Source organism: Pseudomonas sp. PGPPP1 (assembly GCF_002255865.1).
In the GTDB taxonomy this organism is placed as follows: Bacteria; Pseudomonadota; Gammaproteobacteria; order Pseudomonadales; family Pseudomonadaceae; genus Aquipseudomonas; species Aquipseudomonas cremoris.
The window spans coordinates 56,874-170,837 of sequence record NZ_NKIG01000009.1 but is presented as its reverse complement, the minus strand read 5'-3'; the positions used below and the strand labels follow the sequence as shown (position 1 = coordinate 170,837).

At 60.7% G+C, this 113,964-nt stretch carries 106 protein-coding genes, 1 tRNA gene, 1 pseudogene and 1 riboswitch (1 of these 109 cut by a window edge); of the genes and pseudogenes, 61 read left to right on the top strand and 47 right to left on the bottom strand.

The features are described 5' to 3' along the window. Positions 1–34 precede the first annotated feature (34 nt). On the top strand, positions 35–1,147 hold the full coding sequence (gene dspII / locus CFE47_RS13140) for an enoyl-CoA hydratase/isomerase DspII (RefSeq protein WP_286837595.1): 1,113 nt from the start codon (positions 35–37) through the stop codon (positions 1,145–1,147). Here the strand turns inward: dspII and CFE47_RS13135 are convergent. Then, positions 1,144–1,482: a hypothetical protein gene (locus CFE47_RS13135; protein WP_286837593.1), complete on the bottom strand. Its 339-nt coding sequence runs from the start codon at positions 1,480–1,482 to the stop codon at positions 1,144–1,146. The genes dspII and CFE47_RS13135 overlap by 4 nt on opposite strands. Positions 1,483–1,796: 314 nt before the next feature. On the opposite strand from CFE47_RS13135, the gene CFE47_RS13130 reads away from it, so the two are divergent. The 14 genes from CFE47_RS13130 (at position 1,797) to CFE47_RS13065 (ending at position 16,866) form a co-directional block, all read left to right on the top strand. Beyond that, positions 1,797–3,419 carry a methyl-accepting chemotaxis protein gene (locus tag CFE47_RS13130; protein ID WP_286837591.1) on the top strand — a complete coding sequence of 541 codons (1,623 nt, stop codon included), beginning with the start codon at positions 1,797–1,799 and terminating at the stop codon, positions 3,417–3,419. Between the two features lie 168 nt (positions 3,420–3,587). Continuing rightward, positions 3,588–3,689, top strand: a riboswitch (guanidine-I (ykkC/yxkD leader). A gap of 60 nt (positions 3,690–3,749) precedes the next feature. Next, the gene (locus tag CFE47_RS13125) at positions 3,750–4,817 is read left to right on the top strand and encodes a putative urea ABC transporter substrate-binding protein (RefSeq protein WP_185709464.1); all 1,068 of its coding nucleotides are present in this window, start codon (positions 3,750–3,752) and stop codon (positions 4,815–4,817) included. A 12-nt stretch (positions 4,818–4,829) separates the two neighbouring features. Further along, the gene (locus tag CFE47_RS13120) at positions 4,830–5,645 is read left to right on the top strand and encodes an ABC transporter permease (RefSeq protein ID WP_286837588.1); all 816 of its coding nucleotides are present in this window, start codon (positions 4,830–4,832) and stop codon (positions 5,643–5,645) included. After that, entirely contained in the window at positions 5,642–6,406 is a 765-nt protein-coding gene (locus CFE47_RS13115; RefSeq protein WP_286837586.1) for an ABC transporter ATP-binding protein, read from the top strand. Before CFE47_RS13120 ends, CFE47_RS13115 begins: the two co-directional genes overlap by 4 nt. Next, positions 6,403–7,128 carry an urea amidolyase associated protein UAAP1 gene (locus CFE47_RS13110; RefSeq protein WP_286837584.1) on the top strand — a complete coding sequence of 242 codons (726 nt, stop codon included), beginning with the start codon at positions 6,403–6,405 and terminating at the stop codon, positions 7,126–7,128. The genes CFE47_RS13115 and CFE47_RS13110 overlap by 4 nt, the downstream gene beginning before the upstream one ends. A gap of 9 nt (positions 7,129–7,137) precedes the next feature. Further along, positions 7,138–7,767 carry an urea amidolyase associated protein UAAP2 gene (locus CFE47_RS13105; RefSeq protein ID WP_286837582.1) on the top strand — a complete coding sequence of 210 codons (630 nt, stop codon included), beginning with the start codon at positions 7,138–7,140 and terminating at the stop codon, positions 7,765–7,767. Positions 7,768–8,026: 259 nt separating this feature from the next. Beyond that, a complete protein-coding gene (uca, locus tag CFE47_RS13100) occupies positions 8,027–11,587 on the top strand; it encodes an urea carboxylase (RefSeq protein WP_286837581.1) in 3,561 nt (1,186 codons plus the stop codon). Positions 11,588–11,615: 28 nt separating this feature from the next. Further along, positions 11,616–13,388: an allophanate hydrolase gene (atzF, locus tag CFE47_RS13095; RefSeq protein ID WP_286837579.1), complete on the top strand. Its 1,773-nt coding sequence runs from the start codon at positions 11,616–11,618 to the stop codon at positions 13,386–13,388. Between the two features lie 63 nt (positions 13,389–13,451). After that, entirely contained in the window at positions 13,452–13,664 is a 213-nt protein-coding gene (locus CFE47_RS13090; RefSeq protein WP_286837578.1) for a cysteine-rich CWC family protein, read from the top strand. Continuing rightward, positions 13,654–14,346: a pseudouridine synthase gene (locus tag CFE47_RS13085; protein ID WP_286837576.1), complete on the top strand. Its 693-nt coding sequence runs from the start codon at positions 13,654–13,656 to the stop codon at positions 14,344–14,346. The genes CFE47_RS13090 and CFE47_RS13085 overlap by 11 nt, the downstream gene beginning before the upstream one ends. 306 nt (positions 14,347–14,652) lie before the next feature. After that, a complete protein-coding gene (locus CFE47_RS13080) occupies positions 14,653–15,537 on the top strand; it encodes an alpha/beta fold hydrolase (protein WP_286837574.1) in 885 nt (294 codons plus the stop codon). Between the two features lie 192 nt (positions 15,538–15,729). Beyond that, positions 15,730–15,803: transfer RNA gene (locus CFE47_RS13075), tRNA-Gly, on the top strand. A 458-nt stretch (positions 15,804–16,261) separates the two neighbouring features. Next, entirely contained in the window at positions 16,262–16,555 is a 294-nt protein-coding gene (locus CFE47_RS13070; protein ID WP_286837572.1) for a type II toxin-antitoxin system RelE/ParE family toxin, read from the top strand. 2 nt (positions 16,556–16,557) lie between these two features. Further along, entirely contained in the window at positions 16,558–16,866 is a 309-nt protein-coding gene (locus tag CFE47_RS13065) for an addiction module antidote protein (protein WP_286837571.1), read from the top strand. Here CFE47_RS13065 and CFE47_RS13060 read toward each other — a convergent pair. Both CFE47_RS13060 and CFE47_RS13055 read right to left on the bottom strand, forming a co-directional pair. Beyond that, positions 16,856–18,049, bottom strand: a complete 1,194-nt coding sequence (locus CFE47_RS13060; RefSeq protein ID WP_286837570.1) for an MFS transporter — start codon at positions 18,047–18,049, stop codon at positions 16,856–16,858. The two genes, CFE47_RS13065 and CFE47_RS13060, sit on opposite strands and share 11 nt — an antisense overlap. Continuing rightward, the gene (locus CFE47_RS13055; protein ID WP_286837569.1) at positions 18,046–19,209 is read right to left on the bottom strand and encodes an MFS transporter; all 1,164 of its coding nucleotides are present in this window, start codon (positions 19,207–19,209) and stop codon (positions 18,046–18,048) included. Before CFE47_RS13055 ends, CFE47_RS13060 begins: the two co-directional genes overlap by 4 nt. Positions 19,210–19,304: 95 nt before the next feature. Here CFE47_RS13055 and CFE47_RS13050 point away from each other — a divergent pair, with 95 nt between their 5' ends. From CFE47_RS13050 to CFE47_RS13025, 6 genes are all read left to right on the top strand, one after another. Beyond that, complete coding sequence (locus CFE47_RS13050) at positions 19,305–20,198, top strand: LysR family transcriptional regulator (RefSeq protein WP_286837568.1); 894 nt, start codon at positions 19,305–19,307, stop codon at positions 20,196–20,198. A gap of 168 nt (positions 20,199–20,366) precedes the next feature. Then, entirely contained in the window at positions 20,367–20,549 is a 183-nt protein-coding gene (locus CFE47_RS13045; protein WP_003189411.1) for a type II toxin-antitoxin system HicA family toxin, read from the top strand. 22 nt (positions 20,550–20,571) lie between these two features. Further along, positions 20,572–20,982, top strand: a complete 411-nt coding sequence (locus CFE47_RS13040) for a type II toxin-antitoxin system HicB family antitoxin (RefSeq protein ID WP_185709479.1) — start codon at positions 20,572–20,574, stop codon at positions 20,980–20,982. Positions 20,983–20,991: 9 nt separating this feature from the next. After that, positions 20,992–21,312 carry a hypothetical protein gene (locus tag CFE47_RS13035; protein ID WP_286837567.1) on the top strand — a complete coding sequence of 107 codons (321 nt, stop codon included), beginning with the start codon at positions 20,992–20,994 and terminating at the stop codon, positions 21,310–21,312. A 77-nt stretch (positions 21,313–21,389) separates the two neighbouring features. Next, positions 21,390–21,890: a methylated-DNA--[protein]-cysteine S-methyltransferase gene (locus tag CFE47_RS13030; RefSeq protein ID WP_286837565.1), complete on the top strand. Its 501-nt coding sequence runs from the start codon at positions 21,390–21,392 to the stop codon at positions 21,888–21,890. Positions 21,891–21,994: 104 nt separating this feature from the next. Further along, positions 21,995–22,420: a low affinity iron permease family protein gene (locus CFE47_RS13025; protein ID WP_286837563.1), complete on the top strand. Its 426-nt coding sequence runs from the start codon at positions 21,995–21,997 to the stop codon at positions 22,418–22,420. 52 nt (positions 22,421–22,472) lie between these two features. Here CFE47_RS13025 and CFE47_RS13020 read toward each other — a convergent pair whose 3' ends face one another. Together CFE47_RS13020 and CFE47_RS13015 are read right to left on the bottom strand one after the other, a co-directional pair. Further along, a complete protein-coding gene (locus CFE47_RS13020; protein ID WP_286837561.1) occupies positions 22,473–23,000 on the bottom strand; it encodes a DUF4142 domain-containing protein in 528 nt (175 codons plus the stop codon). A 139-nt stretch (positions 23,001–23,139) separates the two neighbouring features. After that, the gene (locus tag CFE47_RS13015; RefSeq protein WP_502695480.1) at positions 23,140–24,045 is read right to left on the bottom strand and encodes a LysR family transcriptional regulator; all 906 of its coding nucleotides are present in this window, start codon (positions 24,043–24,045) and stop codon (positions 23,140–23,142) included. A gap of 77 nt (positions 24,046–24,122) precedes the next feature. Here CFE47_RS13015 and CFE47_RS13010 point away from each other — a divergent pair, with 77 nt between their 5' ends. After that, a complete protein-coding gene (locus CFE47_RS13010) occupies positions 24,123–24,611 on the top strand; it encodes a DMT family transporter (RefSeq protein ID WP_286837557.1) in 489 nt (162 codons plus the stop codon). A 240-nt stretch (positions 24,612–24,851) separates the two neighbouring features. Here CFE47_RS13010 and CFE47_RS13005 read toward each other — a convergent pair. The 3 genes and pseudogenes from CFE47_RS13005 to yiaY form a co-directional block, all read right to left on the bottom strand. Continuing rightward, positions 24,852–25,086 (bottom strand): annotated as a pseudogene (locus CFE47_RS13005) (CoA transferase); the annotation flags it as partial. Positions 25,087–25,426: 340 nt separating this feature from the next. After that, a complete protein-coding gene (locus CFE47_RS13000) occupies positions 25,427–26,101 on the bottom strand; it encodes an NAD(P)H-binding protein (RefSeq protein WP_185709486.1) in 675 nt (224 codons plus the stop codon). A gap of 92 nt (positions 26,102–26,193) precedes the next feature. Next, entirely contained in the window at positions 26,194–27,342 is a 1,149-nt protein-coding gene (gene yiaY, locus CFE47_RS12995; protein ID WP_286837555.1) for an L-threonine dehydrogenase, read from the bottom strand. A gap of 125 nt (positions 27,343–27,467) precedes the next feature. Between yiaY and CFE47_RS12990 the strand changes: the two genes are divergently transcribed. Continuing rightward, positions 27,468–28,484, top strand: coding sequence for a DUF4917 family protein (locus CFE47_RS12990; protein ID WP_286837553.1), 1,017 nt, complete (start codon positions 27,468–27,470; stop codon positions 28,482–28,484). Between the two features lie 141 nt (positions 28,485–28,625). On the opposite strand, the gene CFE47_RS12985 is transcribed toward CFE47_RS12990, so the two are convergent. Further along, the gene (locus CFE47_RS12985; protein ID WP_286837551.1) at positions 28,626–29,153 is read right to left on the bottom strand and encodes a helix-turn-helix domain-containing protein; all 528 of its coding nucleotides are present in this window, start codon (positions 29,151–29,153) and stop codon (positions 28,626–28,628) included. A gap of 105 nt (positions 29,154–29,258) precedes the next feature. On the opposite strand from CFE47_RS12985, the gene CFE47_RS12980 reads away from it, so the two are divergent. From CFE47_RS12980 to CFE47_RS12970, 3 genes are all read left to right on the top strand, one after another. Then, positions 29,259–30,041, top strand: coding sequence for an aldolase (locus CFE47_RS12980; RefSeq protein ID WP_135288111.1), 783 nt, complete (start codon positions 29,259–29,261; stop codon positions 30,039–30,041). 28 nt (positions 30,042–30,069) lie between these two features. After that, positions 30,070–30,942 (top strand): dihydrodipicolinate synthase family protein, encoded by an 873-nt coding sequence (locus CFE47_RS12975; RefSeq protein WP_286837548.1) that lies wholly within the window; start codon positions 30,070–30,072, stop codon positions 30,940–30,942. A gap of 154 nt (positions 30,943–31,096) precedes the next feature. After that, entirely contained in the window at positions 31,097–31,990 is an 894-nt protein-coding gene (locus CFE47_RS12970) for a DMT family transporter (protein ID WP_286837546.1), read from the top strand. Positions 31,991–32,107: 117 nt separating this feature from the next. On the opposite strand, the gene CFE47_RS12965 is transcribed toward CFE47_RS12970, so the two are convergent. The 4 genes from CFE47_RS12965 to CFE47_RS12950 all read right to left on the bottom strand — a co-directional run bounded on the left by CFE47_RS12965 (position 32,108) and on the right by CFE47_RS12950 (position 35,568). Next, on the bottom strand, positions 32,108–33,316 hold the full coding sequence (locus CFE47_RS12965) for a class I SAM-dependent methyltransferase (RefSeq protein ID WP_286837544.1): 1,209 nt from the start codon (positions 33,314–33,316) through the stop codon (positions 32,108–32,110). A gap of 247 nt (positions 33,317–33,563) precedes the next feature. After that, positions 33,564–34,181: a TPM domain-containing protein gene (locus CFE47_RS12960; protein WP_286837542.1), complete on the bottom strand. Its 618-nt coding sequence runs from the start codon at positions 34,179–34,181 to the stop codon at positions 33,564–33,566. A gap of 28 nt (positions 34,182–34,209) precedes the next feature. After that, complete coding sequence (locus tag CFE47_RS12955) at positions 34,210–34,938, bottom strand: TPM domain-containing protein (RefSeq protein WP_286837540.1); 729 nt, start codon at positions 34,936–34,938, stop codon at positions 34,210–34,212. An 18-nt stretch (positions 34,939–34,956) separates the two neighbouring features. Next, positions 34,957–35,568, bottom strand: coding sequence for a LemA family protein (locus tag CFE47_RS12950; protein ID WP_185709497.1), 612 nt, complete (start codon positions 35,566–35,568; stop codon positions 34,957–34,959). A gap of 225 nt (positions 35,569–35,793) precedes the next feature. Here CFE47_RS12950 and bglX point away from each other — a divergent pair, with 225 nt between their 5' ends. Further along, on the top strand, positions 35,794–38,085 hold the full coding sequence (gene bglX, locus CFE47_RS12945; RefSeq protein ID WP_286837536.1) for a beta-glucosidase BglX: 2,292 nt from the start codon (positions 35,794–35,796) through the stop codon (positions 38,083–38,085). A 147-nt stretch (positions 38,086–38,232) separates the two neighbouring features. Here bglX and CFE47_RS12940 read toward each other — a convergent pair whose 3' ends face one another. The 8 genes from CFE47_RS12940 to CFE47_RS12905 all read right to left on the bottom strand — a co-directional run bounded on the left by CFE47_RS12940 (position 38,233) and on the right by CFE47_RS12905 (position 46,403). Further along, positions 38,233–39,390, bottom strand: a complete 1,158-nt coding sequence (locus CFE47_RS12940; protein WP_286837534.1) for a phospholipase D-like domain-containing protein — start codon at positions 39,388–39,390, stop codon at positions 38,233–38,235. A 2-nt stretch (positions 39,391–39,392) separates the two neighbouring features. Beyond that, positions 39,393–39,971, bottom strand: a complete 579-nt coding sequence (locus CFE47_RS12935) for a YceI family protein (protein WP_286837532.1) — start codon at positions 39,969–39,971, stop codon at positions 39,393–39,395. Between the two features lie 103 nt (positions 39,972–40,074). After that, positions 40,075–40,836, bottom strand: coding sequence for a helix-turn-helix domain-containing protein (locus tag CFE47_RS12930; RefSeq protein ID WP_286837530.1), 762 nt, complete (start codon positions 40,834–40,836; stop codon positions 40,075–40,077). A 64-nt stretch (positions 40,837–40,900) separates the two neighbouring features. Continuing rightward, positions 40,901–42,343 carry an amidase gene (locus CFE47_RS12925; RefSeq protein WP_286837528.1) on the bottom strand — a complete coding sequence of 481 codons (1,443 nt, stop codon included), beginning with the start codon at positions 42,341–42,343 and terminating at the stop codon, positions 40,901–40,903. Continuing rightward, positions 42,340–43,650 carry a citrate-proton symporter gene (locus tag CFE47_RS12920; protein WP_286837526.1) on the bottom strand — a complete coding sequence of 437 codons (1,311 nt, stop codon included), beginning with the start codon at positions 43,648–43,650 and terminating at the stop codon, positions 42,340–42,342. Before CFE47_RS12920 ends, CFE47_RS12925 begins: the two co-directional genes overlap by 4 nt. A gap of 60 nt (positions 43,651–43,710) precedes the next feature. Then, positions 43,711–44,886: a M20 aminoacylase family protein gene (locus CFE47_RS12915; protein WP_286837524.1), complete on the bottom strand. Its 1,176-nt coding sequence runs from the start codon at positions 44,884–44,886 to the stop codon at positions 43,711–43,713. Positions 44,887–45,018: 132 nt separating this feature from the next. Continuing rightward, positions 45,019–45,333: an amidase gene (locus CFE47_RS12910; protein ID WP_286837522.1), complete on the bottom strand. Its 315-nt coding sequence runs from the start codon at positions 45,331–45,333 to the stop codon at positions 45,019–45,021. Then, complete coding sequence (locus CFE47_RS12905) at positions 45,330–46,403, bottom strand: serine hydrolase domain-containing protein (RefSeq protein WP_286837521.1); 1,074 nt, start codon at positions 46,401–46,403, stop codon at positions 45,330–45,332. The genes CFE47_RS12910 and CFE47_RS12905 overlap by 4 nt, the downstream gene beginning before the upstream one ends. A gap of 185 nt (positions 46,404–46,588) precedes the next feature. Here CFE47_RS12905 and olsB point away from each other — a divergent pair, with 185 nt between their 5' ends. Together olsB and CFE47_RS12895 are read left to right on the top strand one after the other, a co-directional pair. Further along, entirely contained in the window at positions 46,589–47,344 is a 756-nt protein-coding gene (gene olsB, locus CFE47_RS12900) for an L-ornithine N(alpha)-acyltransferase (protein WP_003172415.1), read from the top strand. Beyond that, entirely contained in the window at positions 47,344–48,135 is a 792-nt protein-coding gene (locus CFE47_RS12895; protein ID WP_286837519.1) for a lysophospholipid acyltransferase family protein, read from the top strand. Before olsB ends, CFE47_RS12895 begins: the two co-directional genes overlap by 1 nt. Before the next feature lie 41 nt (positions 48,136–48,176). Here CFE47_RS12895 and CFE47_RS12890 read toward each other — a convergent pair whose 3' ends face one another. Then, positions 48,177–48,761, bottom strand: a complete 585-nt coding sequence (locus tag CFE47_RS12890; protein WP_286837517.1) for an acyl carrier protein phosphodiesterase — start codon at positions 48,759–48,761, stop codon at positions 48,177–48,179. A 154-nt stretch (positions 48,762–48,915) separates the two neighbouring features. Between CFE47_RS12890 and CFE47_RS12885 the strand changes: the two genes are divergently transcribed. From CFE47_RS12885 to CFE47_RS12875, 3 genes are read left to right on the top strand one after another with little or no spacing between them, the layout of a single operon-like run. After that, positions 48,916–49,242 carry an ArsR/SmtB family transcription factor gene (locus CFE47_RS12885; protein WP_286837516.1) on the top strand — a complete coding sequence of 109 codons (327 nt, stop codon included), beginning with the start codon at positions 48,916–48,918 and terminating at the stop codon, positions 49,240–49,242. Between the two features lie 13 nt (positions 49,243–49,255). Then, entirely contained in the window at positions 49,256–50,422 is a 1,167-nt protein-coding gene (locus tag CFE47_RS12880; RefSeq protein ID WP_286837514.1) for an MFS transporter, read from the top strand. Between the two features lie 28 nt (positions 50,423–50,450). After that, positions 50,451–51,506, top strand: a complete 1,056-nt coding sequence (locus CFE47_RS12875; RefSeq protein WP_286837512.1) for an alkene reductase — start codon at positions 50,451–50,453, stop codon at positions 51,504–51,506. Between the two features lie 234 nt (positions 51,507–51,740). Here the strand turns inward: CFE47_RS12875 and CFE47_RS12870 are convergent, their stop codons facing one another. Next, positions 51,741–52,373: a TetR family transcriptional regulator gene (locus tag CFE47_RS12870; RefSeq protein WP_185707223.1), complete on the bottom strand. Its 633-nt coding sequence runs from the start codon at positions 52,371–52,373 to the stop codon at positions 51,741–51,743. A gap of 286 nt (positions 52,374–52,659) precedes the next feature. Here CFE47_RS12870 and CFE47_RS12865 point away from each other — a divergent pair, with 286 nt between their 5' ends. From CFE47_RS12865 to CFE47_RS12835, 7 genes are all read left to right on the top strand, one after another. Beyond that, complete coding sequence (locus CFE47_RS12865; protein WP_286837510.1) at positions 52,660–53,808, top strand: efflux RND transporter periplasmic adaptor subunit; 1,149 nt, start codon at positions 52,660–52,662, stop codon at positions 53,806–53,808. Between the two features lie 3 nt (positions 53,809–53,811). After that, positions 53,812–56,973 (top strand): efflux RND transporter permease subunit, encoded by a 3,162-nt coding sequence (locus CFE47_RS12860; RefSeq protein ID WP_286837508.1) that lies wholly within the window; start codon positions 53,812–53,814, stop codon positions 56,971–56,973. Continuing rightward, positions 56,970–58,427, top strand: coding sequence for an AdeC/AdeK/OprM family multidrug efflux complex outer membrane factor (gene adeC / locus CFE47_RS12855; protein WP_286837506.1), 1,458 nt, complete (start codon positions 56,970–56,972; stop codon positions 58,425–58,427). The genes CFE47_RS12860 and adeC overlap by 4 nt, the downstream gene beginning before the upstream one ends. A gap of 157 nt (positions 58,428–58,584) precedes the next feature. Further along, positions 58,585–60,282 (top strand): molecular chaperone HscC, encoded by a 1,698-nt coding sequence (locus CFE47_RS12850; RefSeq protein ID WP_185707231.1) that lies wholly within the window; start codon positions 58,585–58,587, stop codon positions 60,280–60,282. A gap of 11 nt (positions 60,283–60,293) precedes the next feature. Next, on the top strand, positions 60,294–61,913 hold the full coding sequence (locus CFE47_RS12845; protein WP_286837503.1) for a J domain-containing protein: 1,620 nt from the start codon (positions 60,294–60,296) through the stop codon (positions 61,911–61,913). A 142-nt stretch (positions 61,914–62,055) separates the two neighbouring features. Then, positions 62,056–63,306, top strand: coding sequence for an OprD family porin (locus CFE47_RS12840; RefSeq protein WP_286837501.1), 1,251 nt, complete (start codon positions 62,056–62,058; stop codon positions 63,304–63,306). Between the two features lie 85 nt (positions 63,307–63,391). Beyond that, the gene (locus tag CFE47_RS12835; protein ID WP_286837499.1) at positions 63,392–64,291 is read left to right on the top strand and encodes a polysaccharide deacetylase family protein; all 900 of its coding nucleotides are present in this window, start codon (positions 63,392–63,394) and stop codon (positions 64,289–64,291) included. Positions 64,292–64,422: 131 nt separating this feature from the next. Here CFE47_RS12835 and pcaC read toward each other — a convergent pair whose 3' ends face one another. The 11 genes from pcaC to pcaR form a co-directional block, all read right to left on the bottom strand. Further along, on the bottom strand, positions 64,423–64,821 hold the full coding sequence (pcaC, locus tag CFE47_RS12830) for a 4-carboxymuconolactone decarboxylase (RefSeq protein ID WP_003189316.1): 399 nt from the start codon (positions 64,819–64,821) through the stop codon (positions 64,423–64,425). A gap of 10 nt (positions 64,822–64,831) precedes the next feature. Next, positions 64,832–65,623 (bottom strand): 3-oxoadipate enol-lactonase, encoded by a 792-nt coding sequence (gene pcaD, locus CFE47_RS12825; RefSeq protein WP_286837496.1) that lies wholly within the window; start codon positions 65,621–65,623, stop codon positions 64,832–64,834. A 10-nt stretch (positions 65,624–65,633) separates the two neighbouring features. Beyond that, positions 65,634–66,989, bottom strand: a complete 1,356-nt coding sequence (locus CFE47_RS12820; protein ID WP_286837495.1) for a 3-carboxy-cis,cis-muconate cycloisomerase — start codon at positions 66,987–66,989, stop codon at positions 65,634–65,636. A 10-nt stretch (positions 66,990–66,999) separates the two neighbouring features. Then, the gene (locus CFE47_RS12815) at positions 67,000–68,295 is read right to left on the bottom strand and encodes an MFS family transporter (RefSeq protein ID WP_012722673.1); all 1,296 of its coding nucleotides are present in this window, start codon (positions 68,293–68,295) and stop codon (positions 67,000–67,002) included. A gap of 207 nt (positions 68,296–68,502) precedes the next feature. Further along, complete coding sequence (pcaG, locus tag CFE47_RS12810) at positions 68,503–69,069, bottom strand: protocatechuate 3,4-dioxygenase subunit alpha (protein WP_286837493.1); 567 nt, start codon at positions 69,067–69,069, stop codon at positions 68,503–68,505. Position 69,070: 1 nt separating this feature from the next. Continuing rightward, a complete protein-coding gene (pcaH, locus tag CFE47_RS12805; protein WP_185707250.1) occupies positions 69,071–69,775 on the bottom strand; it encodes a protocatechuate 3,4-dioxygenase subunit beta in 705 nt (234 codons plus the stop codon). Positions 69,776–69,792: 17 nt separating this feature from the next. Continuing rightward, a complete protein-coding gene (gene pcaF, locus CFE47_RS12800; protein ID WP_286837629.1) occupies positions 69,793–70,998 on the bottom strand; it encodes a 3-oxoadipyl-CoA thiolase in 1,206 nt (401 codons plus the stop codon). Further along, entirely contained in the window at positions 70,995–71,774 is a 780-nt protein-coding gene (locus tag CFE47_RS12795) for a CoA-transferase subunit beta (protein WP_286837491.1), read from the bottom strand. The genes pcaF and CFE47_RS12795 overlap by 4 nt, the downstream gene beginning before the upstream one ends. Further along, positions 71,774–72,631, bottom strand: a complete 858-nt coding sequence (locus tag CFE47_RS12790) for a CoA transferase subunit A (protein WP_286837489.1) — start codon at positions 72,629–72,631, stop codon at positions 71,774–71,776. The genes CFE47_RS12795 and CFE47_RS12790 overlap by 1 nt, the downstream gene beginning before the upstream one ends. A gap of 149 nt (positions 72,632–72,780) precedes the next feature. Then, complete coding sequence (gene pcaK / locus CFE47_RS12785; protein ID WP_185707254.1) at positions 72,781–74,121, bottom strand: 4-hydroxybenzoate transporter PcaK; 1,341 nt, start codon at positions 74,119–74,121, stop codon at positions 72,781–72,783. A 145-nt stretch (positions 74,122–74,266) separates the two neighbouring features. Next, positions 74,267–75,109, bottom strand: a complete 843-nt coding sequence (gene pcaR / locus CFE47_RS12780) for a pca regulon transcriptional regulator PcaR (RefSeq protein WP_028619267.1) — start codon at positions 75,107–75,109, stop codon at positions 74,267–74,269. Between the two features lie 554 nt (positions 75,110–75,663). On the opposite strand from pcaR, the gene CFE47_RS12775 reads away from it, so the two are divergent. Together CFE47_RS12775 and CFE47_RS12770 are read left to right on the top strand one after the other, a co-directional pair. Further along, a complete protein-coding gene (locus tag CFE47_RS12775) occupies positions 75,664–75,864 on the top strand; it encodes a hypothetical protein (protein WP_058425216.1) in 201 nt (66 codons plus the stop codon). Between the two features lie 313 nt (positions 75,865–76,177). Further along, positions 76,178–77,653, top strand: a complete 1,476-nt coding sequence (locus CFE47_RS12770) for an inorganic phosphate transporter (RefSeq protein ID WP_185707256.1) — start codon at positions 76,178–76,180, stop codon at positions 77,651–77,653. 151 nt (positions 77,654–77,804) lie between these two features. Here the strand turns inward: CFE47_RS12770 and ccoM are convergent, their stop codons facing one another. Both ccoM and CFE47_RS12760 read right to left on the bottom strand, forming a co-directional pair. Next, a complete protein-coding gene (gene ccoM, locus CFE47_RS12765) occupies positions 77,805–77,921 on the bottom strand; it encodes a cytochrome c oxidase subunit CcoM (protein ID WP_003172387.1) in 117 nt (38 codons plus the stop codon). Between the two features lie 143 nt (positions 77,922–78,064). After that, positions 78,065–78,226, bottom strand: coding sequence for a hypothetical protein (locus CFE47_RS12760; RefSeq protein WP_286837484.1), 162 nt, complete (start codon positions 78,224–78,226; stop codon positions 78,065–78,067). Positions 78,227–78,357: 131 nt separating this feature from the next. Between CFE47_RS12760 and CFE47_RS12755 the strand changes: the two genes are divergently transcribed. From CFE47_RS12755 to CFE47_RS12745, 3 genes are all read left to right on the top strand, one after another. Continuing rightward, positions 78,358–79,224 carry a LysR substrate-binding domain-containing protein gene (locus CFE47_RS12755; RefSeq protein WP_286837482.1) on the top strand — a complete coding sequence of 289 codons (867 nt, stop codon included), beginning with the start codon at positions 78,358–78,360 and terminating at the stop codon, positions 79,222–79,224. An 89-nt stretch (positions 79,225–79,313) separates the two neighbouring features. Next, positions 79,314–79,784 carry a RidA family protein gene (locus CFE47_RS12750; protein ID WP_286837480.1) on the top strand — a complete coding sequence of 157 codons (471 nt, stop codon included), beginning with the start codon at positions 79,314–79,316 and terminating at the stop codon, positions 79,782–79,784. After that, positions 79,781–80,962, top strand: a complete 1,182-nt coding sequence (locus CFE47_RS12745) for an aminotransferase class V-fold PLP-dependent enzyme (protein WP_286837479.1) — start codon at positions 79,781–79,783, stop codon at positions 80,960–80,962. The genes CFE47_RS12750 and CFE47_RS12745 overlap by 4 nt, the downstream gene beginning before the upstream one ends. Here CFE47_RS12745 and CFE47_RS12740 read toward each other — a convergent pair. Then, positions 80,959–81,300, bottom strand: a complete 342-nt coding sequence (locus CFE47_RS12740; RefSeq protein WP_025855310.1) for a hypothetical protein — start codon at positions 81,298–81,300, stop codon at positions 80,959–80,961. The genes CFE47_RS12745 and CFE47_RS12740 overlap by 4 nt on opposite strands. A gap of 219 nt (positions 81,301–81,519) precedes the next feature. On the opposite strand from CFE47_RS12740, the gene rapA reads away from it, so the two are divergent. Then, entirely contained in the window at positions 81,520–84,366 is a 2,847-nt protein-coding gene (gene rapA, locus CFE47_RS12735; RefSeq protein ID WP_286837477.1) for an RNA polymerase-associated protein RapA, read from the top strand. A 148-nt stretch (positions 84,367–84,514) separates the two neighbouring features. Here the strand turns inward: rapA and CFE47_RS12730 are convergent, their stop codons facing one another. Continuing rightward, positions 84,515–85,861, bottom strand: a complete 1,347-nt coding sequence (locus CFE47_RS12730) for a spinster family MFS transporter (protein WP_185707266.1) — start codon at positions 85,859–85,861, stop codon at positions 84,515–84,517. Positions 85,862–86,113: 252 nt separating this feature from the next. Between CFE47_RS12730 and CFE47_RS12725 the strand changes: the two genes are divergently transcribed. From CFE47_RS12725 to CFE47_RS12715, 3 genes are all read left to right on the top strand, one after another. Then, positions 86,114–86,479: a YkgJ family cysteine cluster protein gene (locus tag CFE47_RS12725; RefSeq protein WP_286837475.1), complete on the top strand. Its 366-nt coding sequence runs from the start codon at positions 86,114–86,116 to the stop codon at positions 86,477–86,479. A 141-nt stretch (positions 86,480–86,620) separates the two neighbouring features. Continuing rightward, positions 86,621–88,885: a putative bifunctional diguanylate cyclase/phosphodiesterase gene (locus CFE47_RS12720; protein WP_286837473.1), complete on the top strand. Its 2,265-nt coding sequence runs from the start codon at positions 86,621–86,623 to the stop codon at positions 88,883–88,885. A gap of 205 nt (positions 88,886–89,090) precedes the next feature. Next, complete coding sequence (locus CFE47_RS12715; protein ID WP_286837471.1) at positions 89,091–91,268, top strand: hypothetical protein; 2,178 nt, start codon at positions 89,091–89,093, stop codon at positions 91,266–91,268. A gap of 36 nt (positions 91,269–91,304) precedes the next feature. Here CFE47_RS12715 and CFE47_RS12710 read toward each other — a convergent pair whose 3' ends face one another. Both CFE47_RS12710 and CFE47_RS12705 read right to left on the bottom strand, forming a co-directional pair. Continuing rightward, the gene (locus CFE47_RS12710) at positions 91,305–92,396 is read right to left on the bottom strand and encodes a hypothetical protein (RefSeq protein ID WP_286837469.1); all 1,092 of its coding nucleotides are present in this window, start codon (positions 92,394–92,396) and stop codon (positions 91,305–91,307) included. A gap of 264 nt (positions 92,397–92,660) precedes the next feature. Beyond that, on the bottom strand, positions 92,661–92,969 hold the full coding sequence (locus CFE47_RS12705) for a DUF2288 domain-containing protein (protein WP_286837467.1): 309 nt from the start codon (positions 92,967–92,969) through the stop codon (positions 92,661–92,663). 340 nt (positions 92,970–93,309) lie between these two features. Here CFE47_RS12705 and CFE47_RS12700 point away from each other — a divergent pair, with 340 nt between their 5' ends. The 9 genes from CFE47_RS12700 to CFE47_RS12660 all read left to right on the top strand — a co-directional run bounded on the left by CFE47_RS12700 (position 93,310) and on the right by CFE47_RS12660 (position 101,011). Next, positions 93,310–94,437, top strand: coding sequence for a branched-chain amino acid ABC transporter substrate-binding protein (locus tag CFE47_RS12700; protein WP_286837465.1), 1,128 nt, complete (start codon positions 93,310–93,312; stop codon positions 94,435–94,437). Between the two features lie 229 nt (positions 94,438–94,666). Further along, entirely contained in the window at positions 94,667–95,590 is a 924-nt protein-coding gene (gene livH, locus CFE47_RS12695) for a high-affinity branched-chain amino acid ABC transporter permease LivH (protein ID WP_025855194.1), read from the top strand. Then, complete coding sequence (locus CFE47_RS12690; RefSeq protein WP_185707281.1) at positions 95,587–96,840, top strand: high-affinity branched-chain amino acid ABC transporter permease LivM; 1,254 nt, start codon at positions 95,587–95,589, stop codon at positions 96,838–96,840. Before livH ends, CFE47_RS12690 begins: the two co-directional genes overlap by 4 nt. Next, positions 96,837–97,604 carry a high-affinity branched-chain amino acid ABC transporter ATP-binding protein LivG gene (livG, locus tag CFE47_RS12685; protein WP_185707283.1) on the top strand — a complete coding sequence of 256 codons (768 nt, stop codon included), beginning with the start codon at positions 96,837–96,839 and terminating at the stop codon, positions 97,602–97,604. The genes CFE47_RS12690 and livG overlap by 4 nt, the downstream gene beginning before the upstream one ends. 1 nt (position 97,605) lies before the next feature. Continuing rightward, positions 97,606–98,307 carry an ABC transporter ATP-binding protein gene (locus CFE47_RS12680; protein WP_017844798.1) on the top strand — a complete coding sequence of 234 codons (702 nt, stop codon included), beginning with the start codon at positions 97,606–97,608 and terminating at the stop codon, positions 98,305–98,307. Between the two features lie 250 nt (positions 98,308–98,557). Further along, positions 98,558–98,854 carry a BufA1 family periplasmic bufferin-type metallophore gene (locus CFE47_RS12675; protein ID WP_185707286.1) on the top strand — a complete coding sequence of 99 codons (297 nt, stop codon included), beginning with the start codon at positions 98,558–98,560 and terminating at the stop codon, positions 98,852–98,854. A gap of 23 nt (positions 98,855–98,877) precedes the next feature. Continuing rightward, the gene (gene bufB / locus CFE47_RS12670; protein WP_286837459.1) at positions 98,878–99,756 is read left to right on the top strand and encodes an MNIO family bufferin maturase; all 879 of its coding nucleotides are present in this window, start codon (positions 98,878–98,880) and stop codon (positions 99,754–99,756) included. After that, complete coding sequence (locus tag CFE47_RS12665) at positions 99,753–100,529, top strand: HvfC/BufC N-terminal domain-containing protein (RefSeq protein WP_286837457.1); 777 nt, start codon at positions 99,753–99,755, stop codon at positions 100,527–100,529. Before bufB ends, CFE47_RS12665 begins: the two co-directional genes overlap by 4 nt. Then, on the top strand, positions 100,526–101,011 hold the full coding sequence (locus CFE47_RS12660) for a DoxX family protein (RefSeq protein ID WP_286837455.1): 486 nt from the start codon (positions 100,526–100,528) through the stop codon (positions 101,009–101,011). Before CFE47_RS12665 ends, CFE47_RS12660 begins: the two co-directional genes overlap by 4 nt. Here the strand turns inward: CFE47_RS12660 and CFE47_RS12655 are convergent. Then, on the bottom strand, positions 101,008–101,916 hold the full coding sequence (locus tag CFE47_RS12655; protein ID WP_017735940.1) for a LysR family transcriptional regulator: 909 nt from the start codon (positions 101,914–101,916) through the stop codon (positions 101,008–101,010). The genes CFE47_RS12660 and CFE47_RS12655 overlap by 4 nt on opposite strands. 104 nt (positions 101,917–102,020) lie before the next feature. On the opposite strand from CFE47_RS12655, the gene CFE47_RS12650 reads away from it, so the two are divergent. The 3 genes from CFE47_RS12650 (at position 102,021) to CFE47_RS12640 (ending at position 105,107) form a co-directional block, all read left to right on the top strand. Then, positions 102,021–102,620, top strand: coding sequence for a short chain dehydrogenase (locus tag CFE47_RS12650; protein WP_286837452.1), 600 nt, complete (start codon positions 102,021–102,023; stop codon positions 102,618–102,620). A 95-nt stretch (positions 102,621–102,715) separates the two neighbouring features. Further along, on the top strand, positions 102,716–103,387 hold the full coding sequence (locus tag CFE47_RS12645) for a COG3650 family protein (protein ID WP_286837450.1): 672 nt from the start codon (positions 102,716–102,718) through the stop codon (positions 103,385–103,387). A 106-nt stretch (positions 103,388–103,493) separates the two neighbouring features. Next, positions 103,494–105,107, top strand: a complete 1,614-nt coding sequence (locus tag CFE47_RS12640; protein ID WP_286837449.1) for an NAD(P)/FAD-dependent oxidoreductase — start codon at positions 103,494–103,496, stop codon at positions 105,105–105,107. Positions 105,108–105,241: 134 nt separating this feature from the next. On the opposite strand, the gene CFE47_RS12635 is transcribed toward CFE47_RS12640, so the two are convergent. Next, positions 105,242–106,339 (bottom strand): PLP-dependent cysteine synthase family protein, encoded by a 1,098-nt coding sequence (locus CFE47_RS12635; protein ID WP_286837627.1) that lies wholly within the window; start codon positions 106,337–106,339, stop codon positions 105,242–105,244. Between the two features lie 213 nt (positions 106,340–106,552). Here CFE47_RS12635 and nhaA point away from each other — a divergent pair, with 213 nt between their 5' ends. After that, positions 106,553–107,728, top strand: a complete 1,176-nt coding sequence (nhaA, locus tag CFE47_RS12630) for a Na+/H+ antiporter NhaA (RefSeq protein WP_286837447.1) — start codon at positions 106,553–106,555, stop codon at positions 107,726–107,728. A gap of 75 nt (positions 107,729–107,803) precedes the next feature. On the opposite strand, the gene CFE47_RS12625 is transcribed toward nhaA, so the two are convergent. From CFE47_RS12625 to CFE47_RS12605, 5 genes are all read right to left on the bottom strand, one after another. Continuing rightward, entirely contained in the window at positions 107,804–108,268 is a 465-nt protein-coding gene (locus CFE47_RS12625; protein ID WP_003189251.1) for an outer membrane lipoprotein, read from the bottom strand. 263 nt (positions 108,269–108,531) lie between these two features. Further along, positions 108,532–109,179 (bottom strand): pyridoxamine 5'-phosphate oxidase, encoded by a 648-nt coding sequence (pdxH, locus tag CFE47_RS12620; RefSeq protein WP_286837445.1) that lies wholly within the window; start codon positions 109,177–109,179, stop codon positions 108,532–108,534. 27 nt (positions 109,180–109,206) lie between these two features. Further along, positions 109,207–110,349 (bottom strand): OmpA family protein, encoded by a 1,143-nt coding sequence (locus CFE47_RS12615; protein WP_286837444.1) that lies wholly within the window; start codon positions 110,347–110,349, stop codon positions 109,207–109,209. A 142-nt stretch (positions 110,350–110,491) separates the two neighbouring features. Continuing rightward, positions 110,492–111,637 carry a serine hydrolase domain-containing protein gene (locus tag CFE47_RS12610; protein ID WP_286837442.1) on the bottom strand — a complete coding sequence of 382 codons (1,146 nt, stop codon included), beginning with the start codon at positions 111,635–111,637 and terminating at the stop codon, positions 110,492–110,494. Positions 111,638–111,719: 82 nt separating this feature from the next. Continuing rightward, positions 111,720–113,964, bottom strand: partial view of a beta-galactosidase gene (locus tag CFE47_RS12605; RefSeq protein ID WP_286837440.1) — the 3' portion only. The gene runs 53 nt beyond the window's last position; the window shows 2,245 of its 2,298 coding nt (coding positions 54–2,298); its start codon lies off the right edge, out of view — the gene reads right to left on this strand; its stop codon occupies positions 111,720–111,722.

The window sequence follows — 113,964 nt, the reverse complement described above, 5'->3', positions numbered from 1 at the left end:
ATACTCATCCTTCACTTCCCCGAATGAGGTCACGATGAACCTGCACTTCGAAGAGCTGACCGGCAGCGACGGTGCCCGCATTGGCATCGCCAGCCTGGATGCGGAAAAGTCCCTCAACGCCCTCTCCCTGCCGATGATCCTGGCGCTGGGCGAACGCCTGGACGCCTGGGCCAAGGACCCGAACATCGTTTGCGTGCTACTGCGCGGCAACGGCCCCAAGGCGTTTTGTGCCGGCGGCGAAGTGCGCAGCCTGGCCCTGGCCTGCCGTGAACAACCCGGCGTCGTACCTGACTTGGCCGCACAGTTTTTTGCGGCGGAGTATCGCCTCGACTACCGCCTGCACACCTACACCAAACCGTTGATCTGCTGGGGCCACGGCTATGTGCTGGGCGGCGGCATGGGGCTGCTGCAAAGCGCGGCGGTGCGCATCGTCACACCGAGCAGCCGGTTGGCCATGCCCGAAATCAGCATCGGCTTGTATCCCGATGTAGGGGCCAGCAGGTTCTTGTCGCGCCTGCCGGGCAAGTTGGGTCTGTTTCTTGGCCTGACCGGCGCCCATATCAACGGGCGCGACGCCCTGGACCTGGACCTGGCCGACCGTTTCCTGCGTGACGACCAACAGGACGAACTGCTCGATGGCCTGTTGCAACTGAACTGGCAGGAACAAACAGCGATGCAACTCAACAGCCTGCTCAAGGCACTGGCCCAGGAAGCCGTGGACCAGCAACCCGAAGCTCAATGGCTGCCGCGACGCGCGCAGATCGACGAGTGGTTGGACGTTGGCGATGTGCGCTGTGCCTGGCGCGCACTAAGCCAGCTGCGCGAGCACAACGACCCACTGTTCAACCGCGCCGGCAAGACCTTGAGCGAGGGTTGCCCGCTGACCGCGCACCTGGTGTGGGAGCAGATTCAGCGCGCCCGCCACCTGTCCCTGGCCCAGGTGTTCCAGATGGAATACACCTTGAGCCTCAATTGCTGCCGCCACCCGGAATTCGCCGAAGGCGTTCGGGCGCGATTGATCGATAAGGACCAGAAACCGCATTGGCACTGGCCCGATATCAATAGCGTTCCCGAGGGAGTGGTGCAGGCACACTTTCACAAGGCGTGGGAAGGCAGGCACCCGCTGGCGGACCTCTCCGAGATTTAACGGTGCCCGCCATGGCCACCGCCGTCATGGCCACCCCGGTTATGACCGCCGCCGTTACCCCAGCGATTGCCCCAACCCTGGTTTGGATAGGGTCGGTAATCCGGCCTCGGGTAATAGCGCGGTGCTGGCTGGTAATAGCGCGGCGCCGAATAGTAGCGCGGTGGCGGCGCGTAGTAGCTACGTCCATACATGTAGGTCGGGCCGCCGTAGTAGTAGGCCGGCGCGGGCGCGGTGTAGACCTCGGAACGATAGTACGTGGCACCACCGTCGTAGTAAGGCACACAGGCGGAAAGGGTCAGACCGAGTAAAGCGCTGAGTAGCAATCGTCGATACATGGCGGCCTCCTGGACCGCGGAAGAGCACCTCCAGCGACGCTGGAGGGCGGCATTCATCTTTCACTGAATGACGAAATATCTGACATCAAAAACCGAATCTGGTGCGATCTGGTAATAGATTGATACATCTACGCGGATTGACTGATGCCCCCCTTCGAAGCCGCGCCCCCAGGGTCAGCAACCCATTAGATTTATCGTTTCAGTAAATTTACCTGGCCCGAATCTCCGTCGATTGCGATGATGTCACTATGACATCGCACAAAGCCAGGGAGGCTCTAGCGTGCGCCATTCGCCCCTATCGCCGGATTCGACCCATGAAAATCGCTACCAAGCTGCTGCTTTCATTTCTTATGTGTGCACTGGTCACCCTCGGGGTCGGCCTGTTGGGTATTCAGGGGGTCGCTCGCCTTGCTACGGCCCTGGAACTGACGTTCTCCAACAACCTGGTCTCGGTCAGTAACACGGCGGCCACCCTCAATGGCCTGGTCGCCCACAACCGCGGCCTGTACCGCCTGATGGACGCCAGCAAAGGTGACGTCGCCGCGCAAGACCGCGACCGTGTACGCCAAGACATCGCCAACGAACTCAAGCGCAGCCAGGCGGCCTACGCCACTTACCGTGCCACGCCGCTGGAAGACGACGAACGGGCGGCAGGCGACAAGCTCGACCAGCTCTGGCCCACGTACATCAGCAACTCCGACCGCGTCATTGCGTTGCTCGATGGCGGCCAGTTCGAACAGGCCCGCAACCAACTCAACTCCACCAACAATGAGCTGTTCCGCCAGGCGCGCGAACTGATCCGCGTGATGATCGAGTCCAACAACCGCCAGATCCAAGAAGGCGCCGTCGCCGCCGATGACCTGCGCGCCAGCGCGCTGACCTGGATGATCAGCGGCATCGTGCTGGCCTTCATCATCGCCATCGCCATTGGAGTGTTGATCACCCGCCTGATCACCCGCCCCATCGCCCAAGCGGTAGACAGCGCACAGCGCATCGCCAAGGGCGACCTGACCCAAGCCATCATCACCGAACGCACCGACGAAGCCGGGCAGCTGCTGATGGCGCTGTCGGATATGCAGGGCGGCCTCAAAAGCACCCTGGTGGAAATCGCCAATGCGTCCGACCAACTCGCCTCGGCCGCCGAAGAACTCAGCGCAGTCACCGATGAGAGCAGCCGTGGCCTGACGCGCCAAAACGACGAAATCCAGCAAGCCGCCACTGCGGTGAACCAGATGACTGCAGCGGTGGACGAAGTCGCGAGCAACGCCGTGTCCACCTCCGAAGCCTCGCGCCAGGCCACCACCGAAGCCGAAGATGGCCGCCAGCAGGTGGAACAGGCCGTGTCCGGCATGCGCTCGATGGTGGATGAGATCAACGACTCTACGCAGTCGGTGGCCGACCTCGCCGGCCAAGTACGCGAAATCGGCAATGTGATCGACGTGATCCGTGGCATCGCCGACCAGACCAACCTGCTGGCCCTCAACGCCGCCATCGAAGCCGCCCGTGCCGGTGAGCAAGGTCGCGGTTTTGCCGTGGTCGCCGATGAAGTGCGGGCGCTGGCGCATCGCACGCAAACGTCCACCGTCGACATCGAAAAAATGATCGGCGCCGTACAGGTCGGCGCCGATGACGCCGTGGCCGCCATGAACAAGAGCCTGACCTGGGCCACTAACACCCAGGCCCTGGCGCAGAACGCCGGTGAAGCGCTGCAGCGGATCACGGACAGCGTGGCGAAGATCAACGAGCGCAACCTGGTAATCGCCTCCGCGTCGGAAGAACAAGCCCAGGTCGCCCGTGAGGTAGACCGCAACCTGCTGAACATCCAGGACCTGTCCACCCAAACCGCCGCTGGCGCGCACCAGACCAACGCGTCCAGCCAAGACCTGTCGCGCCTGGCCACCTCGTTCAACACCTTGGTCAGCAAGTTCCAGTTGTAAACGCTTCATTGCAGTGCATCCGCGCACCCGCGTGATGCACTCGCCCCTCACACAAGCCTCCCCTCCTGCACTACCCGCCTGAAAAACCGGGCGTCGACGCCACTTGGCACGACTCTCGCTTTGCCTCTCACGTGCAGGATTGATAACAGGTTCGCGGCACCACAATTTGCAATGGCCGACTAGGGTTCCGGCTCGCTTCAAGCGAGTGGCTGGTCCGAGAGTTGGCGACCTCCAGTTGAGGTTACACGGCGGGATAAAAGCCCGGGAGACAAGCCACCGTTCACGGTGCCGCGTTGCTCCTGCTCGCCCTTGATCAACTGGAGAAGCCCCATGCCATCACCCCGTTTACCCGCCTTGCTCGCCGCCGCCTTTGCCGCGGTGCTGAGCGTCCAGACCCAAGCCGCCCCCAAAGACCACTTCAGCGTGTGCTGGACCATTTACGCCGGCTGGATGCCGTGGGAGTACGCCGGCAGCCAAGGCATCCTCGACAAGTGGGCCAAGAAGTACGGCATCAAGATCGACATGGTGCAGCTCAATGACTACGTCGAATCCATCAACCAGTACACCGCCGGCCAGTTCGACGGCTGCACCATGACCAACATGGACGCCCTCACCATCCCCGCCGCCGGCGGCGTGGACAGCACTGCGCTGGTGGTCAGTGACTTCTCCAACGGCAACGACGGCGTGGTCATCAAGGGCACCGGCAAGACCGTGGCCGACCTCAAGGGCATGAACGTCAACCTGGTGGAACTCTCGGTATCTCATTACCTGCTGGCCCGCGCGCTGGAGTCGGCCGACCTCACCGAAAAAGACCTGAAAGTGGTCAATACCTCAGACGCCGATATCGCCGCCGCTTTCAACACCGACCAGGTGCAGGCCGTGACCACTTGGAACCCGATGCTCTCCGAGATCAAGGCCAAGCCGGGTGTGACCGAGGTGTTCGACTCCAGCAAAGTGCCCGGCGAAATCATGGACATGATGGTGGTCAACACCCAGGTCCTCAAGGACAACCCGGCCCTGGGCAAGGCCCTCACCGGCGCCTGGTTCGAGACAGTCGCGCTGATGAATGCCAAGGGCGCCGCCAGCACCGAAGCCCTGGAACACATGGCCAAGGCTTCCGGCACCGACCTCAAGGGTTTCCAGTCGCAACTGGACACCACCAAGCTGTTCGCCACGCCCCAGGAAGCCCTGGCGTTTGCCACCAGCAAACAACTGCCGACCACCATGCGTAAGGTCGCCGAGTTTTCGTTTGAGCACGGCTTGCTCGGTGAAGGCGCCAAGGACACCAGCGCCGTGGGCATGAGCTTTGCCAATGGCGTGACCAGCGGTGACACCGCCAACCTCAAGCTGCATTTCGACCCCAGCTACGTGCAGATGGCCGCCGACGGCAAGCTGTAAGAGGACCCGGCCATGCGCCTGATCAACCGTCACCCGGAACGCTCCAGCCGCTTGCTGTTGGTGCTGCTGCCCTTCGCGCTGCTGCTGTTCGCCTATTTCGTAGGCTCGGCCGAGCGCCTGGCGGACAACCCCAACGACAAGCTGCTGCCCAGCGCCGTGCAAATGGGCGACGCCATAAAGCGCCTGGCGTTCAGCGCCGACAGCCGCACCGGTGAATACGTGCTGTGGCAAGACACCGCGTCAAGCCTGCAGCGTCTGGCCATCGGCCTGGGCATCAGTGCCCTCGCCGGCTTGTGCCTGGGTATTGCCGCCGGGACCTTGCCGCTGTTTGGCGCGCCGCTGTCGCCACTGCTGACCGTGCTGTCGATGGTGCCGCCGCTGGCGATCCTGCCGATCCTGTTCATCGTGTTTGGCCTGGGCGAGTTGTCGAAGGTGATGCTGATCGTGATCGGCATCACCCCGGCATTGGCGCGAGACCTGGAACAGCGCGCGCGGGAAATTCCTATCGAGTTGCTGGTAAAAGCCCAGACCCTCGGTGCGTCCACCTGGACCTTGATGCTGCGCGTGGTGTTGCCGCAATTGCTGCCACGCCTGCTGATCTCACTGCGCCTGATGCTGGGTTCGGCGTGGTTGTTCCTGATTGCCGCCGAGGCCATCGCCTCCACCGATGGCTTGGGCTATCGGATCTTCCTGGTACGCCGCTACCTGGCGATGGACGTGATCCTGCCCTACGTGGTGTGGATCACCCTGCTTGCGTGGCTGATGGACTGGGGCCTCAAGGCCCTGACCCGACGCGCGTTCCCCTGGTACGAAGGAGCGCGGGCATGAGCTTTATCAGCGTGAACAATGTGTGGCAGCGCTACGGCGACCAAGTGGTGCTGGAAGGGCTCAACCTGCATGTGGCCGAGGGCGAGTTCTGCACGCTGGTGGGCACGTCAGGCTGCGGCAAATCCACCTTTCTGCGCCTGCTGCTGGGCCAGGAAACCGCGAGCAAGGGCGAGATTCTATTGAATGGCCAGGCCCTTGCCGCCGAGCCGGATGCCAGCCGTGGCGTGGTGTTCCAGCGTTACTCGGTGTTCCCGCATTTGAGCGTGTTGGACAACGTCGCGCTGGGCCTGGAACTGCCGCGCTCGGCACTGCTGGGACGCTTGTTCGGCAAGGCTAAGAAAGACGCGCGGGAACAGGCCGCCGCCCTGCTGCATAAAGTCGGCCTTGGCCACGCCCTGGACAAGTACCCGGCGCAGCTTTCTGGCGGTATGCAGCAACGCCTGGCCATCGCCCAGGCCCTGATCATGAAACCGCGCGTATTGCTGCTGGATGAACCCTTCGGCGCCCTCGACCCGGGCATTCGCAAAGACATGCACCAGTTGCTGCTGGAGCTGTGGCGCGAAACCCGGCTGACGGTGTTCATGGTCACCCACGACCTCAGCGAAGGCTTCAGCCTCGGCACGCGCCTGCTGGTGTTCGACAAAGTCCGCGTCGATCCTCACGCCCCCGGTGCCTATGGCGCCCGCATCACCTACGACATCCCTTTGAACAGCGAACGCCGCAAGGCGCTCGCCGCAGAACTTGGAGCGACTGCCCAATGACCGATTCCACCCAACTGTTCCCACCGTTTGCCGAAGAAATGCTGCCCGGCGGCGGTCACCGTTCGTTTGTGCTCAAGCGCGGCCAACTGCTGCGCCTTACCGACCTGCGCGGCGGCGCCAACGTCAGCCTCACGCTGCTCAATGCCAATGAAAAAACCGAGCGCCTGAACCTGCCCGACAGCCTCAAATGCCAACACACCGCCAAGCTCACCACCGGCCATTGCCTGTACTCCGACATGGGCCGCGTTCTGGCCGCCATCACCGCAGACACCTGCGGCTGGAGTGACAGCATCGGCGGCGTGCTCTGCGCCAGCGAAGTCGCCGAAAAGTACGGCCAGGGGCGTTACCAGGAAATGCGCAACGGCTTCTTCCGCAACGGCACCGACAACCTGCTGGTGGAGTTGGGCAAGTGGGGCCTGGGGCTGTCGGACCTGCTGATGACCCTCAACCTGTTCAGCCGCGTCAGCGTGGATGGCGACGGTGGCCTGCACTTTGTGCCGGGCAATTCCAAGGCCGGTGACTACATCGAACTCTACGCGCCGATGGACACCCTGGTGGTGCTCACCGCCCTGCAACACCCGATGGACCCCAACCCCGACTACGCCCCGCAACCGCTGAAACTGGCCTGGATGAACGCCGACAAAAGCGTCGCTGAACACTGCCGCACCTCGCGCCCGGAAAACGAGCGCGGCTTTATCAACACCGACCGTCTGTTCGCCTGAGGAGCTGCCATGTCTATCGCACTGAAACAACCGGATGCGGCCGTGTACCGCGCCACCATTCCCGCTGGCGAGCCGTGGCTGATGGAGGTCAAGGCCGGGCAGACCCTGCGCATCCTCGACCTGGAGGGCAACCAGGCTGTCGACACCTTGTTCTACAGCCTCAAGAACCCCAAGGAACGCTACGACGTGCAGCGCACCCTGCGTCGGCAGAACAGCGTGTACCTGGGCATCGGCAGCGTGCTGTATTCCAACCTCGGCCAGCCGATGCTGACCATCGTCGACGACACCTGTGGCCGCCACGACACCCTCGGCGGCGCCTGCGCCCAGGAGAGCAACACCGTGCGCTACGCCCTGGAAAAACGCTACATGCACAGCTGCCGCGACAACTACCTGCGGGCCTGCGCCCACGATGGCCGGCTGGGTAAAGGCGACATCGGGCCGAACATCAATTTCTTCATGAATGTGCCAGTGACAGCCGACGGTGGGCTGACGTTTGAGGACGGTATATCCGCCCCCGGCAAATACGTCGATTTGCGTGCGGAGATGGACGTGATCGTGCTGATTTCCAACTGCCCGCAGTTGAACAACCCGTGCAATGCCTACAACCCCACCCCTGCGGAGCTACTGGTATGGAACTGAAAATGAAGCGGTTGCGCCAATGGTTGTTCGGTTTGTGCCAATCCCGCGCCGGGCAGTGCATCCGAAAACAATGAGTTCCCAATGTGGGAGCTGGCTTGCCTGCGATGGCGGTGTGTCAGTCGACCAATGGCGTGACTGATACACCGCCATCGCGGGCAAGCCCGGCTCCCACATGGGCACTGCATCAACTTCACAGATTTGCGCCATGGACGACCCTGGCGCGCACCCCAATAGGCGGGACGGCCCGCAGGGTTTTGCCATGTTCGAAAAACTCTTGATCGCCAACCGCGGCGCCATTGCCTGCCGCATCCTGCGCACCTTGCGCGAGCTTCACGTAAAAGGCGTTGCGGTGTACGCGCAAGCCGATGCCGCCAGCCTGCATATCCAGCAAGCCGACGAAGCCTACAGCCTCGGTGAAGGCGCGGCGGCGGGCACTTACCTGGCGGTGGAAAAAATCCTCGCCATCGCCAAGGCCTGTGGCGCCAAGGCCATCCATCCGGGTTATGGCTTTCTCTCGGAAAACGCTGCCTTTGCCGAGGCCTGTGAAAACGCCGGCATCGCCTTCGTCGGGCCAACGCCCGAGCAACTGCGCGTGTTCGGTCTCAAGCACACGGCCCGCGCATTGGCCAAGCAGCATCAAATCCCGTTGCTGGAAGGTACCGAGCTGCTCGACAGCGTCGACGCCGCCCTGCTCGCCGCCGACCACGTGGGCTACCCGGTGATGCTCAAAAGTACCGCCGGTGGTGGCGGTATTGGCATGCGCGTGTGCCGCCATGCGACCGAATTGAGCGAATCCTTCGAAGCGGTCAAACGCCTGGGCCAGAACAACTTCAGCGATGCCGGCGTGTTCATCGAGAAGTACATCCAGCACGCGCGCCACTTGGAAGTGCAGGTGTTTGGCGACGGCGCGGGTGAGGTGATCGCCCTCGGCGTGCGTGACTGCTCGGTGCAGCGGCGCAACCAGAAAGTCCTCGAAGAAACCCCGGCGCCGAACCTGCCCGACGGCATGGCCGAGGCGTTATGCGCGGCCGCCATCACCCTGGCCAAAGCGGTGAACTACCGCAGCGCCGGTACCGTGGAATTTATCTTTGATAGCGCCGATGGGCGCTTCTATTTCCTGGAAGTGAACACCCGGTTGCAAGTGGAACACGGCGTCACCGAACAAGTGTGGGGTGTGGACCTGGTGCGCTGGATGGTGCAATTGGCGGCAGGTGAAATGCCGCCGTTGAACGAGCTTGTTTTAAGCCCTCAAGGCCATGCAATCCAGGCACGTTTGTATGCAGAAGACCCTGGCCGGGATTTCCAACCCAGCCCGGGCTTGCTGACCCAGGTGGACTTCCCGGTTGCCGATGGCTTGCGCATCGATACCTGGGTAGAAGCCGGGTGCGAGATCCCACCGTACTTCGACCCGATGATCGCCAAGCTCATCACGTGGGCGCCTACCCGGGAGCAGGCACGCCTGGATTTACACCGGGCACTGAGCGACAGCCAACTCTACGGCCTGGAAACCAACCGCGATTACCTGAGCCAGATCCTGCTCGCCGCGCCCTTCGCCAGTGGCCACCCATGGACCCGCTGCCTGGAAGATCTGGTCTACGTCGCCGACACCGTCGAAGTGCTGAGTGCGGGCACGCAAACCAGTGTGCAGGACTACCCAGGCCGCCTCGGTTATTGGGCGGTGGGCGTGCCGCCGTCAGGGCCGATGGACAGCCGTGCGCTGCGCCTGGGCAATCGCCTGCTGGGCAACAGCGACGGTACCGCCGCGCTGGAAATCACCATGAGTGGGCCGATGCTGCGCTTCAATTGCGCGGCGGTCGTGGCGGTCACCGGCGCAGTCATTCCGCTGCTGTTGGATGATCAACCGGTGCCGATGAATACCACGCTGTTGATCGAGGCGGGTTCGGTATTGAGCCTGGGCACCATGGCTGGCGCCGGCGCACGCAGTTACCTGTGCCTGCGCGGCGGGTTGCAGGTGCCGGACTATCTGGGCAGCAAAAGCACCTTCACCCTCGGCCAGTTCGGCGGCCATGGCGGGCGCGCGTTGCGGGCCGGCGATGTGTTGCACCTGCGGCCATTGACGGACGCGGGTGCTGGGCAACAATTGATAGCCGAGCCGCTGCCGCAAACGCGCACGCTGCGGGTAATCTACGGCCCCCACGGCGCGCCGGAATACTTCAAGCCCGAGTACATCGACACCTTCTTCGCCACCCAATGGGAAGTGCACTTCAACTCCAGCCGTACCGGCGTACGGTTGATCGGGCCCAAACCGTTGTGGGCACGCACGGATGGCGGTGAAGCGGGGCTGCACCCGTCGAATATCCATGACAACCCCTATGCCATCGGCGCGGTGGATTTCACCGGGGACATGCCGGTGATCCTCGGGCCGGACGGGCCAAGCCTGGGCGGGTTTGTGTGCCCGGTAACGGTGGTCGAGGCAGACTTGTGGCAACTCGGCCAGCTCAAGGCAGGCGACAAAATTTGCTTCGCACCGGTCGATCTCAAAACGGCCCGGGAGCTTGCCTTGAAATGGGATCAAGTGCCTGAGCCAAGCCAGCCTTCTCAAGTGATCGAGTCGCCGGTGGTACTGGACATCGGCAGCGCCGACACCCAACTGGTCGCTCGCCTTGCCGGTGACACTCACCTGCTGCTGGAAATCGGCGCACCGGAGCTGGACCTGGTACTACGCTTTCGCGCCCACGCCCTGATGCAAGCGCTGGAGGCCCGTGCCCTGCCGGGTGTGATCGACCTGACGCCGGGCATCCGCTCGTTGCAGATCCACTATCAACCCGAACAACTGCCCCTGGCCGACTTGCTGGCGTTGATCGCCAACGAGTGGACCGCCGTATGCGCCACGCAGAACCTGCAAGTGCCCTCACGCATCGTGCATTTGCCGCTGTCGTGGGACGACCCGGCGTGCCAGTTGGCGATCGAGAAATACATGACCACCGTGCGCAAGGACGCGCCCTGGTGCCCGAGCAACCTGGAGTTCATCCGCCGCATCAACGACCTGGCCAACCTCGACGAGGTACGCCACACGGTGTTCGATGCCAGCTACCTGGTGATGGGCCTGGGCGACGTGTACCTCGGCGCCCCGGTGGCCACGCCGCTGGACCCGCGCCATCGCCTGGTGACCACAAAGTACAACCCGGCGCGCACCTGGACCGCCGAGAACTCGGTGGGCATTGGCGGTGCATACCTGTGCATCTACGGCATGGAAGGCCCCGGCGGTTACCAGTTTGTGGGGCGGACCTTGCAGATGTGGAATCGCTACCGTGAAGTCGCGGCGTTTGAGGGCAAGCCGTGGTTGCTGCGGTTCTTTGACCAGATCCGGTTCTATCCGGTGAGTGCTGACGAGTTGCTACGGATTCGTCGGGATTTCCCCTTGGGCCGATTTGAGCTGGGGATTGAGAACAGCCAGTTGGACCTGGCCGATTACCAGGCCTTCCTGGCGCGCGAAGCAACGGGCATCAGCGCGTTTCGTGAGCAACAGCAGCACGCCTTCAACGCCGAGCGCGAACGCTGGATTGCCAGCGGCCAGGCGCATTTCGACAGCGAGGAGCTGGCGGCGCCACTGGCTGCGGACACGCCGCTGCACACCAATGAATACAGCATCGACAGCCATATCGCCGGCAACCTCTGGCAGGTCCAGGTCACCGCCGGAGAGCGAGTGGCTGCAGGCGATGTGCTGGTGATCCTGGAGTCGATGAAAATGGAAATCCCCGTGGTGGCGCCGTTCGCCGGCACTGTGCGTGAGATCCCCGTGCAACCCGGCAGCGGCATTGGTGCCGGGCAACGCGTAGTGGTACTGGAACGTGACTGACTTTTCTATTTCGACAGGCGGACAAGCCATGAACCTGCAACTGGACAACTTGCGCAATGCCTACCTCAGTGGCGACACCACCCCACGGGAAGTGCTGTTGCATCTGCGTGAAAAAGCCGTGCAATTGAACCCCGACTATCACCTGTTCATTCACCTGCTCAGCGTCGCGCAGATGGAGCCATACCTGGCCGCACTGGAGCGTCGCGACCCGGCCGAGTTGCCGCTGTACGGCGTGCCCTTTGCAATCAAGGACAACATTGACCTGGCCGGTATTCCCACCACCGCTGCCTGCCCGGCGTTTGCGTACGTGCCGCAGCACAGCGCGACGATTGTCGAGCAGTTGATCGCCCTGGGCGCCGTGCCGCTGGGCAAGACCAACCTCGACCAGTTCGCCACCGGGCTCAATGGCAGCCGCTCGCCGTACGGCGTCTGCCCCAACAGCGTGTTGGCGGAATATCCGTCGGGCGGGTCCAGTGCCGGATCGTCATTGGCGGTCGCACTGGGTGTCGCCAGTTTTGCCCTGGGCACCGACACCGCAGGCTCCGGGCGTGTGCCGGCGGCGCTGAACAACCTGGTGGGGCTCAAGGCGACCAAAGGGTTGATCTCCACCGCTGGGGTGGTGCCGGCCTGCCGCACATTGGATTGCGTCACCACGTTTACCCGCACCGCACGGGAAGCCAGCCAGTTGCTGGCGCTGACCGCCAAACTTGATCCGCTGGACGCCTACAGCCGCCAGAACCCGGCGTGGAATGACGCACCGGCCTTTGGCGCGCCCAGGCCTTTTCGCTTTGGTGTGCCGCGCCAGGAAGACCTGGAATTCTTTGGCTGCGCGCAAGGCCCGCGGCTGTTCCAGCAAGCCATCGCCCGCATGATTGCCCTCGGCGGTGAGCCGGTGGCACTGGACTTGTCACCGTTTCTTGAAGCGGCGCGCCTGCTCTACGAAGGACCGTGGGTGGCCGAACGCTACAGCGTGGCCGGTGAACTGATGGAGCGTGATCCCGAGGCGGTGCTGCCGGTGATTCGTGCGGTATTGGCCAAGGCACCGGCGGTCACCGGCGTCGACACCTTCCGTGCGCACTACCGCCTGCAAACCTTGAAAGCCCAGTGCGACCGCGCGCTGGAGGGGCTGGACTGCGTGCTGACGCCCGCGATCGGTCGCCCGGTGACGCTGGCAGAACTGCACGCCGAACCGGTGCTGCGCAATGCCGAACTGGGCTACTACACCAACTTCATGAACCTGCTGGACTACGCCGCCGTCGCCGTGCCCAGCGGCGTGATGGACAACGGCCTGCCGTGGGGCGTGACCGTATTTGGCCGAGCGTTTACCGACCAATACCTGTTGGGCGTGGCAGATGCGTTGCAGCGTCAGCAAGACGCATCACTGGGCGTGCCCACTACTGTCGCCAGCCATGACTGCACACGGTTGGTGGTGTGCGGCGCGCACCTGCAGGGGCTGGCACTGAACAGCCAGCTGTTGCGCCGGGGGGCACACCTGATTGAGCGCACCCGCAGCTCGCCCGACTATCAACTGTTCGCCCTGGCGGGTGGGCCGCCGTATCGCCCCGGCATGCTGCGGGTGAGTGAGGGCGGCACCGCCATCGAAGTGGAAGTGTGGGAACTGCCGAGCCGTGAACTGGGCTCCTTCCTCACCGGCATCCCGGCGCCCTTGGGCCTGGGCAAAGTGCAACTGGCGGATGGGCGGTGGGAAAGCGGCTTTATCTGCGAGCCCTATGGGCTGGCGGGCGCGGTGGACATCAGCCATTTCGGCGGCTGGCGCAGCTACCTGCGCAGCTTGCAATAGCCGGACGGGACTGTATCGTGCAGGTAACTCCGGGGCCCTGCCCGATACAGCCTGAATCGACCGATGACCACCCCTACCCTCTGCCCCGCCTGCGGTGCGCCCAACGACTGCTCCCTCGCCGACCCGCGTACGGCCGATCAAGCCTGCTGGTGCTACAGCGTCAGCATCGACCCGGCGGTGCTTGAAGCCTTGCCCGATGAACTGCGCAACACCGCCTGCCTGTGCCCGCGCTGCGCCCAGGTGGACAAGCAATTGAAAAGTCAAAATGCGCGTTGATCGCTTCCTCAGCAACCTCCCTCGTTTCAATCGCAAGCAAGTACGCCTGCTGCTGGTAGAACGGCGGGTGACGGTGGATGGTGTGGCGGTGAGCGATCCTCACCATGAGGTGCGCGAATTCAGCCACGTTTGCGTTGATGATGAGGTGCTGCAAACAGGCAAGTCAGCGCGGTACTTCATGCTGCACAAACCTCAGGGTTGCGTCAGTGCCACGTCGGACCCGCAGCACCCAACAGTCCTCGACTTGCTGGATGAGCCGGATACACACGAGTTGCATATCGCCGGCCGTCTGGATTTCAACACCACCGGTCTGATGCTCATCACCAATGACGGCCAGTGGTCACGACGCCTCACCCAACCGCAGACCAAGCTGCCCAAGGTTTATCTCGTAGAGACTGAACAAGTTATTGGCCCCGAATACGCAGTGACCTTCAAGGCGGGCCTGTACTTTGCGTTTGAAGACCTGACCACCCAACCCGCCGAACTGGAACTGCTGGGGCCGACGACGGCGCGGCTGGGTATTGTCGAGGGGCGTTATCACCAGGTGAAACGCATGTTCGGGCATTTCAATAACAAGGTGATCGGCTTGCATCGCGAACGGATGGGCCCCTTGGTGCTCGATGCTGCCTTGGCGCCGGGCGAGTACCGGGCGCTGACTGACGACGAAATCCGACAGGTCTGATGACCGTTCAGCCGGTACTGGTAAAAAACCACTGTGTCGCCTTGCGAGGCAGCACCTCTACTGCTTGAATCAAAACGCCAGCCAAATTATGACTGGCGAGTCGCCTATAACCTCCAAGAAACACTTTGCCCCCGCCCGCGCTTGATCTACGGGCCTTCCAGGCAAAACTGCCCGCCATAACAACACCCGTCGGCCAGCCGTCATCGGATCGACATGGGCTCTCCATTTCCAGGCGTATGCCTACCTGTCACAAAGCTCGTGCAGAGTTACCTGCGCGCCCTACCCGCTTGCCAGGAGTCTTACGACATGAGGCCAGAAATCGCTGTGTTGGATATACAGGGTCAGTATCGGGTTTACACGGAGTTCTATCGCGCGGACGCTGCTGCAAAGACCATCATCATGGTCAATGGCTCCATGGCCACCACGGCATCCTTCGCCCAAACCGTGAAAAGCCTGCACCCGCAGTTCAATGTGGTTTTGTACGACCAGCCCTACGCTGGCCGCTCCAAAATCCATAACCGCCATGAGCAAATGCTGACGAAGGAAGTCGAAGGCCAGATCCTCCTGGAACTCATCGACCACTTCGCCGCCGAACACGTGCTGTCATTCTCTTGGGGCGGCGCCGCCACCCTGGTCGCCTTGGCCCACCGGCCACGTCGCGTAGAAAAGGCCGTGATCAGCTCATTCTCGCCAGTGATCAACGCACCGATGCGCGACTACCTCGAGCGCGGCGTCGATTACCTCGGCAACCTCGACCGCGACCGTGTCGGCCACCTGGTCAACAGCACCATCGGCAAGCACCTGCCGTCGCTGTTCAAGCGTTTCAACTACAAACACGTGAGCAACCTGGCCGAGCATGAATATGGGCAGATGCACTTCCATATCAGCCAAGTGCTCCACAGCGACCGGCTGTGCTACCTCAAGGCGGCCAAGCAGATCGATATTCCGGTGTTGTTTGTAAACGGTGAATGGGACGAATACACCAGTGCCCAGGATGCCAAGCTGTTTGGCCAGCACGTGGCCCATAGCAGTTTCAGCACCGTGCAGGCCACCGGGCACTTTCTGGACATGGAACACAAGGCGGCGTGCCGGGACACCCGGGAAGCAGTGGTTGGGTTTCTGAAACCGGAACGGCAGGTCAGCCGGTTGCGCTATCAACAGGGCCAGACACAGCATGCCTTCGCGATCTGAAATGAAGACCCGCTTAGGTGGGAGCCTGGCTTGCCCGCGATACGGACGCCTCGGTGTGCTAGCCACACTCAGGTGAAGCTATCGCAGGCAAGCCAGCTCCCACACAAGCTTGCGCGAGGCACGTAAGCCACACATTTTTGAAGAAAAACTTCAAATCCCGGCAAACTTCTGGTACAAAGTCAGCCGCTCTGAGCGGGTATAGTTTAATGGTAGAACAGTAGCTTCCCAAGCTTCCGACGAGGGTTCGATTCCCTCTACCCGCTCCACTCAGATTCTGCGCTTGCGTCAGGTTTGTTCCTGACGGGAGAGGCAAAAAAAACCGGTCCTTGGTGACCGGTTTTTTTATGCGCCAGATTTGATGCCTTGATAAAGGCGACAACCGTGCGCGGTCGAGTAGGCGGGGTAGCTTTCGGGATACCAACGCACTCGATGTCCCGCGCACGGTTGCCATGGAGCACCGCCTGACGCGGACAGCGGCTGACAAACCATAGGTAGCGCGCCCTACGTGCACAACCTGAAGTGTTCCGATGGTTGTGTAGGCAACGTCGCAAGATTTGAAAGAACTCTGCCATCCCTGTTCCGACTGCAAATTTTGGCAACAGGAAACCCTGAAAGAACGTTTGAAACGAACGCGCCCTCACATCATTCTCCCCCGCCTTTGCTATCAGCCATTCCTATTGCCAGCCAGTATCCAAATGGATACAGTTGTCCCGTGTGAGGTCCTGTGAGCTATTCGATCCAGCAAACCCAAGCCTTCACTCGTTGGCACTCAGCGATACGCGACCTGCGGGCACGGATCGCAATTGCACGACGTATCGAAAGAGCGAGCATGGGTAACCTGGGCGATATCAAGTCGCTAGGCGAAGGGATTTCCGAAATGCGGATAGATGTGGGTGTGGGTTATCGCGTTTATTTCACACTGCGAGGCAGGCACATCGTCATATTGCTTGCAGGTGGCGACAAGTCTTCACAAGACTTCGATATCCGGCGAGCAAAAAAACTATCAAAGGACATTTGATCATGGCTGAAACACTGACAACTTTTGATATGGCTGAATTGCTCACCAGCGATGAGGCTATCAGCGAGTACCTGTCTCAAGTGCTGGCAGATGGCGACAACGAAGAGTTTCTCCGCGCAGTCGGCTACGTGGCAAAAGCCCGAGGGATGACAAAGATTGCCAACGACGCGGGCGTAGGTCGCGAGAGCCTCTACAAGGCATTTTCCCCAGGCGCAAAACCACGTTTTGAGACGGTACTCAAAGTACTCCACTCCCTCGGTATCGACTTGTTCGCTCGGGCTGGGCATGTCGCGAACCACACTACTGTTTGAGCCTACAACCACTCTGCACCACCCACGCCAGCGGCAACGTCACCATCAACAAACCCGCCAACACCATCACCGCCACTGGCACACCCAGCACATCCCCCACCCCGCCAAACACCACCGGTGCCAGCGCCCCGCCGCCAATCGTGCCGGTGTAGAACAGCGCAAATGCCTGCTCGCGTTTTCCGGCACCGGCCAAATCCGGCACAGCGCCGTAGAGCACCGAGGATGTGCCATTCAGCACCAGGCCTAGCAGCGGCAGCATCGTCATCAGCCCATTCAGCGGCAGGTACACCGCTGCAACGATCAGCAAGGCCGTGCCGGTTTCCGTCAGCCACACGGTCTTCATCATGCCGATGCGCGCGCCGAGGTAACCGCAGGATAGTTTTCCGAAGGCACCACCGATAAACAGCAGGGTCAGCGCCAGGCCTATGCCTGCGGTGCCGGCGCCTTTGGCTTGCAGCAGGAACGGCAGGAAGGTGAGAAACCCCATGCGCACGGCACTGTCGAGGGTGCCGGTCAGGATCAGCCCGCGCAGGCCGCTGACAGAGCCGGTACCGCCGAGGGGTTTTGTTTTTTCAAGAGCCGTAGACGCGTGCGGCTGGCTGGGGATCAACCACCACAACAGCCCCGCCGCCGCCAAGCCGAGCACACCCAACAGTGTGGCGCTGGCACGCCAACTGATGACGGTGAGTAGCAGGCCGACCAATCCGGGAATCAGGGTTTTGCCAATGTCACCGGAAAAGTTGTACTGGGACAGTGCCTGCTTCACGCCGCCACCGTCTTCGTAAGCATCGGTAATCATCGACGAGGCCAGCGGATGTTGTGTACTGGCGCCCAGGCCACCCAACAGTAATGCCAGCAGCAACATGGCCAGCCCGGTCGCTTGCCCGACCAGCAAGTAAGCGACACCCGCAAGCGCAGTGCCACCCACTAGCATCGGCACGCGACCCCAGCGTTTGGCGGCACGGCTGGCCAACAATTGGAACACCGCCATCATCCCGGAATAGGCGCCGCGTAAAAGTCCGATCTGCGCGTAGGACATTGCAAACTGCGCCTGCCAGATAGGCAGCAACACGTAAATGACATCGGTGAGACCATCATGCACGGCATGGGCGCTGCAACCTGCGATCAGCGAGCGACGACGGGTGGATTTTTCGGCAGCGGGCACGGCGACGATGTCGATCATGGTGTAGGAATCAGTTCAGGTTTAAGAGGCTTCCAGCCAGTCTGCGCGATCAGCAGGGTCAGCAACTGGAAGGTGATGATCAGCACCACACAGCCCACCCAACCCCAGCGCTCCCAGAGCAGTCCCGGGACGATTGCACCGCAGCTACCGCCAAGGTAATAGCACGTGAGGTAGACGCCCACGGCACCGGTTTTGTTGTCGCCGGCACTGGAAGTGGTGAAGGCATTCGCGGCCGCTTGGGCGAGGAATACACCGGTGGAACTGAGGGCCAGCCCCAGCACAATGCTCCACAGTATCGGCAACAAAGTCAGGACTGAACCCGCAACGCCCAGCAACGCCGCGACGCTCAGCAACTGGGCGTGAGGCCGGGCCTTGCTGAGGCGACCTGCGATGGGGATCACGATCAGCGCCAGCAGGAACACCGCGTAAAGCGTACCCAACGCCGCAGGCCCGAGATTGAAAGGCGGTAGGCCAAGGTACAAACCCGCGTAGGTAAACGCTGCAACCTGGGAAAACAGCACGCAAAAACCTACGGCGTATGCAGCGAGCAGAGGTTTGCGAAAAACACTCGAACTACAGGTTCTGACACGTTGCGTTCGCGCGCGGCTGACCGGCAACAAAAACTGGATAAACCCACCCACCATCAGGCTCAACACCGCGAGCAATTCAAACGCCTCGCGCCAGCCCACATAGTCGGTCATCACGCCGGTGACAAATCGCCCGGCAAACCCACCCAACACCGTGCCCGCTACATATAGGCTGGTGACTTCAGTCACCGTGGCGCCGCTCCAGCGGTCACCGATGTAGGCCACGCTGGTAGCGAACACCACCGGGATCAACATGCCTTCGACAAACCGCCACGCCAACACTTCGGCAAAGCTGCTGGCATAGGCGGTCATCAACGCCGGCACCGCCAACAGCAGCGCGGCCACGCTGATCACCGTGCGCTGTTCGAAACGGCCGGTCAGCCGGCTGACAAAGGGTGCGGTGATCGCCACTGCCAAAGTTGTCACGGTGATGCTCCACCCCGCCGCTTTGGCGCTGACCTGAAACTGCGCGGCGAACGTCTGGAGAATGCTCTGGGTGGCATAGAGGTTAAGGAACGCCGCGCAGCCACACAGGAACAGGGCAAGACGGGCACAATGCAGTCGCGGCTTCATGAAACCTCTCGTTTTATTTTGTGAGGTCTTTATAGAATGGCCGGCAGCTCTTGAACCAATACCGATTTCGAACCGATCAATACCCTGGAGCCAGGATGCTCGACCTACGCAAGCTACGGTACTTTCTGACGGTCGCCGAAGAACTGCACTTCGGTCGCGCAGCCATTCGCCTGCACCTGGCCCAGCCGCCGCTGACCCGGCAGATTTCGGCATTGGAAACAGAATTGGGCTTCAAACTGTTCGATCGTACCAGCCGTTCGGTAACGCTCACGGCCCAAGGTCGCTCGTTCCTGCCTTATGCGCGCGGGGTGCTGGAACAGGTTGAACTGGCGCAAGTGATCGCCGGCAAACTGGCAGCAGGCACGGCGGGGCAACTGACGTTGGGCTACGTCAGCTCCATCGCGTTGTCAGACCTGTTCAGCCAGGCGATCCAGGCATTCGCCCAGCGCTTTCCCGATGTGCAACTGACCCTGGTGGAATGCGCCTCCGGCAGCCTGGGCGCGCAGGTGGCGGATGGGCGATTGGATATCGGCCTGAGCCGCTTGCTGCCTCAGGGGGATGAGGTGCAAGCACTGTCACTCGGCGAAGAACGTCTGGTGGCTGCGGTCTCCACTGATAGCCCGTTGGCAAGCCAGGCGCAGGTCAGCTTGGCGCAACTCAGCGCGTACCCGTTGATTCTGTTTCCGGCGGATTACGGCTCGGGGTTGAACCAGTCCATCGAACAGCTTTACCGGCACCACGGGCAACCCTTGCGAGCTGGGCCGACCGGGCGGCAAATCACCTCGATCATTGCGCTGGTAGCCGCCGGGCAAGGCGTGGCGCTGGTGCCGGAATGTACACAGAGTTTGATGAATAAAGGCGTGACATACAGGCCGTTGGTGGAGGTGGATGCGTGTGCGAAGTTGTTGGTGCTAACGCCGACGCAAACCAAAAGCACGCTGGTTGAGGCATTTCTCAGCGTGATTGCGGTTGCTCTACACACCCGGTAACCCGATCGCAAAACTTCGCAATACCTCTCCCCAGCGCTATTGCTGCGCGCTCTTACACTCCATCTGTCGCTTACCCCAATACCGGTCGTCTAACGCCGGTAGGTAGAGTGTTGATAATTTAACTCGAGTGGTTATAGTCACCACCAACACACACCACAAGGAGGTGTTGTGGATAGCCGTTATTTGATAGGCCATATCGTTGCGGATGGCTGGTACTTGGTACGCATCAGGGGCAGCCATCACCACTTCAAGCACCCCACAAAACCGGGACTGGTAACGATTCCTCATCCAAAGAAGGACCTGTTGGACAAGACCGCCAAAAGCATTTTGAAACAGGCTTTGTTGAGTTAACCGTCCCTGGAGGACAACAGACATGCTTTACCCCATTGCAATTTCAACCGGCGACGAAGACCACGCCTGGGGTGTGGAAGTACCGGACATCCCTGGCTGCTACTCCGCCGGCGACGATCTGGACGACGCCATGGCCATGGCTCGTGAAGCCATTGAAGGGCACTTCGAGATCCTCGCCGAAGACGGTGCACCGATCCCCAACGCGCAGAAAGTCACCCTGCATGCCGCCAACCCGCAGTACGCGGGCTGCACCTGGGCCGTGGTGGACATTGATGTCACCAAGTATCTGGGCAAGGCGCAAAAGCTCAACATTACGCTGCCCGGTTACCTGCTGAACCGCATCGATGAGTACGTGCTGCATCACCCGGAAGAAAAAAGCCGCTCGGGTTTTCTGGCCTCGGCAGCATTGAAGGTTCTACAGCAGGAGGGATAAATCCCCATCATGTTCCGACTAAAACCAAGCCACTCAAGGCATCCCGCCTACAAGACCATCGGTTTTGTGCTGATCCTGCCACTCATGATTTCATTGATGGGGCTGGGTGGCGTCGGCGTGCTGCTAGCCATTGCCACGTCAGGTTATGGCATCTGGTTTGCGACCAAACAAGCCAGCACGGGTTTAACGGCGACTGCCGTCATCATCACACTGCTTAATCTTGTGTCGCTGGTGATGCTGTCGACCCCCTCGATACTCATGGCCCTCGGCTACATTGCATGGCTCTACGCTTACCCATCCTTGTCAGAATGGCTGTACTGGCGGCGCTGAATTTGACCGCAAGAAACGTAGTTTGCCGCGAAGCTCGCCGCTCTAGACTCCGTTAGCAAATACTCAGGAGCCCGCTCATGTCCTACGAATACAAACTGATGCCCTCCCCTGTCGGCCAACTCACGCTGATAGCGCGCAACGGCAAACTCAACGCCATCCTGTGGGAAGTCGAGCGTGCCAACCGCGTACGCCTGGGTGAACTGCACGAAGCCAATGACTGCCCGGCGCTGTTGGAAACCGAGCGACAGTTGCAGGAATACTTCGCAGGCACGCGCAACAGATTCGAGCTGGAGCTGGATTTCGACGGCACCGACTTCCAGAAACAAGTCTGGCAAGCGCTGCTGACCATTCCGTTTGGCGAAACCCGTAGCTACAGCCAGATCGCCCAGCAAATCGGCAACCCCAAAGCCGTGCGTGCAGTGGGTGCCGCCAATGGACGTAATCCCATTTCGATCATCGCGCCCTGCCACCGGGTAATTGGTGCCTCAGGTGGCCTGACCGGTTTCGCCGGTGGCCTGGAAGCCAAGCAATATCTGCTTGCGCTGGAAGGCTCAGGCCAAGCGGAGCTGGCGTTCTGAGTAAAACCGTACAACGTTGTTGTTCTGGAATTTTGTAAAAAGAAATTTCAAAGACTCCCTGCGGTCCATACTTTCATCACCCACCCTTTTTAAGGAAAACGGTCATGAAATTCTCCGCAGTCTCGCAATCCCTGTCCCGCTGGGCTGGCAGCCCGCGAACGTTCTATGCAGCGGTGGCGTTGATTCTGGTGTGGAGCCTGAGCGGGCCGTATTTCCACTACAACGACACCTGGCAACTGATCATCAACACCTCGACCACCATCATCACGTTCCTGATGGTGTTCCTGATCCAGAACACGCAAAACCGCGACAACGACATTCTGCACATCAAGATCGACGAACTGTTGCGCGTCTCCAAGGACGCACAAAATGCCGTGCTCAGCCTGGATGGCCTGGACCGCAAAGAGCTGGAAAAACTGCGCCAGCAATACCGCAGCATCGGCAGTACCGGCACGGTGAGCCTGAACAGTGGTTGCGGCGATGTTGCAGACGACGCAGCGCAGGACAAGACTGACCTGAATCAGGCATAAAAAACGGCGGTTGGAGAGCATCCAACCGCCGTTTTCACATCAAGTGACGCTATCAACCGTCGCCTAGATGGCCTTTGCCGTAGGTCGACGCCAGGGCACGGGCTTTTTGCAGACGTTCCTCCAACTTGGGCAGCGTCTCATCCACCAGGGCCTTTATTTCCGGCACATCGGACGCAGCGCCTTCTTGCTTGAACAGAGCGATGGCGTCTTCGTTTTCCTTGACCTGCTGCGCGGTGTAGGCGGCATCGAACGAGTCGCCGTCCTTGAGTTCAGGCATCAGGGTTTCGGCTTTGTCGACGATTTTCTCGCGCGGCGCCACCGGCAGGTCGAGCTTCTTGGCGATGGCCGCCAGGTGCTGGTTGGCCAGGGTGCGCTCGTTGATCACCTCGATGGTGTAGTCCTTGATTTCCTGGGACGAGGTTTTGGCGTGGGCCATGCGACTGGTTTCGATATCGGCCATACCTTTGGCCGAAGCCTGCTCGATGAATTCAGCAGGCGACTGGGCGAAAGCATTGCTGGCGCCGAGGCCCAGCAGCATCGCGAAACTGGCGGTGCGTAACCGGATAGCCATGCGGCTCATGATGGGTTCCTCCAGGGCAAAAATAAGTGCGGGGGAACACACCCCGCCCTGAATTCGAATTTTCAGGACGGCAAAGGTTTAGAAAAAACTCGTCAGTGCGACGAACGGTCGTCACGTCTGCCCCCTATTTGAAGCAGTCTCATGCCAATACATCCTGCACCCGCCCCGTCAACCACTGCAATCCAGAATCCCCGCCCCGCCGCGCATGCCACGCCAACTCCACCGCAAACGAGGGAATATGAAACGGCGGCGTCACAGCCACCAGATGCTCGCGGTCAATGTTCAGCAACCCCCGGGAAGACACCGTCAATATCAAGTCCGTCCCCTGGATCAACTGAGGCGCCACGCCCCAATGCGGCAGGCTGATTGCCACATGCCGGCGCTCACGAATCGCGGTCAACGCACGCTCGATTTCCGGTGTGCCGCTGCCGCGCATTTCCAGCAGCACATGGGGGCGCGACAGGTACGTGGCCAGGTCCAGCGAGCCGTCATCCGGTAGGCTGTCGCGATCCACCAGGCAGGTGTAATGCTCTTCGAACAGAGGTGTTGTGCGCAGTTCGGCGGGCATGTCAGGGAATACGCCGGCGGCCAGGTCAAGGTCGCCATTGAGCACGCCATCGACCATGCCTTCACGGCTCGCCTGGATAATTTGCAGGTCGATACCCGGAGCCTCGCGACGCAAGGTGCGCACCAACCCGGGTAGGAAAATCGCCGCGCTATAGTCCGACATTGCCACACGAAACCGGCGTTTGGCCGATGCAGGATCAAACCGGTTCGGCGCCAGCAGCGCTTGCACGTGGGCCAACGCTTCGGCCAGTGGCGTGGCCAGCTCCAACGCCCGCGCAGTCGGCACCAAGCTACCGCCCTGACGGACCAGCAACGGGTCACCCAACAAATCTCTCAAGCGTGCCAATGCATGGCTGACTGCCGGTTGGCTCAGATGTAAACGCTCGGCGGCACGGGTGACGTGGTGCTCGGTGAGCAAGGCGTCGAGAATCACCAGCAGGTTGAGATCGATACGACGCAGATCATTCATTAGCTGCATGCCCCACATAAGAACTTGGAATTTAAATTTGCGCGACGAATAACCTAGAGTCCAGCAAAACCTCTGGGAGACATCAAATGACCACGCTGCATTGGGTAGGCTTATTGGCGCTGGCGGTGATCGCCGGAGCGGTGGTGCCGTTTCAAAGTGCGATCAACGCCAACCTGGGACGAGGGCTCGGACACCCGTTATGGGCCACGTTGGCATCGTTGCTGGTCAGCATCATTGTTTTGTTGCCGGTGATTCTGGCACTGCGTTTACCGTTGCCGAGCCTGACGTTTATCAGCAAGGCCCCGCTGTGGATGTGGGCCGGTGGTGCGTTTGGCGTGTGCTTTATTTCCCTGGCGTTGATGCTGTTGCCCAAGCTCGGCGCGTCGGGGTTTATTGCACTGGCCATGGCCGGGCAGATTCTGGCGTCGTTGGTACTCGATCACTTCGGCCTGTTCGGCCTGGTGGAACGCCAACTGACAACGCCCCGCGTGTTGGGGGCGTTGTTGTTGATCTGCGGCGTGGCGTTGATCCAGTTCAGCGCCAGCCCTGCCCGCAGCTTGGCAACGGCGGGCTGATCAGCCCTTGTCGAGGGTGCGCAATTTTTGCGCAAGGCCCCACAGCAACAACGCCGCCGCCGCCAACAACGCACACACATTAAAGCGTGACAATTTACGCCGGCGGTGGATGCAAGTCGCAATTGCGCCCGGCTTTGGCTACCTGGCCGGGCAAGTCATGGCCCAGCAAAGCCGGCAGGCGGCGAGACATTTGCAAAAAATGCGGCAGGTCGATACCGGTAGCAATCCCAACTAAGTTTTTCCAGGCCGCCGGACGCAGGTTTTCGATGAGTACGTCGGCATCGCCGAGCAGTTGCTTGATCAGATCCAGACCTTGAGCAGACTTAAGGTCCAGGGCCAGCGACTTCTTGTTGCGCGATTGCAGGTACCACCACAGCGACGTACCGTCGTGAAGCTTCCGCCATAAGCGAAGCGGATCGCCCTGTCCCATGGCTTCGATCTTGATCACCTTGATACCGCTCAGGGGAGCCGTCATGGGGTGTACCTCCTATTCTTGGAATGTGCGGCCAAGACTGAAGCGCAGACACAGGATAAATCCAACCGTCAGTTGGCAAAGACCGTTCACCAAATGCGAACACTGTAGTGAGCGGGCACCCACGCTGGGGCGAAGCCGCCCTAAATCCAGGCACCTCAGTCTTTCTGAAATACCGAGGCGTCCTTGTTTAGGGCGGCTTCGCCCCCCAGCGCGGGACAAGCCCGCTCACTACAATTGAGCTCCGTGGGTGCTTACGCCACCGCCTTCGCCTCATCGCGCACCGCGACGAACAACTGCAGGGTGATCAGATCCAGTCGACGCACCAGGCTCTTGTGCAACATCAGTGACGCTCGTTGGCCAAGCGGTTGATCTCGGCTTGCTCTACCACCGGCTGCGGCGCACCAACACTCGCCGCCTGCAACATCGCCCGGCCGACGGTCTCGGTACTCACCACCCAACCTGGTTTTACCCGGCGAAAGAACGACAGCAACGGCCCGAGCACGGTATAGAACGATTGATACAACGGCGTCTTCGAACGCACGCCATGCAACGGCTGGATCACCCCCGGCCGAAACAGATACACCGCCTTGAACGGCAGGCGCAGCAAAGCGTTCTCGGTCTTGCCCTTGACCCGCGCCCACATCGACTTGCCTGCCTCGGAACTGTCGGTACCGGCGCCGGACACGTAGATAAAAGTCATCTGCGGATTGAGCCGTGCCAGGGTGCTGGCAGCGACCAGAGTGAGATCGTAGGTCAGGTGGGTGTACTTGGTTTCATTCATCCCCGCCGACGAAACGCCGAGGCAGAAGAAACAGGCATCGAACCCTTGCAGCAAGTTCTCCAGGGGTTGGAAATCCAGCATGTCGCTGTGCAATACCTGATGCAGCTTGCCGTGTTCCTGGGTCAGGGGCGTGCGGCCAACGGCGACCACTTCCTGCACGTCAGCGGCCAGCAGGCACTCGCGCAGCACGCCTTGGCCGACCATGCCGGTGGCGCCGAATAGTAGAACTCTCATAAGGGGACCTCAGCGGCAAGCCGCAAGCTTCAAGCGCAAGTTGAATGCAATTCAGCTCGTAGCTTAACGCTTGCGGCCTGCAACCGCCCCTTTCAGAACGCGTTGCGAAAAATCTCCTCAATCTGACGTTGGTCCGCCCGACGCGGATTCGTCAGCCCACACGCGTCCTTCAACGCATTGGTGGCGAGTAATGGAATGTCTTGCAACTTGGCGCCCAGCTCGCGCAAGCCGGCGGGAATTTCAACGTCGAGTGCCAGGCTGCGAATGGCGGCGATGGCGGCTTGGGCGCCCTCTTCGTCGGTGACGCCCTTGACGTCGGCGCCCAGTGCGCGGCCCACATCGCTCAGGCGTTTGGCGCTGACGCTGGCGTTGAAGCTTTGTACATGTGGCAGCAGCACTGCGTTGCACACGCCGTGGGGCAGGTCGTAGAAACCACCCAGTTGGTGGGCCATGGCGTGCACGAAACCCAGGGAAGCGTTGTTGAAGGCCATGCCGGCAAGGAACTGGGCGTAGGCCATGTTTTCTCGCGCAACCTTGTCGCTACCATCGCGTACCGCCAGGCGCAGGTTGGCGCTGATCAGTTCGATGGCCTTGATGGCACAGGCGTCAGTGATCGGCGTGGCGGCGGTGGACACGTAGGCTTCGATGGCGTGGGTCAGGGCATCCATGCCAGTGGCGGCGGTGAGCCCCTTGGGCATGCCGACCATCAGCGCCGGGTCGTTGACCGACAGCAGCGGCGTGACATTGCGGTCGACGATGGCCATTTTCACGTGGCGGCTTTCGTCGGTGATGATGCAGAAACGGGTCATTTCGCTGGCGGTACCGGCGGTGGTGTTGATGGCGACCAGCGGCAGTTGCGGCTTGCTCGATTGATCGACACCTTCGTAGTCGCCGATGTGCCCGCCGTTGGTGGCGCACAGGGCGATGCCCTTGGCGCAGTCATGGGGCGAACCGCCACCTAGCGACAACACGAAATCACAAGCACTTTCCTGCAGCAGTGCCAGGCCTTTCTCGACGTTGTCCACGTTGGGGTTGGGCTTTGCGCCGTCGTAGATCACCGAGTCGATGTCTTGCATCGCCAGTTTCTCGGCGATCATGCTGGCCACGCCGGCCTTGGCCAAACCGGCGTCGGTGACGATCAACGCTTTGCGAAAACCGTAGTTGCGGATGGCGGTCATGGCTTCGTCGAGGCAGTCGGTGCCCATGATGTTGACGGCGGGAATGAAGAAGGTGCTGCTCATGGCGAATCCTCGGATGACGTTTATGCCTACAGCATCGACCTCACCTGCCTACGGCATCTTGATCAGGATCAACGCTCGCTCGTGATAAAGTCACCGTCCAGCCGATTTCGAGTAGACCCGCCGCAATGAAGGATTTCCAGGATATTGACGCCCACCTTGAAGACTGGAGCGCACTGCGCGCTGGCCTCGACTTCAGCGGGATTCTGATCGGCAACGGCGCCAGCCGTACGATTTGGGAAGACTTTGCCTACGACTCGCTGTTTGAAAACGCGCGCACTGTCGAAGAAAAACCCCTGAGCCAATCCGAACTCAGTGTGTTCGACGCCCTGCAAACCCGCAGTTTCGAGCAGGCCCTGGGCGCACTCAAAACCACCAGCCGGGTTAACAAGGCCCTGGCGGTCAGCTCGGCGGCGCCGCGCAATCGCTACTACGCGATCAAGGAAGCGCTGATCAATACCATCCACGGCGTGCATATCCCGTGGCGCCTGGTACAGCCGTCGACGCTGGCGACGATCAACGCTGAACTGACAAACTACGCCACGGTATTCACCAGCAACTACGACCTGCTCAACTACTGGGCGATCCTGCATACGCCGGGCATTGACGACCTGTTCCGTAGCGCGGACGCCAGCTTCGACCTGCGCGACACCCGTACAAACGCCACGCGCATCCTGTACCTGCACGGTGGTTTGCACTTGGTGCGTAACCTCGATGGCACCGCGCGCAAATTGCCGTCTACCGACAGCACCTTGCTCAGCAGTTTTGCCATCAACAACACGATCAAAACCCTCGACGATGTGCCGCTGTTTGTCAGCGAAGGCAAGGTTGAGGAGAAGCTCAAGACCATCCGCAGTTCGGATTATCTGTCGTTCTGTTATGAGCAGTTGCTCAATCATGAAGGTGCGTTATGCGTCTTTGGCCATGATTTGGGGCCGCAAGACAAACACTTGGTGGATGCCATTCGCCAGGCCAAATTGACCACCCTGGCGATCTCGGTATCGGGGCGCAGTGACGGGTTTATTCGACAGCAGAAGCGGCGGTATTCGCAGTTGTTTGACGGGACGGGGGTTGAACTGAGGTTCTTCGCGGCACGCACCCATGCACTGGGCAACCCTGCACTGTCAGTACCGGTCGAACGCTGATCTCCAGAACAAAAGAGATCAACTGTGGGAGCTGGCTTGCCTGCGATAGTGGTGGGTCAGCTTGCACATTTGCGTCTGATACACCGCTATCGCAGGCAAGCCAGCTCCCACATGGGGCGGCATTTCAAACTCGTATCATCGTCACTCTTCCGAGCTGTGCACCACCACCAATAACTGCGCCTGCACCGGCCCCACCGACCGCAGCCGATGGGGCTTTTGTGCATTGAAATGCAGCGCATCGCCCCGCTCCAGAATCACCCGCTCGTTCATGAAATCCACTTCCACCTGGCCTTCATGCACGAACAAAAACTCCTCCCCCACGTGTTCCTTGAAGCTCTTGTCGGTGAATTCCTGCGGCGGGTAGATGATGAACGGCAACAGGCTGCGCTCACTGACTTGATGGGCCAGCACCGCGTAGCCCGGTGAAGTGTCCGGTCGCTCGTGGCTGCGCACCAGGCTGTAGCTGTCGAGGCTGACGTTGTCTTCGCTGAACAGCTCTTCGACCTTCACGTTCAACGCCTTGGCCAGTTTCAGCGCGGCGGCGATCGACGGCGTGTTGAGCCCGCGTTCGACCTTGGACAGGTAACTCTTGGTCATCCCGGATTTTTCAGCCAGGGCTTCAAGCGTCACGCCAAGTTTTTTTCTCAATAATTTCAAACGGATAGACATGCGCTGCGATTAATCCATGCAGTAAGCGATACGCTGTGCTTGCCAATGACACAAAGTGTCATATAGCATCTTAAGTGTCATTTGCAGCCACCGAGGGCACCCGATATGGCCAAGACATTAGCACTCCCCAAAGACCAACTGGTCAAGCAAGCACTGATCCAGATGCAAAACACCCTGGCGGATAATACGTGGACCGACCGGCAAAAGCTGGCGCTCACGTGCCGCATCCTGTTCGAGAACGGCCACGACTCCGGCCTGGCCGGGCAGATCACCGCGCGCGGCCCTGAACAGGGCACTTACTACACCCAGCAATTGGGCCTGGGTTTTGACGAAATCACCGCCAGTAACCTGTTGCTGGTAAACGAAGACCTTGAAGTGCTGGAAGGCCATGGCATTCCCAACCCGGCCAACCGCTTTCACAGCTGGGTGTACCGTGGCCGCCCGGATGTGAACTGCATCATCCACACGCATCCAACCCACATTGCCGCGCTGTCGATGCTGGAAGTGCCACTGCAGGTGTCCCACATGGACCTGTGCCCGCTGTACGAAGACTGTGCATTCCTGGAAGCCTGGCCAGGGGTGCCGGTGGGTAACGAAGAAGGCGAGATCATCACCGAGGCCTTGGGCGACAAGCGCGCGATCCTGCTCTCGCACCACGGCCAATTGAGCACCGGGGCGAGCATCGAGGAAGCCTGTGTGATCGCGCAATTGATCGAACGCGCAGCCAAGTTGCAGTTGCTGGCAATGGCCGCTGGCACCATCAAGCCGATCCTGCCGGAACTGGGGCGCGAGGCCCATGACTGGATCTCCCGGCCCAAGCGTCATGGTGCCGCGTTCAATTACTACGCCCGGCAGAACCTGCGCAAACACGCCGATTGCCTGAACTGACAGCCCTTTTTTCGACCGGAGACTTCCCATGTCCAGCCCCAATATTCACGGCATCATCGGCTACACCATCACCCCGTTCAGCAGCGATGGCCAACGCGTAGACCTCGACGCCCTGGGCCGCTCCATCGACCGTTTGATCGCCAGCGGCGTACACGCCATCGCGCCCTTGGGCAGCACCGGCGAAGGTGCCTATTTGAGCGATGCCGAGTGGGATGAAGTCAGTGCCTACAGCCTGGCCAAAATCGCCCGACGCGTTCCCACCGTCGTCAGCGTATCCGACCTCACTACCGCCAAGGCCGTGCGCCGCGCCCGCTACGCCGAAGCCAATGGCGCCGATGTGGTGATGGTGCTGCCGGCGTCTTACTGGAAGCTCAGCGAAGCGGAAATCCTTGCGCACTACGCCGCGATTGGCGACAGCATCGGCGTGCCGATCATGCTGTACAACAACCCGGCTACCAGCGGCACGGACATGTCGGTGGACTTGATCCTGCGCATCATCAAGCAGGTGGCCAACGTGACGATGGTCAAGGAGAGCACCGGGGATATTCAACGCATGCACCAATTGCATCGCCAGACCGACGTGCCGTTCTACAACGGTTGTAACCCCTTGGCACTGGAAGCGTTCGCGGCGGGTGCCAAAGGCTGGTGCACCGCCGCGCCGAACCTGATCCCGCAGTTGAACCTAGATTTGTATGACGCGGTGTTGGCCAATGATCTTACAAAGGCACGCGCGTTGTTCTACCAACAATTGCCGTTGCTGGAGTTCATCCTCAAGGGTGGATTGCCGGCGACAATCAAGGCCGGGTTGCGTTTGACCGGGCTGGAAGTGGGCAATCCGCGGTTGCCGGTGTTCCCACTGGCAGAAGCCGGGATCAAACAGCTGAAAGCATTATTGCGCTAAGCCCACAACTCCCGCACAAATCCCTCCCGCAGTACCCAACTGTACGGATAAATCCGCGCGCAGCTGTAGGCCCGCAATCGGCGGGGGTTGTGGCTAGATGGGCTTCCCAGGAAGCCCTCTGGATTTCGGCTCCTCTCTATTTCGGATCCCACCCATGAGCTCGCGCGAAAACACCGGCATGGCCCTCGGCCTGCTGGGCGTCATCATCTTCAGCCTGACACTGCCCTTCACCCGGATCGTGGTGCAGGAAATTCACCCGCTGCTCAACGGCCTGGGCCGTGCGTTGTTTGCGGCGGTTCCGGCGGCCGCGCTGTTGCTGTGGCGCCGTGAGCAATGGCCCACCTGGCGCCAAGTACGCGGGCTGTGCCTGGTGATTGCCGGGGTGATCCTTGGTTTTCCAGTGTTGTCGGCATGGGCCATGCAAACCTTGCCGGCGTCCCATGGCGCACTGGTCAACGGCCTGCAACCGCTGTGCGTGGCGTTGTATGCGGCGTGGTTGTCCCATGAACGACCGTCCAAAGCCTTCTGGGCCTGCGCAGCATTGGGCAGCGGTCTGGTATTGAGTTACGCGCTGATCACCGGTGCCGGCAGTATCCAGGCCGGTGATTTGCTGATGCTCGGCGCGATTGCCGTGGGTGGCCTGGGTTATGCCGAAGGCGGCCGATTGGCCAAGGAGATGGGCGGCTGGCAGGTGATCTGCTGGGCGCTGGTGCTGTCGACGCCGGTGTTGATCGGCCCGGTGTGGTACCTGGCGGCGCAACATCAAGGGGCGATTTCCATGCGCACGTGGTGGGCGTTTGGGTATGTGTCACTGTTCTCGCAGTTCCTGGGGTTCTTTGCCTGGTACGCCGGGTTGGCAATGGGCGGGATCGCGCGGGTCAGCCAGATCCAGCTGTTGCAGATCTTCTTCACCATTGCATTTTCGGCGTTGTTCTTTGGGGAACATATCGAGCCGATTACGTGGGTGTTTGCGTGTGGGGTGATTGTGACGGTGATGTTGGGGCGCAAGACCAGCGTACAGCCAGCCCCCAAGCCTAGCGCGATCTAAATGTGGGAGCTGGCTTGCCTGCGATGCAGACACCTCGGTGTATCAGTTAGGCCGAGCAGATGCTATCGCAGGCAAGCCAGCTCCCACACAAGCCCGATCCCACAGGGGGCTCTGCATTCAGCTTAAGAAACCATCCGCCCGCAGCAGGGTTTCCAGGCAGTGTTCGGTGATGTGGTAGAACGCCTTCAATTCCTGGATCTTCTCCAGTAGTTGGGCGTTATCCAACGGCTCGGCGCGCTTCACCGCCAGAATCATCTTGTTCTTGTTGGTGTGGTCCAACGAGATGAACTCGAACACCTTGGTCTCGTAGCCACAAGCCTCCAAAAACAGCGCTCGCAGACTGTCGGTGACCATCTCCGCTTGCTGCCCCAGGTGCAAACCGTATTGCAGCATCGGTTTCAACAGCGCCGGGCTCTGGATCTGCAGGCGTATCTGCTTGTGGCAGCACGGCGAGCACATGATGATCGACGCGCCGGAGCGAATGCCGGTGTGGATCGCATAGTCTGTGGCGATGTCGCAGGCATGCAGGGCGATCATCACGTCCAGTTCGCTCGGCGCCACACTGCGCACGTCGCCGCACTTGAACACCAGCCCCGGATGTTCCAGGCGGGCGGCGGCGGTATTGCACAGGGTCACCATGTCTTCGCGCAACTCCACACCGGTCACTTCGCCCTCGGCCTTGAGGGTGTTGCGCAGATAGTCGTGGATGGCGAACGTCAGGTAGCCCTTGCCCGAACCGAAATCGGCGACGCGCACCGGTTGATCCAGCTTGAGCGGCGATGACGTCAGCGCATGGCTGAACACTTCGATGAACTTGTTGATCTGCTTCCATTTGCGCGACATCGACGGGATCAGCGCCTGCTTGGCATCGGTCACACCCAGGTCAGAAAGGAACGGCCGGCTCAGATCGAGGTAGCGATGCTTCTCGCGGTTATGCTCGGCCGAGGGTGCTTCGCGCAGTTGCTGCGGCTTGCTTTTGAACAGCGAGCTTTTGTTCTTTTTGCTGTATTCCAGCTGGGCTTCGTCGGTCAGCGACAGCAGGTGGGCGTTCTTGAACTGGGTCGGCAACAGTGCGGCGATCGTCGCCACGCCGTCAGTCAAGGCGAAGTTCTTGGTGATATCGCGGGTCTTGTAGCGATAGACGAAGGACAGGCATGGCTGTTCCTTGACGGTTACCGGCTTGATGATCAGCCGCTGCAACTCGGCTTCCTCGCCGACGTACTTGGCCAGCACCAGCTTGATAAACGCGTTCTGCGCGAGGCTTGCGCTCAGCAGTTCGATGAACTGGGCGTGGTGGTCGCTGACAGGTTGAGCGGTGACGGACATGAACAAAAACGCCTCGGGCTGGGAATGCCCGGCATTTTAGGGGGGATGGGGGTTTAGGGCACGGGGTTATTTGATCAACGGTCGACGAGTCGCCACAATCTAAATGTGAAAACACAGCTTGTGTGGGAGCTGGCTTGCCTGCGATGCGGACACTTCGGTCCATCAGGCAAACCGAGGTGATGCCATCGCAGGCAAGCCAGCTCCCACATGAAACCTGTTTCCACAGTTGGGCCCGGTGCAATCTGGGCTATTCGAGTACGACCAGGCGGTTAGGCAGTTCGTTACGGGCTTGGGTGACCGGAACGTGCACCTTCAACAACTCGCCACACGCTTCAATACAGCTGATAAAACCCGCCAACGTCTGCCCCTGCTTCACCTGCTGGGTAAACGCCTTGACGATCACATCCCAACTACCGTCGTCCAAACGCTTGGAAATCCCGTCATCCACCAGGATTTCCACATACCGCTCGGCCTCGCTGACAAAAATCAGCACGCCGGTGCTGCCCACCGTGTGGTGCAGGTTCTGCTCCAGGAACTGGCGCCGGGCCAGGTTGGATGCACGCCAGTGGCGTACCGAGCGTGGAATCAAACGTGTGGTGACCTTGGGCAAGCGAAACACCAGGCACAGCACAATGAACGTCGCCCATTGCGCCAGCAGTAGGGTGTACATGGTCAGGTAGCCCGACAGGTAATGCACCACACCCGGCACCACCAAGGCGATCAAGCTGGCCCACAGCAGCGGAATGTAGGCGTAGTCGTCGGCGCGGGCGGCCAGGACGGTCACCAGTTCTGCGTCGGTGGTTTTCTCGACGCGGGCAATCGCTTCGGCGACTTGGCGCTGCTCGTGTTCAGTCAGTAATGCCATGGTTGTGCTTGCTCTCTCATTATTATCATCACCAGCCACCCGAAGCCCCGCCGCCGCCGAAGCCGCCACCGCCACCCCGAAAACCACCGCCACCGCCGCCTCCACCGCCGCCGCGTCCGCTACTACTGAGAATCGCCAGCAAGATCGCGCCCACTGGCAGCCCCAGGCGATTACACAGCCACAACACGCCGATCAGCAGGATAAACAGCCCGATGGAAAACCCGGGATTATCCTTGGCAAAGTTGGCATCCGCCACATGGGCCGGCACCGCCAGCGGTTCGCCGCCCACCACCTGCAGCATTGCCGCCACGCCATCGCTGATGCCCTTGCTGTAGTTGCCGGCCTTGAACGCCGGCGCAATCACCTGGTTGATGATCACCCACGACTGCGCATCAGTGAGCACACCTTCCAGGCCGTAGCCGACTTCGATGCGCAATTTGCGCTCATCTCGGGCGACGATCAACAGCGCGCCGTTGTCCTTGCCCTTTTGGCCGATACCCCAGTGGCGGCCCAATTGATAACCAAAGTCCTCAATGGGCACGCCTTGCAGGTCGGGCACGGTGACCACCACGATCTGGTCGCCCGAGGTCTGCTCCAGCGCCTGCAATTGCTGGGTCAGTTGCGCGCGCGTAGCCGGGTCGATCATCTGCGCGGTGTCTACCACCCGCCCCGTCAGCGCCGGGAACGTCAGCGCCGCCTGGGCCACGCCCACGCAGGCCAACAGCCACAGCGCCAGGCCTATCCTTAATAAACGCATCGACACCTCAATGCAGCGTTATTTGAACTTCACTTGCGGTGCTTTATCGGCATCGGCGCTGGTGGCTTCAAACGTGGCACGGATCGGCAAGTCGCTGTACATCACGCTGTGCCACAGGCGGCCGGGGAATGTGCGGATCTCGGTGTTGTAGGCCTGCACTGCCTGGATAAAGTCGCGGCGGGCCACGGCGATGCGGTTTTCGGTGCCTTCAAGCTGGGATTGCAGGGCCAGGAAGTTCTGGTTGGCCTTGAGGTCCGGGTAGCGCTCGGACACCACCATCAGGCGGCTGAGTGCACCACTCAGGCCATCCTGGGCTTGCTGGAACTGCTTGAGTTTTTCCGGGTTGTCGAGGGTGCTGGCATCTACCTGGATCGAGGTGGCCTTGGCCCGCGCTTCGATCACGGCGGTGAGGGTGTCCTGCTCATGGGTGGCATAGCCTTTGACCACTTCCACCAGGTTGGGGATCAGGTCCGCACGGCGTTGGTATTGGTTCTGTACCTGGCCCCAGGCCGCCTTGGCCTGTTCGTCCAGGGTGGGGATGTTATTGATGCCGCAACCGCTGAGTACGGTACTAATCAGTAACAAAACCGCGGCTTTCACGCCCCAACGGTAACCTTGTGCTGCTTGCATGGTGTTTCTCCTGGCGAACCTTGATGGAATTTGGCAACGGTAAGGCATAATCCGCTGCCGCGACTGGATTGCATCAGATCAATCAGCTAAAAAGATGCCCAGCACAAATAAGAGTTCAGAAGTGTGGTGCATTTTCTGCAATAACACTCGAACAACAACATATGTTCCCCACATTTTGGCAGAGCAGCGCATTTTCGCTGTGCAGTGAGCCGAAAAAGGATATTCATGAAAAAGCTGTGTTTGCTCGGCCTTGTTGCCACTCTGGCCAGTCACCCCGTATGGGCAGAAACAAAGCCTGCTGCGCTTAAAGACAAGGACGCCTTTGTCAGCGACCTGCTCAAGCAAATGACCCTCGATGAAAAGATCGGCCAATTGCGCCTGATCAGCATCGGCCCCGAAATGCCCCGCGAGCTGATCCGCAAGGAAATCGCCGCTGGCCGCATCGGCGGCACGTTCAACTCCATCACCCGCCCGGAAAACCGTCCAATGCAGGACGCGGCCATGCGCAGCCGCTTGAAGATCCCGATGTTCTTCGCCTACGACGTGATCCACGGCCACCGCACTATCTTCCCAATCAGCCTGGCGCTGGCCTCCAGCTGGGACATGGACGCCATCGGCCGCTCCGGGCGCATCGCCGCCCAGGAAGCCGCCGCCGACAGCCTCGACATCACCTTCGCGCCGATGGTCGACATCTCCCGCGACCCGCGCTGGGGCCGCACCTCCGAAGGCTTCGGTGAAGACACCTACCTCGTCTCGCGTATCGCCGAAGTCATGGTCAAGGCGTTCCAGGGCGCAAGCCCGGCCAATGCCGACAGCATCATGGCCAGCGTCAAGCACTTCGCCCTGTATGGCGCGGTGGAAGGCGGTCGCGACTACAACGTGGTCGACATGAGCCCGGTCAAGATGTACCAGGACTACCTGCCGCCGTACCACGCGGCGATCAAGGCCGGTTCCGGCGGCGTGATGGTGGCGTTGAACTCGATCAACGGCGTACCCGCCACCGCCAACACCTGGCTGATGAACGACCTGCTCCGCAAGGACTGGGGCTTCAAGGGCCTGGCTGTGAGCGACCATGGCGCTATCTTCGAGCTGATCAAGCACGGTGTGGCCAAGGACGGGCGTGAAGCCGCCAAGCTCGCGATCAAGGCCGGCATTGACATGAGCATGAACGACTCGCTGTATGGCAAGGAATTGCCGGGGCTGCTCAAGTCCGGCGAGATCGAACAGAGCGACATCGACAATGCCGTGCGCGAAGTGCTCGGCGCCAAGTACGACATGGGCCTGTTCAAGGACCCGTACCTGCGCATCGGCAAGGCTGAAGATGACCCGGTCGACACCTACGCCGACAGCCGCCTGCACCGTGCCGACGCTCGCGATATCGCACGCCGCAGCCTGGTACTGCTGAAAAACCAGAACAACACCCTGCCGCTGAAAAAATCCGCGACCATCGCCCTGGTCGGCCCGCTGGCCAAGGCCCCCATCGACATGATGGGCAGTTGGGCGGCCGCCGGTAAGCCTGCGCAGTCGGTGACCCTGCTGGACGGCTTGAACGCGGTGATCGGTGAAAAGGGCAAAGTGATCTACGCCCGTGGTGCCAACATCACCAACGACAAGGCCGTGGTCGATTACCTCAACTTCCTCAATTTCGATGCGCCGGAAGTGGTGGATGACACCCGTGCGCCGCAAGTGCTGATTGATGAAGCGGTAAAAGCCGCCAAGGATGCCGACGTGATCGTGGCCGCCGTGGGCGAGTCCCGTGGCATGTCCCACGAGTCCTCCAGCCGCACCGACCTGAACATCCCGCAAAGCCAGCGCGACCTGATCAAGGCCCTCAAGGCCACCGGCAAACCGCTGGTGCTGGTGCTGATGAACGGCCGTCCGCTGTCGATTCTGGAAGAGAACCAACAGGCCGACGCGATCCTGGAAACCTGGTTCGCCGGCACCGAAGGCGGCAACGCCATCGCCGACGTGTTGTTTGGTGACTACAACCCATCGGGCAAGCTGCCGATCACCTTCCCACGTTCGGTGGGGCAGATTCCGACCTACTACAACCACCTGACCATCGGCCGCCCGTTCACCCCAGGCAAGCCGGGCAACTACACCTCGCAGTACTTCGATGACGTCACCGGGCCGCTGTTCCCGTTTGGTTACGGCCTGAGCTACACCACGTTCACCCTGTCGGACATGGCGCTGTCGTCCACCACCCTGAACAAGACCGGCAAGCTCGACGCCAGCGTGACCGTGGCCAACACCGGCAAGGTCGATGGCGAAACCGTGGTGCAGTTGTATATCCAGGACGTGGCCGGCTCGATGATCCGCCCGATCAAGGAGCTGAAGAACTTCCAGAAGGTCATGCTCAAGGCTGGCGAAGAGCGCACGTTGCACTTCACCATCACCGAGGAAGACTTGAAGTTCTACAACACCCAGCTCAAGTACGCGGCGGAACCGGGTGAGTTCAATGTGCAGATTGGGTTGGACTCCCAGGATGTGCAGCAGCAGACGTTTGAATTGCTCTGATCTAAAGTTGTAAACGCGGTCAGTGTGGAAGCTGGCTTGCCTGCGATGGCATCACCTCAGTGTTTCAGTCATACCGAGGTGATGCCATCGCAGGCCAGCCAGCTCCCACACAAGCCCAGCTCCCACATTTGATTCGTGGTGTTCTTGCTAGCCGCGTCGATCCAACAGGTTAACCACCAACCGATCAATCCACCCCCACACCCGCTGCTTCACCCGCCGCCACAACGGCCGCGCCTGCCATGCCTCCAGGCTCACCGCCAGGCTCTGCGCAAAATCTCGCTCGAAACTGCCCGCCACTGCCTGCGTCAATGGCGGGTCCAACGCCTCCAGGTTGGCGTCCAGGTTGAAACGCAAATTCCAATGATCGAAATTGCATGACCCCACGCTGACCCAATCATCCACCAGCACCATTTTCAGGTGCAGGAAGCACGGCTGGTATTCAAAAATCTGCACCCCCGAACGCAGCAGGCGCGGGTAGTAACGGTGCCCGGCATAACGCACAGACGGATGATCGGTGCGCGGGCCAGTAAGCAACAACCGCACATCCACACCGCGCCCCGCTGCTCGACGCAACGCACGGCGAACGCCCCAGGTTGGCAGGAAGTACGGAGTCGCCAGCCAGATACGTTGCTGGCCACTGTTTAATGCACGGATCAGCGACTGCAGGATGTCGCGGTGCTGGCGGGCGTCGGCATAGGCGACACGCCCAAGTCCCGGTCCGGTGGCGGGCATCTTGGGCAAGCGCGAGAGGCCGAAACGGGTGGCGGGTTTCCACTCCCGGCGGGCGGCGTTGGCATGCCACTGGCGGTCGAACAGCGCCTGCCAGTCCAGCACCAAGGGCCCGCTGATTTGCACCATCACTTCATGCCAGTCGGCGGTGTCCTGGCCCGGCGTCCAGAACTCATCGGTGACGCCGGTGCCGCCCACAAAGGCGACGTGCTGATCGACCAGCAACAGCTTGCGGTGGTCGCGGTACAGGTTGCGCATCCAGCGGCGCAACCTCAGGCGATTGTAGAAACGCAGCTCCACGCCGGCGTCAGTCAAGCGCTTGCGCAGCCCAAGGCTAAACGCCAGGCTGCCATAGTCATCGAACAAGCAACGCACCTGCACACCACGCTCGGCGGCAAGTACCAGTGCCTGCACCAGGGCCTCGGCACAGGCACCCGCTTCCACCAGGTACAACTCCAACTCGACTTGCCGCTCGGCGCGGGCAATGTCCACCAGCATCTGCGGGAAGAAGCTCGGCCCGTCGATCAACAACTCGAAACGGTTGACGCTGCGCCACGGGAACACCGCGCCGGCCATGCTCAGCGCGCCGTGAAGATCAGCACCGCACCCACCGGCACCGACAGACTGATGGACGCCAAACCGGCGGCCTTGCGCAACGTGGCCACGCCTGGCGCCAGGTCAAAATCCTCGGCATGCAGCACCACCGGCTCCAGGGTCACGACCTGGAAACGCCGGTCATCCAGGCGCGTGGCCAGCAGCTCGGCGCTGTAGGTTTGAGTCTTGCCGTGCAGGGTGACGCTCAATGGCAAACGCAACTCCAATTGCGCGCCGGGGGCCAGGTCATTGATGGGTTGCAGATTGATTTGCGCATTGATCAGCGCATCGGGGAAGGTCTTGATCTCGAACAGCTCATTGCGCATGCGTTCGTCACGCAGCGGGACGCCACTGTTGACCGACTCCAGCTCCACTTCCAACTGCGCTGCGCCTTTGCTGTCGACCTTGCCGTGCAACACCAAAAAGCGCTGCACTTCGGCGATCTCGGTGTTCTTGGTGGTGACGAACGACAGGCGTGAGGATTCGTTATCCAGGTACCAGTCGGCATGGGCTGGCACGGCAGCGGCGGCCAGCAGGGCGAAGGCCAGGGGTTTGATTGACATAAAGACTCGTGGGGCGAAAAACCTGCACGAACCTTAAGCGCAATCCAACAAGCGGCGCAAATCCAATGTGGGATAGGGTTTGTGTGGGAGCTGGGGGATGCTTTTAGATCAGTGCTTGCTGCACCTCTCGCACCGTCTGCTCCAAGCTTGCCATGTGCAAGCTCAACACCCGCTCCACCGGCGCCTGGTGCATTGGCCAATGCAGCGCCATGCTCCCCACCAATCGCCCATTGGCCCGTACCGGCAACGCCACGGCGCGTATCAGGAACGGCAGCCGCACCGGGTATTCCCAATACCCCTCTGTCCGCTGGCCAAACCCTTGGTGCTGGCTTTGCTCGCAAGCACGGTATTGCTCATCCGCCGCCACGTGCTCCCTGCCCGCCAGACGCTGCACTTCTTCTGCCGGCAATTGCGTGAGGCACGCCTTGCCCATCGCCGAATGAAACAGGCTGGCGTGCTGGCCGACGATCTGGCAGTTATTGGGATAGAGCTTGCGCAGCACGCCGGGGATCGCACTTTCCATGACTTCCAGGCGCTCGCCGTCAAAGCAGGACAAATCCACCACCAGCCCGGTGCGCTCGCTGAGTTCCAATAGCCAGGGCGCCGCGCTTTCCACCATTTGGCGCTTGAAGCGTTGCTGCGTGTCGCCGAACAAGCGCCGGGCACGCAGACGGTAACGCCGGTCGCTCAGGCCACGGTAGACCCAGCCTTGATCCTGCAACGTGAGCAACATGCGCGACACGGTGGCCTTGGGTAAATGCGTGAGGTAATGCAGTTCCTCCAGCCCCAAGGCCTGGTGCTCGCCCAGCAACTCGACAATTGCTAGTGCGCGCTCAACCGAGCGTACGGTGCCTGTGTCGGCCATGTTCGATCTCCCTGATGCCGGTGGATGATCATTTTTCACAGCAAGATACAGGCCCGGTCGTGCATCAACCTGTCGATTCAAGGCAGTCCGGTGGTCGACGCTGCACCCATTGCGTCAGCTGTTCGTGGGCGTAGGCCAATTGCAGCACCGCACGGTCCGCCTGGGCCGGGCCGATGATCTGCACGCCCATGGGCAGGCCTTGGGGGTTGAAGCCCACCGGGATACTCATGCTCGGCAAACCGGCCAGGGTCGGACCGATCACCACTTCCATCCAACGGTGATAGGTGTCCATTTCGCGCCCACCGACGAGGCGTGGCCAGGCGTGTTGTGCATCGAAAGGGAACACTTGGGCGGTAGGCAACAGCAGGAAATCGTAACGTTCGAACAGTTTGGCCAACGCGCGATACCACTCGCTGCGGTCCACCGACGCCTGGTACACCTGCTGGGCACTCAAGCCCAGGCCACCCTCCACTTCCCATTGCGCCTCGGGCTTGAGCTGCGTGCGCTTTTGCGGGTTCGCATAGGCGGCGCCGAGGTTACCGTGCACCAGCCAATGGCGATGCACCAACCAACTGCGCCACAGGCGCGCCATGGAAAACTCGGGCTGGCAACTTTCCACTTCGCAGCCCAACGTGACGAAATCGCCGAGGGCCGATTCGCACAGGCTCAACACGCCGTCGTCCATCGGCAGGTAGCCGTTGTAATCCCCCAGCCAGCCCAGGCGTGCGCCCTTGAAGTCACGCTGCAAGGGCTGGCCCAGCACTGCCGGATCGTCCTTGGATGACAATGGCACGCGTGGGTCATATCCCGCCTGGATGCTCAGCAACCGCGCCACATCCGTCACGCTGCGCCCCATCGGGCCTTCGGTGCCCAGTTGCTGCACAAACAATTCCGGCGTCGGCCCATACGGCACACGGCCTTGGGACGGGCGTAGGCCAAACACATTGTTGAACGCTGCTGGGTTGCGCAAAGAACCCATCATGTCGCTGCCATCGGCCACCGGCAGCATGCGCAGCGCCAAGGCCACCGCCGCCCCGCCGCTGCTGCCGCCCGCGACGAGACGCGGGTCGTAGGCGTTGCCGGTAGTGCCGAACAGGCTGTTGTAGGTTTGCGAACCCAGGCCGAACTCCGGCACGTTGGTCTTGCCGATGATGATCGCGCCGCTGGCCCGTACCCGCGCCACGCTGATGGCATCTTCAGTGGGCACATGTTCGGCGAACAACGGCGAACCCAATGTGGTACGCAAGCCCTTGGTGGCCGCCAGGTCCTTGATCGCCTGGGGCATGCCATGCATCCAGCCACGTGACCGGCCTTGATCCAACTCACGATCACAGGCCCGCGCCTCGGCCAGCACCTCGTCGGCATCGCGCAGCGACACCAGCGCATTCACTCCTGGGTTGAAACGCTGGATCTGCGCCAGGTACGCCCGCATCACGTCTTCGCACGAGACCTGCCGCGCATGAATCGCCCGCGACAGCTCACTGGCATCCCAATCAACAATACTCAAGGCTTCACCTCACTTGAAAACGGCTGCGGCCTCTTGGCCCGCGGAGCCTCCTGCATGCAGTAGGTGCCCAATAGCGTGAGCACGCAAGCAAACAGCACGTAGAAGGATGGCGCCACCGGCGTGCCCAGTACTTTGGTCAGCCAGGTAACGATCAACGGCGCGAAACCACCAAATACCATGACCGCTACGTTATAGGCGACCGACACGCCGGTCGAGCGCACTTCGATGGGAAACTGCTCGGCCAACGCGGTGGGTGCCGGGCCGAAGAACCCGCCGATGGCCGTGCACAGCATCACCTGCATCACCAGCAAACGCTCGATGGAAGGTGCGGCGGCTACCCACACGTACAGCGGGTAGACCATCACAAAAAACGCCAGGGTGAACGCCATCAATACCGGCCGCCGACCGAGGCGATCCGACAACATGCCCGACAGCGGGATCACCACGGTCATCAGCGCCACCGCCAACATCTGCACCATCAATACCTGGTCCAGCGGCAGGTCGAGGCTCTTGTGCGCGAAGGTCGGCATGTTCACCAACACCACGTAAAACGACACCGTCGCGCCGCAGGCCAGGCCCATGGATAGCAGGATGCTGCGCCGATGCTCGCGCACCACTTGCATCAGGCTCGGTGCCGGGCCGGTGGCTTGCTTGCGTGCCTCGATGAATTCTTCCGGGTCTTCCATGTGCCGGCGAATCCACAGCCCCACCGGGCCGATCAGCAAGCCAAACACAAACGGCAAACGCCAGCCCCACAGGTCGAGGGTTTGCGGCGAAAAGAAGTGCGTGACCATCGCCACCATCGCCGCCCCGCCAAACACCGCCAGGCACTGCCCTACCAACTGCCAGGAGCCGTAAAGCCCCTTGCGATGAGCCGGCGCACTTTCCACCAGGAACGCCGTGGCGCTGGCGTACTCACCACCGGTGGCGAAGCCCTGGAGCATGCGCGCCACCACGATCAGCATCGGCGCGCCCATGCCGATGGCGGCGTAGTTCGGCGCGAAGGCGATCAACGCGATGGACACAGTCATCAGCCGGATAATCAGTTGCATCGCAGCCTTGCGGCCTTTGCGGTCGGAATACATGCCCAGCAAAATCCCGCCCACCGGGCGCATGAAAAAGCCCACGCCAAAGGTGGCCAGGGCCATCAGCAACGAAGCGTATTCATCGTCTGACGGGAAAAACTGCCGGGCAATGATGCTGGCCAGAAAGCCGTAAACGATGAAGTCATACCATTCCAGCGCATTGCCGATCACGGCCGCCACCACCTGGCGGGTGCGGGATACGCCTGTGTGTGAAGTCTGCATGAGGAACACTCCATTCAACCGATCGTGGGAAAGGGTCCAGCGGCAGAAAAAAGGCGGTCGTCAGGCAGGCTTGAGCCAGCTCTCGGCCAGCGCGCCCCAATAGGCGGCGCCGGTCAGCAGGATGTCGTCGTTGAAGTCATAGGCGGGGTTGTGCACCATCGGCCGTGACACGCCATTGCCGATGAACAGGTAGCTGCCGGGGCAGCGTTGCAGCATCCAGGCAAAGTCTTCGCTGCCCATCAGCGTGCGGGTGTCGCCGTCCACGGCGTCCGCACCGAGCAAGGCCACGCCGACCTGACGGGCGAACTCGGTTTCTTCGGGATGATTGACCAGCACCGGGTAGGCCGGGCGATGTTCGATCTGCACCGTGCAGCCGAAGCTCGCGGCCTGGGTCTGGATGATGGCGAACACGCGCTCCAGCATCTGCTCGCGCACTTGTGGATTGAGTGCGCGCAGGCTCAAACGCAACAGCGCTTCTTGAGGAATCACGTTGGCAGCCTGTCCTGCTTGCAGCGCGCCGACCGTGACCACGGCAGCTTCCTGGGTGTCGATGTTGCGCGCCACCACCGTCTGCAACGCCATCACCATACTCGCCGCCGCCACCAGCGGGTCTACCGTCAAGTGCGGCATGGAGCCATGGCCGCCGACACCTTCAAGGGTGACGGTGAGTAAATCCTGGGACGCCATCATCGGCCCAACGCGCAAGCCCAGATGCCCAGCCGGCAAGCCTGGCATGTTGTGCATGCCGAACAGGCCATCGCAGGGGAAGCGCTCCAGCAAACCGTCGGCGAGCATGGCTTCGGCGCCGCCCTGGCCTTCTTCGGCGGGTTGGAAAATCAGGTTCAACGTGCCGTCGAATTGCCGCGTGGCCGCCAGGTAGCGCGCGGCGCCGAGCAGCATGGTGGTGTGACCGTCATGCCCACAGGCGTGCATGCAACCGGCATGCTGGCTGGTGTAGGCCGCGCCGGTGTTTTCGATGATGGGCAACGCGTCCATATCGGCGCGAATGCCCAGGGTTCGCGGGCTGCTGCCATTGCGCAGCACAGCGACCACGCCGGTCTTGCCGATACCGGTGTGAACCTCGTAGCCCCATTCCCTCAGGGATTTCGCAACCAGGGCGCTGGTGCGGTTTTCTTCAAAACCGAGTTCGGGATGGGCGTGAATGTCGTGACGCACGGCGTGCAAATCGCCGGCCACGTCGCTGAGCCAATCCAGGATGTGCTGGTGTGGGCGCATGGTGATTCTCCTCACAGGCGGGTCTTCCCGTTCTTGTTTGCTGCACACCGCCAGCTAACCGCGATGTGAGCGAGAGGACAATCAAAGGTGGTTCCACTGGGTGGAACCTCAAGCGAAAGGAGGTGAGGTGTGTCAGGGGGTGAGGCGACAACCGTGACGGTCACCGAGCCAGCGTGCGGTGTGGGTACGCCCGAGTCCGCTCGCGGTGACTTCACTGCGCTCCGGATTATCGCTGAACGCACTGGTGGGCACGTATTGCTTCACGTACCCCCGGCAATACTCAGCCGGATTGTTCTCGACATAGCGACACGAGCAATATTCCTTGGCCGTATACGCCGCAATGATGTCGGGGAAGGCTTGCAGGTTGACGCGCTCGTGCCATGTCCAACCCAACAGGGCGATGATCAATAGTAGAAACACACTGGTAAACGGCCGGCGACGGATCATGGTTGCACCGCCGCGAGCACGCGTTTGAGCAGGTCGTTATGGCGGTAGCTGCCGTCGCGGTCGTCGCCGTAGCGCACGATGACCAGGTGTTCGGCGGGCATCACGAACAATGCCTGGCCCCAGTGGCCGAGCGCGGCGAGGGTGTCGCCGGGGGCGTCGGGCCAGGGTCTCGGGGCGCCTTTATTGAGCCACCACTGACCGCCCGGCACGGCTTCATCCTGACCGGCTCTGTAGTTGGCGAAAGGTTCGCGATTGAAGGCGACCCATTCTTTAGGCAACAACTGCTGCTCGCCCCATCGACCGTCGCGCGCCATCAATAGGCCCACGCGGGCCAAGTCGCGGGCAGTGAGGTAGGCGTAGGACGAGGCAACGAACGTTTCATCGGCATCGGTTTCCCACGTAGCGCTGCGTATGCCCAACGGCTTGAACAGCGCATCCCACGGGTAGCTCATATAAGCCTTATGGCCGAGCATGCCTTTAAGGGTGGCGGACAGGATATTGCTGTCACCGCTGGAGTATCGGAAGGTCTGGCCCGGTGCGCTGGCGGCCTCGGTGTCTGCTGCGAACTCGGCCATGTCGTTGCGGCCACGGGTGTAGAGCATCGCCACCACCGAGGATTTCAGCGGCGCGAACTCATAGTCTTCCTGCCAGTCGAGGCCCGAGGCCCAGTGCAGCAAATCGCCCATGGTGACCTTCGGGTGTTGCTTCATCGGTGGGTAAAAGCGTGCAGCGGGGTCGGTCAGCTTGAAGCGGTTTTCACCGTAGGCCACCCCCAACACGGTGGCCATCAGGCTTTTGCTGACGGACCAGGTCAGGTGCGGCGTGCTGGCGGTGGTCGGTGACGCGTAGCGTTCGTAAATGATCTCGCCATCACGGATCACCAGCAACGCATCGGTGCGGACGCCTTGGCGGGTAGTGTCATCACGCGGCGGGAAAGCGTAGGCATTCAGGGCATCAACGGCAGGGTCAGAGAGTGCGGTGCCTTTGGCCCAATCTTTGTCAGGCCAGGTTTCGGCGTGGGCACTAACGGTGACGAACAGCAGGGCAACACACAACAGGCCTCTGACCATGGACGCAGACTCAAGGGGGCATTCAAGCCCGCGAGCCTAGCCGAGGGTGATGACAGATTTGCGACAAGAGGGCTGTCATCCAAGCGTCACCATAACTTCATGGAGATGACACCGGGCCTCCATAGCCTGACTTTGGACAACAAAGTCGACCGGCCGAAATCGTGGCCGGCACTCGGAGACTCGCTATGACTCAGATCGCCCGCATCAGCGACACCGGCAATGAACGCCGTCTGCAAGCCGAACGCCTGGTTGGCGCACAGGCGTTGCAGGAAGCCCAGGCCCTGCGGTTCAACGTGTTCAGCGGCGAATTCAACGCCAAACTGAAAGGCGCGGAACTGGGTCTGGACATGGATGACTATGATGTTCACTGCAGCCACATCGGCGTGCGGGACTTGAACAGCGGTCGCTTGGTGGCCACCACCCGTTTGCTCGATCACCAGGCTGCCAGCACCTTGGGCCGGTTCTACAGCGAAGAAGAATTCAGCTTGCATGGCTTGCTCCACCTGCAAGGCCCGATCCTGGAAATCGGCCGCACCTGCGTCGACCCGGCCTACCGCAACGGCGGCACCATCGCCGTGTTGTGGGGCGAATTGGCCGAAGTGCTGAACCAAGGCGGCTACAGCTACCTGATGGGCTGCGCGAGCATTCCGATGCACGACGGCGGCATCCAGGCCCACGCGATCATGCAGCGCCTGCGTGAACGCTACCTGTGCAACGAACACCTGCGCGCCGAACCGAAAAAGCCATTGCCGGCGCTGGACCTGCCGTCCAACGTGATCGCAGAAATGCCGCCACTGCTCAAGGCCTACATGCGCCTGGGTGCGAAGATCTGCGGCGAGCCGTGCTGGGATGAAGATTTCCAAGTGGCCGACGTGTTCATCCTGCTCAAGCGCGACGAGTTGTGCCCGCGTTATGCGCGCCACTTCAAGGCTGCAATGTGATGAGCCGCCTGCGGGTGTACGGGCGCATTGCCCGCGTGCTGTTGGTGGTGGCGCTGGGCTTGAGCATGGCCAGCGTGTTTGGAGTGTTTGAGCGCCTGGGCATTGCCAACTCGATGGTGCGTCGCCAGCGCTGGTCGCGATTTTTCATGGCGCGCCTGACCAATGCCCTGCCCTTTCGCGTGACGGTACACGGTGAGTTGCCAACGCAGCCGATGCTGTGGGTGAGCAATCACGTGTCGTGGACCGATATTCCATTGCTGGGCGCCGTTGCGCCGATGTCGTTTTTGTCCAAGGCCGAAGTGCGCACCTGGCCGGTGGCCGGTTGGTTGGCGGCCAAGGCTGGCAGTTTGTTTATCCGCCGTGGTTCAGGCGATAGCCAGTTGATCCGCAAGCAGATGACCCGTCACCTGGAACAACAGCACCCGCTGCTGATGTTCCCCGAAGGCACCACCACCGATGGGCGCAGCCTGCGCACCTTCCATGGGCGTTTGTTGGCCAGTGCGATTGATGCAGACGTAGCGCTGCAACCGGTGGCGATCCGTTACCTGCGCGATGGCCAGGTCGACCCACTGGCGCCGTTTATTGGCGATGATGATTTGCTCTCGCACCTGATGCGCCTGTTTGCCAATGACCAGGGCGATGTGGAGATTCATGTGCTCAAGCCGATTGCCTGTGCCGGGCAGGAGCGTGCGGCGCTGGCGTATCAAGCGCAGCAGGCGGTGCAGAAGGCGTTGTTTGGGCCGGTGCCGGAGGCAGAGCAGGTGGATGCTCGACCTGCATTTGCCGCCTGAACACCATTCAAATGTGGGAGCTGGCTTGCCTGCTCCCACATTTAGATCTCAGTGATCAGATGGCTTTGTGCGAAGGCTTGCAGTTCGGGGTAGAAGACCCGGAAATCTTCACTCAACGGCTCATACAACTCGCGCAATTCCTGCATCGCAAACCCCAACTCCTGCGGCTGCGTCAGCCTCCGCGAAATCCCCCGCAGTACCTGCTCCATCACCGCAAACTCGCGGTAAGACCCTAACCAATCATCCGCCGCCATCCACGGCGCAATCTGCGCCAACCGCCCCGGCAACTGCGGTTCAGCGGCCAGCACGCGGTACACCTGCGAGGTGAAGCGCTCCAGCGGCTGGTCGGCATACAACGCCCAATCCCGCGCCAGGCAATGGTCGAAAAACACGTCGAGGACGATTCCGGCATAACGTCTGCGGGTCAGGCTGAAGCGCGACAACGCCTCCCCCACCAACGGGTGGCTGTCGGTAAAGCGGTCGATGGCCCGATGCAACTGGATCGCCGCCTCGATTTGCGGGTTGAACTGGCCCTGCAGGCGGCCTTTGACGAAGTCACCATACAGGCTGCCCAGCAATTGCGCAGGAAGTTGGCCGCCCAGGTGCAGATGTGCGAGATAATTCATGGCGCGCAGTTTAGCACTGCCGTCAACGTATCGTTATAACCCGATATACCGATTTAATCTGGATTAAGACCAAATTCATATTGGTATATCGGGATATAACGATTTAAGGTTCGCTTCATCGCGATATAACGCTTCAAGACACCGAGCATCTGCCATGTCCATCGACCTCGACGAAATAATAAAAGCCCTGGCGCACCCAGTACGGCGAGACATCCTCAACTGGCTGAAAGACCCGAAAGTGCAATTCCCCGAGCAATTGCACAACCACGAATACGGCATCTGCGCCGGGCAGATCGACCAGCGCTGCGGCTTGTCCCAGTCGACCGTGTCGGCCCACCTGGCCACCCTGCAACGCGCAGGCTTGATCAGCAGCCAGAAGGCCGGGCAGTGGCACTTTTTCAAACGCAACGAGGACACCATCCAAGCGTTCCTCGATGCACTCATCACAGAGCTCAGCACTGAAATCAGCGAACCGCTGTAACAAGGAAACGATAATGCCCCTCTCGCTACTCATACTGGCCCTGAGCGCCTTCGCCATCGGCACCACCGAGTTCGTCATCATGGGCCTGTTACCCGATGTGGCGGCGGACTTGGGCGTGTCGATTCCCGGCGCGGGTTGGCTGGTCACCGGCTATGCCCTGGGCGTGGCCATCGGCGCACCGTTCATGGCACTGGCCACCGCCAAGCTGCCACGCAAGGCTGCGCTGGTAGCGTTGATGGGCATCTTCATTATTGGCAACCTGCTCTGCGCCCTGGCCAGCGACTACAACGTGCTGATGTTTGCCCGTGTGGTCACCGCGCTGTGCCACGGTGCGTTCTTTGGGATTGGTTCTGTCGTCGCCGCCAACCTGGTGCCGGCCAACAAGCGCGCCTCGGCCGTGGCCTTGATGTTCACCGGCTTGACCTTGGCCAACGTGCTGGGCGTGCCGCTGGGTACCGCACTGGGGCAGGCCGCTGGCTGGCGCTCGACCTTCTGGGCCGTGACGGTAATTGGGGTGGTGGCCCTGATCGGCCTGATCCGCTTCCTGCCGGCCAAGCGTGATGAAGAAAAACTCGACATGCGCGCCGAACTGGCCGCGCTCAAAGGGGCCGGTATCTGGTTGTCGCTGACCATGACCGCGTTGTTCTCCGCGTCGATGTTCACCCTTTTCACCTATGTCGCCCCGTTGCTCGGCGATGTCACCGGCGTATCGCCAAACGGCGTGACCTGGACCCTGCTGTTGATCGGCCTGGGCCTGACCCTGGGCAACATCATCGGCGGCAAGCTGGCGGACAAGCGCCTGGCAGCCACCTTGATCGGCGTGTTCATCAGCATGGCGGTGGTTTCCACGGCCCTGACCTGGACCAGCGTTGCGATCATTCCGACCGAAATCACCCTATTCCTGTGGGCCACCGCCGCGTTTGCCGCCGTGCCTGCGCTGCAGATCAACGTGGTGACCTTCGGCAAGGCCGCGCCGAACCTGGTGTCGACCCTGAACATCGGCGCTTTCAACATCGGCAACGCCCTCGGCGCCTGGGTGGGCGGCACGGTGATTGCCCACGGCTTCGGCCTGACCAGCGTGCCATTGGCCGCTGGCGCCCTGGCGATTCTTGCGCTGCTGGTAACCCTGATTACTTTCCGTCAGGGCGGCGATGCCGACCTGGCCCCTGCGACCAACTGATCCACTTCAAAGACAAAGGTGTTTTCCCATGACGACTATTTTCGATCCAATCAAACTGGGCGACCTGGAACTGTCGAACCGCATCATCATGGCGCCGCTGACCCGCTGCCGCGCTGATGCCGGCCGCGTGCCCAACGCGCTGATGGCCGAGTACTACGTGCAACGTGCTTCCGCCGGGCTGATCCTCAGCGAAGCCACCTCCGTGACGCCGCTGGGCGTGGGCTACCCGGACACCCCGGGCATCTGGTCCAACGACCAGGTACGCGGCTGGGCCAACGTGACCAAAGCAATTCACGGCGCAGGCGGCAAGATCTTCCTGCAACTGTGGCACGTTGGCCGGATCTCCCATGAGTCCTACCTGAACGGCGAAGCCCCGGTTGCCCCGAGCGCGATCCAAGCCAAAGGCCACGTCAGCCTGGTTCGCCCACTGGCCGACTACCCGACACCGCGCGCCCTGGAAACTGCTGAAATCGCCGACATCATCGACGCCTATCGCACCGGTGCCGAGAACGCCAAAGCCGCTGGCTTCGACGGCGTGGAAATCCACGGTGCCAACGGCTACCTGCTCGACCAGTTCCTGCAAAGCAGCACCAACCACCGCACCGACAACTACGGCGGCTCGCTGGAAAACCGTGCGCGCCTGCTGCTGGAAGTGACCGACGCGGCCATCGAAGTCTGGGGCGCCGGTCGTGTGGGCGTGCACTTGGCACCGCGTGCCGACGCCCATGACATGGGTGACGACAACCTGGCGGAAACCTTCACCTACGTGGCCAGTGAGTTGGGCAAGCGAGGCATCGCGTTCATCTGCTCCCGCGAGAAGGAAGGCGCTGACAGCCTCGGCCCACAGCTGAAAAAAGCCTTCGGCGGCGTGTACATCGCCAACGAACGCTTCACCAAGGACAGCGCCAACGCCTGGCTGGCGGCGGGCAAGGCAGATGCAGTGGCATTTGGCGTGCCGTTCATTGCCAACCCGGACCTGCCGGCGCGTTTGAAAGCCGATGCGCCGCTGAACGAAGCCCACCCGGAAACCTTCTACGGCAAAGGCCCGGTCGGTTATATCGACTACCCGACATTGGCGATCTGACGTAACCCGCTGAAACGAAAAAGCCCCGGCTCACAATGACCGGGGCTTTTTCTTGGGCTGCGGGAAACACTCCTTCACAGCCTTGCAACAATATCGCTACAAAATACTTAGGCGGCTACCTATCAACCGCCCGCCAGCCCGTATATAAAGTCACCCCACCAATCAGGCATAGGGACGATTGACTGTCTCTGGTCTTTACTGTTGACACAACATGATGCAATTACGCATTTTGTCTTAATTGCGCAGGCTAGGGCTCAGGCGCAGCATGTCCAGCCCGGCATCAACCCAGCGTTCTGCCTCCTGGTGCAGCTTGAAGCTGTCAGGCACCAGCAGCCACTGGCCAATCAGCCCGTTGATGTAGGCATGAATACACACCGCACCACGGGTGGTGTCGAGATTTTCCGGGAGTTGCCCGCGATGGACCGCGTTACGCAATGTCAGGCCGATGCGCAGGTTGCATTCCTGGCTGTGGGTCTGGCGCTGGCGGCGCATGTCGCACATTTCATCGGTGAATTCGCACTTATGAAACAAGATCTCGTTGATGCGCCGGGTTTTCGGGTCCAGGGCCACTTGATGGAACAAATGAATCAACAGCTTGCGCATGCAGCCCAGCGGGTCGACTTCATCCTCGCTCTCACTCGCCCGGGCCAATTCATCCAGGGGTTCATGCAGCGTGTCGAGCAACGCCTGGAGCAAATCGGACTTGTTGCTGAAATGCCAATAGATAGCCCCACGCGTCACGCCCGCCAACGCAGCGATTTCCGCCAGCGTGGTCCGCGCAACACCGCGCTCGTAAAAGGCCTGTTCGGCGGCTTCGAGAATTTGGCTTCGCGTTTCCTGAGCTTCCTCTTTGGTGCGACGAACCATGGCAGTAAAACCTCAATCAGGACACTTGGGACTATTGTTAACGCAGAATTAATAGCGGCTAACGATCATCCGAATATTTGTGGGACGGCACCGTCATGGGTACCGAACGTAATGGAATCGAGGCTTTGGGCGTTGCTTTGTCAACATTCCGCGAAGCCTGTCAAGAGTTTACAAACAACCATGAACGTAAGTATATTGCGTAGCAAGCTACTTATCCACTCACAGCTTGTTTTTTACCCTTCCACACTTCTTGTGCGCACTCTGCGCGCCTGACCCGAGGATCTTCATGCAACTTAAGCCAGCTGTTACCGCTCTGGTCACTGCCGTCGCCCTGGCATCGCTGCTCAGCGGATGTAAAAAGGAAGAAGCGGCTCCGCCCGCTCAAACACCTCAGGTCGGCGTGGTCACCATTCAACCGCAAGCCTTTACCCTGACGTCCGAGCTGCCAGGCCGCACCACGGCCTACCGCATCGCGGAAGTTCGTCCTCAGGTCAACGGCATCATTCTCAAGCGCCTGTTCAAGGAAGGCGGCGACGTGAAGGAAGGGCAACAGCTCTACCAGATCGACCCGTCGGTGTATGACGCCACCCTCAAAAGCGCACAAGCCAGCCTGACCCAGACCAAGTCCATCACCGACCGCTACAAGCAGTTGGTCGATGAGCAAGCCGTCAGCCGCCAGGAATACGACACCGCCGTCGCCAACCGCATGACCGCCGAAGCCAACCTGCAGTCCGCCCAGATCAACGTGCGCTACACCAAAGTGTTCGCGCCGATCTCCGGGCGTATCGGCCGTTCTTCGGTAACCGAAGGCGCACTGGTCAGCAACGGCCAGACCGATGCCATGGCCGTGATCCAGCAACTGGACCCGATCTACGTCGACGTCACGCAGTCCTCGGCCGAAATGCTGAAGCTGCGCCGCGACCTGGAAAGCGGCCAACTGGAAAAAGCCGGTGAAAATGCCGCCAAGGTCAAGCTGACCCTGGAAGACGGCAGTGCCTACAAGCTGGACGGCAAGCTGGAGTTCTCCGAAGTCTCGGTTGACCAGACCACCGGCTCCGTGACCCTGCGCGCCGTGTTCCCCAACCCTGACCACACCCTGCTGCCGGGCATGTTCGTACACGCCCAGTTGCAAGCCGGTGTGAACAGCAAGGCCATCCTGGCACCGCAGCAAGGCGTGACCCGCGACATCAAGGGCATTCCAACCGCACTGGTGGTGAACAAGGACAACAAGGTCGAACAGCGTCAACTGGTTGCCAACCGCACTTCCGGCGCCTACTGGCTGGTGGAAGATGGCCTTAAAGCCGGTGACCGCGTGATCACCGAAGGCCTGCAATTCATCAAGCCGGGCATCGAAGTCAAGGTCAAGGACGCCGACAACGCCAAACCTGCCGGTTCTGCTCCTGCTCCTGCCGCCGCTGCTGGCCAGGGGGAGTAACCCATGTCGAAATTTTTTATCGACCGTCCCATTTTCGCCTGGGTAATTGCCCTGGTGATCATGCTGGTCGGGGCACTGTCGATCCTGAAGTTGCCCATCAACCAATACCCGGCCATTGCGCCAACCGCCATTGATATCCAGGTGACCTACCCAGGCGCGTCTGCACAAACCGTGCAGGACACCGTGGTACAGGTCATCGAGCAACAGCTCAACGGTATCGACAACCTGCGTTATGTCGCCTCGGACAGTAACTCCGACGGCAGCATGACCATCACCGCGACGTTCAACCAGGGTACCAACCCGGACATCGCCCAGGTTCAGGTGCAGAACAAGCTGAACCTGGCGACCCCACTGCTGCCGCAAGAAGTGCAGCAGCAGGGTATCCGCGTGACCAAGTCGGTGAAGAACTTCCTGATGGTGATTGGCCTGGTGTCGGAAGACGGCAGCATGACCAAGGACGACCTCTCCAACTACATCGTGTCCAACATCCAGGACCCGATTTCCCGTACCGCGGGTGTAGGTGACTTCCAGGTGTTCGGTTCGCAGTACGCCATGCGTATCTGGCTCGACCCGGCCAAGCTGAACAACTACCAGTTGACCCCGGTAGACGTCAGCAGCGCCATCGCGGCACAGAACGTCCAGGTGGCCACCGGTCAACTGGGTGGCTTGCCAGCCCTGCCCGGCACTCAGCTCAACGCCACCATCATCGGCAAGACCCGTCTGCAAAGCGCCGAAGAGTTCGGCAAGATCCTGCTGAAGGTCAACACCGATGGCTCGCAGGTCCGCCTGCGTGACGTTTCCCGTATCGAACTGGGCGGCCAGAACTACAGCATCAGTGCGCAGTTCAACGGCAAGCCGGCATCCGGTATGGCGATCAAGCTGGCAGCTGGCGCCAACGCCCTCGACACAGCGAAGGCCATCCGTGAAACCGTGGCCTCCCTGGAACCGTTCTTCCCGCCTGGCATGAAGGCAGTGGTGCCATATGACACCACGCCTGTGGTCACCGAATCGATCTCCGGTGTAGTACACACCCTGGTCGAAGCGATCGTGCTGGTGTTCCTGGTGATGTTCCTGTTCCTGCAGAACTTCCGCGCCACCATCATCACCACCATGACGGTTCCGGTGGTATTGCTGGGTACCTTCGGCATCCTGGCGGCGTTCGGTTTTACCATCAATACCCTGACCATGTTCGGCATGATCCTGGCCATCGGCTTGCTGGTGGACGACGCCATCGTTGTGGTGGAAAACGTCGAGCGGGTAATGGCCGAGGAGCACTTGTCGCCCAAGGAGGCGACGGTCAAGTCCATGGGCCAGATCCAGGGCGCCCTCGTGGGTATCGCGCTGGTACTGTCGGCGGTACTGCTGCCGATGGCGTTCTTCGGCGGCTCCACGGGTGTAATCTACCGTCAGTTCTCGATCACCATTGTTTCGGCGATGGCGTTGTCGGTACTGGTTGCCCTGATCTTCACCCCGGCCCTGTGCGCCACCATGCTCAAGCCAATCGACCCCGAGAAGCACGGCCAACCCAAGCGTGGTTTCTTCGGCTGGTTCAACCGCACCTTCGACCGTGGCGTACTGAGCTACGAGCGCGGCGTGGGCAACATGATCAAGCACAAGATCCCGGCATTCCTGGTCTACACGCTGATCCTGGCTGGCATGATCTGGATGTTCACCCGTATTCCAAGCGCGTTCCTGCCAGAGGAAGACCAGGGTGTGATCTTTGCCCAGGTTCAGACACCGGTGGGTTCTTCGGCTGAACGTACGCAGAAAGTCATCGATGATATGCGCGCCTTCTTGTTGAACGACAAGGAAGGTGAGCCGGGCGAAGGCAAGGCTGTGAAGTCGGTATTCACCGTGAACGGCTTTAACTTCGCCGGTCGTGGCCAGAGTTCGGGCCTGGCGTTCGTGATGCTCAAGCCATGGGATGAACGTGATTCGTCCATGTCGGTATTCGAAGTGGCCAAGCGTGCCCAGGGTTACTTCTTCGGGGCCTTCAAGGACGCCATGGTATTTGCCATCGTGCCGCCTTCGGTTCTGGAACTGGGTAACGCCACGGGTTTCGACGTGTTCCTGCAAGACCAGGGTGGCGTCGGCCACGAGAAGCTGATGGCTGCACGCAACCAGTTCCTCGGTGCCGCCGCACAAAGCAAGATCCTGGCGGGTGTGCGCCCCAACGGCGTGAACGATGAGCCGCAGTACGAGCTGACCGTTGACGACGAGAAGGCCAGCGCCCAAGGCATCAGCCTGTCAGACATCCAGAGCACCCTGGCGATTGCCTTGGGTGGTAGTTACGTCAACGACTTCATCGACCGTGGTCGTGTGAAGAAGGTGTATGTACAGGGTGATGCCGCCAGCCGGATGTCGCCGGAAGACCTCGACAAATGGTACGTGCGCAGCACCTCCGGGAAGATGGTGCCGCTGTCGGCCATCTCGTCGGGCAAGTGGATCTACGGTTCGCCCAAGCTCTCGCGTTACAACGGTGTAGCGGCGATGGAAATCCTCGGTACCCCGGCACCTGGCTACAGTACCGGTGACGCGATGGCGGAAGTCGAGCGGATTGCCAAGGACCTGCCGGCTGGCGTCGGTTATGCGTGGACCGGTCTGTCGTACGAAGAGCGTCTGTCCGGCTCCCAGGCACCTGCGCTGTACGCCCTGTCGCTGCTGGTAGTGTTCCTGTGCCTCGCGGCACTGTACGAAAGCTGGTCGATCCCGATCGCAGTAATCCTGGTGGTCCCACTGGGCGTGATCGGTGCATTGATCGCCACCAGCCTGCGCGGGCTGTCCAACGACGTGTTCTTCCAGGTGGGCTTGCTGGTAACGGTGGGCCTGGCAGCGAAGAACGCCATCTTGATCGTGGAGTTCGCCAAAGAACTCCACGAACAAGGCAAGGGCATCGTCGAAGCAGCCATCGAGGCGTCCCGTATGCGCCTGCGTCCGATCATCATGACGTCCATGGCGTTCATGCTTGGTGTACTGCCGCTGGCAATTTCCAGCGGTGCCGGCTCGGGCAGCCAGCACGCCATCGGTACCGGCGTAATTGGCGGTATGATCACGGCCACTGTCTTGGCGATCTTCTGGGTGCCGCTGTTCTTTGCGACCGTGTCCTCCGCTGGCGAGCGCAAAAAGACTGAAACTACTGAAACTCCTAAAGAGGCTGGCCAATGAGCAAGTCGCTCCTTTCCTTAGCCGTCACGGCATTCGTGCTCAGTGGCTGCTCGCTGATACCTGACTATCAGCGCCCTGAGGCGCCGGTGGCCGCCCAGTTCCCGCAGGGGCCGGCGTATTCGTCGGCCCAGGCGCCGAGCCAGGCCGCTGTCGAGCAAGGCTGGAAGCAGTTTTTCCATGACCCTGCCCTGCAACAGCTGATCCAGACGGCGCTGGTGAACAACCGTGACCTGCGTGTCGCGGCCCTGAACATCGACGCCTACGCGGCGCAGTACCAGATCCAGCGTGCCGACCTGTTCCCGGCCGTATCGGCCACGGGCAGCGGTAGCCGTTCGCGTACTCCGGCCAAGCTGTCACAGACCGGCGAGTCGACCATCACCAGCCAATATTCGGCTGGCCTTGGTATCAGCTCGTATGAGCTGGACCTGTTCGGTCGCGTACGCAGCTTGAGTGAAGAAGCCCTGCAAAAGTACTTCGCCACTGAAGAAGCACGCCGCAGTACCCAGATCAGCCTGGTGGCCAGCGTGGCCAACGCCTACCTGACCTGGCAGGCCGACAAAGAGCTGCTCAAGCTCACCCAGGACACCCTGGGTGCCTACGAGCAGAGCTACAAGCTGACCTCGCGCAGCAACGAAGTGGGCGTGGCCTCGGCCCTCGATCTCAGCCAGGCGCGTACCTCGGTGGAAAACGCCCGGGTTGCCCTGGCGCGCTACACCCGCCAGGTCGCCCAGGACGAGAACAGCCTGACCCTGCTGCTGGGCACTGGCCTGCCGGCGAATATCGCCAGCCAGCCGCTGTCGGATAACCTGCTCAGCGAAGTGCCGGCCGGGTTGCCATCGGACCTGCTGCAACGTCGTCCCGACATCATTCAGGCCGAGTACAACCTCAAGGCCGCCAACGCCAACATCGGCGCGGCGCGTGCAGCGTTCTTCCCGAGCATCAGCCTGACGGCCAGTGCCGGTACCGCGAGCCCAACCTTGGGCGGCCTGTTCAAAGGCGGCTCGGGCACCTGGTCGTTCGCCCCGCAGATCAACATCCCGATCTTCAACGCCGGCAGCCTGCGGGCCAGCCTGGACTACTCGAAGATCCAGAAAGAGATCAACGTGGCGAACTACGAGAAAGCGATCCAGACCGGCTTCCAGGAAGTCTCGGACGGCCTCGCCTCACGTGAAACCTACAAGCAGCAACTGGAAGCGCAACGTGGTTTCGTCGCCGCCAACCAGGACTACTACCGCCTGGCCGAGCGTCGCTATCGCATTGGTGTCGACAGCAACCTGACGTTCCTCGACGCCCAGCGCCAACTGTTCAGTGCCCAGCAATCGCTGATCACCGACCGCCTGGCGCAGCTCACCAGCGAGGTCAACCTGTACAAGGCCCTCGGCGGTGGCTGGAGCGAGCAGACTGCGAAGAACGAGCCGTTGAAAGAAGAAGCACCGGCGCTGAAGTTGTTCTGATAGCGCTGCTGTAGATAAACAAAACCGCTTCCCTCACCGGAAGCGGTTTTTTTATGCCCGTCTGTAGTGAGCGGGCCTGCCCTCCTTGCTTTTCGCTCAACCTTTCAGGATAAAATTGGTCACAGATTCTTACAGACCACAGAGGGAGCTTGTCGTAATGATCGTAGGAATCGACCTGGGGACCACTAACAGTCTTGCAGCGGTATGGCGCGGTGATGCCGCCGAACTAGTCCCCAATGCCCTTGGCCAGTTGCTGACCCCAAGCGTGGTCGGCCTGGATGACCAAGGCCGCATCCTGGTAGGCCAGGCCGCCAAAGAGCGCCTGCACACCCACCCGCACCTCACCACTTCATTGTTCAAGCGCTTCATGGGCAGTGCCACCGAAGTGCGCCTGGGCGACAAATCGTTCCGCCCGGAAGAGCTCTCCGCGCTGGTGCTCAAAAGCCTCAAGGAAGATATCGAACGCACCTACGGCCATACCGTCACCGAAGCCGTGATCAGCGTGCCCGCCTATTTCAGCGACGGCCAGCGTAAAGCCACGCGCATCGCCGGTGAATTGGCGGGGCTCAACGTCGACAAGCTGATCAACGAACCCACCGCCGCAGCCCTCGCCTACGGCTTGCACCAGCGTGACAAAGAAACCTCGTTCCTGGTGTTCGACCTTGGCGGCGGTACCTTTGACGTGTCGATCATCGAGCTGTTCGACGGCGTCATGGAAGTGCGCGCCAGTGCTGGCGACAACTTCCTCGGCGGAGAAGACTTCGACACCCTGCTGCTGGAACACTTCGTCGACAGCCAGCGCAATGCCCAGGGTTTCCCGCCCACCAGCAGCGTGCTGCAAGCCCTGCGCCGTGAAGCCGAGCGTGTGCGCAAGGCCCTCGGTCAAGATGACAGCGCCGACTTCGCCCTGCGTGTGGACGGCCAGCAATGGGTGAAAACCATCACCCAGCAAGAACTCGCCAAGCTGTACACCCCGCTACTGGAGCGCCTGCGTGCGCCCATCGAACGCGCCTTGCGCGATGCGCGGATTCGGGTCGGCGACCTCGATGAAATCCTGCTGGTAGGCGGTACCACGCGCATGCCGCTGGTGCGCAAACTTGCCGCCGGTTTATTCGGCCGCTTCCCGTCCATCAGCCTCGACCCAGACCAGGTGGTCGCCCATGGCGCCGCGATCCAGGCCGCGCTCAAGGCCCGTTCGGCGGCGCTGGAAGAAGTGGTGCTGACCGACGTATGCCCCTACACCCTGGGCATCGAAACCTCAAACCAGTACGGCAGCCATATCGAAAGCGGCCACTACCTGCCGCTGATCGAACGCAACAGCAGCGTACCGGTCAGCCGAGTCAAGACCGTGGTCACCCTGCATGACAACCAGAGCCAGGTGCTGCTCAAGATCTACCAAGGCGAAAGCCGCCTGGTCAAAGACAACATCGAGCTGGGCCAACTGGACATCGCCGTGCCCAAGCGCAAGGCGGGTGAAGTCTCGCTGGACGTGCGCTTCACCTACGACAACAACGGCCTGTTGGAAGCCCAGGTGAGTATCCCGCTGACCGGCGAGCAACACTCCCTGGTGATCGAGAACAACCCCGGTGTGCTGAACCCGGAAGAAATCCAGCAACGCCTGCAAGCCCTGGCACAGTTGAAGGTTCACCCGCGCGACCAACAGGTCAACACCGTACTCACCGCGCGCCTCGAACGGCTCTATCAGGAAAGCCTCGGCGAACTGCGCGAGCAACTCGGGCACTGGGCCGGCCAGTTCCAGCAGGTGCTCGACACCCAGGACGAACGCCGGATCCGCGACGCCCGCAGTGAACTGACCCGTCAACTTGAACAGCTCGACAACGGGTTCTGGCGCTGAGGGAACACCCCATGAATTGCTGGACCGTGCTGCAACTGCCGGAAGAAGCCGACGAACGCACCATCAAGCGTACCTATGCGCGGCTGCTGAAAAGCTGCCGCCCGGACGACGACGCCGAAGGCTTCCAGCGCCTGCGCGAAGCCTATGAAGAAGCATTGGCCTACGCACGCTGGCGGGCCGAGTGGGAGGACGAGGAAACCACCACCACTGCAGCGCCCGTGGCCGAACAAGCCTACGGCAACCTCAACGACCTCGCCGAACTGATGGACGTCAGTGCCCTGCAGCCGGCCCCATTCGAAGCGCCCAAGGCCGACCCGGCGCAGGCATTGCTCAGTGGCCTCAACGCCAGCAACTTCGTAGAGCGCTGGACCCTCGCCATCCAACAGGATTGCACCGACGCCTTTCAGGCGGGCCTGTTGCGTCATTGCTTCGATCACCCAGGCGAGCGCGTTGCGATAGCCAGTTGGGCGGCAAACCATTTGGAATGGCTGACACCCTGGCAACAGGTCGCCATGACGCCGTGGCAACACGAAACGCTCTCCGGCGAACTCTTGCAGCAATACCGCCGCACCTTGCAGGAACTGCTGGAGCAGAAGGCCGAACGCGAGTTCATCATCCAGCTCACGCAGTACAACAACCAACCCTGGCTGCGGGTGTTCGACCTGCAACAGCAGTGGCAACGCATCATCCTGCAGTTGCTCCACGACACCACCTGGAGCGTGCCGCTGTTCGAGCGGGTGTGCCAGGTTTTCGGCTGGGACGACCAGAAAGGCGTATGCCCGGAACCCGCCTGGATGTGGCGCGAACTGGTCTCGCGCTGCGAGCAGGAAAGCTTTTACGCCAACCTGCTGGAAAAAGCCCAGGACCTTCGCCGCACCTCGGCCGATGCCCTGGCCGCGCGCCTGTTGCTGACGCCGATGTCGGCCACGCAACAAAAACGCATGATCGACGGGTTTGGCGAAAATGAATGGCAAGCCTGCCAGCACCTGGCGCAAGTCCTGACCTGGCGCTACCCGCAACTGCTGGAGCGGCTGCCGCAACCCGATGCGTTCTTCTGGCGCAAATTTGTCCCGCGACCGATCTACACCCAGGTGTTTATTCGCGTATGGGCCGTGTTCGCGCTGGGGATTGGCCTGAGTATCATCCACGACAAACCCGACCACCTGGACATGATGACAATCGTCATCTTCATGATCATGGCGTTCGTACCGGCCGGCGTCGGCTTTCGCGTTACCCAGTTCTGGGCAAACATGAGTTCGACCTACCGGGTTCCCGACCTATGGCTGAGCCAACGCCTGATCCCCAAACGGCTCAACCCCAACGAGTATTGGCTGGTGATACGCCACGGCGTGCCCCAGGTGATCATGCTGATAGCCTGCGGGCTGATGCTGGGCGTGCTGGGCGCGTTCACCTATGCCGGCGCGCTAGCGATCAACCTGCTGCATAAAAAACGCATCGGCCACATGAGCCAAAAATTCAGCGAAGGCTACCCCTGGCTGAACGGCTTGCACTGGGCGTTCTGGAGCCCGCTACAAGCGGCGTTCCTGGTGGTGATGGTGGCGGTGATTGTTGCAGCCCAGCATTACTTGCCAGCGGTGCCTTGGACCCACTTCAACCCGCCTAAACCCTAAACCCAAAATGCCGGGCCTGAGTGCCCGGCAACTTGCGTTCGATCATCGCCCACAACCCGCCTCCCCCCGATTGAACCGCCCCCGCCCTGCCCCGCACCATGGCCCGCACCTGCATAACCCCAATAACAACAGGTCCAACACCATGAGCACTTTCCTCCCGCGCCGGCTTCTGCTGGCAACCGCTGTCGCCAGTCTTGCCTTGCCCGCCGTCGCCGAAGAACACGGCTTCCTCGTAGACGCCAGCGCCAACCTCAACCTGCGCAATTTCTTCATCAACCGCAACTTCACCAACCCCACCAAGGCCCAGGGCGGCGCGCAGGAATGGACGCAGAGTTTCATCCTCGATGCCAAGTCCGGGTTTACCCAAGGCACAGTGGGTTTCGGCGTGGATGTGTTGGGCTTGTACTCGTTGAAACTCGACGGTGGGCGCGGTACTGGCGGCACCCAGTTGCTGCCGCTGGACCACGACGGTCGCCCGGCCGATAACTTCGGACGACTTGGCGTAGCCTTCAAGGCCAAGATCTCGAAGACCGAAGTAAAGGTTGGCGAATGGATGCCGGTGCTGCCGATCCTGCGCGCCGACGATGGTCGCTCGCTGCCGCAAACCCTGCGCGGCGGGCAGATCACCTCCAAGGAAATCGCCGGCCTCACGCTGTATGGCGGTCAGTTCCGCGCCAACAGCCCGCGGGATGACAGCAGCATGACCGACATGTCCATGACCGGAAAAACCGCGTTCACCTCCGACCGCTTCAACTTCCAGGGTGGCGAATACGCCTTCAACGACAAGCGCACCCAGATCGGCCTATGGAACGCCCAGCTCAAGGACATCTACCGCCAGCAGTACGTCAACTTGATCCACAGCCAACCGCTGGGCGACTGGACCCTGGGCGCGAACCTCGGGTTCTTCTACGGCAAGGACGATGGCAGCGCCCGCGCAGGCGAGCTGGACAACAAGACCTGGTCCGGCCTGTTCTCGGCCAAGTACGGCGGCAACACCTTCTACGTCGGCCTGCAAAAACTCACCGGCAACAATGCCTGGATGCGCGTCAACGGCACCAGCGGCGGCACCCTGGCCAACGACAGCTACAACTCCAGCTACGACAACGCCCAGGAAAAATCCTGGCAAGTGCGCCACGACTACAACTTCGCCGCCCTCGGCGTGCCGGGCTTGACGCTGATGAACCGCTATATCAGCGGCAGCAACGTGCACACCGGCACCATTACCGACGGCAAGGAATGGGGCCGTGAGAGTGAACTGGGCTATACCGTGCAAAGCGGCGCGCTCAAGGACCTCACTGTGCGCTGGCGCAATTCCAGCATGCGCCGGGACTACAGCAACAACGAGTTCGATGAAAACCGGTTGATCGTCAGTTACCCGATCAGCCTGCTGTAAACCGTCATCGACCTTGCTGTATGGTGCGCGCCTGCCGCTGCTGAGCTAAATCAGCAGCGGCTTTTTATTCGAGCCCGTGCACACCATGAAATCCTTCGCTTTAGCGTGCGCCCTGCTTGCCCTGGCCTTGAGCCTCAGTGGCTGCATCGGCGCGCCCATCGCCCTGACGCCGCAGACCGAACAACGCCTGCAAACCCAGGCGCCGATTCGTTTTCTGCTGACCTTCGATGATGGCCCAAGCGCCTCGGGTTACAACAACCCGAGCCGCTCGGTGGTTGCCGACTTGGCGCATAACCCGATACTGCCGGGCATCAAGGCGGTGTTTTTCCTGCAGACCGAAGCGTCGCGTTCCGGCGGCAGTTCACGGGGCCGCAAGACCATGGAGCGTGAGTACGCCGCAGGCCATATCCTCGCCTTCCACACCGCCACGGCCTTTCATACCAACCATCGCTGGCTCAATGACGCCGAGCTGGAAAGCACCCTCACCCAAGGCGCTGCCGACATTGCGGCGATAACAGGCGCGCCGCCGCAACTGGTGCGCCCGCCGTTCTGGAACTATGACCGGCGCACCTTCGCCGCCTACCAGCGCCACGGCATGCACGTATTGCTCACTGACTTGAGCGCCAATGACGGCAAGATCTGGGGTTTCAATGGCAGCCCACGGCGCCGCGCCAACCTGTACCACCAGCTCTCGGTGGTGCGCGAGCACATTGCCCTGGGGGAATTGCCGACGGTAGACGGCGTGATACCGGTGGTGGTGACGTTCCATGACATCAACCGCTATACGGCGCGGCATATGCAGGAGTACTTGCAGATATTGCTCGATAGCGCGCGGGTCACTGGCGTGAAGACGGCTGCGGAGCCGTTCTATACCAACCATGACGCGCTGGAGCGGGCGGCGCTGGCCAGGTCGGTTAAAGAGGTGAGCGAGCCAGTGCATTTGCCTGGCGTGTGGAACTGGGTATGGGACGCAGATTCCCACTAGCTTTAAAGGCAAATGAAGTCTCTTGTGGGAGCTGGCTTGCCTGCGATAGCGGTGTATCAGAGCCGAAGATGTAGCTGACCCACCGCTATCGCAGGCAAGCCAGCTCCCACATTTTTGACTGCATTTCAGGTTCAGTCTTGTTGGCGAGACTCGACACCCAGCTCATCCCAGACCGATTCAGCGAGGTGAAACGTCGCATTCGCCGCCGGAATCCCGCAGTAGATCGCGCTCTGCATCAGCACCTCTTTGATCTCTGCGCGAGTCACCCCATTGCTGGCAGCGGCACGCAGGTGCAGCTTCAACTCTTCACTGCGATTCATGCCGATCAGCATCGCAATGGTGATCAGGCTACGGGTGTGCCGAGGCAGGCCCGGTCGGGTCCAGATATCACCCCAGGCGTGGCGGGTGATCATTTCCTGAAACTCGCTATTGAACTCGGTCAGGGCATTGAGGCTGCGGTCGACGTGGGCATCGCCCAGCACTTCGCGGCGTACTTGCAGGCCCTCGGCGTAACGTTGTTTCTCGTCCACAAAAAAATCCTCAGGGGGCCAGCAAAAATTCGACAACACGGTCGCTGAACGCAGCACCCGCTTGAACATTGGACAGGTGCGCCGCATAGAACTCGGCGTATTCGGCACCTTGCACATGGGCCTGGATATAGTGGCTGCCGGCAGGCGGTGTAACCGCGTCTTCAGTGCCAGCAATCACCAACATCGGCACGTTGATTGACGATAACTGTTCACGGAAATCCGCATCGCGCACAGCGCCGCAGTTGGCTGCGTAGCCTTCGGGTGACGTAGCCGCCAGCATGTCGGTGATCAGCTTGGCTTGGTGCGGATGCGCTTCGGCGAAGTCCGCAGTAAACCAGCGTGCAATCGATGCATCGCGTAGGGCGGTCATCGCCGCCGCGCCGTCACGCAACACCATCTCGATGCGTGGGTTCCACACCTCAGGCGTGCCGATCTTGGCGGCGGTGTTGCATACCACCAGACGGTGCAGGCGCGAACCCGCGTTGATGCCCAGCCATTGGCCGATCAAGCCGCCCATGGACAGACCGCAGAAGTGCGCACGCTGGATGTCCAACGCATCTAGCAGCGCGATCAAGTCGCGGCCCAGTTGCTCGATGCTGTAGGGCCCTTCCGTGACCAGGGATTTGCCATGGCCGCGAGTGTCGAAGCGCAGCACGCGAAAGTGCTCGGTGAAGGCCGGAATCTGGAGGTCCCACATGTGCAGGTCGGTGCCCAACGAGTTGGACAACACCAACACCGGCGCATCCACAGACCCGTCCAATTGGTAATGCAGTTCGCCCTCGGCGAGTTGTACAAATGCCACAGCGGTCTCCTCAAGAGAAGTGTTCGGTTACGGCGCGGCTGACCCAGGTTTGCGCCTGGCCCAGGTAATGGGCAGGGTCGAGCAGGCGATCGAGTTCGGCTGCTGACAGTTCGGCCGTGATCTGTGGTTCATCTGCCAGCACTGCACGCAGATGCCGCTGCTCGGCGACCGCACGTTTGCAGCATTGCTCCAGCAGATGGTGCGCGGTCTCACGACCCAGGCGTTGGGCAAGCACGATACTCACGGCTTCGGCCAGCACCAGGCCTTGGGTCAGGTCGAGGTTTTTGCCCATGCGTTCGGCGTCGACTTCCAGCCCTTCGCTCACCAGCAGTGCCTGTTGCAGCGCACCGGAAACCAAGCGGCAAATGTCCGGCAGGGTTTCCCACTCGGCATGCCACAGGCCGAGGCTGCGCTCGTGTTCCTGGGGCATGGCGCTGAACATCGTCGCCACCAAACCAGGCACACGGGTCGCCGCGCTGATCAGCACGGCAGCGCCCACGGGGTTGCGTTTGTGCGGCATGGTCGACGAACCGCCCTTGCCCGGCGCAGAGGGCTCGAACACTTCAGCCGCTTCGGTCTGCATCAACAGGCTGACGTCGCGGCCCAATTTGCCAAGGCTGCCGGCGATCAGGCCAAGCACGCTGGCGAACTCCACCAGGCGATCACGTTGGGTGTGCCAAGGCTGCTCAGGCAAGGCCAGTTGCAACTCCGCCGCCAGGGCTTCGGCCACCGGCATCGCCTGCTCACCCAGCGCCGCCAACGTGCCGGACGCACCACCAAATTGCAGCACCAGCAGGCGCGGCTTGAGTTCGCGCAGGCGTTGGCGACTGCGCGTAACCGCGCCCAGCCACCCGGCGATTTTCATCCCCAAGGTGACCGGCGTCGCATGCTGCAGCCAGGTGCGCCCAGCCAAGGGCACAGCGGCATAACGCTGGGCCTGAGCGGCCAGGATGTCGCCCAGTCGCGCCAGGTCCGTTTCGATCAACAACACCGCTTGGCGCAGTTGCAGCACCAGGCCGGTGTCCATCACATCCTGGCTGGTGGCGCCCAAGTGCACATAACGCTCGGCGCCGGCATCCTCACTGGCAATCAACTTGCCCAAGGCCTTCACCAGCGGAATGGCCGAATTCCCCGCCGTGGCAATCGCCACGCCGAGGGCATCCACGTCGTACAGCGACGCCAGGCACGCCTGCGCAATCGGAGCGACGGCCGCGTGCGGGATCAAACCGACCCGGGCCTCGGCCCGCGCCAGCGCTGCCTCGAAATCCAGCATGCCCTGCAAGCGTCCGGTGTCGCAGAACACCTCGGCCATGCTGTCTGCCGTGAAGTAAGCGTCGAACAATTGGTTGCTCGTGCGCAGTGTCATAACCCGTCCCTTACAAATCGTGGTGCAAGTACTCGGCCTGTTTCGGCAAGCGCAAGCTGAACAGGAAGGCCACCGCCATCATGCCGGTGACGTACCAGTAAAAGGTGTTTTCCATGCCCATGGATTTAAGCCCCAAGGCCACGTATTCAGCAGAGCCACCGAAAATCGCGTTGGCCACCGCATAGGCCAGGCCCACACCGAGGGCACGCACGTGCGGTGGGAACATTTCTGCTTTCACCAGGCCGCTGATCGAGGTGTAGAAGCTCACGATGGCCAGGGCCAGCGAGATCAGCACAAAGGCCAGGAAAGGGCTGGTGACGGTTTTCAATGTGAGCAGGATCGGCACGGTGCACAGGGTGCCGAGCGCACCGAACCACAGCATCGAGTTGCGACGGCCGATCTTGTCCGAAAGCATGCCGAACAGTGGCTGCATGCACATGTACACGAACAGTGCGCCGGTCATGATGTAGCTGGCGGTCTTCGCGTGCATCCCGGCGGTGTTCACCAGGTACTTCTGCATGTAAGTGGTGAACGTGTAGAAAATCAGCGAGCCACCGGCGGTGTAGCCGAGCACGGTGATAAACGCCGCTTTGTGATTGCGGAACAACGCGGCGATGCTGCCGGCGTCCTTGTCCTGGCGCATTTCCTTGCTGGTGGTCTCCTTGAGGGTGCGGCGCAGCAACAGCGAGATCACCGCCGCGATGGCACCGATCACGAACGGAATCCGCCAGCCCCAGGCGCGCAATTCTTCTTCGGTGAGGATCTGTTGCAGGATCACCACCACCAGCACGGCCAGCAGTTGCCCGCCAATCAGCGTCACGTACTGGAACGAGGCAAAGAACCCGCGCTGGCCCTTGAGCGCGACCTCACTCATGTAGGTCGCGGTAGTGCCGTATTCGCCACCCACCGACAAGCCCTGGAACAGGCGCGCCACCAACAGCAACGCCGGCGCCCAGGCCCCGATGTCTTTGTAGGTCGGTAAAAAGGCGATGACCAGCGAACCGGCGCACATCATCAGCACCGAGATCATCATTGAGTTTTTACGACCGTGCTTGTCGGCTACTCGGCCAAACAGCCAGCCGCCGATAGGTCGCATCAAGAACCCGGCGGCGAACACACCGGCGGTGTTGAGCAGTTGGACCGTAGGGTCGTCCGACGGAAAAAACGCCGGGGCAAAGTAAATGGCGCAGAAGGCATAGACGTAGAAGTCGAACCATTCGACGAGGTTGCCGGAGGAGGCACCGACAATCGCAAAAATCCTTTTGCTGCGTTCTTCTCCGGTGTAGTGACTCGTTGTTGTTGTCATGGTTTTTTCACTCAGTGGGAACGGTTATAGCCTAGACATACTTTGCAACAACCATGTTCCGCAACAAGACTTTTGGGTATGTGGCGCCTGCGAGGGCCTCTTCGCGGGCAAGCCCGCTCCCACATTTACTGTGTTTACACATTTTGATTCGTGAACACATTCAAAGGTGGGAGCTGGCTTGCCTGCGATGAGGCCCTCAAAGCCAATTCAATAATCGAAGAACACCGTTTCCTTATCGGTCCCCTGCAAAATCACGTTCCACTGATGCACACCCGCCTCATCCGGCTTGGCAATCAAGGTACCGCGCCGCTCAGCGGGTACACACGCCAACAACGGGTCATCCCCATTCATCGGCTCGCCATCAAAGTAGATCCGCGTCAGCAGGTGCTTCACCAACCCACGGGCAAACACCAGCACCACCAGGTGCGGCGCCTGGGTCGTGCCCTTCAGGCCCGGAACGGCACCCGGCTTGATGGTGGTAAAGCGAAACCGCCCTTCCCCATCCACCGGCACCCGGCCAAAGCCTTCGAAGTTCGGGTCGACAGCCTTGTCCTGCTCGTCTTCCGGGTGGTCGTATTTGCCGGCGGCATTGGCCTGCCAGACTTCGAGCATGGCGTCGTTGACGACATCACCGTTGCCATCCACCACTTGCCCGCTGATCGCCACGCGCTCGCCGAGGGTAGCGGCAACGGTCAGGTCTTCGCGGTTCAGCCAGGTCAGGCCGATGTGGTAATACGGCCCGACGGTGTGGGACGTGGTCGCGTTGAGTGTCATCTCATTTCTCCATCGGCGTGGCGTCGCGGCCGCGCAGGACGATGTCCCAGCGGTAGCCGAGGGCATAGGAAGGAATGGTTTTTTCCAGGTCGAAACGGGCGATCAGGCGCTGCTTGGCCGAGGTGTCCGGCACGCAGTTGTAGATCGGGTCGTATTCCAGCAACGGGTCGCCGGGGAAATACATCTGCGTAACCAGGCGTGTCAGCACGCTGGGGCCGAACAGCGAAAAGTGGATGTGCGCCGGGCGCCACGCGTTGTGGTGGTTGCCCCACGGATAGGCACCGGGCTTGATGGTCTGGAACTGGTACCAGCCATCGGCGTCGGTGACAGTGCGGCCAGTGCCGGTGAAATTCGGGTCCAGCGGCGCGTCGTGCAAGTCGCGCTTGTGGTTGTAGCGACCGGCGGCGTTGGCCTGCCAGATCTCCACCAGAATGCCCGGCACCGGCAGGCCGTTTTCGTCGAGTACACGGCCATGCACGATGATGCGTTCGCCTTGGGGCTCGCCGTCATGCTGGGCAGTGAGGTCGTTGTCCTTCGGGTTGACCCGCTCGGCGCCGATGGTCGGGCCGGTGATTTCCGACAAGGAATGGGGCAGAAACACCAACGGCTGGGACGGCGAACGCAGGTTCGTCGACTGATAGGCCGGGTGCAGGTAATCAGGTTGAGTGCCCGCTTGCGGGCGCCGGTATCCAGGCTTGTCACTCATGGTGCAGTCCTCTCTTATTAGATGCGTTCAATCGCCAGTGCCAAGCCTTGCCCGACACCCACACACATGGTTGCCAGGCCTTTGCTGCCGCCGGTTTTTTCAAGTTGATGCAGGGCCGTCAGTACCAGCCGCGCGCCGCTCATGCCCAGCGGGTGGCCGAGGGCGATGGCGCCGCCGTTCGGGTTGACCTGCGGCGCGTCATCAGCGATGCCCAGTTCACGCAGCACTGCCAAGCCTTGGCTGGCGAACGCTTCGTTGAGTTCGATCACGTCGAAATCGCTCACCGCCAGGCCCAGGCGCTCTACCAATTTGCGCACCGCCGGTACCGGGCCGATGCCCATCACACGGGGTGCAACACCGGCGCTGGCCATGCCCAATACGCGGGCGCGGGCCGTGAGACCGTGTTTCTTGACAGCCTCGGCGGAGGCCAGAATCAACGCCGCTGCACCGTCATTCACACCCGAGGCATTGCCGGCGGTGACGGTTTTGTCAGGGCCGTTGACCGGCTTGAGTTTGGTCAGCGCTTCCAGGGTGGTATCGGCCCGTGGATGCTCATCGTGCTCCACCACGGTCTCGCCTTTTTTATGCGCGACACGCACCGGCACGATTTCCTCGGCGAAGAAACCCGCCGCTTGCGCGGCAGCGGTACGTTGCTGGCTGCGCAGGGCAAAGGCGTCCTGGTCGGCGCGGGACACCTGGTAGTCGTCGGCAACGTTATCGGCGGTCTGCGGCATCGCATCCACGCCGTACTGGGCTTTCATCAACGGGTTGATAAAACGCCAGCCGATGGTGGTGTCTTCCAGCTTCATGTTGCGCGAAAACGCTGCATCGGCCTTGCCCATCACGAACGGAGCGCGGGACATCGATTCGACGCCGCCGGCAATCGCCAGCTCCATTTCGCCGCTGGCAATGGCGCGGAAAGCGGTGCCAATCGCGTCCATGCCTGAAGCGCACAAACGATTGAGGGTCACGCCGGGAATACTCTGCGGCAGGCCCGCGAGCAACAGCGCCATACGGGCGACGTTGCGGTTGTCTTCGCCGGCCTGGTTGGCGCAGCCCAGGAACACTTCATCCACTGCGCTCCAGTCCACCGAGGGGTTACGTTCGATCAAGGCCTTGATCGGCAGTGCCGCCAAGTCATCGGCGCGTACGGTAGACAAGCCACCGCCGAAACGGCCGATGGGGGTACGAATGGCGTCACAGATAAATACATCGCGCATCAGGCTTCTCCCGGCGCTTGGCCGTGGGCGGCGGCGGTGCGTGCTTCAAGGTCACGCAGGGCGGTCAGTTCTGCCTCAGTAGGCTCGGCGGTGGTGCTGACCTGTTCGGCAAAACGAATCGCCCAACCGGTGGCCGCGACCACTTGTTCACGTGTCACGCCAGGGTGCAGCGCGGTGACCACGAATTCATGGGTGCCCTCTTCCGGCTCCATGATGCACAGGTCGGTAATAATCCCTACGGGGCCAGCGCCCGGCAGGCCGAGGCGCTTGCGCGAATCGCCGCCTTCGCCATGGCCGACGGAGGTGATGAAGTCCAGTTTGTCGACAAACGAACGGGACGATTGCTTGAGGATGATCAACACGCTCTTGGCGGAGCCGGCAATTTCCGGCGCGCCACCGGCACCCGGCAAGCGCACTTTAGGCTGGTGATAGTCACCGACCACAGTGGTGTTGATATTGCCAAAACGGTCGACCTGGGCTGCGCCGAGAAAGCCGACATCGATGCGCCCGCCCTGCAGCCAGTAGCGAAAAATCTCACCGGTCGGCACCACGGTGTCGGCGGTCTCAGCCAGCTCGCCATCACCGATGGACAGCGGCAGCACCGAGGGCTTGGCGCCAATCGGGCCGGACTCGTAGATCAACACCACATCCGGCGATGAAGTCAGGCGCGCCAGGTTGGCGGCCTTGGACGGCAGGCCGATACCGACAAAGCAGACGGCGCCATTCTTGAGGCGACGCGCAGCGGCGACGGTCATCATTTCATTGGTGGAGTAAGTCATTACTTGACCTCCTGCGCGGTGGCCAGCTTGGCCTGGAATTCACTGAAATCGGCAGTGCCGTGGATGTATTCGTCAATCCAGGCGGTAAAGGTCCCACGGTCGCGAGCGATCGGGTCCCACGCCTGGTAGAAGCGGTTATCACGCTCGTTGTAACCGTGGGCGTAGGACGGGTGCGCGCCACCGGGAACATGGCACACCGCGGTCAGGGCCCAGGTCGGCAGCACACAGCTGTTCATCGGTGCGTTCAGGTCGTCGACAATTTCTTCCACGGTGACGATGCAACGCTTGGCCGCCAGGGCCGCTTCCTTCTGCACACCGAGGATGCCCCAGAGCAACACATTGCCCTTGCGGTCGGCCTTTTGTGCGTGGATCACGGTGACGTCCGGCCGTACCGAGGGCACCGCCGCCAGCACTTCGCCGGTGAATGGGCAGGTGACCGTCTTGATCAGCGGGTTGACCTTGGGCAGGTCGGAACCGGCGTAGGCACGCAGCACCGCAAACGGCAGGCCGGAGGCTCCAGCGACGTAGGCATTGGCCAGGTCGGCGTGGCTGTGTTCTTCGATCTCCAGCGGTTGCGGCCACTGCTTCTCGACTGCGTCACGCAGGCGATGCAGGGAACCCACACCCGGGTTGCCGCCCCAGGAGAAAATCAGCTTGCGAGCGCAACCGGCACCAATCAACTGGTCGTAGACCAGGTCAGGCGTCATGCGCACCAGCGTCAGGTCTTTCTTGCCCTGACGAATGATTTCATGACCCGCTGCCGTAGGGATCAGATGGGTGAAGCCTTCCAGTGCGACGGTGTCGCCGTCGTTCACGAATTGCTTCACCGCGTCACGCAGCGCGAGTATTTCAGCCATGGGGTGTGGGCTCCCGGTGTGGATCGAAAAAGGCGCTGAGGTGGCGCCGCAGTGCCTTGAAGATTAAGCGGGGGAAATGGGCCAAACAATCCGATAATCGACTGAGTGTTCGATTATCGAACGGATTGTTGGCAGGCTATCGATTAGCCTCAGGTGGCGTCCGCATGGCTGACCATGCCCTTGATCACTACCGCAGCGGTGGCCAATGCAGCCGGTATCACCAGGGCGGTGAGTACCTGTTCGAAGTTCCAGCCCAGGCCCAGCAACGTGGCGCCCATCCACGCGCCAAGGATCGCGCCGAAGCGGCCAATGCCGAGCATCCAGGACACACCCGTGGCACGACCCTGGGTCGGATAGAAGCGCGCTGCCAGGGATGGCATCGCCGATTGCGCACCGTTGACGCACATGCCAGCGACCAACACCAACGTCGCCAACAGCGTGATGTTGCCCAGGCTCTGCCCTACCGCGTAGGCAAACACCCCGGCCAGCAGGTAGAACGTGCCGATGACCTTGTGCGGATTGAACCGGTCCATCGCCCAACCTACGCCTACGGCGCTCAACACACCGCCAAACTGGAATAACGCGCCGATAAACGCGGCTTGCTCCATGCTGGCACCGCTGTCGCGCATCAGGGTTGGCAGCCAACTGGTCAGCAGATAAACAATCACCAGGCCCATGAAGTACGTGAGCCACAGCAGCAAGGTGCCGGCGCTGTAAGTCCCGGAGAAGATCACCGCAAACACGTTGCGCGCTTTTACGGTCTTTTGCTCGGGCACGCTGAACGCAGTGGCCTGGGCGACGATGCTCGGTTCAATGGGTGAGAGGGTTTTGCGCACTTTGTCGGTGCCACGATTGCGCACTACCAAATAACGCGCCGACTCCGGCAGCCACAGCACCAATACCACCACCAGAATCAACGGCAGGATGCCGCCGATCATCAACAGGGCGTGCCAACCAAAGGCCGGGATCAGCTTGGCCGAGATAAACCCGCCGCCGGCCATGCCCAGGTTAAAGCCGCAAAACATGCTGGTGACCAGCAGCGACTTGTGGCGTTCGGGGGTGTATTCGGACAGCAAGGTGGTGGCATTCGGCATTCCCGCGCCCAGGCCCAGCCCGGTGAGGAAGCGCAGCACCAACAGTTGATCGACGTTGGTGCTGTAGGCCGACGCCAGGCTGAACGCGCCGAACAGCAACACGGCGCCCACCAAGACGACTTTGCGCCCAAAACGATCGGCCAACGGGCCAGAGCCCAATGCACCGAACACCATGCCGATCAACGCGGCACTCATCACCGGGCCGAGGCTGGCGCGGTCGATGCCCCAGTCCTGGGACAACGCAGGCGCGATAAAGCCCATGGCGGCGGTGTCGAGGCCATCGAGGAAGACGATCAGGAAACACAGGATCACTACACGCCACTGATAACGCGACAGTGGCTGGGCGTTGATAAAGGACTGTACGTCCAGGGTGGTGCTGACAGAAGGCTGATTCATTATTGTTATTTCCACACCGATGGCGGGCCAACGACCTGAGGTCGTCATTATTATTTGCGCGGCGCTGATAGCGCTGCCGCACATTAATAAGCCAGGGGAAACACCGTCAATTGATCAAACCGGGATCTGTGCGGTCACCGAACACTTAGGCAAACAACTGCGCACTCAACTCGCGGCTGGCACTGAGCATGCTCGGCAGAAACCGCTGTTCCAGCTCGCTGCGGCTGACCCGCCCGGCGTGGGTGCTGACGTTGAGCGCGGCCAATACCTGGCCGGACGCGTCGTACACCGGCACCGCGATAGAGCGCAGGCCTTGTTCCAATTCCTGGTCGACGATGCACCACCCTTGCTGACGCACTTGCTGCAGGCATTCAAACAGCGCGGCAGGTGTGGTCAGGGTGCGACTGGTCTTGGTTTGCAGGTCGGCGTGGTCGAGGTAGTCCTGCAGCGAGGCGTCATCCAGTGCTGCGAGCAGGATACGGCCCATGGACGTGCAATAGGCAGGCAGGCGCCCACCCACCGACAGGTCCACGGAGATCAGGCGCTGGGTGGTGGCAGAACGGGCGATATAGAGAATGTCGTCGCCTTCGAGAGTGGCCATGTTGCACGCCTCGTGTAACTGCTCACTCATGCGGTCCAGATAGGGTTGGGCCGACACGGCCAACGGCGTCGAGGATAAATAGGCATGACCCAGGGTGAGCACTTTGGGCAATAGCGAGTACGTGCGCCCATCGGTGGTGGCGTAGCCCAACTTGATCAAGGTGTGCAGGCAACGGCGCACGGCAGCGCGGGGTATTTCGGTGCGGTGGCTGATCTGGGCGATGGTGAGGTGGCGCTTGCGCTCTTGAAACGCCTGCACCACGGCCAAGCCACGGGCCAAGGAGGTCATGAAGTCGGGGTCACCGGTAAACGCCTGGATACGCTTGGCCGGTGAGGCAACGATCGGCGGCGCGACTGACGCGAAAGAGTTGCGCAATTGATCGTTCATGTCGGGGTCCTTTCTCTTATTGTCATCCGCGAGGGAGGTTGGTTGGCTATTACAAGCCGCGCACACAGTGATGCACAAGGCAGCGCCTGCAACATTGTGCGATTATCGGACGATCATTCGATAATCGCAATTTCGTGGCGCGCCGGCCACAGCGGGCTCGGAACAGTTAGCCACGGCGTTATAAGGTCTCACTCTGTTGAAGCTTTTATTCCGTCAGAATGTGAGCAAATGACTGACGCTCACGTGTAACAAAACGCTCACACAAAGTTGACGCTTTTTAACTTTATGCCGATAGTGTTATTCAAATGCGTCGCTATAATGCACCCTATGCGGAGGTCGGCCCGGTTTCACTATCGGGATCAGAGCTCGCCAGGTCATGCACAGGCTGTGCATGGTCGGTCGCAACAACCTGCCTCGAATGACTGCACTAACAAATGGCCTTCGTACCTAGTTCAAACTTGAACGTCTCACGCGTTCAACTTGGAACAATACCGAGGGTGTCATTCAGGCAAAAAGCTGCAGCGTAATTACACTCAACTCAATTAGGTAATACTGTGACGAAAGATGAACTGCGCGCGGAACTTGAGCGCCAGGAGCAACGTTACAAGGACGTTTACGGCGGGGAAGTCACCACCTACGCCGCCCAGCCTGAACCTGAACGCAAACCATGGCGCAAGCGAGCCAGCCTGCTCGACCAGGCATTTGCCCAGGAAATCCAAAAGATAGAACAGGAACTCAAAACCGAGGAGTCATAAGCAACTCGGTTTCAGCCTGAAGGTATCGCCTCGGTTGCTGGCGTATTGCTAGCAACCGGCTACCTCTCATCCGACTGCCACCAGCGAAATTTCATACAAATGTTTCAGGCATGACGTTTTCGTGACAATTCCCTGTCGAATCCCCCCTCCGCTTTATAAATCAAAGACTTGCCAAAGCCCCGAAAACCCTGGGATGCACGCCTCTCCCGCATGGTTTTTCAGTGAAGATTGTTACCGATGAGCAGCTAGTGCATCGATTACCGAGGTTTTCTGGCATAATCGCGCCCCCTTACGACCGGGTCAGAAAACCTTCATGATCGATTTATTCAGCGGACTGGATGCTTGGGTTCTAGTGAGCCTGTTGCTCGCCCTGGCCTTTGTCCTCGCCTTCGAGTTCATCAATGGCTTTCATGACACCGCTAACGCGGTGGCCACAGTCATCTATACCAAAGCCATGCCGCCGCACCTGGCCGTGTTCTTCTCCGGGGTGTTCAACTTCCTCGGCGTGTTGCTCGGCGGTGTGGGTGTCGCCTACGCCATCGTGCACTTGCTGCCGGTGGAGTTGCTGATCAATGTGAACACCGGCCACGGCCTGGCCATGGTCTTCTCGCTATTGGCAGCGGCCATCACCTGGAACCTGGGCACCTGGTACTTCGGCATCCCGGCTTCCAGCTCCCACACCTTGATCGGTTCGATCCTCGGTGTCGGCCTGGCCAATGCGCTGATCAACGATATTCCCTTGGCTGACGGTGTGAACTGGCAGAAGGCGATTGATATCGGTGCCTCCCTCGTGTTCTCGCCGATGGCCGGTTTCCTGGTCGCGGCGCTGGTGCTGATTGCCCTTAAATGGTGGCGTCCACTGTCGAAGATGCACAAGACCCCGGACCAGCGCCGCAAGCTTGACGACAAGAAGCACCCGCCGTTCTGGAACCGCCTGGTCCTGGTGATTTCCGCCATGGCCGTGAGTTTTGTGCATGGCTCCAACGATGGTCAAAAAGGCATCGGCCTGATCATGCTGGTGCTGATCGGTATCGTACCGGCACAGTTCGTACTCGACCTGGGCAGCACCACCTACCAGATCGAACGCACCCGCGACGCCACTGTGCACCTGAGCCAGTTCTACCAGCGTAACAACGCCACCCTTGGCGAGTTCCTGGCACTGGGCAAAAGCGTGAAGAACGACCTCCCAGGCAAATTCCAGTGCAACCCGCAGCAGACTGAGCCGACCATCAGCGCGCTGATGGAGACGCTCAAAGGTGTTTCCGACTACCACTCGCTGACCGCCGAGCACCGCATTGAAGTGCGTCGCTACCTGCTCTGCCTGGACGACACCGCGAAGAAAGTCGGCAAGCTGCCGGGCCTGGATGCGCGTGAGAAGTCCGACCTCGACAAGCTGCGCAAAGACCTGACCGCCACCACCGAGTACGCTCCGTTCTGGGTGATCCTCGCCGTTGCGCTGGCCCTGGGCCTTGGCACCATGGTTGGCTGGAAACGCGTGGTACTGACCATCGGCGAAAAAATCGGCAAGCAAGGCATGACCTATGCCCAAGGCATGTCGGCGCAGATCACCACCGCGAGCATGATTGGCCTGGCCAACATCTTCAGCCTGCCAGTGTCGACCACTCACGTGCTGTCGTCGGGTGTAGCCGGCACCATGGTCGCCAACAAGAGCGGCCTGCAAGGCGGCACCGTCAAGACCATCCTGATGGCCTGGGTGCTGACACTGCCGGCAACCGTAGGCCTGTCGGCCGGGTTGTTCTGGTTGGCCTCGAAGGCGCTGGGTAGCTGATAACCCACGATTAAAAAAAGGTGCGGCCTCTATTGAGAACCGCACCTTTTTTTATGGAACAGGTTTAATCAACCCGATTAAATCCCAGGCAAAAAAAAGGGCGACCGAAGTCGCCCAAAATGCCTTGCGTGCTCATGTAACCCGGAAAGACCTAGGGTTTTTTACGCTTATTCGCGTCTTTCCAGATAAAAATTCCAAACCCTACAAAAAACAGCACCATGAGGCTGACAGTCAGCACTCCGGCAAATACCACATTATCGATAAACATGACCGGCCTCCTGCACTTGCCCTGTTGCGATAGGGCTAAGTTAATGGAGAAGGCGGAATGGAAAATTGACGGGGATCAATGTCGCCCGCAACGGGGCGTAAAGAAGGGCAATAACTGACCTGCATCAACAGATGCAGGTTGTTTCAACGTTTTTTTGGTTTGTTCTTTGGTTTTTTCTTAACTTTGCCCAGCGGCATTGCTTGTTCAAATGCATGGCGCACTTCGTTTAGGCGCTTGTCGTTCAGGTCATGGACACGTTTGGCCCGTTCGGCATTCAGGTCGATCAGCTTGTCGTCATCACTCATGGCTTGGCTTACGTCGTGGCGGGAATGGCTCAATAATGCGGCCTCCCCCGCTCCATCGCAAATCAGCGGGCGACAAAATGCAGGTCATCGCCCAAAATCGGCACTTTCCCAGGCTCTGGAGACGCGCTCAGGTGGCATTGCACAAGGACCTTCCGCCATTGCTGGCCCTGCGCGCCTTCGAAGCCGTGGCGCGCCATTTGAGTTTTATCAAGGCCGCGAACGAGCTGTCAGTGACCCAAAGCGCCTTGAGCCACCAAGTGCAAAAGCTTGAACAGCACTTGGGCAAACCACTATTTATCCGACGCACCCGCGCGATTGATCTGACCGCTGACGGCCAGCGTTACTACGACGAAATCCGCCCCGCTCTGGACGCCATCGCCGCAGCCACTCGTAGCCAACGCGTCACACCGAGCACCACGGTATTGCGCATCGGCTTGCTGGCATCCTTTGCCACGCTGTGGCTGGCGCCGCGCCTGGCCGGGTTTCTGAACCGCTACCCGCATATCCAAGTGGAGTTGCTACCGGCCATTCAGTTGGCCAACGTTGCCGCCGCCGAAGTCGACCTGGCCATCCGCTATGGCAAGGGCGACTGGCCCGACGTGCAGGCCACTCGGCTGATGCCGGAAGTGATCTCCCCGGTGTGCAGCCCCGCGTTCAAGGCACGACATGACAGCCCGTTGCTGATGGCCACTTCGCACCGGCCGTTTGAATGGACCGATTGGTCTGAGCACTATCAAGTCGACCTCGCTGACCATCCCCGCGTGATGCTGCACGACTACAACATCGTGGTCGAAGCCGCCGTAGCCGGCCAGGGCATTGCCATGGGCCGTCATCGCCTGATCGAGCGCAAGCTCCAGGATGGCAGCCTGGTGGAAGCCTTTGACTGGCCGCCCTACCACAGCGAAATCGGCTACTGGCTGATCGCCCCGCAAGGGCCCGGCAGCGACGCGGCTGAATGCTTCAGCCAGTGGTTGAAGGAAGCCTGCAGCGACGCGTGAGTTTTTTCGATTCGTCGTGTGAGATCTATCCGTTTGTCGCCCCTCGAGACAGCCAACATGCTGACACCTCTTAACCCAGAGGATTGATCATGAGCGACTCCCTGCGCCAACGCGTCCAAGCCCTCGGCCTGACCCTGCCCACGCCCGGCGAGCCGGCTGCCAACTACATCAATTACGTCATCAGCCAGAACCAGCTATTTGTCTCCGGGCAAATTCCGTTGGTGGATGGCAAACCTGCCTACGTGGGCCGCCTGGGTGAATCCCTCAGCAATGAAGAAGGCGCCCAGGCTGCAGAACTCGCAGCACTCGGCTTGTTGGGGCAACTGGGCGATGCGCTGGGCGATGACCTGTCGCGCCTGGTGCGCATTCTGCGCCTGGGGGTATTTATCGCCAGCAGCGCCGACTTCAAGCAACAAAGCCTGGTCGCCAACGGTGCCTCCAACTTGGTGGTCAACGCCCTCGGCGACAAAGGCCGACATGTACGCACGGCCGTGGGTGTTTCCAGCCTGCCCGCTGGCGTGGCGGTGGAGGTTGATGCCATTTTCGAGCTGCGGCCGTGAGCCCGCTGGAGGTGCAAAACCTGCGCGATGTCACCCCCGGCTGCCAGTCCGGCATCGTGCACTTCAACCACGCCGGCGCTTCCCTGCCCAGCCAGGCAACGCTCGACGCGATCGTCGAGCAACTGCAACGTGAAGCCCGCGAAGGCCCGATGGAGGCTGGCGAGCACGGCGCCGTGCTGGTGGAAAAAGCCCGCCGCGCCGCTGGGCAACTGCTCAATGCACCCGCCCACTCCATTGCATTTGCCAGCAGCGGCTCGACCGCCTGGAGCATGGCGTTCCAGGCATTGGGCCCGTGGCAGCCGGGCGACCGAATCCTGGTGGGCCGCCACGAATGGGGCGGCAACCTGGCGAGCATGCAGGTGGCCGTACAGGCGGGTGCCCGCGTGGAGGTCATTGACTGCGATGACAGCGGCGCGGTTTGCCCAGCGGCGCTGGAGTCGATGATCGATGCCCGCGTGAAGCTGATCGACCTCACCTGGCTGCCAGCGAATGGCGGCCTGATCAACCCTGCCCAGGCCATCGGCGAAGTGGCCAGGCGCCACGCCATCCCCTACTTCATCGACGCCGGTCAAGCCGTCGGCCAACTGCCGGTGGATGTGCAAGCGTTGCACTGCGACGTGCTCAAGTCGGCCGGGCGCAAACACCTGCGCGGGCCACGAGGCACGGCGCTGCTCTACGTAAGGCCGGACTTTCTGCAACGCTTGAACCCCGCCCAGCGTGATGTGTTTTCCGCGCCCTGGACCGCCGAAGGTTTTGACTTGCGCAACGACGCCCGCCGCTTCGAAACCAGCGAGGCCTCTTTCGCGTTGTTGGCGGGGCTGGGCAATGCATTGCAGGAGACAAACCGGCTAGGGGTTGAGCAGATTTGGAGCCAAGTCTCACAGACCAGCGCGCGAATCCGCGAAGGCTTGCGTCAGATCCCGGGCATTTCGCTGCATGACTTGGGCACGGCTCAGTCAGGACTGATCGCCTTCAACCTCGCTGGTTGGGACGCCTTCGAACTCAAGCGCCGGTTGGGCTTGAAGCGCATCAATATCGGCGCCAACGGTGTGGCCTACACGCCACTGGATATGCAGGCACGAGGCCTTGCCAGTGTGGCGCGGATCTCCGTCAGCCCGCTCAACGACGAGCACGACATCGATCGGCTGCTGGCAGCCTTGCGGGAACTGCGCGATTAAACCTCGACGTCCACCCACAGGCCCTGGCGCGGTGCGTCTTCAATCAACGGCACCACCGGCACGGTGTTGTCGGCATTGAGCAGATCCCCCGGAATTGCCAGGTGCTGTTCCGGGTCCTCATCGGCTTCACGCCGACGTTTCTGCTGCTCCTGCTGGCGGCGCTGCTCTTCACGCAGCAGAAACGTCGACTGCTCGGCATCGCCCTTTTTCAGATCGATAGTGCTTTCATTGGAGCCCGCTTGGACTGGCACCACGGGCGGGATATCCGGCTTCTGACGCACCGGATCGAGTTGTGACGTAACCGGCACAACGCTGACGGGCAGCATGGGTGGCAGCATAAATTTTATTCTCCTGGTCAACAGGCTGTCGGCGGGTTGCAGGGCGACTTGAGCACACACTCGCCAACCTGTGACCCAGTCGACACTCCCAAGTGCCCGCCACCCGTCGATTCAGCTTCCGAAGCCATGCGCAAACGGAGTAGTTTTTGTCAGAGTCCTTGGGCGGGGGGCCTTGTTCCGTTAAGATAGTCGGCTTTTTCACGGCGGGAGTCAGGCAGCATGGCGCAGCAGTATCAACCGGGGCAACGCTGGATTAGTGACAGCGAAGCAGAGCTGGGGTTAGGCACCGTTCTGGCACAGGACGGCCGCTTGTTGACCGTGCTCTATCCGGCCACTGGCGACACTCGCCAGTATGCGCTACGGAATGCGCCCCTCACTCGCGTGAGGTTTTCGCCGGGTGACAGCATCACCCATTTCGAAGGCTGGAAAATGACCGTGCAAGAAGTCGACGACGTCGACGGCCTGCTGGTCTACCACGGCCTCAATGGGCAGAACGAGCAGGTCACCCTGCCGGAAACCCAACTCTCCAACTTTATCCAGTTCCGCCTGGCCAGCGACCGTCTGTTCGCCGGGCAGATCGACCCGCTCGCCTGGTTCTCGCTGCGTTACCACACCCTGGAACATACCAGCCGCCAGTTGCAGTCCTCCCTGTGGGGCCTGGGTGGCGTCCGTGCGCAACCGATTGCTCACCAACTGCACATTGCCCGCGAAGTCGCTGACCGTATTGCGCCACGGGTATTGCTGGCCGATGAAGTGGGCCTGGGCAAGACCATCGAAGCCGGCCTGGTAATCCATCGCCAGTTGCTGTCGGGCCGCGCCAACCGCGTGCTGATCCTGGTGCCGGAAAACCTGCAGCACCAGTGGCTGGTGGAAATGCGCCGCCGCTTCAACCTGCAGGTGGCACTGTTCGACGAAGAACGTTTTATCGAAAGCGATGCCACCAACCCGTTCGAAGACACTCAGCTCGCGCTGGTGGCCCTGGAATGGCTGGTGGACGACGAGAAAGCCCAGGACGCGCTATTCGCCGCCGGTTGGGACTTGCTGGTAGTCGACGAAGCCCACCACCTGGTCTGGCATGAAGACAAGGTCAGCCCGGAATACGCGCTGGTCGAGCAACTCGCCGAAGTCATCCCTGGCGTCCTGCTGCTGACCGCCACCCCGGAACAGCTGGGCCAGGACAGCCACTTCGCGCGTCTGCGCCTGCTGGACCCGAACCGTTTCCACGACCTGCAAGCCTTCCGCGCCGAGAGCGAAAACTATCGCCCGGTGGCCGAAGCCGTGCAGGAGTTGATGGACAAGGGCCGCCTGTCGCCTAAAGCGCATAAAACCATCCAGGGTTTCCTGGGTGATGAAGGTGAAGCCCTGCTCACCGCCGTCAACGATGGCGACACCGAAGCCAGCGCCCGCCTGGTGCGTGAGCTGCTCGACCGCCACGGCACCGGTCGCGTGCTGTTCCGTAACACCCGCGCTGCGGTGCAGGGTTTCCCGGAGCGCAAGCTGCACGCCTACCCGCTGCCGAACCCGGACGAATACCTCGAATTGCCGCTGGGCGAACACGCCGAGCTGTACCCGGAAGTCAGCTTCCAGTCCCAGCCGGACGTTGAAGAAGAGAACCGTTGGTGGCGCTTCGACCCGCGTGTCGAGTGGCTGATCGACCAACTCAAAATGCTCAAGCGCACCAAGGTCCTGGTGATCTGCGCCCACGCCGAAACCGCCATGGACTTGGAAGACGCCCTGCGCGTGCGCTCCGGCATCCCGGCCACGGTGTTCCACGAGGGCATGAACATCCTGGAGCGTGACCGCGCCGCCGCCTACTTCGCCGATGAAGAATTCGGCGCCCAGGTGCTGATCTGCTCCGAGATCGGCAGTGAAGGCCGCAACTTCCAGTTCTCCCACCACCTGGTGCTGTTCGACCTGCCGTCCCACCCTGACCTGCTGGAACAGCGGATCGGCCGTCTGGACCGGATCGGCCAGAAGCATGTGATCGAACTGCACGTGCCGTACCTGGAAACCAGCCCGCAAGAGCGCCTGTTCCAGTGGTACCACGAAGCGCTTAACGCCTTCCTCAACACCTGCCCTACCGGCAACGCCTTGCAGCATCAGTTCGGCCCGCGCCTGCTGCCGCTGCTGGAAAACGCCGACGACGGCGAGTGGCAAGCCCTGATCGACGAAGCCCGTGCCGAGCGCGAGCGTCTTGAAGAAGAGCTGCACACCGGCCGCGACCGCCTGCTGGAGCTCAACTCCGGTGGTGCGGGGGAAGGCGACGCATTGGTAGAAGACATCCTTGAGCAAGACGACCAGTTCGCCCTGCCGATCTACATGGAAACCCTGTTCGATGCGTTCGGCATCGACAGCGAAGACCATTCGGAAAACGCCCTGATCCTCAAGCCGAGCGAAAAAATGCTCGACGCCAGCTTCCCCCTGGGCGACGACGAAGGCGTGACCATCACCTACGACCGTAACCAGGCGCTGTCGCGTGAAGACATGCAGTTCATCACCTGGGAACACCCGATGGTGCAGGGCGGCATGGATCTGGTGCTGTCCGGCTCCATGGGCAACACCGCGGTGGCGCTGATCAAGAACAAGGCGCTCAAGCCGGGCACCGTGTTGCTGGAACTGCTCTATGTCAGCGAAGTGGTCGCCCCGCGCTCGCTGCAACTGGGCCGCTACCTGCCGCCTGCCGCCCTGCGCTGCCTGTTGGACGCCAATGGCAACGACCTGTCGAGCCGTGTGTCGTTCGTGACCCTCAACGACCAGTTGGAAAGCGTGCCACGTGCCAGCGCCAACAAGTTCATCCAGGCCCAGCGCGATCAGTTGACGCCACGGATCAACGCCGGCGAAGAGAAAATCACCCCGCAGCATGCCGAGCGCGTGGCCGAGGCCAAGCGTCGCCTGGCGGCGGACACCGACGAAGAACTGGCACGCTTGACCGCGCTGCAAGCGGTTAACCCGACGGTGCGTGACAGTGAGTTGGTAGCGTTGCGTAACCAGCGTGAGCAAGGTTTGGCCATGTTGGACAAGGCCGCGTTGCGCCTGGAAGCGATCCGGGTGCTGGTCGCAGGCTAAAAAAGAAGGCCCGCGCAATGCGGGCCTTTTGTATATGCCTTTCGGGCCTCTTCGCGAGCAAGCCCGCTCCCACATTTGATTGCATTTCAACTGGAGAAACTCAGTCAAATGTGGGAGCGGGCTTGCTCGCGAAGGGGTCACCTCGGTCTCAAGCGGTAACCGCCGCAGCCGGCACCTCCACCGCCCCCAACCCCTCTTTCATCTTTTTGGCATCGCGCACAAAACACCGCGAGGCCTGAAACAGAAACAGCATGGTCAGAAACAGCGCCACCGGAATCAGGTACATGGCGTCATGCAAACCCACCGCTTTATACGCCTCGGTCATCTGCTCCGCCCCCGCCGCATACATTGCCGAATGGGCAAAGTGATCGGACAAGCCCCCCACCACCACCGGCCCCATACCACCGCCCAGCAAGTACAACCCAGCAAAGAACAACGCCATCGCCGTCGCGCGCAGGCGCGGTTCAACCACATCCTGAATCGCCGTGTACACGCAGGTGTAGAAGTTATAGGCAAACAGCCAGCCCACACTGAACAGTGCCACGAACACCCCGATCTCGATGCGCCCGGCGTGCAGCGCCCAGGCGGTGGTGACGGTGGAAATAATCAGACTGAACGCAGCAAACAACAGGCGTCCATTGGGCACCCGTTGATGAATCTTGTCGGCGATCCAGCCGCCCAACGTCAGGCCCACCAAGCCGGTCAGGCCGACAATCACGCCGGTGGCGACAGCTGCATCCTGCAACGGCATCAGGAAGTAACGCTGCAACATCGGCACTAAAAATGAGTTGCAGGCATAGGTGGCGAAGTTGAAACACAGGCCGGCCAGCACCAACCAAAGGAACGTAGGCACCGCCAGGACGCGGCGGATCGGGCGGTCGACGCGTTCCTGGGAGACTTGCACGGCTTCCGCCGCGCCGCGCTTGGGTTCCTTGATGTAGAACATGAACACCGCAAGGATCAGCCCCGGCACAGCGGCGATGAAGAACGGTGCGCGCCAGCTGTCGAACGCCTTGACCATCGCACCGATGGTGAAGAACGCCAGCAACAGCCCCAGCGGCAGGCCCAGCATGAAAATCCCCATGGCCCGTGCACGACGGTGTGCCGGGAACAGGTCGCCGATCAGCGAGTTGGCCGCCGGCGCATAGCTGGCTTCGCCAATGCCGATGCCCATGCGCACCAACAAGAAGGTCCAGAAACTACCGACCATGCCGTTGACCGCCGTCAGCCCGCTCCAGGCGAACAAGCCCCAGCCCATCAGTTTGCTGCGCGAGCCGGTGTCGGCCATGCGCCCGAGCGGCAGGCCGGCAATGGCATAGACGATGGTGAAGGCGGTGCCGATGATGCCGAGCTGGAAGTCGCTCAAGTGCCATTCCATGCGGATCGGCTCGATGATGATCGCGGGAATGGTGCGGTCGAAAAAGTTGAACAGGTTGGCGAGGAACAGCAGGAACAGAATGCGCCAGGCATTCGCCGCTTGGGTCGAGTTCTGCATGGGTCCGTCTCTTTTATTGTTATGAGAGCTGCGATGCCCGATGCATCCTGCCCGGTACCTGCAACATAGTCAGGCGGGCGTCGGTTGTCTGTAATGATTCGTAAAGCTGATAGGGCATGATTTCACCCGACATTACGGGACTTTCCCTACAAAAATATATGTGTGCCACCCCCTTCCCAATGGCTATGGCACGGATAGAATGGCGAGCCTTCCCGTAGTCCCCCCTTCTTACTTTTCTTATCGATGACGCCCATGTCCGAAGCCAGTCCGTGTCTGAGTTGCGGTGCCTGCTGTTCATACTTTCGCGTGTCTTTCTTCTGGGGAGAGTGCACCTCATCCGGCGGAACGGTGCCCGATGACCTGGTCGTACAGATCAATCCGACGCGCGTAGCGATGATCGGCACCGACCAGAAACCCGCACGCTGCTGCAGCCTTGAGGGTGAAGTGGGCAAGGCCACGAGTTGCTCGATTTATGAACAACGATCCAGCCCCTGCCGAGAGTTTGAAGCGTCCTGGCATGAAGGCGTACAGAACGTCGACTGCGATGCCGCCCGCGCCGCTTTCGGCCTGCCGCCCCTGGAAGCGCCGTTTGAACTGGAGTTGCCCATCAGCGCTTAGCATCAAACGCTATGGATGGCATGCCAAAATCGTTGAGAGCAAAGTGCCATTACCCGTGGCGAATCCCACCAGACTTCTATACTCGACTCCATAGGTCATCGCCGTAGGCAGTGACGTAATGACTCTATGACGGGGCATGCTATGGAATGGCTGGGTCTGCATTTTTTCACTGACCTTCCAGAAAGCGGGCACTTATTACTCAATTGCAGTCATAACCCCTTTCTGGTGCTGCTGGCCTATCTGGTCGCTTGCGCGGCAGGTTTCGGCACGCTCGACATGGCCGAACGCGTCGGCCATGTCGAGGACCCCACCGCAAGACGCCACTGGCGTTGGCTGGGTGCCGGCTGCCTGGCCGGCGGAATCTGGTCCACTCACTTCATCAGCATGCTGGCCTTTCAGGCGCCGATTGCCATTCACTACGAATTGCTCATGACATTCGCCTCGCTGTTGATTGCGCTGGTGGCGTCGTTGTTTGCCATGCAAACCCTCAGTCATACGCACCTGCGCTTTCATCAGTATTTGCTGGCTTCGGTGTGGATGGGCATCGGTATTGCCCTGATGCACTACGTTGGCATGTCGGCCATGCGCTCCCAGGCCCAGGTGTATTTTGAGACGGAGCTGTTCCTGGCCTCCATCGGCATCGCCATTGGTGCCAGCCTGGCGGCGTTGCTGCTGTCGAGCTACTTGCGCAATGGCGCCGGCGTGTTCCATCAATTACTCAAATACGCTGCCAGCCTGGTGTTGGGCGCTGGCATCCTGAGCATGCATTTCACCGGCATGGCGGCGATGCGCCTGATGGTGCCCAATGAAGCCGACTTGTCGTTGCCGCTGGACAACAATCCGATCCAACTGGGCTTGTCCGTGGCGGTCATCACGTTGCTGGTGATCGGCAGCAGCATCAGCGCCGCGCTGGCCGACAAAAAGTTGCAACACAAGGAACGCGACCTGCGCCGGGTCAACGCCCTGCTCAGCGAATTGGACCAGGCCCGTGCCTCCCTGCAACAAGTGGCCCATTACGACGCACTGACCAGCCTGCTCAACCGTCGGGGTTTCAACCAGATCTTTGCAGAGAAAGTCGCCGAAAAAACCACATCACACGGCATGATGGCGGTGATATTTCTCGACATCGATCACTTCAAACGCATCAATGACAGCCTCGGACACGATGCCGGCGACCAGTTGCTCACCGTGCTGGCCGGGCATATCAAAGGCTCGGTGCGCAGCCACGAAGACGTGGTCGCGCGGTTTGGCGGCGATGAGTTCTGTATCCTCATCAGCGTCCATCACCGTGACGAAGCGCGGCACCTGGCCCAGCGCATCATGCAAAAGATGAAAGAACCCATCGAGCTGGCTGGCCGGCGCATGGTGATGACCACCAGTATCGGTATCAGCCTGTTTCCCGACGATGGCCTGACCTGCGAAGAACTGCTGAAAACCGCCGACCTGGCGCTGTACCAATCCAAGGAAACCGGGCGTAACAGCCTGACGTTCTTCAGTTCCAACCTGAAAACCCGCGCGTTTCTTGAACTGCAACTCGAAGAAGAACTGCGCGCAGCCTTGCGCACGCGTCACCAATTGGTGCTGTTCTACCAACCGATCTTCGACATGAAACTGGGCAAGGTCACCCGCCTGGAAGCGTTAGTGCGCTGGCAACACCCGCAGCACGGGCTGCTGGCCCCGGATCGATTTATCAGCATCGCCGAAAACAACGGGCTGATCGCCGAGCTGGACCATTGGGTATTGCGCCAGGCCTGTCATGACTTGAGCTTGCTGTCGGACCGGGGCTACACCGAACTGACCATGGCCGTGAACTGCTCGGCGCTGAACCTGGCCCGTGACGAACTGGCGGATGAAATCGAAGACGCCCTGAGGTTCAGTGCAATCGGCGCCAACCGCCTGGAACTGGAAGTCACCGAAAATGCGCTGATGGGCAACATCAGCAGTACGCTGGCGTTGCTGCGGCAGATTCGGGCGCTGGGTGTATCCCTGGCCATCGACGACTTCGGTACCGGCTACTCGTCCCTCGCCTACCTCAAGCGCCTGCCCCTCAACACCTTGAAGATCGACCGCTCGTTTATCCAGGACATCCCCAAGTCCACCGCCGATATCGAGATCGTCCAGGCGATCATCGGCATGGCCCACACCCTGCACTTGCAGGTGGTGACCGAAGGCGTGGAAACTCAAGCCCAATTCGAACTGCTGCTCAAACACGGCTGCGACTTCGTCCAGGGCTACCTGTTGAGCCCGGCCGTACCGGCCAGTGACATCATCGGCGTGATCCAGGGCATCGACATGCGCAACCCGCTCTACCCGTTCAGCACGGTGGGCAGCAAGGACAACTCCCCGCCGAAAGAGCCCTCCCCCAACCGTCCTGGGTCCACCTCTATCGTCAGGCCAATTCGCTGACGCCGAATCTTTGGCATTTCGCCATCATTTGCCTAAAGAACGCCGACGAACGGCCGATTCATCAGAGTCCGGCCACGTTTTCCTGGGAATCACCAGGGTCAAACCCAATCGATCCGGACAAGGACGCACTGTAAAAGTCGCGAACTCCCATTCCGTGATGGCCCTTTGATTACTTTCAGCCATCCGCCCAGGCACATGGCGCACAATGACTTCTAAAAATAACTCTGCCACCGTGGTATCCGACGTGTTGCTCCCAGCTCCTGCGGAAAAACCCTCAGGTTCAAAGTCATTGAGCAACACGCGCCCGCTGGCCACACAGCAATACCTGTACTTCACCGAAACCAATACCGACCGCATCCTCGACAACCTCGACGGCCTGCGCGACATGGTGTTCCCGCGCCCGCCCTACCTGGAAGCCGAGGGTGAGCCGCGCAACGACCAGGAATTTCCATCGGTGTGCCTGATCGGCCTGGGCCGCTGCGGTTCGAACATTGCGCTGGACGTCGCCGAACTGGTGTACAACGCGCGCAAGTTCTACCTCAACGAGTTCAGCACTGAAGACAAGTCGTTGGACAAGGGCTACAGCCCCGCCCAGTGGATCCGCAATAACCTGCGCCTGGGCAGCGGCAAAGCCAGCAAGCCGGTGTTCCTGGTCGAACCGTTGGTGATGCTGGGCGATCTGGACAAAGACATCGCCGGGCGTATCCGCTTTTCGCGCAAGGGCGAAAAAAGCGGGTTCCTGCGTGATTACAGCAAGATGAAAATCATGGACCTGTCGGAAGTCCATGCCGGTGGTGCCGGTAACGCGCCGATCCTCGGCCAGTACCTGGCCAAGATCATCCTCAACAAAGACACCCAGCGTTTTTCCAGCCCCGACTGGAAGATGATCCACTCGTACCTGATCGACTCATGCGGCATCAAGGCCAACCAGTCGCGCCTGTATTTTTCGATCTTCAGTGCCGGCGGCGGCACCGGTTCGGGCATGGCCTCGGAGTTCGGCCTGGCCCAGCAACACTCGTACATGAACAAGACGTTCGACACCAAGCCTGCCGACGAGCATGACAGCAAGAGCGGCCACGCCTTTGTGTTCGAGCCGATCTTCACCAGCGGCATCTGCGTGCTGCCGAACATTTCCGATCACCGCAGCGAAATGTCAGAGGCACTGCACATCAACGCCGGTCGTTTGCTGTGCAAGTACCTGTCGGAAGAATGGGATTTCTCGTACAACTTCGCCAATGAAGACAGCAGCGAAGCCAGCGTAAAAGGCCGTATCCGGCCGTGGAACGCGATGATGCTGATCTCCAACGACATCATGCGTTACGCCGAAGAAAGCGACGATGGCAACATCCAGAACATTGATGTCAATGCCATGGAAAAACACGCCAACCAGTACATCTCCCAGCAGATCTTCAACATCCTCACCGCCCAGGCGGTGACCACCGACTACGACCAGAACTACTTCCGTCGCGCCGGTATCGACATCGGCGAAACCATTCGCCTGGATGCCAACGACCTGTTCATGAGCCTGGCCGGCCCAGTGGCGATTGCCTACGCCGAGTCTGTCGTCCCGGAAACCCCGGTGCCGACGGGCGACAAGTTCAAGGTGTTCGAAAAAGAACCGCAGCGCTTGAACATTGATGACCTGTTCTTCCGCTCCATCGACTTGCCGCACTTCAACAAAGTCACCCAGGCCATCGAGGGCATCAGCCTGTTGCCGATTGAGTCCAAGCGCTACAAGGCGTCGCTGGAGCAATACAAGAACTCTGGTTATGACGCGGCGGCGCTGCACGACCTGCACTTCTTCAAGAACTGCTCGTCGGTGGTGTCGATTGTCTCGCTGCCCAAGGACTACAAGCTGTCCTACATGGACTTGAATCGACTCAAGACCCACCTCAACAGCCTGTTCCCCAACACCACGCTCAAACGTTACGCCCTGGTCATCGGCGCGTCGGCCAACCTGTCGCTGACCACCCTGATCGCCAAAAGCCCGTGCCTGTCGGACGACTTCCTCACGCTGATCGTGGCGTTTATCAAGCGCTGCTTTGCCCGCAACCCGTACCGTTTCGACGACACACTGGACAACTCGATCCTGGACTTCATCATCCATGAGGACTTCGACGAAGACCGTATCGATGAGCTGCTCAACGAGTTTGAGAACCCGGCGAAGATCCTCGACACCAACTGGTACGCGATCAAGCCGATGTACGAGAAGAAGTACCGCGAGTTGATCAACGACAAAGAGAAGTTCGTGTCGATCAATGACATTCGCCTGTCGCGGGATTGCGTGAAGAAGGCGATCAAGTACCTGCGTGAGATCTACCGTCACCGGATCGGCAAGACCAAGGTCATTTCCTTGAATAACCACACCGGCAAGACCGCCTGAGAACCTGCGACGGCGCCGCTCGGCGCCGTCGCCCTATCAGCGAGCCCGCTGCTGACGCAGGAAAACCAGGATCTTTTGCTCGTCTGCGGACTTTGAAGGCCGGGGCAACTGCTTCGGCCAGTGGGTGTCATTCGGGCCGAAGAATTTCTTTTGTTCAGCTTCATCCCACCCGCGAATTTCGCGCGACGCCGACTCCCACCAGCCATGCCGGCACACGTCGTAGTACGGATGCTCTGGCGCCGAACTGCCATACAGCAGGTCGCGACCCACCCTTTTCATGTGCTTGCGCTGATTGCGCAGTTTCCATTTGATACGCAGTCGCTGCCAAGGGGACGGCACCGGCTTGACGCGCGGTACGTCCAGGCATCGCGCGACCAGCGTCGGGTCGAACGTCTCACCGTGCAAATCGAAGAAATGCGCTTGCATGGCGTGGAAAAAGCGCTTGTCGGAGTAGTAATGGTGAACGAACTTCCTGGCCTCGCGCACCGTTTTGCCACGCATTGCAAAGGAAATCGCGACTTGCTCGATGGTGTGGATATCGAACGAATCCTGGGTCCACTCATCAATCAACTGGATCGACGCTTCAAGCAATGGCGTATCACTGGCGCGCACGCCGCACAGGCCACTGTTATAGAGCTTGAAGCTATTACTGGCAGAGATTCCATGTTGATGCAGGTGGCGGCCCAACTTGAGGTAGTCCGGGCGTTTGCAAACATAGCTCCAGTCGTACTCGAACTCGTCCATTACATACTTGCCGGGCTCGATCAGTTCGAACACACGGTGGGGCGACTTGAGGAACAGCGTGTCGGTATCGACGAACAGGGTCTTGTCCGCCAGCGTCAGGCCACGGGCGATTGCACAGGCCTTGCGGCGGTGGGTATAGCCATTCTCGCCCTGCCACAGGGCCAGGGTTTGCTCATCCAGCTCGATGGTTTCAACCGGCCAGCCGATGTAATCCTGCGCACGGTCAGTCATGACCCGGATGCACAACGACTCGCCTGGCTTGAGCTGTGACAAGGCGGTGAGAATACTGAATTTGGCCTCGCGCCGGTAAACATCCTGGTTACCGTAAATAAGGTAGAGCAACTGGTGCGACGTTTTCTCTAAGGGGGGCAGCGCTGACGGCATGACTAGCTCCATGGAACAAGCCACGAACTTTACCGGAATCCACCGATAATTCACCGCTTCCGTCAGATATTTCTGATGGCCAACCGCCCTTATTCACACCGAGAAACAATTCCCCTGGGCTTTTGGCGGCGAGAGAACTGTTCCCATTACGCGCACGTCACCCTCGGCTGTGACCTTTCTCTACGGCAAGATGCCATCACGGCTCCAGCGGTTACTCCGCTACACACTTGTTGCCGCGAAAAACGCGCACCTTTTTAGTGCTAACTATTCTTGCGATGCCCTTTCCTGGATCAGAATCCACGGCGAAACCACCACCGCCCACAGGCTGGGATCACGCTCTACCAGGTCCAATGCCCGCGTCGCAGACACTTCGCCAAGGCTGCCCGCGGCCAGCCAGGCAGCGACTTTATCGCGGTTGTCTTCGGCCATTCCCTCGGCGGCTTCGATCAAATCCAGCCCGGTGTCGACCCACAATAGGGCACCCTTGGCAAAGAACGGCTCAAGCTCCTTCCAGGATATTTCGGCGGTTTCACCGAGCAGCTTGGCATAGAGGGTGCTAGGTTCTTGCGTCATGGGAATTCACCTGAGTAAAAAACGGCGCAATCATAACGTCGTCACTCGTGCAGAAAAACCCAGTTGCAAATGAAGCACCGATAGAAAGTGTCAGAAAAGCCAAGGATTGCCCGAGACTCTGGCATCAACCCGCCGCAATTCTGTCTTTTTCTTTCATTTAAGCGACACACCCGGGTTTTGCCCCCAGCAGCCAGCTTTTCAAGCGATCAACCGGCGCTCTACACTGTACCGGTACAGTTGCCAGGGCACTGCCGGGGGGATATCCGAGATATCCGATCCGGTTCTGCAGCTCACAAGGCCGCTAGAACTATAAAAAATACAACAGTAAGAGTGGAGCACTATGAATAAGGCTACTAAGCAGATTTCCAAACTGTTTGCCACTATGGTCCTGGCTGGGGTTGCCGGCCATTCGTTCGCAGCCGACACCATCAAGATCGGTATTGCTGGTCCTAAAACCGGTCCGGTGACGCAATACGGTGACATGCAATTCATGGGTGCCAAGCAAGCCATTGCCGACATCAACGCCAAGGGCGGCGTCGACGGCAAACTGCTCGAAGCCAAGGAATACGACGACGCTTGCGATCCTAAACAAGCCGTTGCCGTAGCCAACAAAGTGGTCAACGACGGCGTCAAGTTCGTGGTCGGTCACCTTTGCTCCAGCTCCACTCAGCCAGCGTCCGACATTTATGAAGACGAAGGCGTCATCATGATTACCCCGGCTGCTACCAGCCCGGAAATCACTTCCCGTGGCTACAAACTGGTGTTCCGCACCATCGGCCTGGACAGCGCCCAAGGCCCTGCAGCGGGTAACTACATCGCCGACCACGTGAAGCCAAAAGTCGTTGCCGTTATTCACGACAAGCAGCAGTACGGTGAAGGTATCGCCACCGCCGTTAAACAGACCCTCGAGAAAAAAGGCGTGAAAGTTGCCCTCTTCGAAGGCATCAACGCTGGCGACAAAGACTTCGGCTCGCTGATTCAAAAGCTCAAGCAAGCCAACGTCGACTTCGTCTACTACGGCGGCTACCACCCTGAGCTGGGCTTGATCCTGCGCCAAGCCAAGGAAAAAGGCGTGAACGCCAAGTTCATGGGCCCAGAAGGCGTCGGCAACGACTCCATCTCGCAAATCGCCCAGGGCGCTTCCGAAGGCCTGCTGGTTACCCTGCCGAAATCCTTCGACGCCGACCCAGCGAACAAAGCCATCGTCGACGCGCTCGTCGCTGACAAAAAAGACCCAAGCGGCCCATTCGTGTTCCCAGCCTACTCGGCAGTTGAAGTCATCGCCGGCGGTATCGCTGCCGCGAAGAGCGAAGACACCGCCAAAGTGGCTGCAGCCATCCACGCAGGCACTTTCAAGACCCCTACTGGCGACCTGAGCTTCGATGCCAAGGGCGACCTGAAGGACTTCAAATTCGTGGTCTACGAATGGCACTTCGGCAAACCTAAAACCGAAGTTTCCCCTCAGTAAGCCAGGCGTTACTGGTCCAACAAGCCCACTGTGAGAGCAGTGGGCTTTGTTTTACGAGGTTTATGGGCCTGACACCCGCGATCCGGGCGCTGGCTCACCTGAAAATCTTAAAACCGTCACCAGCGGTTCGCTGGCAAACGCTTTGTGCAAATGTGCTCACAGAACACAGCACGGGGCCGGAACATGACTCCACCAGTGAAATGCGTATCGGGTTTTTAGGAGCGCTGTAATGCCTGAGATCTATCATTTTTTCCAAACGCTGGTTAACGGCATGACCGTTGGCAGCACCTATGCCTTGATAGCCATTGGCTACACAATGGTTTACGGCATCATTGGAATGATCAACTTCGCCCATGGCGAGGTGTACATGATTGGTTCCTACGTGGCCTTCATCGCCCTTGCCGGGCTGGCCATGATGGGGATCCACTCCCTGCCGCTGTTGATGACCGCTGCGTTCCTTGCGTCGATCATCGTGACCAGTGCCTATGGCTACAGTATCGAGCGCGTTGCCTACCGTCCCTTGCGTGGCAGCAACCGTTTGATCCCGCTGATTTCCGCCATCGGCATGTCGATTTTCCTGCAGAACACCGTATTGCTGTCCCAGGACTCCAAGGACAAGTCCATTCCCAACCTGATTCCGGGGAGCTTCTCCTTCGGCCCGGGTGGCGCACAAGAAGTGCTGATTTCGTACATGCAGGTCCTGGTCTTCGTCGTCACCCTGGTGGCCATGCTGGGCCTGACCCTGTTCATCTCCCGCTCTCGTCTGGGGCGTGCCTGCCGGGCTTGCGCCGAAGACATCAAGATGGCCAACCTGCTGGGCATCAACACCAACAACATCATCGCCCTGACCTTCGTGATCGGTGCCGCACTGGCTGCCGTCGCGGCGGTGCTGCTGAGCATGCAGTACGGCGTGATCAACCCCAACGCCGGTTTCCTGGTAGGCCTCAAGGCCTTTACCGCGGCGGTCCTGGGCGGCATCGGCAGTATTCCGGGCGCGATGCTCGGTGGCTTGGTGCTGGGTGTGGCCGAAGCGTTCGGCGCCGATATCTTCGGCGACCAATACAAGGACGTCGTAGCGTTCGGTCTCTTGGTTCTGGTGCTGTTGTTCCGTCCGACCGGCATCCTGGGCCGTCCGGAGGTTGAGAAAGTATGAGCAGATATCTTAAATCGGCGTTTTTCAGCGCCTTGCTGGTATGGGCCGTGGCCTTTCCGGTACTCGGCCTCAAGCTGAGCATTGTCGGCATCAACCTGGAAGTGCACGGCACGGGTCCCGTGACCCTGACCGTCATCGCCCTGTGTTCGGTGCTGATGTTCCTGCGCGTGTTGTTCAGCGATCAGTTCAGTGCCTTGCTCAAGAGCAACCGTGGCCCGTTGGTATCGCCCAAGGTCAGCCAATTCCTGACCCTGCCGCGCACCCAGCGCTACATCATCATCGGCTTGATCGTGGCCGCGTTGGTCTGGCCATTCTTTGGTTCGCGCGGCGCCGTCGACATCGCCACCCTGATCCTGATCTACGTGTTGCTGGGCCTGGGCCTGAACATCGTGGTGGGCCTGGCCGGTCTGCTCGACCTGGGTTATGTGGGCTTCTACGCCGTGGGCGCGTACACCTACGCACTGCTGTCGCACTACCTGGGCTGGAGCTTCTGGATCTGCTTGCCGTTGGCGGGCATGGCAGCCGCTACGTTCGGCTTCCTGCTGGGTTTCCCGGTGTTGCGTTTGCGCGGTGACTACCTGGCCATCGTGACCCTGGGCTTCGGTGAAATCATCCGTCTGTTCCTGCGTAACCTGACCGATATCACCGGTGGCCCCAACGGCATCAGCAGCATTCCCAAGCCGACCTTCTTCGGGCTGTCCTTCGACCGCACCGCCGCAGAAGGCATGCAGACCTTCCACGAATACTTCGGGATCGACTACAACCCGGTCAGTAAAGTGGTGTTCCTGTACCTGGTGGCGCTGTTGCTGGCATTGGCCGCCTTGTTCGTGATCAACCGCCTGCTGCGCATGCCGATTGGCCGCGCGTGGGAAGCGCTGCGCGAAGACGAGATCGCGTGCCGGGCCCTGGGCCTGAACCCGACCATCATCAAGCTCTCCGCGTTCACCCTGGGTGCTGCGTTCGCCGGTTTCGCCGGCAGCTTCTTCGCCGCTCGCCAAGGCTTGGTCACCCCGGAGTCGTTCACCTTTATCGAGTCGGCGATCATCCTCGCCATCGTGGTACTGGGTGGCATGGGCTCGCAGTTGGGCGTGATCCTGGCGGCGATCGTGATGATCCTGCTGCCGGAAATGATGCGTGAGTTCAGCGAATACCGCATGTTGATGTTCGGCGCCATGATGGTGCTGATGATGATCTGGCGCCCTCAAGGCCTGCTGCCCATGCAACGTCCACACATGGAGCTGCGCAAATGAGCCGCGAGATCCTGAAAGTCGAAAACTTGAGCATGCGCTTCGGCGGTTTGCTCGCGGTCAATGGCGTGGCCCTTACCGTGAAAGAGAAACAAGTAGTTGCATTGATCGGCCCCAACGGCGCCGGCAAGACCACGGTGTTCAACTGCCTCACCGGTTTCTACAAGCCGAGCGGCGGCAGCATCCTGCTGGACGGCCAACCGATCCAGGGCCTGGCCGGCCACGAGATCGCCCGCAAGGGCGTGGTGCGGACCTTCCAGAACGTGCGGTTGTTCAAAGACATGACGGCGGTCGAGAACCTGCTGATCGCCCAGCACCGTCACCTGAACACCAACTTCTTTGCAGGCCTGTTCAAGACGCCGTCGTTCCGCAAAAGCGAACGCGAGGCCATGGAGTACGCTGCGTACTGGCTGGACAAGGTCAACCTGACCGAATTCGCCAACCGCCCTGCTGGCACCCTGGCCTACGGTCAGCAACGTCGCCTGGAAATCGCCCGCTGCATGATGACCCGCCCGCGGATCCTGATGCTCGACGAACCGGCTGCCGGCCTGAACCCTAAGGAAACCGAAGACCTCAAGGCGCTGATCAGCGTGCTGCGTGAGGAAAACAACGCCACGGTGCTGTTGATCGAGCACGACATGAAACTGGTCATGAGCATTTCCGACCACATCGTGGTGATCAACCAGGGCACGCCGCTGGCCAACGGAACGCCGGAGCAGATCCGCGACAATCCTGAAGTGATCAAAGCCTATTTGGGGGAAGCGTAAAATGCTGCAATTCGAAAACGTTTCCACTTTCTACGGCAAGATCCAGGCCCTGCACAGCGTCAACGTGGAAGTGCGCCAGGGTGAAATCGTCACGCTGATCGGCGCCAACGGTGCGGGTAAATCGACCTTGCTGATGACCCTGTGCGGTTCACCGCAGGCTCACAGCGGCAGCATCCGCTACATGGGTGAAGAGCTGGTTGGGCAACAGTCGTCGCACATCATGCGCAAGAGCATTGCCGTGGTGCCGGAAGGCCGTCGCGTGTTCTCGCGGCTGACCGTGGAAGAGAACCTGGCGATGGGCGGGTTCTTCACCGACAAAGGCGATTACCAGGAGCAGATGGACAAGGTGCTGCACCTGTTCCCTCGGCTCAAGGAACGCTTCAGCCAGCGCGGCGGCACCATGTCCGGTGGCGAGCAGCAAATGCTCGCCATTGGCCGGGCACTGATGAGCAAGCCCAAGTTGTTACTGCTCGACGAACCGTCTCTTGGCCTGGCCCCGATCATCATCCAGCAGATCTTCGACATCATCGAACAGCTGCGCAAGGACGGTGTAACGGTGTTCCTGGTGGAACAGAACGCCAACCAGGCACTGAAAATCGCCGACCGCGCCTATGTGTTGGAAAACGGCCGGGTGGTGATGCAGGGCACGGGTGAGCAATTGCTGACCGATCCGAAGGTGCGTGAGGCGTACCTAGGCGGTTAACTCAAAACATGTGAGAGCTGGCTTGTGTGGGAGCTGGCTTGCCTGCGATAGGATCACCGCGGTGTGACTGACACACCGAGTTGATGCTATCGCAGGCAAGCCAGCTCCCACATTTGCCTTGTGTGATCGTTAGATTTTGCGAAGCCTGAAATTATTTTCGACAGGCTTGTAACAGATTCCTTCCCGTCGTCTCTAGTGGTACAAGCAGGCACTCAAGCCCGCGAACTCAACCCACTGCTGGAGATACACCATGACTACCAAACTGTCCGCCGCCTCCCTCATCCTGGCCCTGGGTTCTGCCCTGAGCCTGTCCACCCTGGCCACCACCGCTCACGCGGCCGATGACATGCAAAAGTGCTTCGGCGTCGCTGAAGCAGGCAAGAACGATTGCGCTGCGGGCGCCGGTACTTCCTGCGCTGGCACCTCGAAAGTCAAAGACCAGGCCAACGCCTGGAAACTGGTTCCGGCCGGCACCTGCGCCAAAACCCCAAGCTCCACCTCGCCGACCGGTTTCGGCCAGGAAGCAGCCTTCACCGCCAAGTCCTGATTGCTAGTCACGCCTGAGTACTGATGATGACCCTTTCATCCCTGCACGCTGTCTCCCAGGCTCAGGCGCCCGCCCTACCGCGTCGGGCCGGGCTGGGGCTCAAGCCCGAGCACTTTATCGAAGTGCTCGACACTTCGCCCGACATCGGTTTTTTTGAAGTGCACGCCGAAAACTACATGGTTGCCGGCGGACCGTTTCATCACTACCTGGGGTTGATCCGCGAACAGTACCCCCTGTCGTTGCACGGCGTGGGCCTGTCCATCGGCGGCGAAGGCCCGTTGTGTCGTGCACACCTAGCACGCCTGGCAACGCTGATCGAACGCTATCAACCCCACTCTTTTTCCGAACACCTGGCCTGGTCGAGCCACGGCCCGGTGTTCCTCAATGACCTGCTGCCCCTGGCCTACGACAGCACTACCCTGCAACGGGTGTGCGAACACGTTGACCAAGTGCAGAGCGCCCTCAAGCGGCCGATGCTGCTGGAGAACCCATCGACCTACCTGCAATTCCAGCGCTCTACCCTGGACGAGACGGACTTCATCAGCGAGATCATCCGTCGCACAGGCTGTGGCTTGCTGCTGGATGTGAACAACGTCTACGTGTCCTGCATCAACCACCAGCGCGATCCGCAGTCCTACGTCGATGCTCTGCCGTTGCACGCAGTGGGTGAGATTCATCTGGCAGGTTTTGCCGAAGACACTGACAGCCTCGGTGACCGCCTGTTGATCGATGACCACGGTGCACCTATCGATAACGCCGTGTGGCAGTTGTACGAAAGGGTACTGGAGCGTGTCGGCCCGATGGCGACATTGATCGAACGCGACAACCAAGTGCCTGCATTCAACGTGCTGCTGGCCGAAGCCCAACACGCCGAATGGCATCTTTCGCAGGTGAGCCCATGAGCTTGCACGACGCCTTTGCCAAGGCCCTGTTGGACCCCGAACTGTCCTGCCCCGACGGTCTGTTCAGCAGCAATGGTGCCGACCCGCAAAGCCGCTTTGCGGTCTATCGCAACAACGTGCATAGCTCATTGATCAATGCATTGGTGACTGCGTACCCCGTGACCTTGCAGCTGGTGGGCGATGAGTTTTTCCGCGCCATGGCCAGCATTTTCGTTCAGGCGCACCCGCCCACCAGCCCGCTGATCAGTCAGTACGGCAGCACGTTTGCCCAGTTCATCCAGGGTTTCGAGCCCGCGGCCAGCGTGCCTTACCTGGCGGACATCGCGCGGCTGGAACGCTTGCGGGTCTGCGCCTATCACGCGGCCGACTGCACGCCGCTGGACCAGCAGGCTGTGCTCCAGGCCCTGCAAGGTCAGGACGACGTGGGCGGGTTACGCCTGCAATTGCACCCTTCGCTGTCTACCCTCGATTCGGCATACGCCGTTGTCGCCGTGTGGGCGGCGCATCAGACCGAAGCCGGCGTTGCCACCCTCAACCCTTGGCATGCCCAGGGTGCGTTGGTGTTGCGCGCAGGCCTTGAGGTCAAGGTGTTCGCCATCGACCAGGGCTCAGTAGTGTTTATCAACTGCCTGGCCCACGGCACGCCATTGGAGAAAGCCATTGAACAAGCCCTGGGGGCTTCCCCCGAATTCGATCTGCACCAATGCCTCACGCTGTTGATCAGCCGCAATGCCATTACCCATTTGCACTTAGAACAAAAGGTATCGACATGAAGACTTCCGCACCGTGCCTGGTGAAACGGGTCATCCAGCTTTTCGAACAAATTCCCTACAGCCTCATCGCCTTTGTCGCGCGCTTCTCCATCGCCGCCGTGTTCTGGAAGTCCGGGCAAACCAAAGTCGAAGGCTTTGCCATCGACCTGATCGGCGGCACGTTCCAGTTGGGCGAACCGCGACTCGCCGCCTCGACCCTGCCGCTGTTTCGCAGCGAATACCATGTACCGCTGCTGTCGCCGGAGGTGGCAGCGCATATGGCGGCGTTTGCCGAGCATTTCTTCCCAGTGCTGATCCTGGTGGGGTTCGCGACACGCTTCTCGGCCCTGGCGCTGGTTGGCATGACGCTGGTGATTCAACTATTTGTCTACCCCGACGCCTACCCTACCCACGGCACCTGGATTGCGTTGTTGCTGCTGTTGGTAGCCAAGGGGCCTGGGTGCCTGTCCATCGATCATCTGATCGCCCGCCGCTACCGCTAAAGCCGGTCGAGGGCTTCGCCGCTGCGCTTGAACCAATCCACCAAGTAATCGGCCAACACTTGGGTTCGACGCGGCAGGCCGCCCTGGTAGGGATGAACCAGGTACATCGGCATGCTCCGCGTCTGATAATCGCGCAGGAGCCAGCGCAAGCGACCGTCAGCCAATTCCGCAGGCAGTACGTAGGACGGCAGGCGGGCAATACCTGCGCCCACCAGCGCGGCCTTTTTCAACAGGTTGTAGTGGTTGGACGCAAAGGTGCCGCTGACCCGAACCCGCAACAGTTCATGCTGCTGGTGGTACAGCCACTCTTCGCGGCCGCTGTAGTGGCTGTTGAGCAGGCAGGTGTGGGCCGCCAGGTCGGCAGGGGTCTGTGGTTCGCCGTGTTGTTCAAGGTAAGCCGGGCTGGCACAGGTCATCTCATGCCAAGCCAATAGAGGCTTGGCGACCAGACGCTCGTTTTCAATCGCGCCTGAACGCACCCCAAGATCAAACCCATCTCGCGCCAGGTCCCGGTAGCTGTTGTTCAGCTCCAGTTCGATCTGCACCTGCGGGTACTGCTTGGAAAACTCCAGCAGCAAGCCATCGAAGAATGTTTCGCCCAACGACACCGGAACCGTCATACGCACGGGACCGGCCAGATCGTCCTTGAGCCGCGCCAATGCCTGACGAGCGCGATCCACTTGCACCACTAACGCCTGGGCCTGGGGCAGCAACGCCGCACCGGCGGCGGTGAGGCTGAGCTTGCGGGTAGTGCGGTGCAGCAGCACCACGGAAAACTGCGCTTCCAGTTGGCTGATACGCTTGGACAATTGGCCTTTGCTGCAGCCCAGTTGTTCAGCCGCCACGGTAAAACTGCCGGCTTCGATCAGCACCGCGAAGGCTGCAAGGTCATCCATCTCGCTCATGGATTGTTTCCATTTGAAAACCAAAGGTTGCCTATTAGCACGTTTATCCGTTCAAAAAGCCACACTAGACTGAACCTTCACTTATCCCCTGGAGGAACAGCACCATGAAAATCCTATTGATTGGCGCCAGCGGTACTGTCGGCTCAGCAGTCAAGGCAGAACTGGCTCAGCGTCACGATGTGATCAGCATCGGCCGCAACAGCGGCGATTTCCAGGTGGATATCAGCGACAGCGCCTCGATCCGCAAGCTGTTCGAGCAGACCGGCAAGTTCGACGCCCTGGTCTGTGCGGCGGGCAGCGTGAACTTCGTGGCGCTCGGTGACATGAGCGAAAGTGACTTTGAACTGGGCCTGCGCGACAAGCTGATGGGCCAGGTCAACCTGCTGTTGATTGGCCGTGAGTACGCCAATGACGGCGCCTCTTTCACCTTCACCAGCGGCATTCTCAACCGAGACCCGATCCGTACCGGCGCTTCGGCCGCACTGGTCAATGGCGCCCTCGACGCATTCGTCAAAGCCGCGGCGATCGAATTGCCACGCGGCCTACGTGTCAACTCCGTAAGCCCTACGGTCCTGGTGGAAGCGATGGGCAGTTACGCGCCGTATTTCCGTGGCTACAAACCCGCGCCTGGCGCCGATGTAGCGCTGGCCTACGCCAAAAGCGTCGAAGGCTTGCAGACCGGTCAGACGTTTATCGTTGACTGAATCTGGCACCCGTAAGAATTGCCTGAAGCTGGCCGGCGGGGTTGTGATGCATCGCCAGCCTGCGTAACGTGGCGGCACTTGTCTGGAGACCCTCTATGCGTGCCGCCCGTACCCTTGCCTTGTTTGCCCTGCTTCCCCTGTTCGCCGCCTGCCAGATGTTCGAGAACGAGCCAGCCAAGCCATCGCTGGTCGGGTTGACTCGCATGCAGGGCGAGCTCACGGCGGTCGGTGGCAAGCTGTTGTTCCAGCCGTGCGACGACAAACGCAACTACGTGGTCAACGATACCGGCGGCACCAACATCCTCCAGGAAGCGGCTTCCTTGGCTGGGCAACAAGGTGCACTGTTTGCCGACCTGCGCGGCAAGTTCTCCGGCGTTGCCAGCGGTACCCAGGGTTCAGTGGACCTGCAGCAGTTGTATCGCGTAGAACGGTCGACCTCGGCCTGCAACGACCCGGACTTCAAGCGCATGATCCTGCGGGCCAACGGCCATAAGCCGGCCTGGGCAATGAATGTCACCGCCAAGGGCATGGTGCTGGAACGTGAAGGCCAGCCGCCATTGGCTGTACCGTATGTAGAAGAACAGATCGGCGACGGCCGCTTCAACCTGATGACCGAAGCCAACAACCAGCACGTCGAACTGTGGGTGGCCCCGCAACGGTGCGTGGACAGCGTCAGCGGCAGCCTGCAACACATGACCGCCGAATTGCGGGTCAACGGCCAGGTGCAGCGTGGCTGCGCGTCGTTCGGCGGCTCCCGCGACGACTGATTACGCCCTGCGCTGTTTTAACATGACGGGAAACCGCCATTGGGGCTTATAATCGCCGGTTTGCAAAACAGCCGGCCTCTTTGTCCGCCGCCTACCGGATCCCGTCATGTTACGAATCACCGAACTCAAGCTGCCCATCGACCATCCCGAAGAAGACCTGCGGCCTGCCATCGTGCAGCGCCTGGGCATCGCCAGTGATGACCTGCTCGATTTCACCCTGTTCAAACGCAGCTACGATGCGCGCAAGAAGTCGTCGGAGCTGTGCTTCATCTACACCATCGACCTGAACGTGAAGGGCGAAGCCGCCTTGCTGCTCAAGTTTGCCGATGACCGCAACGTCAACCCGGCACCGGACGTCAGCTACAAAGTAGTCGGCCAGGCGCCGCAAGGCCTGACAGAGCGCCCCATCGTGGTGGGCTTCGGTCCCTGCGGCATCTTCGCCGGCCTGTTGCTGGCGCAGATGGGCTTCAAGCCGATCATCCTGGAACGCGGCAAGGAAGTACGCCAGCGCACCAAGGACACGTGGGGCCTGTGGCGCAAAAGCGTGCTCAACCCAGAGTCCAACGTGCAGTTCGGTGAAGGCGGCGCCGGGACCTTTTCCGACGGCAAGCTGTACAGCCAGATCAAGGACCCGAAATTCCACGGCCGCAAAGTCCTGCATGAATTTGTGAAAGCGGGCGCGCCGGAAGAAATTCTCTACGTCAGCAAACCGCATATCGGTACCTTCCGCCTGACCGGCGTAGTGGAAAACATGCGCGAGCAAATCATCGCCCTGGGCGGTGAAGTGCGCTTCGAACAACGCGTCACCGACGTGCTGATCGAAGATGGCCAGTTGAACGGCGTGGTGGTCGATGGCGGCGAGCAGATCCTCTCCAAGCACGTGATCCTGGCCTTGGGCCACAGTGCTCGCGATACCTTCCGCATGCTCCACGGCCGTGGCGTGTACATGGAGGCCAAGCCATTCTCGGTGGGTTTCCGTATCGAACACCCGCAATCGCTGATCGACGCGGCGCGCCTGGGCAAATACGCCGGCCACCCGAAACTCGGTGCCGCCGACTACAAACTGGTGCACCACGCCAAGAACGGCCGTTCGGTCTACAGCTTCTGCATGTGCCCGGGCGGCACCGTAGTGGCAGCGACGTCCGAGCCGAACCGCGTGGTCACCAACGGCATGAGCCAATACTCGCGTAACGAGCGCAATGCCAACTCCGGCATCGTGGTCGGCATTACCCCGGAAGTGGATTACCCGGGTGGCCCGCTGGCCGGTATCGAGTTGCAGGAACGCCTGGAGTCCCACGCCTACATCCTCGGTGGCAGCAACTACGAAGCCCCGGCGCAACTGGTGGGGGACTTCATCGCCGGCAAGCCATCCACCGCCATCGGCAGTGTGGAGCCGTCCTACAAGCCTGGCGTGTCATTGGGTGACCTGGCCCTGGCGCTACCCGAATTTGCCATCGAAGCGATCCGTGAAGCGCTGCCGGCATTCGAGAAGCAGATCAAAGGCTACTCGCTGCACGATGCGGTGTTGACCGGTATCGAGACACGTACCTCGTCGCCGCTGCGGATCACCCGCAACGAATCGATGCAGAGCCTGAATGTGAAAGGGCTGTTCCCGGCCGGTGAAGGTGCGGGTTACGCGGGCGGGATTCTGTCGGCAGGTGTGGATGGGATCCGGATTGCCGAGGCGGTGGTGCGGGATATGTTGGGTATTGAGGCCTGACGTAAATACTGCAAACACTGCAGTCCAAATGTGGGAGCGGGATTGCTCGCGAAGGCGTCGTGTCAGTTAAAGATGTTTTGACTGAACCACCGCATTCGCGAGCAAGCCCGCTCCCACATTGGTTTTGTGTTGGGTCAGATATTGGCGCGCAAGATGCTATCCGGCAGCGGCTCGCCGCGCTCTACACTCGCAGCAACCGCGGCGATCAAACCGTCCAGTTCATACCCCTGCGCCGCCAACCAAGCCTGATCGTAATAGGTCGTGGCATACCGCTCTCCCCCATCACACAAGATCGCTACGATCGACCCCGACTCCCCCGCCGCCTTCATCCGCTGCGCCGCCATCAGCGCGCCCACCAGGTTTGTCCCGCTCGAACCACCCACCCGGCGCCCCAACCGCTCGGCCAGGTAATGCATGGCCGCCAGCGATAGCGCATCCGGCACCTTGACCATCGCATCGATCACCGCTGGCAGAAACGATGCCTCGACCCGTGGACGCCCGATGCCTTCGATACGCGAACCACAATCCAGGCGCAGGCTGGCGTCGCCACTCTGGTAGAAATCGAAAAACACCGAGCGTTCGGCATCGGCGCACAACACGCGCGTACGATGCTGGCGATAACGCACGTAACGCCCCAGCGTCGCCGTGGTGCCGCCCGTGCCGGGGCTGGAGATCAACCAACTGGGCTCGGGATGCTGCTCGAAGCGCATCTGTTGGAAGATCGATTCGGCAATGTTGTTGTTCGCCCGCCAGTCGGTCGCGCGTTCGGCGTAGGTGAATTGGTCCATGAAGTGACCACCACTTTCCTGCGCCAGGCGTTCGGATTCGGCATAGATCTGCGTCGGATCCTGTACCAGGTGGCTCTTGCCTCCGTAAAAGGCGATCTGCGCAATCTTTTCCTGGGAGGTGGTGGCCGGCATCACCGCTATAAACGGCAGGCCGAGCAATCGCGCAAAGTACGCCTCGGAAATGGCCGTAGAGCCGCTGGAGGCTTCGATCACCGGTGCACTCGGTTTGAGCCAGCCATTGCACAGCGCATACAGGAACAATGAGCGGGCCAGTCGATGTTTCAGGCTGCCGGTGGGATGGCTGGATTCGTCCTTGAAGTACAACTCGATTCCCGGCAAACCCGGCACTGGCAAAGGGATCAGGTGCGTGTCAGCGCTACGCTGGAAGTCCGCTTCAATGATGCGAATGGCCTCACGGGCCCAGGAACGATGGTCGCTCATGATGAGGATCTCTAAGAGTTTTCAGCACCAATCTTAGGATGTTTCCTACACTCCACACAGATACAGTCATGACTCAATTGGACACACAATTACACGCCTTGAAAACCATGTCGGCGGACCCTCCGCTTATAACAAATAAGAATATAACTTTTGTTTTAACAACTAACGGTACGGGTTAGGGTACCCACCTATTGAACTTTGATTGGAGAGCACCCCTTGCCTCTGCGTAGCACTTTCACCCGTTTCTTCCAGCTGGAAGCCGCCAGCGGTCTGTTGTTGATCGCTGCTGCCGCCCTGGCGTTGATCATCAACAACTCACCGTTGTCGCACCTGTACAGCGCCTTTCTCGATGTGCCGGTCGTTGCACAGATTGGCGCACTGAAAATCGCCAAGCCGGCGTTGCTGTGGATCAACGATGGCCTGATGGCCCTGTTCTTCCTGCTGATTGGCCTGGAGGTCAAGCGCGAGCTGCTCGACGGACAGCTGTCCAAGCCCTCGCAGGTGGTGCTGCCAGGTGCAGCGGCCATCGGCGGCATGGTGGTGCCGGCGCTGGTCTACTGGGCAATCAACAAGGACTTCCCTGCTGCGCTGTCCGGCTGGGCGATCCCCATGGCCACCGACATCGCCTTCGCCCTCGGTGTATTGGCCCTGCTGGGCAAACGCGTGCCGGTGTCGCTGAAGCTGTTCCTGATGACCTTGGCGATCATTGACGACCTGGGTGCGATCATCGTCATTGCCGTGTTCTATTCCAGTGACCTGTCCGGCGCTTCGCTGGCCGGTGCAGGGGCCTGCCTGATCGCGTTGATCGCGATGAATCGATTGGGAGTGATCAAGCTCGGGCCGTACATGATCGTCGGCTTGATCCTGTGGGTGTGCGTTCTCAAGAGCGGCGTGCATGCCACCCTGGCCGGTGTGACCTTGGCGTTCTGCATCCCATTGCGGACCAAGAATGCCGAACCTTCGCCGCTGATGACCCTGGAACACGCCCTGCATCCGTGGGTGGCCTACGGCATCCTGCCGCTGTTTGCGTTCGCCAATGCGGGTGTCTCCCTGACCGGCGTGAGCCTGGAGAGCTTCACCCACCACGTGCCAATGGGTATTGCCGCTGGCCTGTTGATCGGCAAAACCGTCGGCGTGTTCGGCCTCACCTGGCTGGCCATCAAGACCGGCCTGGCTGCCCTGCCAACGGGCGCCAACTGGGGCCAGGTATTTGGCGTGGCGATCCTGTGCGGTATCGGCTTCACCATGAGCCTGTTTGTCGGCTCCCTGGCCTTCGTGCCTGGCGCCAGTGAGTTTGCGGGTGAAGACCGCATGGGGATTCTGACCGGGTCGATTCTGGCCGCAGCCATCGGCTATGGCGTGACGGCATTGGCGAGTCGCAAGAAAGCCTGATCCACCTGATAGACCGCCCACAAAAAACCCCAACCGGTCACCCGGTTGGGGTTTTTATGTTTCTACAACCTGCGCTTAGCGAGTAACGCGGCTGGTACCGTCAACGGTCATGATGCGTACACGGTCACCAATGCGGAAGATTTCATTCTCCTGCACGGCTTGTACGTAGGCACGCATGCTGCCGTCGTCTTCACGCACGGTGATTTCCACGCCCTGGGTGCGGGTCAGGCCTTCTTCGGTAGCCGAACCCAGCAAGCCGCCGGCAACGGCACCGATCACTGCGGTCACGATACTGCCACGACCGCCGCCGATGGCGCTGCCGCCAACGCCGCCGATGACTGCACCCGCAGCGCCGCCGATTGGGGTCTTGGTGCCTTCGATTTTCACCGGACGCAGGGATTCAATGGTACCCATGCGTACGGTCTGGACACGACGCGCTTCATCACGGGAATACGAGTCGCCGGTCAGACTCGAGGCGCAGCCACCCAGCAGCAACGACAGGGTGGTAAAGCAGGCAACCAGTAAAACGGACTTACGCATAGCATCAACTCCAAAGGACAGGGGTTCATTAAACGCTGCAGCTTGGCGCCTGTCACGGCAAGCACGGCAGAAAACTGCTTTCATTCAGCCTTAGTACAGACTGCCAGTACCAGAAAACTCGACCAACGGTATCTCAGCTTTTGTGCCAAGGCGTGTCATGAAGGTTTGCTTATTGTAGCTGCGCAGCCGCTCGCGGCCGAAGCCTCTTGATAGAGACGTCGGCGCGATGGGCAACATTCAGGTGGTACGACGAAAGGTACAGCTCAGGGCGCCAGGCGCTCACGGGACCATTCGGCCCCTTGCAGGCGGTAGTTCAGACGATCATGCAAGCGGCTGGCGCGGCCTTGCCAGAACTCGATACGCTCAGGCAGCAAACGATAGCCGCCCCAATGCTCGGGGCAGTCGGGCTGGGTATCGCTGAAACGCTGCTCGGTGGCCTTGAGCAGTTCCTGCAGTTCCTCACGGTCACGAATGACCTTGCTCTGCGGCGATGCCCACGCCCCCAGGCGACTGCCCAGAGGGCGCACCTGGTAATAAGCGTCCGACTCTTCAGGCGTGACCTTGACCACCCGTCCTTCGATGCGCACCTGGCGCTCCAGCGTCGGCCAGAAGAACGTCATGGCCGCAAACGGCCGCGCCGCAAGCTGTTCGCCCTTGGCACTCTGATAATTGGTGAAGAAGGTAAAGCCCTGCGCATCCAGGCCCTTGAGCAACAGGATGCGACAGTGCGGGCGACCGTCCTGGTCGACCGTAGCCAGGGTCATGGCATTGGCCTCCACCGGTGGCTGCTCGGTTTTCACCGCGTCGCCGAACCACTGGTGGAACAAGGCAAACGGCTCGCTCGGGGCCTGGGCCTCGCTCAAACCATCCCGTGTGTAGTCACGGCGCATATCGGCCAGTGCCTGGGTCATGCAGCTTTATCCTTGTGGTTCAGCGGATCAGTTTTTCGCCTGGTCGGTTGCAGCCGGGGTTGCAGCCTTGGCCTTGGCCGGAGCGGGCTTCTTGGCTGCTGGCTTGGCCGGGGCCTTTTTGGCGGCAGGCTTGGCAGCTGCCTTTTTGACCGGGGCCTTTTTCGCCGGGGCTTTAGCGGCAGGTGCAGGTGCAGGCACGTCCTGCACAGCAACCATTTCCGCTTTCGGTGGGTTGGCCGAGTTGTACTTGCTCAGCAGCGCCAACATAGTTGTACGCTGTGTGAACATAATTTCCATGCGACGGTTCAGCGCACGGCCCTGGTTGCTGTCGTTGGCAGCACGTGGCATCAAGTCGCCCATGCCACGCAGCATCAGGCGATCCTGCTTCAAGCCGCTGAGGCTGAAGATCGAAGCGATCGATTGCGCACGCTCTTTGGTCAGGGCCTGGCTTTGCGCCTCGGCACCCGTGGTGTCGACGTGGCCGAGTACCAGCACGGCGGTTTTCGGGTCGCCTTCAACGGCCTTGGCAACACGGGTAAACGGACCCAGGGTGACGGGCAGCAGCATGCCTGGGCGTTTTGGGTTGTACGAACCATCTACCGGAGCGATGACCACCAGTACGTTGTCGCGGCGCTCAAGTTGCAGGTTGCTGTCCTTGATCGCAACACGCAGGCGCGGCTCGTAGTCGTCCAACCAGGCCTGGGTGATTTTCGGATCAGGCATCGGCACGTTGGTCACGTCAACCTTGGCCAGTGGTTTTGGCTTGCTTTCAAATGGCCACCACCAGTGGGTCTCGCTGTCGGTTTTGGCTACGGCTGGCGCTGGAGCGGCGGCAGGTGCCGGGGTAGCAGCCTTGAGGTCGGCTTTCAGGTCGGCCTTGGCATCGGCGGCCTTCTCGTCGGCGCTCTTGGAGGAGAACGGCCACCAGCTGGAGCCGGTGTCAGCCTTCGCTGCTGGAGCCGGGGCAGGCGCGGCTGCGGCGGCTACCGGTGCGGCAGGCTTGGCGCCAGCGGCCGGCTTGGCGTCGGTTTGGGTCACTGCGTCCTTGGTAGTGGCCTTATCAGATCCAAATGACCACCAATGTCCGCCATCGGCATCATTTTGTGGTGTTTGTGCGCAGCCAGTAATAGTGAGGCAAAGCGCCAGTGCCAAGGACTTGTTCGATAACATGAGATATCCACAAAATGAGAAAAAACCAGGGGTCTGGATGACCCGTTAAACAGACGCTTAGAGAAGAATAAAGTTACAACTTTTCGCTCAGCGTCTTCTTATAGTTGCCTTTGTAACAAAAAAATGTGAAACGGCAAGGGGTTTACAGACAACCGGCCAATATTCCGACCAACTTCTGTGCTCGCGGGTCCATTAGTACATAAGGCCCCAATGTATTAGTCACGAAACCGAACGCTACATCATGTTCAGGGTCGGCAAAGCCCACTGAACCACCGGCGCCAGGATGACCAAATGCACGTGGGCCAAGGCCGAACGTAGCGTTGGGTAGCTGCGGCTGATCCAACATGCAACCCAGTCCGAAGCGGGTTTGTGTCAATAATGTTTTATCCGGCCCGATACTGTGTTCGCGGGTCAGTTGTTCGAGCATGTCGGCTTCCAGCAAACTTCCGTCCAACAAACCGCTATAAAAACCCGCCAGGCTGCGTGCATGACCGTGGCCATTTGCCGCTGGCTGCTGCATGCGCCGCCATTCAGGTTTATTAGTGCTGGTCAGAATAGACGGTGGATTGGCAAATGCCCGTGTAGTCATCGCATTCGGTTCACGCATCATTACTTGCAGTAACCGTTGCGCGGCTTCATCGCCCATATTGCCTTTGCTGCGCGCAATATGTGCAACACGATAAAACTCTTCATCCGCCAGCCCCACGTGGAAGTCCAGCCCCAACGGCCGCGCCACCCGCGCCACAATCGATTCACCCGGCCCACGCCCGTCAGCGCGGCGCAGCAACTCCCCGACAAGCCAGCCGTAGGTGATCGCCTCGTAGCCATGCCCCTGGCCCGGTGTCCACCAAGGCGCTTCAGCGGCCAAGGTGTCGACCATCAGTTGCCAGTCGTACAGGGCTTCGGTGGGCAGCATTTCGCGGATCGCCGGCAACCCGGCCTGGTGGCAGAGCAACTGGCGCAGGGTGATGGCTTCTTTTCCTGCAGCAGCGAATTCCGGCCAATACTTGGCTACAGGTGCGTCCAGTTGCAGCTTGCCTTCAGCCACCAATTGTAGGGCAGTGACGGCAGTGAAGGTCTTGGTGCAGGAGAACAGGTTGACGATGGTGTCGCTGTGCCAGGCCTCGGCACCGTCCTTATCGGCAGTACCGGCCCACAGGTCGACGACGGTTTCACCGCCGATCTGGATGCAGAGTGCGGCGCCACGCTCTTGCGGGTCATCGAACAACGCGGCAAAGGCTTCGCGTACCGCTTCGAACTGGAGTTCGTAATGACCCTGAACCTGCACCTGGACGTCCTCGGAAAACACGCTAAAAAGAGGACGACATTGTTCCAGTCATTGTAGGTTTTGTGAACCCGTCAGCCCTCAATCAATGGCCATTGCCGCCGTGCCCGCCAGCGTGCCCACCGCCCTGCCCCGCGCCTTTGCCTTCATGCCCGCCGTTGCCGTTTTCACGCTCGCGCACAACGCTGGCGGCCTTGGCTTTTTCAGCTTCCTTGCCCAGTTGGTCGACCGCCGCCAGGTTGCTTTTACGCACGCTGTCGACAAAGCCCTGGAACGGCACATCGGTGATACCCACCAGACCGAAGTGGCCGTTTTCACCGTCCAGCAAGCGGCCGGTCAACGGCTGATCGAGGTATTGGAACCAATGCACGCCAACAATCGACGGCTCGGCCATGGCCTGCTTGAGGAAGTTGCCATAGGCCACGCCCCGGTCCTCCTCCCTGGCCAACTGCGTCACACCGCCCCAGAACGGGCCGCGGTCGGTGGAGCCGAAGTTGAATTCGGTGATCAACACCGGTTTGTCCAACTGTCGCAAGGCGGCGAAGTCGTAACCGTCCTGGGGCTTGAGGGTGTACATATTGAAGCTCAGCACGTCGCAATACTGGGCGCAGGACGCCACGGCTTCCGGCGTGCTCACGGCATAGCGGCCACCCAACAGCAGTTGGTTGGGCGCGTGCCATTTGAGCGAGTCGGAAATGGTCTTGAAGTAGGCGTCGGCAAAGGTCTTCTGGAAGTATTTGAAGTCGGCTTCGATCTCCGGATGCTCGGCGCTGGGCATCGGCGGCTCAAAGCCCGGGTCTTCCATCAGTTCCCAGCCTGCCAGGTGGATACCCCAGGCTTTCGACAGGCCTTCTTCATTACGGTATTTGTCACGCAGTTGCTTGAGGAACGCGCGCTTGGCCGGTACGTCAGTGGTCATGCGCAAGGTGCCATAAGCCAGGGCGTAGCGAGACTTCGGGTCATCGCCAGGACCGGCCCAGGCCAGCTCATTATCGGCAAAGAAGCCGATCAACCAGGGATCGTCCCGATGATCACGAGCGGCAATGGCCACGGCACGCTCGGTGGCCATGGCAAAGCGCGGGTCGAACGGGTCAGGCATACCGCCCCACCAGTCGGTACCGGTGCTGATGCTGGCGTAGTCACCCACAATCGACAGCGGCAAGGTGTACGGCACGCGGCCTGCCGTGGCCAGGTCGGGATCGCTCCAGTTGCCCACGGTGTTGAAACCCCAGGCTTGCAGACGGTCCAGGGTGTGGGTGACCCAACGTTTCTGGTCGAAACCGTCACCGCCATACGTGCGCTGCAAGTTGGCACCGTAGAAGTCATACCAACGCCCCGCACCAAAGCTGCGACCCTCGCCCGCGCCGTTGCCGGTACGGTTGTCGCTGCTGCCGTAGTACTTGTCGAAGGGCTCGCCTGCCTTGGGCAGTGCGGCGAACATCCATTCACGACCGGCCACGTAGGTCTGGCTGTTGTCCGGCGCCACGGTGTTCACGCCCAGCGAGTAAAACGGATGACCTTCCGGCGTCACCAGGTACCAACGACCGTCACGTTTTTCGGTACGGAAAAACCCGCTGGCGTCGAACGCCGGGCCTTTGTTCCAACCGCCATATTGGTCCAGGGCGGACTTGTCCCGCGTGGCCAGCCAGCCCTGGAGCTGTTGCTGCTCTTTGACGGCGGCGGCCTTGAGTTGTTCGTCGCTGCTGACTTTTTCCGGCCAGCGCGCACGGGTGGACTGGCCATAGGCGTCCACCAGTTCGCTGTAGGCGGCCTTGAGCACCGGCTCGCTGTCCTGCACGCCAAAGCGCTCCAGCAAGATGCTTTGGGCGGCGTTGGGCTTGATCATCGACAGGGTCACCGAAACCACCTGGCTGCGGTCAATTTCCCCGGCGCTGCTGCCCAGCAATACGCGTTGCCCCTCAACGGTAATCGGCATCGGCGGGCCGGCTTTCATGCCTTGGCTCAGCGGCGAGTTGGCTTGCAGCGGGATCAGCAGCGTCTGGGCCGGGCCGGCAGGGAGGTCGATGCGGCTGAGCAGGGTTTTGCCGTCAGCGCTCTGCACCCTGATATAGAGGGTCAATGCCCAGTTCATGGCACTCTGAATGCGCAGGCTCATGGCGCTGGATTGTGACCAGTCCCAGGTACCGGTTTGCGGGCTGAGCACCAGGCTCGGTTCGGCCGCCGGGTTGAAGGTGATACGGCGCAACACTTCGCCTTCCGCGGTTTGCTCTGCGTTGTATTGCGGCAGGCTGGCGTCCTGGGTCGCCACCTTGACCACATCGGCAGGCCGGACGAAGTTGAACAGTGTCTGTTGCCCGGCAGGCGCGGCC

Bases quoted from the DNA above. Each gene is read 5' to 3' on its own strand.
- dspII (WP_286837595.1), top strand. From the start codon at position 35: ATGAACCTGCACTTCGAAGAGCTGACCGGCAGCGACGGTGCCCGCATT.
- CFE47_RS13135 (WP_286837593.1), bottom strand. From the start codon at position 1,482: ATGTATCGACGATTGCTACTCAGCGCTTTACTCGGTCTGACCCTTTCC.
- CFE47_RS13130 (WP_286837591.1), top strand. From the start codon at position 1,797: ATGAAAATCGCTACCAAGCTGCTGCTTTCATTTCTTATGTGTGCACTG.
- CFE47_RS13125 (WP_185709464.1), top strand. From the start codon at position 3,750: ATGCCATCACCCCGTTTACCCGCCTTGCTCGCCGCCGCCTTTGCCGCG.
- CFE47_RS13120 (WP_286837588.1), top strand. From the start codon at position 4,830: ATGCGCCTGATCAACCGTCACCCGGAACGCTCCAGCCGCTTGCTGTTG.
- CFE47_RS13115 (WP_286837586.1), top strand. From the start codon at position 5,642: ATGAGCTTTATCAGCGTGAACAATGTGTGGCAGCGCTACGGCGACCAA.
- CFE47_RS13110 (WP_286837584.1), top strand. From the start codon at position 6,403: ATGACCGATTCCACCCAACTGTTCCCACCGTTTGCCGAAGAAATGCTG.
- CFE47_RS13105 (WP_286837582.1), top strand. From the start codon at position 7,138: ATGTCTATCGCACTGAAACAACCGGATGCGGCCGTGTACCGCGCCACC.
- uca (WP_286837581.1), top strand. From the start codon at position 8,027: ATGTTCGAAAAACTCTTGATCGCCAACCGCGGCGCCATTGCCTGCCGC.
- atzF (WP_286837579.1), top strand. From the start codon at position 11,616: ATGAACCTGCAACTGGACAACTTGCGCAATGCCTACCTCAGTGGCGAC.
- CFE47_RS13090 (WP_286837578.1), top strand. From the start codon at position 13,452: ATGACCACCCCTACCCTCTGCCCCGCCTGCGGTGCGCCCAACGACTGC.
- CFE47_RS13085 (WP_286837576.1), top strand. From the start codon at position 13,654: ATGCGCGTTGATCGCTTCCTCAGCAACCTCCCTCGTTTCAATCGCAAG.
- CFE47_RS13080 (WP_286837574.1), top strand. From the start codon at position 14,653: ATGAGGCCAGAAATCGCTGTGTTGGATATACAGGGTCAGTATCGGGTT.
- CFE47_RS13065 (WP_286837571.1), top strand. From the start codon at position 16,558: ATGGCTGAAACACTGACAACTTTTGATATGGCTGAATTGCTCACCAGC.
- CFE47_RS13060 (WP_286837570.1), bottom strand. From the start codon at position 18,049: ATGATCGACATCGTCGCCGTGCCCGCTGCCGAAAAATCCACCCGTCGT.
- CFE47_RS13055 (WP_286837569.1), bottom strand. From the start codon at position 19,209: ATGAAGCCGCGACTGCATTGTGCCCGTCTTGCCCTGTTCCTGTGTGGC.
- CFE47_RS13050 (WP_286837568.1), top strand. From the start codon at position 19,305: ATGCTCGACCTACGCAAGCTACGGTACTTTCTGACGGTCGCCGAAGAA.
- CFE47_RS13040 (WP_185709479.1), top strand. From the start codon at position 20,572: ATGCTTTACCCCATTGCAATTTCAACCGGCGACGAAGACCACGCCTGG.
- CFE47_RS13035 (WP_286837567.1), top strand. From the start codon at position 20,992: ATGTTCCGACTAAAACCAAGCCACTCAAGGCATCCCGCCTACAAGACC.
- CFE47_RS13030 (WP_286837565.1), top strand. From the start codon at position 21,390: ATGTCCTACGAATACAAACTGATGCCCTCCCCTGTCGGCCAACTCACG.
- CFE47_RS13025 (WP_286837563.1), top strand. From the start codon at position 21,995: ATGAAATTCTCCGCAGTCTCGCAATCCCTGTCCCGCTGGGCTGGCAGC.
- CFE47_RS13020 (WP_286837561.1), bottom strand. From the start codon at position 23,000: ATGAGCCGCATGGCTATCCGGTTACGCACCGCCAGTTTCGCGATGCTG.
- CFE47_RS13015 (WP_502695480.1), bottom strand. From the start codon at position 24,045: ATGCAGCTAATGAATGATCTGCGTCGTATCGATCTCAACCTGCTGGTG.
- CFE47_RS13010 (WP_286837557.1), top strand. From the start codon at position 24,123: ATGACCACGCTGCATTGGGTAGGCTTATTGGCGCTGGCGGTGATCGCC.
- CFE47_RS13000 (WP_185709486.1), bottom strand. From the start codon at position 26,101: ATGAGAGTTCTACTATTCGGCGCCACCGGCATGGTCGGCCAAGGCGTG.
- yiaY (WP_286837555.1), bottom strand. From the start codon at position 27,342: ATGAGCAGCACCTTCTTCATTCCCGCCGTCAACATCATGGGCACCGAC.
- CFE47_RS12990 (WP_286837553.1), top strand. From the start codon at position 27,468: ATGAAGGATTTCCAGGATATTGACGCCCACCTTGAAGACTGGAGCGCA.
- CFE47_RS12985 (WP_286837551.1), bottom strand. From the start codon at position 29,153: ATGTCTATCCGTTTGAAATTATTGAGAAAAAAACTTGGCGTGACGCTT.
- CFE47_RS12980 (WP_135288111.1), top strand. From the start codon at position 29,259: ATGGCCAAGACATTAGCACTCCCCAAAGACCAACTGGTCAAGCAAGCA.
- CFE47_RS12975 (WP_286837548.1), top strand. From the start codon at position 30,070: ATGTCCAGCCCCAATATTCACGGCATCATCGGCTACACCATCACCCCG.
- CFE47_RS12970 (WP_286837546.1), top strand. From the start codon at position 31,097: ATGAGCTCGCGCGAAAACACCGGCATGGCCCTCGGCCTGCTGGGCGTC.
- CFE47_RS12965 (WP_286837544.1), bottom strand. From the start codon at position 33,316: ATGTCCGTCACCGCTCAACCTGTCAGCGACCACCACGCCCAGTTCATC.
- CFE47_RS12960 (WP_286837542.1), bottom strand. From the start codon at position 34,181: ATGGCATTACTGACTGAACACGAGCAGCGCCAAGTCGCCGAAGCGATT.
- CFE47_RS12955 (WP_286837540.1), bottom strand. From the start codon at position 34,938: ATGCGTTTATTAAGGATAGGCCTGGCGCTGTGGCTGTTGGCCTGCGTG.
- CFE47_RS12950 (WP_185709497.1), bottom strand. From the start codon at position 35,568: ATGCAAGCAGCACAAGGTTACCGTTGGGGCGTGAAAGCCGCGGTTTTG.
- bglX (WP_286837536.1), top strand. From the start codon at position 35,794: ATGAAAAAGCTGTGTTTGCTCGGCCTTGTTGCCACTCTGGCCAGTCAC.
- CFE47_RS12940 (WP_286837534.1), bottom strand. From the start codon at position 39,390: ATGGCCGGCGCGGTGTTCCCGTGGCGCAGCGTCAACCGTTTCGAGTTG.
- CFE47_RS12935 (WP_286837532.1), bottom strand. From the start codon at position 39,971: ATGTCAATCAAACCCCTGGCCTTCGCCCTGCTGGCCGCCGCTGCCGTG.
- CFE47_RS12930 (WP_286837530.1), bottom strand. From the start codon at position 40,836: ATGGCCGACACAGGCACCGTACGCTCGGTTGAGCGCGCACTAGCAATT.
- CFE47_RS12920 (WP_286837526.1), bottom strand. From the start codon at position 43,650: ATGCAGACTTCACACACAGGCGTATCCCGCACCCGCCAGGTGGTGGCG.
- CFE47_RS12915 (WP_286837524.1), bottom strand. From the start codon at position 44,886: ATGCGCCCACACCAGCACATCCTGGATTGGCTCAGCGACGTGGCCGGC.
- CFE47_RS12910 (WP_286837522.1), bottom strand. From the start codon at position 45,333: ATGATCCGTCGCCGGCCGTTTACCAGTGTGTTTCTACTATTGATCATC.
- CFE47_RS12905 (WP_286837521.1), bottom strand. From the start codon at position 46,403: ATGGTCAGAGGCCTGTTGTGTGTTGCCCTGCTGTTCGTCACCGTTAGT.
- olsB (WP_003172415.1), top strand. From the start codon at position 46,589: ATGACTCAGATCGCCCGCATCAGCGACACCGGCAATGAACGCCGTCTG.
- CFE47_RS12895 (WP_286837519.1), top strand. From the start codon at position 47,344: ATGAGCCGCCTGCGGGTGTACGGGCGCATTGCCCGCGTGCTGTTGGTG.
- CFE47_RS12890 (WP_286837517.1), bottom strand. From the start codon at position 48,761: ATGAATTATCTCGCACATCTGCACCTGGGCGGCCAACTTCCTGCGCAA.
- CFE47_RS12885 (WP_286837516.1), top strand. From the start codon at position 48,916: ATGTCCATCGACCTCGACGAAATAATAAAAGCCCTGGCGCACCCAGTA.
- CFE47_RS12880 (WP_286837514.1), top strand. From the start codon at position 49,256: ATGCCCCTCTCGCTACTCATACTGGCCCTGAGCGCCTTCGCCATCGGC.
- CFE47_RS12875 (WP_286837512.1), top strand. From the start codon at position 50,451: ATGACGACTATTTTCGATCCAATCAAACTGGGCGACCTGGAACTGTCG.
- CFE47_RS12870 (WP_185707223.1), bottom strand. From the start codon at position 52,373: ATGGTTCGTCGCACCAAAGAGGAAGCTCAGGAAACGCGAAGCCAAATT.
- CFE47_RS12865 (WP_286837510.1), top strand. From the start codon at position 52,660: ATGCAACTTAAGCCAGCTGTTACCGCTCTGGTCACTGCCGTCGCCCTG.
- CFE47_RS12860 (WP_286837508.1), top strand. From the start codon at position 53,812: ATGTCGAAATTTTTTATCGACCGTCCCATTTTCGCCTGGGTAATTGCC.
- adeC (WP_286837506.1), top strand. From the start codon at position 56,970: ATGAGCAAGTCGCTCCTTTCCTTAGCCGTCACGGCATTCGTGCTCAGT.
- CFE47_RS12850 (WP_185707231.1), top strand. From the start codon at position 58,585: ATGATCGTAGGAATCGACCTGGGGACCACTAACAGTCTTGCAGCGGTA.
- CFE47_RS12845 (WP_286837503.1), top strand. From the start codon at position 60,294: ATGAATTGCTGGACCGTGCTGCAACTGCCGGAAGAAGCCGACGAACGC.
- CFE47_RS12840 (WP_286837501.1), top strand. From the start codon at position 62,056: ATGAGCACTTTCCTCCCGCGCCGGCTTCTGCTGGCAACCGCTGTCGCC.
- CFE47_RS12835 (WP_286837499.1), top strand. From the start codon at position 63,392: ATGAAATCCTTCGCTTTAGCGTGCGCCCTGCTTGCCCTGGCCTTGAGC.
- CFE47_RS12820 (WP_286837495.1), bottom strand. From the start codon at position 66,989: ATGACACTGCGCACGAGCAACCAATTGTTCGACGCTTACTTCACGGCA.
- CFE47_RS12815 (WP_012722673.1), bottom strand. From the start codon at position 68,295: ATGACAACAACAACGAGTCACTACACCGGAGAAGAACGCAGCAAAAGG.
- pcaG (WP_286837493.1), bottom strand. From the start codon at position 69,069: ATGACACTCAACGCGACCACGTCCCACACCGTCGGGCCGTATTACCAC.
- pcaH (WP_185707250.1), bottom strand. From the start codon at position 69,775: ATGAGTGACAAGCCTGGATACCGGCGCCCGCAAGCGGGCACTCAACCT.
- CFE47_RS12795 (WP_286837491.1), bottom strand. From the start codon at position 71,774: ATGACTTACTCCACCAATGAAATGATGACCGTCGCCGCTGCGCGTCGC.
- CFE47_RS12790 (WP_286837489.1), bottom strand. From the start codon at position 72,631: ATGGCTGAAATACTCGCGCTGCGTGACGCGGTGAAGCAATTCGTGAAC.
- pcaK (WP_185707254.1), bottom strand. From the start codon at position 74,121: ATGAATCAGCCTTCTGTCAGCACCACCCTGGACGTACAGTCCTTTATC.
- pcaR (WP_028619267.1), bottom strand. From the start codon at position 75,109: ATGAACGATCAATTGCGCAACTCTTTCGCGTCAGTCGCGCCGCCGATC.
- CFE47_RS12770 (WP_185707256.1), top strand. From the start codon at position 76,178: ATGATCGATTTATTCAGCGGACTGGATGCTTGGGTTCTAGTGAGCCTG.
- ccoM (WP_003172387.1), bottom strand. From the start codon at position 77,921: ATGTTTATCGATAATGTGGTATTTGCCGGAGTGCTGACTGTCAGCCTC.
- CFE47_RS12760 (WP_286837484.1), bottom strand. From the start codon at position 78,226: ATGAGTGATGACGACAAGCTGATCGACCTGAATGCCGAACGGGCCAAA.
- CFE47_RS12750 (WP_286837480.1), top strand. From the start codon at position 79,314: ATGAGCGACTCCCTGCGCCAACGCGTCCAAGCCCTCGGCCTGACCCTG.
- CFE47_RS12740 (WP_025855310.1), bottom strand. From the start codon at position 81,300: ATGCTGCCACCCATGCTGCCCGTCAGCGTTGTGCCGGTTACGTCACAA.
- rapA (WP_286837477.1), top strand. From the start codon at position 81,520: ATGGCGCAGCAGTATCAACCGGGGCAACGCTGGATTAGTGACAGCGAA.
- CFE47_RS12730 (WP_185707266.1), bottom strand. From the start codon at position 85,861: ATGCAGAACTCGACCCAAGCGGCGAATGCCTGGCGCATTCTGTTCCTG.
- CFE47_RS12725 (WP_286837475.1), top strand. From the start codon at position 86,114: ATGTCCGAAGCCAGTCCGTGTCTGAGTTGCGGTGCCTGCTGTTCATAC.
- CFE47_RS12720 (WP_286837473.1), top strand. From the start codon at position 86,621: ATGGAATGGCTGGGTCTGCATTTTTTCACTGACCTTCCAGAAAGCGGG.
- CFE47_RS12715 (WP_286837471.1), top strand. From the start codon at position 89,091: ATGACTTCTAAAAATAACTCTGCCACCGTGGTATCCGACGTGTTGCTC.
- CFE47_RS12710 (WP_286837469.1), bottom strand. From the start codon at position 92,396: ATGCCGTCAGCGCTGCCCCCCTTAGAGAAAACGTCGCACCAGTTGCTC.
- CFE47_RS12705 (WP_286837467.1), bottom strand. From the start codon at position 92,969: ATGACGCAAGAACCTAGCACCCTCTATGCCAAGCTGCTCGGTGAAACC.
- CFE47_RS12700 (WP_286837465.1), top strand. From the start codon at position 93,310: ATGAATAAGGCTACTAAGCAGATTTCCAAACTGTTTGCCACTATGGTC.
- livH (WP_025855194.1), top strand. From the start codon at position 94,667: ATGCCTGAGATCTATCATTTTTTCCAAACGCTGGTTAACGGCATGACC.
- CFE47_RS12690 (WP_185707281.1), top strand. From the start codon at position 95,587: ATGAGCAGATATCTTAAATCGGCGTTTTTCAGCGCCTTGCTGGTATGG.
- livG (WP_185707283.1), top strand. From the start codon at position 96,837: ATGAGCCGCGAGATCCTGAAAGTCGAAAACTTGAGCATGCGCTTCGGC.
- CFE47_RS12680 (WP_017844798.1), top strand. From the start codon at position 97,606: ATGCTGCAATTCGAAAACGTTTCCACTTTCTACGGCAAGATCCAGGCC.
- CFE47_RS12675 (WP_185707286.1), top strand. From the start codon at position 98,558: ATGACTACCAAACTGTCCGCCGCCTCCCTCATCCTGGCCCTGGGTTCT.
- bufB (WP_286837459.1), top strand. From the start codon at position 98,878: ATGATGACCCTTTCATCCCTGCACGCTGTCTCCCAGGCTCAGGCGCCC.
- CFE47_RS12665 (WP_286837457.1), top strand. From the start codon at position 99,753: ATGAGCTTGCACGACGCCTTTGCCAAGGCCCTGTTGGACCCCGAACTG.
- CFE47_RS12660 (WP_286837455.1), top strand. From the start codon at position 100,526: ATGAAGACTTCCGCACCGTGCCTGGTGAAACGGGTCATCCAGCTTTTC.
- CFE47_RS12655 (WP_017735940.1), bottom strand. From the start codon at position 101,916: ATGAGCGAGATGGATGACCTTGCAGCCTTCGCGGTGCTGATCGAAGCC.
- CFE47_RS12650 (WP_286837452.1), top strand. From the start codon at position 102,021: ATGAAAATCCTATTGATTGGCGCCAGCGGTACTGTCGGCTCAGCAGTC.
- CFE47_RS12645 (WP_286837450.1), top strand. From the start codon at position 102,716: ATGCGTGCCGCCCGTACCCTTGCCTTGTTTGCCCTGCTTCCCCTGTTC.
- CFE47_RS12640 (WP_286837449.1), top strand. From the start codon at position 103,494: ATGTTACGAATCACCGAACTCAAGCTGCCCATCGACCATCCCGAAGAA.
- CFE47_RS12625 (WP_003189251.1), bottom strand. From the start codon at position 108,268: ATGCGTAAGTCCGTTTTACTGGTTGCCTGCTTTACCACCCTGTCGTTG.
- pdxH (WP_286837445.1), bottom strand. From the start codon at position 109,179: ATGACCCAGGCACTGGCCGATATGCGCCGTGACTACACACGGGATGGT.
- CFE47_RS12615 (WP_286837444.1), bottom strand. From the start codon at position 110,349: ATGTTATCGAACAAGTCCTTGGCACTGGCGCTTTGCCTCACTATTACT.